The following is a 115,343-nucleotide window of genomic DNA, read 5'->3' as shown; positions in this document are numbered from 1 at the left end:
TTATCAAACACAGTAGCCATAGTGCCGTCAGCGCGCCTGAATGGAATACGCTTCATCGTATCTATAATGTGCTTATAAAAACCAGGAAAAAAGCGGAAGCCATGCTCACCGGGAAGAAACTTGCCCGGCTCTGTTTTATCGGAGCCGGCAACATTCACGCTGCGTGCTTTTCCGCCCACATATTGTTTATGGCGCTCAAATACTTCTACTGCAAAACCACGTTCTATCAACTCATGAGCAGCACTCATTCCCGCAACGCCGCCGCCCAATACAACGACCTTTGGCATAAGAGAGATTTTTAAGATAATTAGTATAGAAGAAAGAAACGAAGAAAGCTGTTAGCCAGTGCTAATGTAAGCATTCAAAATAAAATAATAGAAAAAATGTTTGAGTATCAATGGAATTATGTGTTAAGCCAGCGTCCCCGCTGCTTTTAAAACATAATTTATTGCACGCTGTTCTTTTTGGGTAAATTTGAAACAAAACAACCTTAAATGAAAACCATTCTGCTTACCCTGTTTATTTTACTTCTATATACTTATACCGCTTATGCACAAGCTGATTCCTATACCATAAAGCCTGGAGAAGATGTAAACGCAACACTTCCCGCCAGCATAAAGTTTCTTTATCCGCAATTTACAAGCGGCGGTGTTTTTTTTAGAGATGGTACTACATCGCATGCTTTAATGGATTATAATTTACTCACCAGCGAAATGCAGTTCATTGCACCTAATGGAGATACGCTGGCTGTAGCAAACGAAGTCACTATTAAATACATCGCAATTGGCAGCGATACTTTCTTTTATGATAAAAATTACTTGCAATTAGTTGCCGGCAATGCCACGGCAAAACTGGCAAAGCGGGAAACATTGGCGATGGGCGATGTAAAGAAAGCGGGTGGCTATGGTCAGGTTTCTTCTACTTCAGCCATTACTACTGTTAGTTCGGTGCGTTTACAAAACCGGGTAACCAATCTTACCGAGGATAAGGAACTCGTTATTAACAAACAAACAGCTTATTATATAGGCGATACCTATAATCACTTTTTGCCTGCAAACAAGAAAAATATTATTAAACTGTTTGGGAAAAAGCAAGCAGCGGTAGAGCAGTATTGTAAGGATAATAAAATTGCCTTTAACAAAGAAGCAGACCTAAAAGCAATAATCGTTTTTTTGAAAGATTAACGCATCTTAGATAAAAGTATAACACTTAAATTGTACTAACTTAATTTCAGGATTGAAAGAAGCCTGTTTATAAACAGGTTTACACATGCCTCCAATGCTGTCCGGCACTTCGTTTAGATCATAATAGTTTTTAATGGCTCATCCTTAACAAACCCTTGTCAATCTTTCCTCCCAAAAAGTTTTCTTTCCTCTGTTCACCTTTTACATTTGCTCGCTTTATACAAAAAACAAATGAAAAAAATAGTTACCGCTTTGCTATTGCTTTCCTGCATGGCAGCACAGGCGCAGCATTTTGGCAATGGGCAGCAAGATAATTCATGGAAAAAAGAATACCGGGCCTCTGCCACAAAAATTAACGATGTTATCAATACCAGGCTGGATGTAAAATTCGACTTCGACAAAGCGTATCTGTATGGTAAGGCGTGGCTCACGCTGCATCCGCATTTTTATCCTACCGACTCACTTACGCTTGATGCAAAAGGCATGGATATTCATACGGTTGCGCTGGTAAAAGGGAGCAAAAATATACTCCTAAAATATACTTATGACAGTCTGAAGCTGAACATCCGTTTAGATAAAACCTATAAGGCTAATGAAAACTATGTTGTGTATATAGATTACACCTCTAAACCTAATGAACTAAAGACCGAAGGCAGCGCTGCCATTACCGATGCAAAAGGTTTATATTTTATCAATCCAAAAGGAACAGAGAAAAATAAGCCAACGGAAATATGGACGCAAGGTGAAACATCTGCCAACTCTGTTTGGTTTCCAACAATAGATGAAACCAACCAAAAAACAACCGAAGAAATCACGATGACGGTGCCGGCTAAATACGTTACACTGTCCAATGGTTTATTGGTTACTCAAAAAACAAACAGCGATGGCACACGCACCGACACGTGGAAGATGGATAAGCCACACAGCCCTTATCTGTTCTTTATGGGCGTGGGCGATTTTGCAATTGTTAAAGACAAATGGCGCAATAAAGAAGTAAACTATTATGTAGAAAAAGAATATGCGCCGGTAGCCCGCAAAATATTTGGCTTAACGCCGGAGATGATCCAGTTTTACTCCACACTGCTGCACTATGATTTTCCATGGCAAAAATATTCGCAGATGACCGGCCGCGATTATGTAAGTGGTGCTATGGAAAACACAACAGCCACTTTGCATACCGATGCAGTACAGCAAAATGCGCGGCAATTGGTAGATGGTAATAAGTATGAAGATTATGTATCGCACGAGTTGTTTCACCAATGGTTTGGTGATTTGGTAACAGCAGAAAGCTGGAGCAATTTGACGCTTAATGAAAGCTTTGCCAACTACAGCGAAGTGCTGTGGCGCGAGCACAAATATGGCAAAGAAGAAGGCGAACGAAAGAACTATGAAGACATGCAGCAATACTTAGGTTCGCCGCAGTCGGATACTAAAAATTTAGTACGTTTTTATTATCAAAACCAGGAAGATATGTTCGACCTCGTAAGCTATCAAAAAGGTGGTCGCATACTGAATATGTTGCGTCATTACCTGGGCGACAGTGCTTTTTTCAAAGGCTTGAATTTATACCTCCATACGTATGAATACGGCAATGCCGAAGCGCACCAGTTGCGCCAGGCACTGGAACAGGTAAGCGGCAAAGATTTAAACTGGTTTTTTAATCAATGGTACTTTGGTCACGGGCATCCTATGCTCAGCATCAGTTACGATTATGATGCAAACAATAAGACCGCCAAAGTATTTATGAAACAGGTGCAACAGCAGGATACGGTATTTCAACTACCTTTTGCAATAGACGTGTATAATGGCAGCAATAAAACCCGCTACAATGTGTGGATGAAAGATCGCGCAGATACGTTTTATTTTCCGGCAGGGAGCAAACCCGACTTGATAAACGTAGATGCCGATAAATATTTACTGGCAGAAAAACAAGACAATAAAACACTGGCAGAATATGTATTTCAGTACAACCATGCAGGTAATTATGTAGATAAAATAGAGGCGCTGCAATATGCCGCACAGCACAGCGATACTGCCGGTGCCATGAGCCTGCTGAATACGGCACTGAAAGATGCCTTTTACGACATTCGTACTACGGCTTTGCAGATTATAAAGGTGGTAAAGCCAACACCTGAAATGATACCTGCTATTGAAACAATTGCACATACAGATGCTTATCGTCCCAACCGTGCTGCAGCAATAGATGTATTGGGTACGCTGAAAAGAAAAAGTGATGAAGACTTTTTTATTCAAAACACTAAGGATTCTTCCTACAGCATAGCTGGTGCTGCTTTGGAAGCGCTTTTAGGGATTGATGAAGCAAAAGCTTTATCCTTGCTGCCTACACTTTCGCGGGATGCCAAAGGCAGGCTGGAGCAAGCAGTAGAATCGCTGTCTTATCTTACTAAAACCGATGCTGATTTTGATACAGTTTATAACAGTTTTGCCACTGCAGCACCAATGGATAAAATAGATATGTATAGTAACCTGGTGCTGTACCTGCGCAGGGTGCAGGATGTAGCGCACTTTAAGAAAGCAGTAGATGCAGCAGTGAATTTAAAAAACCGGGTTGGTATGTTTGTACCCAAACTCGCCGAAGACATGGAAGCGCAGTTGCAATCATTGCTGCAATATAAACAAGGGCTGAAAACGCCTGGCAATGCACCGGCAGGCATAGATGAAGAAATTAATTATTTACAAGGCAAACTGAAATAGAAAGCCTTTCGTTTTATACTATGCCAAAGCCACCGCATTATGCGGTGGCTTTGGTGTTTTTGGTAAAGAACTATTTTACTTCCATTGAATATTTGATATACTGTCATCGCTCATAATTGCGCTCTTAAACACCAGTATATGCACCGTCGTTGCGAGCGTGGCGAAGCAATCTGTAAATGAAAATACAATCAACAATACCTTTATAGATTCCTTATTGCTATAACCTTAAAGGTTAAAATAATCCATCAATGATTACTTAAGGTATAGCACAGATTGCTTCGCTGGCGCTCGCAATGACGAAAGTACCACCTCGTATCCTCTACCCTATCCATTGTAACTGATAGGCTGTAGTAAAACTGGCACTTTCGCCAGGTTTTAAAATAATAAGATTAATTGCATTATTAAAAGCATCCGGCGGGCTACTTAAATTTTCTACCGCTATACCGCGGCGGTTATCGGGCGTATATATTTGCAAATATGGGTAACTCGGTTCGGGTATAATGCTTAATTGTAAACCTGCTTTTTCATCGCGCAGAATACAGGCTGGCCGCGAAAAATCATTGCTTAACACAAAGCAGTTATCCAATTGTGTATCGCCCAGCAGTTGCGGGGTATTAAAGCGGGTGTAAGGCTCATAATTGCCGGTGGGTAACAAACGATCATCAAACACTACCTTGTATATACTACGAAATTGCAACTCCAGATCGTTGATGGTATTGCCTAAATGAAAGTATGGATGCCAGCCATCGCTAAGTGGTATATCGCGGCTTGTTTCGTTGGTAACTACTGTGGTTACACTTAGATGGTTGCTGCTTTGTAACCGGTACGTTACTTCGGTATTATAAACAAACGGATAGCCTTTGTCTTCCAGGCGATATTCATACGCAAGCGTTACAAAAGCATACGTTTCTGTGGCGCCTTTTTCCTTTATTTTGTAATGCTTATCGAAGATCAAACCATGGATGGCATCCTGTTTCAGGTAATATTTTTCAATATGATATTTCTCGTTTTCAAATGTGTATTTGCCATCGCGCATCCGGCATACAAAAGGGCTTAGCTTAGCCCCCTGAAACAACGGCGTGAGATTCTTCTTTGCGTCTTCTACACTTTTATAGGCATACATTACATTTATGGTTTTATCGCTGCGCTGCAAACAAAAAGAATTAAGCAAAGCGCCAAACGCATAAATTTCTGCCTGTGTGCCTGTAAAAGACTCTTTCAACACAATTTTTTCTTCCCCTCCGTTTCCGGCAACCGAAACTTCAAAAGACATAGGTTATTGGTTTTTATAAATGAAGTTAAATAATAGACAGTTAATCACTTGCAATAATCGTTCAAACTTAATCAACTAAAAAATATGGTTATTATTTTACACCATTCTCTTCTGCTATCGGGCGATGCAGGTAATCGCTGTAGTCGGGTACAAGGGCTTCATACTCACCGTGCATAAACGGCGATGTTAGTATAAAATCGGCGGTAGCCTGGCAGCAAGCCATAGGTATATTCCACACCACACCAAGACGCAGCAGCGCTTTCACATCGCTGTCGTGCGGCTGTGCTTCCATCGGGTCCCAAAAAAATATCATCATATCAATAGCGCCACTGGCAATCATGGATCCCATTTGCTGGTCGCCGCCCAGCGGACCACTCAGCATTTGCCGTACAGGCATGTCCATAGCATCCTCCAGCAGGCGGCCGGTAGTACCGGTAGCAATCAACTCGTGCCGGGCCAATATTGCTTTATTTTTTACCGCCCAGTTTATCAGTTCCTGTTTTTTATGATCGTGCGCTACCATTGCTATGCGCTTATGTGTACGTAAAATTTTTACAGCCATTGGTTATTTTTAGGGATTAAAATTAAACGACCTGCCTGTTAGTTGCGCAGGTATGTGATACTTTTTATAAATAATCCTTCCGCAATCCCGGTATTTCATTATTACGCTCCTGTTTATTGCTCATTTTGTATGCATTAATGCATTTTTTGTATTATTTGTGGTATAAGCATTACCATGATACCGCTATAATACTGTGTTTTTCTCATTGTTGCCGTAACATTCAAATGGTAGGTTTGGGCATTCTGTCAAGGTCACAAACCTGTTCTATCCACCCTTAAAAATGTATGCTATGCAACGGGCCATACTCATTCAGCTTTTGGGATTTTTTATAACCTTATCATTATTTTCCTGCACCAGAAACGGTACAGTAATGCTTCCTGCTACCAGGGTTGAAATCACTGTAAAAGATGGCAATAGCTGGGCTGCATTCAACACTGCAATAGATGTGGTAAGCGGCGCTATAGTAAAGCTTTATGATTCGGAAAGCGATATAATGAGTAATAAAGCTCCGGAATATACAGCCATAACAAATGGCGCCTTAACCGCGAGCATACTGGTAGAATATAAAAGCGAATATTTTTTTACTGTTGAAAAAGGCAATGCTGCAAACACCATTAATGGCTTGCTGAAAAAAGGCATATTTCAAACACAAGCCCAAATTGATGCAAGTCCGGTGCAAATACCGGCACCCATTATAGGATCGCCAAAGTTTTTGGATACCAACGGGGATGGTATTATTACCCCCCCCCTTTTGATGAGGTATTTGCTGATTACATTGAGGTAGCACAAAATCAAACTAATACAAAGACCTCTATATCTATCAATTAGCGGGTGTAGTAAAGATTCTTAAACATTCGCCCGATTAGTCTCAAAAACTTATGTAAGGGAATTCTTATGTATAAAGTTTTATACTTTTTCATAACTATCATTAATTTGATGGTTTTATTACCTGTCTTTTCGCCTCTGTTGGTGTTCTTCACCAGCAAACAATTATTTGCTTAAAAATATCCTTACATCGCTTACTGCTCATTCTTACAAATCCCATACATTTGAGCCTCACACTTCAACCATATCATAGTCATTATGCCAGGCGATTCTTCCCATATCAACATCAATGCAGGCGGCATTGACAAACATACTTTTGATGCTATTGTTATTGGCAGCGGCATAAGCGGTAGCTGGGCTGCCAAAGAATTGTGCGACCGTGGTTTGAAAACATTGATGCTCGAACGCGGAGAAAACGTAGTGCATATAAAAGGTTATCCCACTGCTACCAAAGCGCCCTGGGAGTTTCCGCATCACCTCCAAATTCCACTACAAATGGAGGAAGAAAACCCAATAGTAAAAAGATGTTATGCCTTTAACGAAGCCACGCAGCATTTCTTTGTAAAAGACAATGAACATCCCTACATACAGGAGAAGCCGTACGACTGGATTCGCGGCTATCAGGTAGGCGGCAAATCGCTGCTGTGGGCGCGCCAAACGCAACGCTGGAGCAAGTACGACTTTGAAGGTCCTGCCCGCGATGGCTTTGCAGTTGACTGGCCTATCCGCTACAAAGACCTCGCGCCCTGGTACTCGCATGTGGAAGCCTTTGCAGGCATCAGCGGTAATAAAGACGGCGTGGATACTTTGCCTGACGGCGAGTTTTTGCCTGCCTGGGAAATGAACAGTGTGGAGAAAACTATCAGTCAGAAAATAAATGCTGCTTATAACAACCGCTATGTAGTGCAGGGGCGTTGCGCACATCTTACACAACCCAAAGAAATACATATTCAGCAAGGTCGCAACCAGTGCCAGGCACGTAGCCTTTGCGAGCGGGGCTGCCCATATGGCGGTTACTTTAGTTCCAATGCTTCTACCATTCCGTGGGCGTTAAAAACCGGCAATTTAACTATACAACCCGGCAGTGTAGTGCATTCAATTATATATGATGATAAAAAGGAAAAAGCAACCGGCGTGCGCGTGATAGATGCACACACCAAAAAAGCAACGGAGTATTATGCAAAGGTGATCTTTGTAAATGCCGCCTGTCTCAACAGCAATTTAATTTTACTTAACTCTACTTCCAGCCGTTTTCCAAATGGTTTGGGCAACGACAATGGCTTGCTGGGCAAATATGTAGCTTTTCACAACTATCGTGGCACTGCCGGTGCTACTTATGATGGCCCGCCAGACAGTTACTATTATGGAAGAAGGCCTACACAACCAATGATGCCCAACTTCCGCAACGTGCATAAGCAGGAAACAGATTTCTTGCGCGGCTATATGGTGTTTTTTGGCGCTGGCAGAGGTCGTGCATATGCCGATGGTATTGGCGGGGCATATAAAGATGCAATAAGCGAACCCGGCAACTGGTATGTAAGCATTATGATGCAGGGCGAAACAATCCCAAAAGAAAGCAATCATGTGCGGTTGAGTAAAGATAAAGTGGATGCATGGGGCATTCCGCAACTCATTACCGCTGTTGATTATGATGATAATGATGTGAAAAGTATGAATGACTTTTTTATGGTTGCCCAGGAGATGTTTGATAAAGCAGGCTGCAAAAACATTCAGACCAACGACAGTCACCAGGCGCCCGGCCTGGATATACACGAAATGGGTGGCTGCCGCATGGGTAAAGACCAAAAAACATCATTGCTGAATGCGCATAATCAGTTTCACAATTGCAATAATGTGTTTGTAACAGATGGTGCCTGCATGACTTCTACCTCCACACAAAATCCATCACTTACATTTATGGCACTAGCTGCAAGAGCGGCAAACTATGCAGCAGATGAACTGAAGAAAGGAAACATCTGATGGAGGTTTGAGGTGATTATTGGGATATTGATGAGAGAAAATAAATGCAATGTTTCATCAATTATAAAATCAGTTATACATGCCTCGGAGTGTTAGCATAGCGTACTCTGAAAAACGGGAGCTGCCCATTAATTGCCTGTTGTAAGTCGTCCCAGTTGCTTTAATACTTGCTCCATTTCTTCCGGTCGCTGTGTTCCCAGCAAAAACTTCTTTTTATTGTTGTAAACAAGTTGAAGCCCTTTGTTGCCAGAGATAGTAAAGGCTTGTCCATTACCAAAAAGCCCGGTGCGTAATCCCCAACCGCCATATTCTGTTATTGGGTTATATTGTCGCAGATATGCTTTTGAAATGCTGTCCCACGTTATTTTTTTATACTTCCATTGAAGTGGGAAAAAGCGGTAGCAAATTCCGTCGTGTTGAATAACTGTATCAAGACGCAGCAATACAAACAAAAAGGTGAGCAGTAAAACTGCCGAAGCTACAACAATCAGTTGCCCATTACTTATTGGTTTGTCGCCAAAAGTCACTCCGAAGAAAACCTGCCTGATTATTCCATAAACAAAAAGTACGTTGACGCCAATTAGTAAAACCCACAACCACGTTTGTTTGAAATGCTGCCGCTCCGAAAAAAGCCTATTTATTGGCATAAATGCAAAATTTTATTGTCCAATTTATATACGGTCACTCCAACCTCCAACAGTTCCCTATACGACTGCTAACGTGCAAAAGCTTTATATAGCAGCACTATTCAATCTTCCGGGTTCTTATTATTAATTTCTGCTTCATCAAATGCCTTTTTAAAGTAAAAGTTGTTGCGGTATGTTGAGCCGGAACTTTCGTATGAGGTTGTATTTACCAACGACCAGCCTAATGCGCTCATATAATTTAAAGCATCAACCACGCTGGTGTATTTTGTCACCAACAATAATTTCTTCTTGATTGTCTTGTCTTTAAATGAGAATAAACTGCTGTCTTTACCGAAATCAATGGAGATGTTCACACCTCTGTTAAAAGACTTCCAGGTCGTTGAAATTTCGCAAAATTTCTCCACTTTTTGTGCAGAGCTGGCATAAGCTAATGAGGCAAAAAATAAAGTGATAACTATCCTTTTCATTCTTATACTACTATTTATCTTGACGCGCAACGTTTTTTGCAATAATTGTATTTTTCTTCATCTGTCCAAACTTGTACAAAAGCTGGTTAAAGATATAGCGTTCAGCATATTTACGAAAGCTGCTGTTACATAAAGCATTGGTCATACAAAGTGTTAATCTGGGTTTTGTATTATGAACCTTATAAATGCTGTTAAAAACAAAATATAAACAATTAAGCACAAAACGTTGTGGGTAATAATAAGCCGCCTGATGGAATTATTTTTTGAGCGGCGTACAATCAGGAAAGGAATTCTCGGCATGAACGAAAATGCAATTGAACCTAAGAAGGGCGTTTCGTTACCGAAGTGAAATTTTTTATTTTCCTTCTGTTCTAAACGTTTATATTTTCTGTAAAGAAAACTTATTACAAAGTTCAATAGAACTATACAAGTAATAAAAGTCAATTCAATTTGCAGGTCTGTCATTTTGTAGCAAGTAGGTATTTTGTGTAACGGCTCAGGCTTTAGGAGGTGGTCGCATTCTATGTTCCTATAGCTTCAATCTCGTTCTATTTTAAGTGAAGATTTACAGCTTAAAAATAGTACTCAGCCCGCATTATAACAATAAGCGTTAGCAGTGCAGTCAATTTGAGCAAGATCATAAAATAAAATGGTTAATCCTGCCAAAATTGCTGTAATCGCAAAGGTGATAATAATTGTTTCTAAGCCTTTCCATATTTTTATCATATTGTCGAAATACACTATAATTCAGCTTCTGTTCAGCGGTATAAAAAGGACGTGATTATAGAAAAGATCAATGGAATTAAAGGCCGATTGGCTTTGGTCAATCAGTTTTTCTCAACCTCTTCGTTAGCGGCTGGCCACCTGCTAACATTAGTTGTTTTCGCTTATTTTTTGGAGATCAATTCAACCCTGTTGAGTGTATAACTAAACTCCTCATTACCTACTCTGAAATCTTTGTTCTCGTTTAAGATAAACAGAACGTTATCGTCTCCTTTCAGCAAATAAAAATAAGCTCCCGGTTTGTCTAACTACAACTGGTAAACTTCCGCATTCGGATTGGAACTTATGCCTTTCACGATTGCCCACTTTCCCTCCAGAACTTTCTGACGGTACGAGCCTCCATCCTGTTTGATTACATCACCACCTCCAACAATAGACAGGGTATATGTTGCAGGTTGAAGCGTGACAGAATCCTGATAAAAGGTAAGATCACATTTTAACTTCGCACAGTCGGCATCCGTTACAATGCTCAGTTGTTCTGCTATTCCAGGACAAGGTGGCCTTCCTTCAAATACACCTACAACAGAAGCTCCTTTTGGTATGGGCCGTGAAGTAATGGTTTGTGAAAGCTTATTATCTACTGCTGCCGTTTGCGCAATTGAAAAATTCACAAACAGTGAATAAAATGACGTAACAAGCATAATTATGATATATTTCATACTATTTTGTTTTTGAAATTAGACTTCATTTTGCCTGGTTTATTTACTGCTTATCCTGTTCAGGGTATAGGTCCATGCGGCCGTTCCTATCATCAAGTGCTCATCGGTGTCCAGCAAATGAAGAAGATCGTCGCTGAGTTTTAAAAAAGCGATTGTTTGGTTTGTTTTATTGTTGGTTAAGCGGTATATAATTGCATCGGGTTTTGATAGTATTCCGTTCACCATTTTCCACACTCCTTGCTCTTCTACAGTTGTTCCTCCGCCGGTAAATCCGGGTGTGCCTTGCTGGGCTAATCCATACGTGTATCGAAGTTTGTAAGTGGTTGGTGTGAATGTTTTAGGGTTTTGGTAAAGTGTGAGATTCCACCGGATCAACTCGCAGTCTGCATGTACCGGAATTTCCGGCAAGGGTCTTGTGCCTTCACTACAAGGAGTACTGGCCACAAAAACACCAAGAACAGATGCCGTATCCGGTGTGGTTTTTTGTGAGCAAGAGTTGGTAACTGTAAAACATGCTGCCAATGAGGTAACTGCCAGGAGTACTTTTATCTGTCTCATGATAAAAACTTTTCCCAAACTTAAAAGGGAATGAAGCGCAGCGCTAAAAAATTACATTATGTGACATTATTTCTTGACGAAAGGAGTTTTTAGCGTAATGACATCTACTATTGATTTGTCGCTAATTGTTAAATATTAGCAGGTATCCAAATTCTGAAATCCTCCTTAGAATATATCACTCGTTATCAACCAACTGTTAGCTGGATTTGTTTTTTAAGTAGCTGAAATGCTCATTCGTTTCCTGTGTCAATTGCAGCTATTCACACAATTCAAACAGTTCCACCAATCGGTGTATCTCTTTCACGTACTGCAATAGCAAGTAATACAGTACTAATACACCTGAAGACACATCAATGCTGTAAATGATTTACTTATTAGTATTCACTGCCTGTTTTATTCTATTAAAATACCTTGCCTTATGCGCGTGCCCGATGCACTGGTAACGGTAATGTAGCAATTCCCTCTTACGTTGGCAGGCACTATTATTTGCCAGTTGTTTTTACCCGCTATACTCATCTTGTTTGCCGTAAATACCTGCACGCCTACTGCATTGTACAACACGATGGTGCAGGTTTCTGCCTTGGCAGTTGTATAGCTGGCGGTGCAGTAGCTCTTTGCCGGATTGGGATATACCTGCAGAGACACTGCACTTTGTGGTGCGGTTGTAACAGTTTGAGTTGCGGCTGCAATACGGTAAATACTGCCATTTGCCATGTTTACTATATACAATTCTTTGTTACGGTCTTCGCCAAACGAAACATACGCGTTAGCATCGCCCTTATACTCATCCTGTACCGATACTATACCATTGTGCAACGTAAGCGAGCGGATGATACCACTACAACAATCAGTAAAATAATATTTGCCATACATAGCAGCATAAGTACTTCGCGGTACACAAAACCACCGGTAACAGAGCAGTCACCTGTTACATCAGAATGTGTGTATTCGTACTTTGGAAAGGTATAGTTTGCGCGTGCTTTGCAACTATCGGTATTATACGTATGATCGCCCTCGTAGCAGCGCCATCCATAATTTTCACCCCCTTTGCTACCACTTGGCTGTAGGTTTACCTCTTCCCAAAGGTCTTGCCCCACATCGGCAATAATCAGTGCGCCAGACACATCATCAAAACTCCACCGCCAGGGATTGCGCAAGCCCAAGGCCCAGATTTCCGGTTGATAACCCGCTTTATTTACAAACGGATTTGTAGGGGGAATGGTATAAGCAGCACTGCCGCTGTTAACATCAATGCGCAGCATTTTACCCAGCAAACTCGATGGATTTTGTCCCCGGTTTTGCGGATCGCCAGCGTTGCCGCCATCGCCCATACCAATGTATAAATAACCATCCGGGCCAAAACGTGTACAACCACCATTATGATTGGTATAAGGCTGCACAATCTCCAGTATCTTTTTCTCGCTGGATGTGTTTGCTATGTTTTTATTACCCGCAGATACTTTAAAGCGCGAAATCTGCGTATTGCCATTTCGGTTGATATAATTGATATAAAAAAAGCCATTTTTCAAATAATTGGGATGAAAGGCTAAGCCCAGCAATCCCTGCTCATTCTGCCTGGTTTTTACGCGGTCGCTAATGTCTAAGAAAGGCGTTGTTAGTTTTTTGCCAGCAGCATCACATATCATAATTTGCCCTGTTTTTTGTACTACAAAAAGACGGCTGTCGCCACAATTCTCCAGCCCAAGCGGTAAGTTGTAACCGCTGGAGAATGGAATGAGCTGCACGCCATTTTGAGCATGCAAACAGCTCATACACACCAGTAACGTGCATACAGTGTAGAAATGCTTTTTCATAAAGAATAGGTATTTGAAATTGTAATGGCAATGTATAGTATAAGCAATCGCTTATTAGCTATTATAACAAAAATGCAGCCCGATTAATGTGTAAGCGTGTGCAGCGAAAAATTTTTTGTCGCAAGTAGTACAAGTGCCTTACACAAAAAACTGCAACCCTGTAATCAGTTTTATCTGAAAACAGGGTTGCAGTTTAATATGCTATTTTCCCTGTGTAATATGGCTAATCTTTACAGAAAGACATCCAGTCGTAAATATTACTGATTTGACCTTCGCCGTTGGTTAGTTTCAGTTCAACCGAAAGTATGGCCGTGTAGGCACAGTTGGGTAAAGTATTAATAGGCACCAAAGCCGGATTGTGCAATTCTGTTGCTGTTCCAAATGTTTCTGCCACATTGCTTACGGGTGTTGCATTTTCAAGGGTGTAAGGTCCGCCCGGCCCATTCAACACCAGACTTACACTACCCATATTAGGGTTAGCTGCGGTATAATTCACATGTATGGCATTAGTAATAGGTGTGCAGCCGGTTCCGCCGCCACCGCCAATCATTTCCTGTATATCTATGCAGGCAACACCCATTTCATTGGCTGTTTGCGGCATCCACGAGCCGTATTTAGGCACATTGTTATATGTGGTATTAAACATCGCTACCGGATTGGAAACACCAGCTACTACTTCTGTTGCCGGGTTGCCGGCTTCTCTTTTTATCATGCGTATTTTAAAGAACCGGTTTTGCTGCAACGGCGCTTTGGTAGTAGTAGATTGTCCTTGCACAAGCCCGGACATATTTACCGTATTGCCATTTAAGGTGGTAGTATTCAATCCTAAAATTTCACCATCAATATGCGGGGCAAAGTTGCCAGCCTGCGGCACGGCAATCCAGCCATTAGCATCCATACCACTAGCAGGCCCCACCACATAATCTTCTATAATCACTGGATTGGACGGGTCGCCGGTAAGCGTGAAAAAAGTACCAATTACTGCATTGCAAATTTGTGCTGCTTTTACTTTTGTCCAGGTGCCAATTTCACTGCCACCTGCGCCAGTGGTTTCTATTGTATCAAAGCTGTATTCCATTGCAACGCCGTTCAGCTTCTGGCTTAGGTTGCCTCTTAGTTTGATGCAGCTATAAAATGCCTGGCTGGCTGGCGTTTTACCCGTAGCGGCTGCAATTACATTCGGGTTGCCGCCGGCAACGGTTTCATTTATAAAATAATTACCCAGGTTACCAATCTTAGTAAAGGATGCCGGAATTTGCGGTTGTGTAACTACAATATCTTTAAGGCACAGCGTAACACACAGGCAGTAGCCCACATTATTCCGGCGGTTGGCAGGCGTTTCGCTTTGTATAGCTACGCCGTTGTATTCATATTTAAAATACACATCCGGTCCACTCACAAACGTAGGCGGCCAGCCGGGATTGGTTTCTATTTTTATCCAGGGCGATAAGAATGTTTGTTTGAAATCAATGGAGGAATAATCAATTCTAAAAAATCCTGATGCATCGGTTACAGCAGTACCTAAGTTATCATCGGTAATAAAGTCGGCATCCATGGCTGTTATCTTTACACCGGGAATAGGCGTTTTTGTACCGCATACATACATATATCCCATAATCACCCAGGCATCATAATAATACCCTCTTATGTAACACCACCATCTGGAGGCGATACAATAGTTCCACTGAAAATAATAACTATTTTCCTCCTGCCGGTTAGTACGCCACTGCGGATAAACAGTGGTAAGATGAAACTGTACCTCATTCTGACGCGGCTTGGGTGGTTGGTGTGGAACAGTGCCGCAAACAAAGTCAATATCAAAAGCTGTTTTTGAATATTGTTCGTCCACAACAATTTCAAAATTGCCTTGTGCATCGGCCTGCGCTTTGCCAATAAGCAATTGTTCTCTGTCTTTTCGCTCCTGTTCGCTCACCAGCCTGAAGGTGTCTTTGGTGCTGGCAACAGCGGTTTCTGTTACCCGTTCGGTTTGCCAGGGCAAATAAAGCAGTACGGTGACGCCTTCCAAGGGTTCTGAATAGTTTTCGCATAGATAACCACACAGGTTACCTCTGAATGTGTAAGCCATAATAAATTGATTTGTTTTTTTGTGCCTACTCTGGGTTAGGATTTTCGGCAAACTCCGCTTTGCATTCAATCAACCGTTGTATAGTTTAGGAATGATAGGTTTATAAACTTGTATTTTATGAATCGGAATTACAATAGACAGGGAAACAAAAATCTTTTAAAGAGTGGATTGAACCGGTAAAGGCGCGAAGAGAAGACGTTATATAAAAAGTAGGTTTTATTATATACCTTATAAAATTTATTGGTCTTCCTGATTGTATGGTTCAATCAACTTTTAAATAATCCCGGTACAAATGGTGTAAAAATTGTTTAAATGAAAGGCATCGCATATTCAATTATCGCTAACCTATTACACATACAATGAAACAAAAAAGACCTGCTACACAACAACAGGAGGCGTCCTTTTCATTTGCACAGTTGCAGCGGAGCGCTGGTATTTTATTACACATCACCTCACTCCCATCCGCTTTCGGCATTGGCGATTTAGGACCGGGAGCAATTGCTTTTGCCAATTTTCTGCACCGCAGTAAACAAACTTTCTGGCAACTATTGCCACTCAATCCTATCACTGCCGGGCAGGGTTTTTCGCCTTATAGTGCCAACTCAAGTATGGCAGGCAATCCCTTGCTCATTAGTCCCGAATTATTGGTAAAAGATGGATTGTTAAGTAAAAAGGACATAGCCAAATACAAGGTGGAAGAAAGTGATAAAGCAGATTACGAAAGGGCAGAAAAAACCAAACAGGCATTGTTGGACAAAGCCTATACAAACTATATTAATAATCCGTCAGCTTTAGAAAAAGAGTACAAAACTTTCATTAAAAAAGAAAGCTACTGGCTACATGATTTTGCATTATATACCGTTTTGAAAAAGGAGCACGAAGGTAGACAATGGAGCGATTGGGAAACACCTTATAAGCAGCACGATGCAAAGGCTTTAAAGCACTTTGAAGGAGCACATAAAGCAGCAATTGATAAAGTACAATGGCAGCAATTTATTTTCTTAAAGCAATGGCAACAACTTAAAACATATTGCAACAGTCTCAACATTCGCATGTTTGGCGACATGCCTATTTATGTGGCCTACGATTCGGCAGACGTATGGGCTAATCGCGACATTTTTAGTATAGATGAAGGAGGTAAGCAGGAATTCGTAGCCGGCACGCCGCCCGATAACTTTAATGAAAATGGGCAGCTTTGGGGCATGCCTATTTTTAAATGGGATGTTTTACAACAACAGAACTATGACTGGTGGCTCAAACGCCTCCGCAAAAACCTGCAATTATTTGATGTATTACGCCTTGATCATTTTCGCGCTTTTGCAGCTTATTGGCAAATAAAAGCAGGCGCTAAAACCGCCAGAGATGGTGAGTGGATAAACGCACCGGGACATGAGCTTTTTACCCTGGTAAAAAAAGAAATTGGCGAAATGCCTTTTATAGCAGAAGATCTGGGACACATAGATGAACCCGTGTACAAACTACGCGACAATTTTGAACTGCCCGGCATGGAAGTGTTGCAATTTGCCTTTGGGGAAGGTATGCCGCAGAGCGTGCACATACCGCACCACCACGTGCCTGTAAGCGTGGTGTATACCGGCACGCACGACACCAATACAACTGTTGGCTGGTACAAACAATTAGATAAACAAAGCAGGCAAAATCTTATGGATTACGCAGGTATAAAAATAACGCAGAAAAACGTATGTGATTTGCTCTGCCGCATGACGTATGCTTCCGTATCGAAGCTGGCTATATTGCCTATGCAGGATGTATTGTGTTTAGATGAAAAAGCACGTATTAATGTCCCATCTTCGGGTGAGAATAACTGGACCTGGCGCATTACGTCGGCTCAAATAAATGCAGAAATAGAAGCCAGATTACAGGAATGGTGCACGCTGTACGACCGCCTGCCAAATAATTATAGCCAAGCTATATATTTTTAAAGGCATGAGCTTTGTCAAGCTTTTTGTCCAACCGCACTTTTATACGACATTGGGCATTTAACAACAACTGTTTAATTATCAGTTTCTCGCAAATTGCATTGATTTATATAAATAAAACAAGGAATACTCCCTTATTATTGTTGCATTTCTATGTTACTTGTGAGCAAACAATAAGATACTTTAGCATATCGCCAATAACTTTTAAACATGGAACTCGAAAAACATTATATCAACAGAAGTGGCTGGCTAAGGGCTGCTGTATTGGGCGCTAACGATGGTATTCTTTCCACTACAAGTATAGCCATAGGCGTAGCTGCTGCAAATGCAGGCAGAGAGGCAATAGTGCTTTCTGCATTGGCAGGTTTGGTGGCAGGTGCGCTGTCTATGGCAGCAGGCGAATATGTTTCGGTTAGTTCACAATCAGATATTGAAACGGCTGACCTGGTAAGAGAACAACACGAACTGGAAACCATGCCCGAAGTGGAGTTAAAAGAACTTGCAAAAATTTACCACGGGAGAGGATTGGATGAACATTTAGCCACGCAGGTAGCTGTTCAGTTGACGAGGCACAACGCTTTGGAAGCACACGCCAAAGACGAATTGGGCATTCATGAATTTACCCAGGCAAAACCCTTGCAGGCAGCTTTGGCTTCTGCTGCTTCGTTTTTGGTGGGCGGCTTGCTGCCACTGCTGGTTTCTATTTTTGCGCCACTCAACTACATGGTAGGCAGCCAATATTGTTTCGCAATTATTTTCCTGGCACTCTCCGGCACTGTTGCTGCCAAAATCGGTGGTTCCAGTCCGCTCAAAAGTATTATACGTATTTGTTTTTGGGGAACTATTGCAATGCTTGTAACTGCTTTGGTTGGATTTCTCTTTGGTGTACATGCAGCTTAAAACAGTTTACTGTAAAACCGGAATATAACAAGTCCTTTTTCTCAATTAAGATTGTAGAAGAATATAATCTGGGCAACTTAAAGGAACCAAGTTACACGAAGTATTCTTATTATATTATTTGAGCCTTCGTGTTTTCGCGGTTAAAACAATTATTCTTAAACCAGTTTCTCCTGCTTTATTCAACAGTAAACCTGTAATTTAGCTTGCTTTCGTTGCCTTGTTATTATTCACTTTAAATACTACTAACAAAACGTATGAAACTCCAATTAACAATCACAAAAATCCTCGTTGTACTCTTTGTATTTTGCTGTTCCTTTCAAACGGTATATGCACAGGAAATAGGGCTTCAATTGTACAGCCTCCGCAACAAGTTTAAGACCGATGTACCGGGTGCACTCGCTGCTATAAAAAGCTGGGGCATTCATGAGATAGAGGGTGGCGGCACGTATGGCTTGCCGCTGGATGAATATAAAAAACTGCTGGCACAAAACGACCTGAAGATGGTAAGTGTAGGCGCCGATTTTAATACGCTGGCAAAGAATCCGCAGGCAGCCATTGACGAAGCAAAAGCATTTGGTGCCCGGTACATCATGTGCGCCTGGGTACCGCACAATGGCGATGAATTTACGATTGAAGATATCAAAAAAGCAGTGGACGTGTTTAATGCTGCCGGAAAGCAAATTCATGATGCCGGCTTAACTTTCTGCTATCATCCGCATGGCTATGAATTTCGTCCGTATGAAGGCGGAACCCTGTTTGATTATTTAGTAAAAAATACAAATCCTGAATATGTGAATTTTGAAATGGATGTATTTTGGGTAAAACATCCCGGACAAGACCCCGTGGCTTTGATGCAAAAATATCCAACCCGCTTTTTAATGCTGCACCTGAAAGACCGCAGGCCAGGCACTGAAGGCAACCAAAACGGGCGCGCTGCAGATGAAACCAATGTGGTATTGGGACAAGGTGATGTAAACATTGCAGCAGTGATGAAAGAAGCAAAAAAGATTGGCATTAAGCATTACTTTATTGAAGACGAATCTCCTATACCGGAGCAACAGATTCCGAAAAGTCTGGCGTATTTGCGTAGTTTGAAATAGGGTGTTGCAAGCGTTATTTACATTGATTTATTTGTGCTGGTGCGTAAAGGCACGCACCAGCCTTATATTAACTTTGTAAGACAATAAATTTGGCAAAGGCAGTAGTTCTTACAAAGCGTGTAACACACCTTGAGCGCTATAGCAACCTAATTCAACTCCCTTTTACCAACACACTTATACTTTATAAAGAATTATTGATTATTTTTCGCCTTTAATGTTATCTAACGATGAAGGCATTTGCTATAACTACACTGCTTACACTTATTACTACTTTCCTCTTTGCTCAGCAGCAAACTATATTACAACTGCATCCGCAAAATCCACATTATTTTTTATACCAAAACAAACCAACAGTAATCATCGGCTCCGGCGAGCATTATGGCTCGGTGATCAACCCCGATTTTGATTACACCAAATACCTGCAAACTTTGGCTAAGGACAGCCTCAACATTACACGGCTTTTTACTGGCGCTTACATAGAAAAACAGGGCGATTTTGGTATTGAAAAAAACACTTTGGCACCTGCAGCAGAACGATTGCTCCTGCCCTGGAAAAGAAGTACGGTTGCCGGATATGCATTAGGCGGCAATAAGTTTGATCTAAACCAATGGGATGAAAACTATTTTGCACGACTGAAAAATTTTATACAAACAGCAGCGAAAAATGGTGTAATTGTAGAAGTGAATCTGTTTTCATCGCATTACGGCGGCGGTTGGAACTACAGCGCTCTCAATCCCAAAAACAACATCAACCAAACCGATGTTATTGCGTCGAATATGGTCAATACCCTGGAGAACGGTAATATTTTGAAGTACCAGGAAGCATATGTAAAGAAGATAGTGCGTGAGTTGAACGGTTTTGACAATATGTATTTTGAAATACAAAACGAACCCTGGGCCGACCAGACCGATACCGTGCTGGTGCGCGATGAATACGGCGATAAGAGCGATTGGCGCTCTACTATTCAGGTAGTATCTAAGCGCTCCAACGACTGGCAACAAAAAGTAACCGACTGGATAAAAGAGGCAGAAAACAGCCTTCCTAAAAAACATCTCATTTCTCAAAATATCAGCAACTTTTATTATCCAATTGTTAACCCCGATCCTGACATTTCTATTTTCAATTTTCATTATGCAAAACCCGACGCCGTAAGATTAAACTATCATTTGAATAAAGTAATTGGTTTTAATGAAACCGGCTTTGCAGGCAAATCTTACTCTACTTATCGCCGGCAGGCATGGCGCTTTATGATGGCTGGCGGCGGGCTCTTCAATCATTTAGATTATTCTTTTTCAGTGAACAGCGAAACGGGTGAAGATACCTCCTTCAATGCGCCGGGCAGCGGTGGTAAAGATTTACGGATGCAATTGGGCATTCTAAAGCGTTTTTTTGAACATATCAACTTCCTTCAGCTAAAACCAGACTGTTCAGTTGTTACAAGTGCACCGGCAGCTTTTACAGAGGCATTGAGCAACGGGCACTCTCAATGGGTAATCTATTACGAACCAACTACCACCATCCCACAACCATTAACCCTGCAACTTCCAGCCGGCAGTTACGAGGCAGCATGGATGGATGTAGTTACAGGAAAATGGACAAGTAAAACAACAATAAAGAATGGGCTTGTGAATGCACCGGCAGGAACAAACGAAAAAGTGTTATTGGTAAATGTATTGGCAACTAACAAATAAGGCATCCCTTTATGCTATAAGAAAATACTGGCTATTTGCCGGTATTTTCTTGTTTTTGTCGTTTGTTGCCAAGGCACAACTGTGCAACAACAATCTGGGCGATCCTATTATAAATGTAACTTTTGGAACGGTACATGCACCGCTGCCACCCAATGCCACCACCTACGATTATGTGGGTGGCTGCCCATCGAAAGGACAATATACCATCAATGATTTCCTCTTTGGTTGCGGCGGCTATTGGGTGCAAATGACCGGCGACCATACATCGGGTGATTTGAACGGGAATTATATGATGGTGGATGCGGAAAGCACGCCAGGGCTGGTACACTTAGATACTGCGAGAGGTTTGTGCAGCGGCTTAAGTTATCAGTTTGCAGCCTATATTACCAATATAATGACGGATGGGCATACCTGCGATGGTCATGCTTTATTGCCCAACCTGACCTTTAGTGTGGAAGACTTTGCGGGTAACATATTGGCAACTTATAACACCGGTGATATACCTATTACCAACGAGAAGAAATGGGTGCAATATGGCTTTGTTTTTCAAACACCTGCAAGCGTAAGCGATGTGATATTGAAGATTACTGCCAATGCCCAATATGGCTGCGGTAATGCATTTGCCATAGATGACATTACATTAGCCTTATGCGGGCCTGCTGTGGATGTAACCATTGACGGCACCAAAGACGATCAGAATGTGTGTGCCAATTATACCAATCCCTTTGTAATGAAAGGCACTTACTCGGCCGGTTTTACCGACCCGGCGACGCAATGGCAAAACAGTGTGGATACCGGCAAAACCTGGCAGGATATACCCGGTGCCATTACAGCTACATACACGGTTCCACACAGAATGTCGGGTATTATTTTATACCGGATGGTAGTTGCCGAGCGCGCCAATATCAACTCGGTAAATTGCAGGATACGGTCCAATGCTATTTATACCGAAATCCACCCGGTGCCACTGCATAATCCGCCACAGATGATAAAGGGCTGTACCGGTAAAGATTATTCATTACCTGCCAGCGATCCGCGTGCGCTGAACATTGAATGGAATGGTCCCAACGGGTATCATAAAACCGCAATTGGCTCCACTACGGTGATCGCGATTGTTCCTGATTTGCAGTATGCCGATACCGGTTTGTACACGCTGAAGCAGTATTACGATTATGGCTGTGTTTCGTTCGATTCTTTTTATTTACAAATCTTTCCCGGCACAGCTTTATCTATTCAGCCTTCCCATCCTATTTGCGAAGGGGTGAGTGAAGTGTTGCTGGCTAGTGCCCCCGGCAATGTGCGTTTTAAATGGACACCTTCTACTGGTTTATCCAGCGATACGATTCCCAATCCTGTTGCACAGCCCAACGATTCTACCGTTTACAAAGTAGTTATTACCAATGAATTTGGTTGCCAGGATTCAGCCTTATTTCCTGTTGAGGTGTATAGAAAGCCGGTAGCAATGGCTGGTGCCGATAAGGCAATTATCAGTGGCGATACTGCTGTACTGGATGCTGTTGTAAAAGGCACTGCTATTAATTATTATTGGTTGCCGTCCGATGCTATGGATGACAGCCATGCCATACAACCTAAAGTATATCCTTCGCAAAATAAGGTGTACAGTTTACAGGTTACATCTACCGTTGGTTGCGGCAACGCGGTGGATGAAGTAATGGTAAAAGTGTATGCCGATCTGTTTATTCCTACTGCTTTTACCCCAAATGGCGATGGAACAAACGACCGGTTTCGGATATTACCTTTAGATAATTATAACATCGTACGGTTTTTAGTGTATAACCGTTGGGGCAGTATAGTGTATAAAGCTACTGATTTTGATAAGGGCTGGGATGGCAATTACAATGGATTGCCGCAACAAGCCGGTGCTTATATTTATCATTTGGAATTGCAAAACAATGCCGGTAGGAAAGTAGTAAAAGAAGGAACTGTTTTTTTACTGCGGTAAAAGTTATATCTACTGTATGTATTCTTTGCAATTACTGTAGCCTGTTACGGGGCATCGTTTTTGTTTTTTTAGCTTATTCTCTTGTTTTATAAAGCAAAAAAAAATGAAAATAGTTACCTCCAATACATTTAGGTCAATTATCATTTTTGTAGCAGGCGCTATAGCCGCTACCCTTTTAATTGCTCACTTTTCCTTCAGAGAAGGCCGGCCAAAAAAGGATGGAAGTAAAGAGGGCAGCACTTACGCCAACCAACAGTTTTACTTACCGGAAGTACCTGATGAAATGACTTTTGCCGGAGAAAAAGTGCCCTTGGAACGTTGGGAAATAAAAGAAGCTTTTGACGGGGAACTGATCTATAACTACTATACGCCAGGGCATATCAGCTATATTTTAAAGCTTTCCAAAAGATATTTTCCGCTTATTGAGGAGCGGCTGAAAGCCAATGGTGTTCCGGATGATTTTAAGTACTTATGTGTGGCAGAAAGTAATTTGCAAAATATTATTTCGCGTGTAGGCGCAACGGGCTTTTGGCAGTTTATGAAAGGAACAGCACCTGCTTACAACCTGACCGTAAATGAGCAGGTAGATGACCGGTACGATGTATTGAAATCAACAGATGCGGCTTGTACCTATCTAAAAACGGCTTACAAAAAGTTTGGCAACTGGACTGCTGCGGCTGCCAGTATAATTGCGGCATGGGCGGCTATAACAGCCAGGCCGTTTTTCAAAAAACATATAATTATTACGATCTTAATTTACCCGACGAAACCAACAAATATATCTTCCGCATTCTTGCTTTTAAACAATTAATGAGCAATGCCACAATGATGGGTTATACAGTAAATGACACCAATGGTTACCAGCGCTTCCACACAAGAGATATTATCGTTACTTCTTCTATTCCAAATCTTGCAGATTGGGCAATTAGCAATGGTACCACTTATAAGATGTTGAAGATATTAAATCCCTGGCTCCGCTCCAGATCATTAACAGTGAGGGGAGGTAAAAATTATATTATTAAACTACCAAAATAGTAGTTGATAATACGGCAGTGTTTTTAATTGTATGATGGCAGTTCTCACCACATAGACATAATAGAAACATAGGATTTCACATAGCATTTCTATTTGTTTCTTTCTACGTTCCTGTTGTATGTATGTGGTGAATCACACCGTTGAAAATGCAATCACTTTTTTGCATGCCAACACTTTACTGCTATCAGCTACTTACTTTGAAAACTGATTGTTTTATAAATAATATCTCCACGCCTTGTAATACCGGTAACCGTAGCGATGTACGTTGCAGGAACATCGCTGGTATAAAACGTAAAAGCTGCATCGCCGGATTCGCTGGTAACAAAATGACCATTCCAGAATAAAGTAGAACGGGTGTCCTGCTGAACTGCCGCTTTCTTATTTTTCTCATTATATATACTTACAGGAAACAGCATAGGCCTGGCTATGCCTTTAGCATAAAATACCCTCATGTTATTGCCGGGACGAAAATCGCGCGATTTAGCGCTTGTATTCACTAAAATAACACCGTTGGCACCGCGCACACCATAATTGGCTGCAGTGCCGTCGCTCAATACTTCTATAAAATCAATATCTTTTGGATTGAGTGTACTTAAATAACTAAGCACCGGACTTGTATTGCCTATTGATGTAGTTGCAGCTACATACACCGGCACACCATCTACCAGCAACAAGGGTTCAAAACTGGCACCGGAACCTCTCATTGAAAAAAGTCCCCGCATTACGAGGTATCCGTTTACCAATTGCAGCCCTCTTACTTTCAGTACCAAATTATCAACGCTGGTTCTGCCATCAAAATCGCTTCCCGAAAGAATAGTAGAAAAAGGACTTACTCTTTTGGATACATCATAATCCGCCTTTTCATCTTTTACGGTAACCAGTGGTAAGTGATGATCATCTTCCTCCCACTGCAGATAGTATCGTCTGGCAAGCTTATCTATTGTGGGTTTAGGCATTGCTAACGGCTGCTTTAGCCAAGTGGGTGTTTTTAATTGCGGTAAAGCAATTGCTTCCGGTATTATATCTGCGTTAAGCACACGGTTGTCGAGGTCTTTTACTTCCAGAGCATATTGCATGCTATCCGGGTAGCTTTCTAATGCAAAACGAAACCGGCCTGTATCATCGGTAGTATCGGTATAGAAAAGCCCATTGCTGCCGGCATTGGAGATGAACGTTACTATTGTATTAGCCACTTCATTTTTTCCGTTTTGCACTTTTCCGCTTATGTAAAAAAGACTGTCATTTGCCAGTATTACAGTGGAGTGCACAGGCGTGGTAAGTTTAGTGTATGTATTATTCCGGGCAAGCATCAGCAAATCTTTTTCCTCATCGCTAAAGCAGTTATGGGTAGCAAAAAACAGGTCATCCATGTATCGGATAGCAGCCGTTTGGGGCAAAGTACAAGGCTGTGTATAAGCAAACAGGGAATCACGCACCGATATGCTGATGAGTGCGGGAACAGGATGTTGTGTACCATCCGCTATCTCTACCTGGAGGCTAACTTTATCGCGTTTGGTATAATTACTTTTATCGGTAATAATAGTTGTCTGCACATTATTGTTGTTTGCATACACTGCTCTTTCACTAAGCATGTTAAAATCTTTATCAAAGAGATAAAAAGTAACAATACCAGGTGGCAATTTATTTTCGTCCACGTTTACCTGATATTGTCCTTTGCCGACAGCCGCAAACACCAAACTATCTTTTGAAATACCCACTACATAACTGGGTACATTTTTGTTGTAAATAGAATCGCCCAATAATATTCTTAACTGGTAAACGCCCGGCCGCCTGGTAACAGCCAATTGTCCTTTATAAAAATCAAACGGCGGAAGCGGATAGTTCCACTCTTTGCCATTATCATTTAGTACTGCCTTGTATTGCCGGAAACCACTGGGTTCAAATTTAAACTTGCCTAACCCATTTGCGTTGGTAGTAAAATTGGTTATTACCGCGTCCTTATTGTCTTTTATTACGCCTGTTATGCTCAGAGGCGTACCTTCTTTGTCACTTACCATTACTGCAACAGTAGCATCTATGCCGGTGATGATATTGCCACCTTCCGGATAAAAAGTAAGGATAGGCATCTCCTGTTTGTTGCCACTGTTCATCACAGGTTTGTTTATAACAGGAGCACCGGCTTTATCTAAAACATACAACGGCTTCACTGCTATATTGTTTGAATCATATGCAGCCATTTGTCTGGTGTAGGCACGCAACCAATAATAACCACCCGCTAACGTATCGGGCAGGTGTATGCGCGAATGGAGTTGTTGATTGGCCGCATCCAATACTATGCGGTTTATAATATTATCGTTTTCATCGACTACATCCACAAAAAGAAATGAACTTTTACTGCTTAGTTTTTGGGAAGCGGTATTTAAAAGAAAGGCATTGAACCATATAAAATCACCCACTTTATAAACAGATTTATCCGCAACCAGATAGGCACGCTCTTTTGCATTGGCTCTGATGGCGGTAATAAACTTCGCCGAAAAGCTGTCTAATTGTGTTGTACTGGCATCTTGTGCCGATGCAGAAATGGTAAACACCAGGAGCATCAACAGGTAAAAGATATTACGGATACACATGGCTGCAATTAGTTTTACCGAAGATAAACTTATTTTTAAACATTAGTTGCGGTGTAAAAAGTGGCAGCGGTTACAACAAAGCTCAATGTAAAACAGCTATTACTTATTCTGAGCTGACTTAATCTTTCAAACTTTTATACCTATAATTATTTATCGCTATAAATTCAACTGATGTATCTAATGCTTGTACCTACCCGTTTTAAAACTGTTGTAATAGATATGCTGCAATATGAAGGTTAGAAGATAGGTGCACCTTCTATTAAAGTATCAATATAAAGCTTTCTGCACTGCCAAAAAACACGCCGCATGTTCATTATTCAGCAATGGTGGTTATTTATAGCAAACACGTATATCAAAATGCGTTGTACATTTAAGTTCCTCATTAATCATTAAACTGCCGTATGAAAAAAGAAACTGAACCAAACGTTGAAATCACTGCTATTTCCAATGAAAAAAGCGAAACAGATCCTGCAAACAACAACGGAATGCATCGTCGCAAATTTGTGGAGCTTACTGCCTCTGCAGCTTTAGCCTTTACCATTATTCCAAGGCATGTGTTAGGCAAGGGTTTTATACCTCCAAGCGATAAAGTTACGCTGGCGTATATAGGTGTGGGTACGCAAGGCATCAGAGAATTATTGCCGCTGCTGTCAGCACCCGAAATACAAGTAGTAGCCGTTTGTGATCCTAACAAAGAAGCAATTGGCTATCGCGATTGGGGTACTACTTATCTGAGAGATGAAATTCGCAAAGCTATCAAAAAGCCGGATTGGATGCCCGGTGGCGATAACGTTATTCCCGGTGGAAGGGATAACGGAAAAGATATTGTGGATACGTATTACGCCAATGTTCGTTCTAATGAAAAGTTTAAAGGCTGTACGGCTTATGAAGATGCCCGTGAATTGTTGGATAAAGAAAAAGACCTCGATGCAGTAAAGATCATGACACCAGATCACCTGCATGGCGTGCTTTCAATGGCCGCCATCAAAAGAGGGAAACATGTATTGGTACACAAACCCATCTCAAACCGTTTAACAGAAGGAAAGAAATTAATTGAAATGGCGCGCAACAATCCTAAAGTTATTACACATTTAATACCGTGGGATTACAATGGTTCTATGGAGCAGGTGATGGCCTGGATTAAGGGTGGTGCTATTGGCAAACTCACCGAAGTACATAACTGGACGAACCGCCCGGTGTGGCCGCAATATCCTGAGTTGCCAACAGACAAGCCGCAGGTGCCGCAAGGGTTTAATTGGGATCTCTGGCTTGGCCCCGAAGCAGACCGCCCCTATCACCCCAACTATACCAATATGGTGTTCAGGGGATGGTACGACTTCGGCGGTGGCTCTATGGCCGATATGGGGCATTATAGTTTATGGACTGTTTTCAATGCTTTGCAATTAACATCTCCCACTATTGTTGAGCCGCATCGCAGCCATGTTTGCGACTTCAATGGCGCTGTTCCTTTTCGGGTGAATAACGACTTTTCATTTCCTATGGCAAGCACCGTGCGATTTAAATATCCGGCCAATAGCAACCGAGGACCTGTTGATTTATACTGGTACGATGGTGGTATGCGCCCCGAAATACCGGAAGAGCTGGCAAACGATGGTAAGGAATTGCCTGCAGAAGGAATGATGTTCGTTGGAGAAGAAGGGAAAATATTAGCAGGTTTTAACGTGCAGGATCCGCAGATTATTTCAGGTAAAAAAATGGATAAGTTAGTCAGTTCCTCCGCCGACAATCAGAACGAGGGGCAACAGGCATTGGCAGCTTTATCCTTATTTGTACAGGCATGTAAAACCGGCAGGCAATATCCTGGAAATTTTTCTGAAGCAGAATATATTACCGAAGCTGTTAACTTATATGCGGCTGCCTTACGGGCAAACCGTTTATTAAAATACGATGCTGCCAATATGAAAATCACGAATGTGCCGGAAGCAAATAAATACCTAAGTCGCGAATACAGGCAAGGCTGGGACCCTGCAAGTATTTAAAGCGTACTGAACAATTGTATGGAGTAGTTTTTCTGCAAGTAAGTTATCATGTAAATGTATTAAAAATAACCAGCCATGAAAATAATGAACCGGAGATCATTCCTAACCAAAGCAACGTTAGGTGCAGGCGCAGCTTTGGTTTTATCGCAAATACCCAAACAGGTGTTTGCAGGTGCCGCAGCCGCAAAGATGCCCATAGGCTTTCAAACTTTTCCAATACGGGATATATTGGCAAAAGATTTTGCAGGCACATTAAAAATGATGGCAGCCCAAGGCTACCAATTAACAGAGATGTGCTCCCCTAAAGGCTATGCACAAATTGGTTATGGGCCGTTGGTAAATATAAAAACTTCCGATATGCGCAGCATCATTAATGATGCGGGTTTGAGTTGTCCAAGCTGCCATTTTGGTTTTGGTGAATTTGATGACAATAATATAGACGACCGCATTGAATTTGCGCAAGGATTAGGGCTTACACAAATGATTTGCTCTACATTCTGGCTGCCAAAAACGGCTACTATTAATGATTATTATGCCGCTGCCGATAAACTGAATAAAGCAGCAGAAAAAATAAAAAAAGCCGGCATGCAGGCAGGGTTTCATAATCATGAATTTGAATTTGCAACACTGGATGGCCAGTTAATTTATGATGCGTTGATGCAGCGGTTTGATTCCGATCTGGTGAAGATGCAGTTTCAGACAGAAGTCATCAATCTTGGCTATAAAGCTGCTGATTATTTCAAAAAATATCCCGGAAGGTTTATCTCCTCGCATTTATCCGACTGGACTGCCGATAAAAAGCAAGTGCCTGTTGGGCAAGGGATAATTGACTGGAAAGCATTTTTTGCTGCTGCAAAAACAGGCGGCGTACAAAACTTTTTTATAGAAATGGATTTAGATAATTTAAAAGATAGTGCAACGTATATTCATCAATTGCAGGCTTGATAGCAATAAAAAAGGACGCAACCATATTCTATCGTTGTGTCCTTTTCAATTTTATTCTTCAGCTAAAAACCGCCATCAAAAATTGCCCAACTATCACCTTTCATTCTTAGCTAAAAAGCTAAACACCTGGTCAAACAGCCAGTCCAAATCAATACTATCCGCAACTTTATGCGCAGCGCCGGAAATGCTGTACAGAATAGCTGGCTTGCCGCTTTTACAGTTAGTGTAGCTGCGTGCAGTTACTTTGCCGCCCAGCAGGTTGGTAACTGTTGGCTGTGCATTACAGCCATTCGTTTCTGCCCAGGTTTGTACAGAGTTTTCGGCACTTAAAAAAGTATATTGATATTTGGTAAAACCGCCATTGTAAGGTATAGTTCTGTCCTGCATGCCATGTATCTGCAATACCGCTGTTGGCTGCGCATTGGATTTCATTTCATCGGTATATAACGAGCCGGAAATGGGTACGATAGCAGCAAAAATGTTGGTTTGAATAGCTAAATAGTGCGCCAGCAAAGCCCCATTGGAAGTACCTACAGCATACACGCGGCGTGCATCTATTTTGGTATTTTGCTTCAGCCAGTTATACATCTCCATTACATAATTGGGTTCACTTACTTTTTTCAATGGATAATAACCACCAATGTTCCAAACACCACCATTAGCACCCTGCCCATATACTGCTATATATTTATATTTATCTACATACTCATTAACGCCGCGGTTCTTTATCCAGCCGGTATCATGACCATGGATGGAATGAAAGAAAAAGATAACCGGGTAGGTTTGCGACGGGTCATATCCCTTGGGCAACTGCACCAAAAAAGTGCGGTTGTCTCCGTTTACATTCAGGAAATATCTTTTTATGCTCGCCTCTTTTACCAGGTCAGTTTCTTCGCCTGTTGGTGCGCTGTTGCGTGTATTTTTGCCGGTAGGCAAATGACCGCCACCCCGGTTTAATATTCTTTGGCAGGCACTAAAGAGCGTAATAAAGATAAGAGCGTACAACAAATATTTCATGAACAAACGTTTTGTCATTAAGTCACAAACCTGCTTTTGAGCAGGCCTGTGATAGTATAGATAGGGAATAAAAGGTAAGCTTAGAAGCAAAGGTATAAGGTGTATTGTATTATTAGTTTTGTTCTGCAACGGCTTCTTTAAAAGCTTCTCCGTTAGGCTTCAGCACACCATTAATATCCTGCAACGAAACTGCTTTGCCCGGGCCTCTTCCAAGTCCGCTGTACCAGATGACATACGGCATTTGCTCCTGGCGGCATAGGCGTATAATTGCTTTCACCGTTTCGGGAGAATCGTCATACTGACCAATTTCGTTGGTAATAACCGGCTTGCCCGTTACGCGTTTCAGGTATTCAATTGTTGTTTTCAAAGCCGATACATCATTGCTCTTGCTATACCAGTGAAAATTAACGTAGTCAATATCCATATCTTTATAGGCAGCTACGGTTTCCTTTGCAAATTGCCGCTTTTTTGCTAAGCCTGGGTTATCCAGTGGCATCTGCGTACTTTTCATATATGCCTGTGCCTCTGCACGCTTACCTTGATCCAACAAATCGCTGTACACCAGGTAAGTTATAGAGCGCCAGGTAATACCGGCATTGGTTACTTTTATGCCGGCGGCATGTACAATGGGTATAGCAGCTCTTAGTTCATTGAGATAGTCCTGCGGTGTACCGCTGTGGTATATCCTATTGTCTTCTTCGTTTTCTATAGCAATTACTACCGGCTTTTTACCCTTGAAGCTATTGATTGCATTGGTAAGCAATTTTTTGTAATTATCTAAATCGGTAGGAAAAGGAACCGGCGATTTTTCTCCGGACCTATCTTGTACATTGCCATAGTTGATGTTCATAAACACATCAAAGCCCGTGTTGAGCAATGGTTTATCCTTCGGGTTGGTGAGTACAATGCGGTCTCTTATTATTTTGATACCCAGTTTTTTTGCTACATCAACCTTATGCTCATTGGCATTGGCTAACATACCTGGGTCGAGCAGTGCGCCAAACTTGGTTTGGGCAAATGTGCCGGTGAGCATGAAAAGTGCACAAATAGTGAAAAGTTTCTTCATATATAACTTTTTATAGCCTGAAAGTAAATATAGCTGTTATTAGTTTAACAGCTATATACTTATATGAGACTTTATCCTGAATCTTTTGTTTAATATAACATACGCACCTTAATCGTTTCTTTTACCCCTTTTAACAAATCGAGTGCCTGGCTGGAGAGTTGCTTATCCACATCCAGCACCACATATCCTATGCTGTCGTTGGTCGTTAAATATTGCCCAACAATATTGATATGATGTTCAGCCAACTGGCTGTTGATAGCACTTAACACACCAGGCACATTGTTGTGAATATGCAAAATGCGGTGCGCACCTTCTATCAGCGGCAGGCTAAGAGCAGGCACTGTATGCGAACCATTGGTAACGCCGCTTTCGAGATAGTTAAACAATTTGGCGCTTACATCGTCGCCAATATTTTGCTGGGCTTCTTCGGTAGAGCCGCCGATATGTGGCGTTAATATTACATTGGGCAAACCCTGCAATGGCGTCTCAAACTTATCGCCGTTCTTCTCGGGTTCCCACGGATATACATCTATAGCAGCACCACTCAAATCACCAGCCTCCAGGGCTTTAGCCAATGCTGGCAGGTCAACCACCTGTCCTCTTGCATAATTGATGAGGATGCTTCCTTTTTTGAAATATTTGAGGTTGTTTTTATTAATGAGGTTTTTGGTTTGTGCGGTTTCGGGCACGTGCAGCGAAACAACATCTGCCTGGCTTACCACATCTTTCAGGCTTTTGCAGGCTACTGCATTACCTAACGGCAGTTTGGTTTCAATATCATAAAAAATAACGCGCATTCCAAATGCTTCTGCCAATACACTCAATTGTGCGCCAATATTGCCGTAGCCAATAATACCCAATGTTTTGCCACGCAATTCAAAGCTGCCTTTGGATTCCTTCATCCAGATGCCTTCGTGAGCAGCTTTATTTTTATCGGGTATGCGGCGGATAAGCATGACTGCTAAGGCAATCACCAGTTCGGCCACGCTGCGGGTATTGCTGTATGGTGCATTAAACACCACTATGCCCCTGCGCGTAGCTTCTTTAAGGTTTACCTGGTTTACGCCAATGCAAAAACAGCCAATGGCCATTAGCTTTTCGGCTGCGGCGAGTACGGCAGGCGTTACCTGCGTTTTAGAACGGATACCTAACAAGTGTACATCTTTAATAGCTTCTATCAGTTCTTCTTCGGGCATGGCGCGGGTAAGTTTGGTTACATTGCTGTAACCATCGTCTTTAAAGCGCTGTACTGCACGGTCGCTGATGTTTTCAAGAAAAAGAATTTTGATTTTGTCTTTGGGATAGCTGGTAGCTTTGCTCATGGGTGATTTGGTTTTGCGAAGGAAGAAAAAGGTGTAAACAAAAATCCCTCCGCGATTTGCCGGAGGGATAGTTGAAAAAAGAGGTTATTTATTTTTTGCGTAGCGCTTGTTGAATTTGTCAATACGTCCGGCGGTATCAACCAACATATTTTTCCCGGTATAAAAGGGATGCGACATATTCGATATTTCGAGCTTGATAAGCGGATATTCGTTGCCATCTTCCCATTTACTGGTTTCTTTGGAGGCAGCAGTGGAACGGCTCAAAAATTCATGACCATTACTCATATCCCTGAAGATGACGAGCCTGTATTTGTCGGGGTGGATACCTTGTTTCATATTACTGTTATTTAGCGCACGGATTTTGCCGTGCTGAATAATTATTTTTTGAAGCGCAAAAGTAACGGCATTATACTGTTTAGCCAAGAAAAATTTTGATAAAAAGATGCAGATTTGCTGATTCAAGATACAAAAGTCAGGGTACAGGCTACAAGATGTAAGCCTTAAGGTACAAGCTATGGTACGAAATGACGCGATGCTCATGGAGCACTTCGGGATAAAAAGCAGCATCCATTGAATAATTCTTATTCTTCTTTGTATCTCTTTATATGCGCCATGCTCTTTAAGCTCAACATTAAACTGTCAATATCCCCGGCCCAAACTAAAAGCATAACCCACCCTTCCAATAAGAGCGCCAATTCCGTTTTTACCGTTTGCCGGGTCTTTTTGAATGTTTAGCATACCATAGTTGCCGCCAGCTTCTATAAAAATTTTGCCGCTGGGGAAGTAATACGCCACCCCAACATCGCCTGCAACGCCAACATTACCCTTGTGTGCCTGGTCTTTGATGTCCATTGTATTATTAAAGGAAATAGCGCTGGTAATCAAAGGCTCCTGCATTTGGGCGTCTTTATAAACAATGCCCGAACCGCTGGCTACATCCTTTGCAGTAATAAGGTAACCGGCAAAAGGTCCCACTTCGGCATACAGCATAACCGGAGAAGATTCGCCTAAGTGCCAGTTGAATCTGGCAAGAACATTCAGCATAAGATAATCCAGCTTTATTTCATTATCAAAATTAGCATACAGGTACTCCGGCACTTCACCCGGCGGAAAAAAGCCCGCATATTCTTCCGGAAAAGGAAATGCCTGATAACCATTACGCTTGCCACCCTGCGAAGAATACGCTATACCGGGCACTATAGCGAAATTGGGTGCAATAGCCTGTTCCCAAAAGATAGCTGCATCCGGACCAAGTCTTGAACGAAAGCTTGTGTTAATGGGATTGTTGCTGCCTGCAGTGAGATTGGGAATGGAAATACCGCCCTTGATGCCAATATAATTTTGCAGGTCTTGTGCATCGCTTTTGAAAAGCGGGAAGGTAAAAAGCATACTCATCAACAAGATACAGCGCTTTCTCATACAGCTATGTTTATCAACAAATGTAGCTAAAGGATGGAACTGAAAAGTGTAGTTGTAAACAGGATATAACTCTCTTTTTGGCTGCTATTTTGCTTCATTCACAATCTACTAATCCTGTCAATTATGAAATTTCCTGTTGAATACGCGCTTTCATTTGATTACAACTATACTACTATCGATTTCTTTGTACAGGGTGAGCCGGAAGGTGAATTGTGTATCACCTGCCCCCATACTATTTTTCATCTGCGTTTTAGCGGCGGCACCAAATGTTTCAACCCCTTTATTTCCGCCCCTTTTGTGCCAGATGAAACAGATGAGCATTACGAGTTCTTTTTTAAGATGAAAATGGCGATTTTGAAGGCGTATGCGGAGTTGAATACGATGAATTAACTGCAACAATCTTAGCGCATCAGTGTTATTATACCTTTTAATTGATGATGGATGTTGTTATGAAAAGGAATGTGCTAACAAACAATAAAGCAACCAGGATAGCTGCTTTATTGTCTTAAAAAGTTATGCAGTCTCTTCTTCTACTGCATTCAGGTTATATTTCGCTACAAACTCGTCGCGGTGTGTTTGTAGTTTTTCTATTAACTGGGTAACAGTAACAACGGTGGTATCAGCATGTTCATGCACTTCGGGCAATTCTTCGTTTAGCAAAGCCACGTTTGCATTCATGTTATCTGCTTCTATCTGTGCTATTTTTTTCAAAACCGATGTTTGGCTGTTTTTTAAATCTTCCAGTTCGCGAAGCATTTTATCCATTGCTTCCATTTTTGCTCTGTTTTCCATAAAAATTAATTTTAATAACTAACCTTTATGGTATCAAAACGGTGCCAATAATCACCAGCCCCTTTCTTTTAACAAGTGTAATGATGGTGTAAAGCAAAATGCACTGGCAAAAAGCTTTCCTCGTATTATCAATATACATGAAAAGCGCTGCACATTGCATAATGTATTGCTTATTTTGGAAGGCAACTTCCCCAATCCATTTGATAAAGTAGGAAGAGAATGGGACTTTTGGAAGGATAGGTATTAGAAGATTATTATAAAATGGAACAGTCACCTGTTGCGGGTGGCTGTTTTTGTGTGTTGGTGACTCTCTAATTTCCTTTTCTAATTTTCAACTTGCGTGTCTTATAGGTATGCCCATCAATCTCAAAATAAAAGCAATCAGCTTCTGCTTTATCAATAATGTTTAAATTACCATAATGAAATTGTTTGTGATGAAGGGCACAAACAGTAATTAAATTATCTAATGCAAGTGAACCTTGTTTTAGGTTTGATACTTGATCTATATGATGTGTTTCAATATAACATTCATCACAATCTCGTTTTTTAAAAGTGAGTGTTGGCTTGCCAAGTCCTTCGCAAATCAAACATTTATAATTAGCAAGCCATTTAGCTTTTTTAGATATTTCTCCTCGCTCAATATAAGATGATATTTTTTTCTTCTATTTGGAGTTGCAGTTATTGCCTCTTGATGAAGTTTAAACAGTTCATTTAAAAGTTTCTCTTGCGTTTCAGATAAAACCTCCTTCGCTTGTTGGCTAAGCTTCGTTTTATTAGGCTTACTTTCATAATTTATTAGAAGATGTATAGCCTTCCTTCTATACTTTTCATATTCATCGGGGTATTTGCAATCAACCAAATCTTTATTTTCATTTGAAGGCTCAAAAAGCAAATCAACTAATATCTTTTTTGTTTCACCAGTCATTATCATACCGCCTTTTTCAGTTGAGAAGACAGTATAGAATTGATTGTTTTTTCTTAAAAGTATGTAATAATGCTTCTTTATTTCTTCAGCATTATATGTTTTAGCAATTGCATTTAATTTTAGCTCACGTAATTGAATCATAGTAGCAATAGGATTTCAATAATTCAGTTTAAATTTCCTCTACCTCCACTTCACCTCCTCCTCTATCACCGGCTCAATTTCATGCAGGGCAACAGCCATGTTATTTGTTTTTACAAAATTACACCAGTGACAGTCGGGCTTGCCGCAGCCGGTGTAAAAATCGTGCTGTTGTATTTTGTTCCAAACGGTAATGATTTGTTGCGTAACGGTGGTAATATCTTCAGGTTGCACTATCACTTTGCGGCGGATGTATTCGTTGCTTTTATCCGGCTCAATAAAGTCAAATTCAAAGCTCACGGCATTCCATTTTCTGCCGGCATAATGGTCTAATAAAATTTTATAAAAAACAGCTTGCCGCCAGTAATCACCACCGTTAGGTTCTTTATCGCAGGGCAGACTCAGCTTGACTTTGGCTTTATCCAAATCGCCGGTTTTATAATCCACAATATTCACTTCATCACCACCCAAATATTCCAGCTTATCTATTTTACCCTTCAGCGGAATGCCATTTACTACCACACCTTTAATATTGCGCTCTATGGCAACATGCGTATTCCAGGTGCGCACATATTTGTTGTAATAGTTGGGTAAGATTTCCTGCCCGTATTCCAGTCTTCTTTCAAACTGTTCCCTGGTAAACAACTCGCGATGGCGGTACATGTACCATTCAAAATCCTGCACCAATGCCTGCGCCGAAGGAAACTCATTATAGCGTTGCATCTGTTCAAACAATCGCTGCAATGCATGATGCACTGCCGAGCCAAACTCTGCCGCTTCGTTGCGCGGCGAAGGAATATTTACGAGGTTCCGGAAGTAAAATTCCAGCGGGCAGCGGAGATAATTATTCAATGCCGACACATTCATTACAAAACGCTCAATGAGTGGCAGCATTACTTCCCGTTCCATTTTCGCTATTTCCGGCGCCTGCACTATGCCAAATTCCAGTGCTCTAAACTCCGTTACAATATCATCTGGCAACAACACCATTTCTGCCTGCAACGTATGCTCTTCCTGCATTTCGGCAATAAACATACTCGGCTCGGTGGGCTTGCCGTCATTCTTTACCATTGGGTACGACACAGTTAAATGCTTTTGCGCACGCGTAAGCGCCACATAAAACAAACGTCGTAATTCTTCCTCTTCTGCGTTCCGCGATACACTTATAAACAGCGTATCAGGCAAAGCATAGCCATCGCGCGGCTTACGTTTTTTCTCCCAACCTGCGGCATTGCAACCCGCCATAAAAATGTATTCATATTCCAAGCCTTTACTGCCATGCGCGGTCATCAGGTTTACCCCCTTTTCGCTGCCGTTCACTTGTATTAAAGGCATCGAGATACCTTCTTTTTCCATCAACTCAAAAATGTTCACCAACTGCTGCAAGGAGAGTAAAGGATTGCGGCGCGTTTCTTCTTTTATAAAATCGTACAAGCCGGTAATAATCTGCATTTGCTGATGCTTGTCATCGCTTTGCATAATACAGTGGAGCGCGCCACTTTCGCGTACCAGTTTTTCCAGCAACTGTTGCAGCGTTACATTGGGCACCGCAGCTATCAGGCTTTCTAAAAAAGCAGATGCTTTTTGCAGCTTTTCGCTCATAGGTTTAGAAAACAAATCGCGCGGCGGCTGAGTGGCTTTCTCATACAACCATTTGCGTATAGAAGTTTTATTAACGGTGTATTGCCGTTCGGCTACCTCCATACTTATTTTGGCTATTTCCATTGGTGCAATGCCAAACCAGTTATAATGTAATATTTCAAATAGCATTTCATCGCCCTCGTATGGTATATCATACTCAGCAGCGAGGTATTTCAATACATTAATAATCTGTTGTGCCAGCGGCTCGTGCAGCAGGTTGGTATTGCGGCGGCTATAATGCGAAATACCACGTAGTTTAAAATACTTCGTTAACTCATCGCCATATTTGTTTTCACGATAAATAATGCCAATGCAATTAGGTTTTACGCCTTTTTGAATTAAAGCTTCCACTTCCAGCGTTAAGCCAATCATCTCATCGCGCGAGGTATTGTATTCTTTAAGTGTAGGTAAATGCGTGAGGTGATTAATACTCTTGTTAGCCGCTACCAACTCCTTACTTAAGCCGGGTAACTGTTTTATCAACCGTTCATTATTGCGGTTAATAACCGATTTGCTTATATCTAAAATGGGTTGTGTACTGCGGTAGTTTTCTGTGAGCACCACTTTCAACAAATCTTCTTTATAGCTTTCGGCAAAGCGCAACATATTTTCCACATTCGCACCCTGAAAGCGGTAAATACTCTGATCGTCATCGCCCACCACAAACACATTAGGCTTGTCCCAAAAGTTGATGAGCAATTCTACAATTTTGTTTTGCGTACCGCTCGTATCCTGGTATTCATCCACTAGGATATATAAGTATTGTTCCTGGTAACGGTTGAGTAATTCTCCATTTTCTTCAAATACTTTGATGACCCAGTTAATCATATCGTCAAAGTCGTACAGCTTGCGGTTGAGCATGAGGGCTTGAAAGTTATCAAACTCATTTACGGCTGCACGCAAGCGTTCCATTTTTTCACATTCACTGGTAATTTTATCTGTTCTTATATCACCCTTTTTAAAGGTTCCGGTTGCACGCTTACATATATATTCTTCGCGGTTGGGCAGGTCGCCAATGTAGGCATCTATACGGCTGTTGATGAATGCAGGGCTCCAGCCTTCGCGCTTCATGGCGCTAAAGAGCGATTGCAAATTGTGTATCTCATAATACACATCACCGCGATAGCGCTTGAGCGGATGCGCCTTGCCAAAGCTATCTATCAGTTGCTTATACAACTCAATCTTTTGCAGGTCGGTAATCGGGTCGAGCGAAGTCTTTTCAAAAAGGGATAAATTTTCCTGAATCACATCGTTGCAAAATGCATGAAAAGTAGCAATATTTACTTTATACGCATCCGGACCAATAAACGATAAGAGACGCTTGCGCATGGCAATCACACCTGCATCGGTGTAGGTCAAACAAAGAATGTTATCGGGCTGAGTATCAGTATCTATTAATATTTTGCCAATGCGTGCGCCGAGGATTTGCGTTTTGCCCGTGCCGGGACCGGCAATGACCATCACCGGACCTTCAATGGTATCAACAGCTTGCTTTTGTGCCGCATTGAGTTTGCTGTATATTTCGTAAAATTTTTGTAGCTGAATCTCGCGTTTTGATATAGCTGCCATAATGGGTAAAGATAGCAGCAATTTGCGGAATTTTTTAGCAAGTAAAAGTGAAGATTTTTCCTCAAAACACAGGCAGGGGCTGCCGGCAAAAAGCTCAGCTTATGTGTTTTGGAAGCAATAGCCTGCAAGCACGTTCTCGTACAGTAAAATAGCTATTATTGTTATAGAAGCACACCATTCATTACAGCGGCTGCTGGTACGTTTTGCCGTAGGATTGTAAGACTGTATAGAAGCGTACAGTTCAACCTTGTAAAAAGCAGGATGAAGATTACAACAGCAAATCAAAAGCTATCCTATCACTTGCCACCACTGGAAGGCTGGCTGCTATTTACTATCAAACAGTTCGCTTCAAACAAAGCTTTACCCCGGCAGATTTAAAGGAAGATCAACAAAAGTATAAAGCAGCAACAAGTGCATGGCTGGAACATAGCCTTCAGCAACTTGAATAGAAAACAGCCTTCACTGTATAAAAATATACCGGAATTATAACACAACGGAGAAGCACAGAGCAAAAGCAAAAAGGTTCCGGGCTCTTTAAAAGTCCGGAACCTTTTATATTTAAAAATACTTTGCGTTTTCGAATCTTCGGTTCAACAGATCATCCATTCATACTTGCCAAAAACTCTTCGTTGCTTTTGGTGCCGCGCATACGCTTGAGCAATTCATTCATAGCTTCCTCGGTATTCATATCATTGATGAATAAGCGAAGAATATTCATGCGTTTCAGCACTTCTCTGTCCAGCAATAAATCTTCACGGCGCGTAGAAGAAGCAACCAAATCGATAGCCGGGAAAATACGACGGTTAGCGAGGCGGCGATCCAACTGCAACTCCATGTTGCCGGTACCTTTAAATTCTTCAAATATTACTTCATCCATCTTGCTGCCGGTATCAATTAATGCAGTTGCCAAGATAGTTAAAGAGCCACCGTGTTCTATTTTGCGGGCAGCACCAAAAAACTGCTTTGGCTTTTGCATAGCATTGGCTTCCACACCACCACTTAATACTTTACCACTTGCAGGTGCTACCGTATTGTGTGCACGTGCCAGGCGCGTGATAGAATCGAGCAGTATTACTACATCGTGACCACACTCTACCAAACGCTTTGCTTTTTGCAACGCTATAGTAGAAACTTTTACGTGCTTTTCGGCAGGTTCGTCAAAAGTAGAAGCAATTACTTCAGCTTTTACGCTGCGCTCCATATCTGTTACTTCTTCGGGGCGTTCATCTATCAGCACCACCATCAGGTAACACTCGGGGTGGTTGGCAGCAATAGCATTGGCTACTTCTTTCAACAATACCGTTTTGCCCACTTTGGGTTGCGCTACTATCAGTCCACGCTGACCTTTGCCAATAGGCGTAAATAAATCTATAATACGGGTGCTAAAGTTGGTGGGAGAAGTAAAGAGGTTTAGTTTTTCGTAAGGGAAAAGAGGTGTTAAATAATCAAATGGCACACGGTCTCTTACTTCGTCCGGACTTTTGCCGTTAATGCTTTCTACTTTTAATAAAGCAAAATATTTTTCCCCTTCTTTTGGTGGCCGCACCGAGCCGGATACGGTGTCGCCTGTTTTCAAACCAAACAGTTTTATTTGTGATGGCGATACATACACATCATCGGGAGAGGATAAGTAATTATAGTCCGAAGAGCGCAGGAAGCCATAACCATCAGGCATCATTTCCAACACGCCTTCACCCATAATCACACCATCAAATTCTATATTAAAGGCAGGCTCTTTTTTATATTGCTGGCGCACCGGCACTATTTCTTCCACCTCTGGCTCCTGCTCCTCTTCATCTTCTTCCTCATCAGCATCTACACTTACAAAGCTGTCGCTTATATCATCATTCAGCAAGGCCAAAAAGGCAGGAGAGATTTGCGGGATTTCTTCTTCTGTTTTAGACAACACTTCTTCCACCGGCGGCGCTATCGGCTTGCGTTTGCGGCGCTTTTGCTGTTGCTCTCCTTCTGCGGCTGCGGGTATTGCTTCCTGCACTTCTGCAGGCTGGGGCTGCGGCTTTTCGGCAACAGGCTGCTCTGTAGCTGGCGCTGCTTCCGAAGCGGGTGCCGTATCGGTGGCAGTATAACTGTTGTTATCGGCAGTAGCACGTGCAGCTTTTACAGTACGCTTACGCTTTGGCTTTTCGGCAGCAGGCTTTTCGGTAGCACTCACTGCCTGACTGTCTAATATTTTATAAATCAGGTCTTGCTTATTCAGCTTTTTTGCATTGGTAATGCTCAGTTGCTCTGCTATATCTTGCAACTCAGGTACCAACATATCATTTAATTGCAAAATGTCGTACATAAAAATCTCAGGTAAGAAATTAGGTTAATCGTCAAGTAAAAAACTATCTTGTGGTAAAAAGAAAAAATAAAATTTGGTTGAAAGAAACCTGGTGAGCTGAGCGTATAATGATTAAAATTAACCAGCTATGTTTCTGTTTGCAATGTTACGGCAAATTGTTTATATACCACCAAAATTATTTTTATTCAAATCGTTAAAGATAAAAAGCCCGGCATTGCATTAGAGCGAAAGCACTTCACATATCTTATTGTAAATCATTAATGGAGCAATGCGGTTCATACAAGCCAGATCACCACGCGGACAGGGCTTGTTACCAAACACAGATGAAGGGCGGCAATCCAGTTCAACCTGCACGGCGTTGCTTAGGGGCTGCCCCCAGCCATAAAACCCCAGATATGGATGCGTGCCACCCCAAACAGAAATTACCGGTATGCCAAACAGGGAGGCTAAGTGCATATTGGCAGAATCCATGCTTACCATTATATCTAACTGTGCCACTGCATCCAGTTCTTCTGCAAGCGGCATTGCACCAGCAAGCGATTGTATTTTATCTCTATTAATAGTTTCCAATTGCTGCAAAGCAGGCACATCACTTTTGCCCCCAAATAAAAATATTTTTACATCCTTATGTTTCGCCAGCAGTTGTATTACCTGCTGCATCTTGTTGGCAGGATATGTTTTTTCGCTATACTGTGCAAAGGGCGCAATGCCTATTAGCTTATACCCTTGCTGTTTATATTCATTGAGTAAAGCATTTTTGTGCTGTGGAATAATAATTCCAATTTCAATGTTTAACGTTATCGGCAAATCCAATGCCGCAAATACATCGGCATAGCGCTGAAAAGTTGATTTTAAGGGCTTCAGTACTTTATTATGCCCGCGTGTAAGTTTTTTCTTTTCTTCCCGCCCTTTGTCTATCACCACTATTTTTTTGCCTGTGGCAAAAAAATAAACGCGAAGTACCTGTGTGCGTAAAACATTGTGTAAGTCAGCAACGGCATCTATTTTAAACTGGCAATTTAATTCTTTGTATAAACGATATAAACCAGCAACACCTTTATACTTACCTCTGATGTCTGCTGCATAAAAACGCAATCGTTCTATGTTATTGAATAAAGGCTGTACAAAGGCAACGGAGACAAATGTAACCTCTACCTGCGGATGTTGCTGCAACAACAACTTTATCACCGGCACTGTCATTGCTATATCGCCAAGCGAGGAAAAACGAAAGACTAATATGTGCTTTGGTGCACTCAACGTGCAGTACTTTTTTGTTTATATAAAACCGGATTTAGCGATTCATCGTTATACATCTTCATCTGCCTGTACACTTTCATTTTTTTGTTGCCTTTTGCAATATCATGAAGCAGTTGATTGATGGAGAGCGAAAGGTCTGTACGCTGCTCTAATAGTACTTTTAATTTATACAAGCAAAGCTGCTGATGTTGTTCTGTAGCGTCTGTACGATCGGCTTCTATCTGCATGTGATAAATCTTTAGTTCTAAGATAGAAAGCCGGTCAATAGCCCAGGCGGGACTTTCGGTGTTAATAGTTGCACCTTCTTTACACTGCACGAGTGCATATTCATCCAAAAGCCAATCATCAATTTGCTCCACCATATTGGTGCGCTCCTGATTGGAGGCGTCTATGCGGCGCTTGATGTGTAAAGCCGTAACCGCATCAATAGTCGGGTCGCGTATAATATCTTCCAAATGCCATTGCACCGTATCTATCCAGTTTTTTGCATACAACAAATGTTCTAAAGTACCTTCGGTGTACCGGTTAGCAATAGGTGTATTTACGTTATCCTCTACATGATAATCGTGTATGCTTTGCTGAAATATTTGTATGCAATACTCACTGGTCATATACTAATCATTTAACAGATATTCATTCATTAATGTTCTAAAAAATTCAAATCTTTTCCAAAGGTTTCGCGGATATTAATAACTGCAATTAAACCTAAAAAAATAACAATTGCACCAGTTATCCATGCGCCTGTTATATAACTGCTGTCGGCGTTGTGCGACCGATTGAACAAGAAGGTGCGCAACTGCTCGAACAGGATGATAATCAATGGCAATATACCTCTTACAAAGTTAGGTATAGTGGTAGTAGCAGTTGCACGCAGGTTGGTGCCAAACTGCTCTGCACCTATCGTTACAAAGATTGCCCAAAAGCCCATGCTAAAGCCTAATGCACCGCATAGCAGATACATCATATTGGCAGTGCCATTGTACTGTATAGTAAAAAATAAAATGGTGAAGAGAATGGCCATTGCATAAAACAAGTACAATGCTTTTTTGCGGCTTTTAAGTTTTTGACTGATAAAGCCGATGAGAATGTCGCCAATAGCAATACCAATATAAGCATACATCACCGCCTTGCCGGCATCTATGGGCCCGGCTATGTGCATGTGCGCGCCAAACTCTTTGGAAAAAGTAACCAGTACGCCAATTACATACCATGTGGGCAAACCTATGGCTATGCTTAATAAGTAACGCTTAAAGCGCTCGCCGCTGCTGAATAGCATAAAAAAATTGCCACGCTGCACAGCGGTTTGTTTTATCTGCTGATACATGCCCGATTCAAACACGGAGATACGCAGGAGAAGCAACGCAAAACCTAATCCGCCACCAATAAAATAACACGTGCGCCAGCCGGTACCATCGGGCTGCACAAAATATTCTTTGGTAAAAAAGGCTACAATCGCCCCCAGCAATCCCGCGCCTGCCACTACCGATGTAGCAATGCCGCGCTTTTCTTTAGGTATTAATTCGGAAACCAATGTTATGCCGGCACCCAACTCGCCCGCCAGTCCAATGCCGGCGATGAAGCGCGTCCATGCATATTGATCGGCGGTGTGTACAAAGCCGTTGGCAATATTAGCTAACGAATACAATAAAATTGAACCGAAAAGCACACTTAATCTTCCTTTTTTATCCCCCAATATTCCCCAAAAAATACCGCCCAGCAACAAACCTACCATCTGCACGCTGATGATATGTTCGCCTGCCGTAGTTATTTGCACATCGGTAAGCCCGATATTTTTTAAACTGGGCACGCGGATAATGCTGAAGAGCAGCAAATCGTAGATATCTACAAAATAACCCAATGCCGCTACGAGCACCGGGAAAGACAATATGTTGTATTGTTTGGTTTGGTTTATCATGGCAATAAGCAGCAAATTACTTTACATTGGTATCCACTTTTATGTTTGTATCAACAACCGGCTTTTTACCCAAAAATAATTTGAATAAAACGGGTAAAGTGGTAACTAAAATGATAATAATAGCTATTATATCTATGTGTTCTTTGAGGCTGAAACCATACTTATTCAATACCCAGCTTTCGAGGAAATGACCGCCTAATACCATTGAGGTAACCCATACAATGCTACCTAAAATATTATAGAAAGTAAAAGTAGCTTTAGGCATTTTAACGATGCCGGCAACAATAGGTGCAAAAGTGCGGATGATGGGTAAAAACTTAGCTAAAAATACAGTTGCTTTTCCGTATTTTTCGTAAAAGTCGTGCGCCCGCATCAGGTGCTTGCGCCGGAAAAGGAAAGTTTCTTTTCGCTCGTAGAGCAAAGGCCCTGTTTTGTTGCCAAACCAGTAACCCGCCATGTTGCCCAACACCGATGCAATAATGATGAGCAGGATAATAACACTGTAATGAACATTGTAAAAAGAGGCAGATAATTTATTGGCATAAATACCTGCGGCAAACAGCAAGCTGTCGCCCGGCAAAAAGAAGCCGAGCAATAAGCCGGTTTCGGCAAAAATGATAAACAGCATCACATATAAGCCGCCGTTTTCTATAACCCAGTCTATTAAGTTGTTGAGCATGATTGTTTATTTACTTCACTTGTATGAACCTATCAAAAGTCCAGCTTTCTAGTTCTTGTTTTATTAAATGTGATAACAGAAAAACTATAGGGCAAATCTTGTGAATAATCTAATAACAGCGCTAATAATCTTTGCAAGATAACTGGACGTTCTGGCTTATCTTAACGCATCAATATAACTGCAAATACCTTTAGCTGTTTATTAAAAAAAGCGCTCAAAAATCGTTCTCTTCCGTAATAATTAAGGCTGGTGGCATTAACAACATGGATAGAGTGTCTTCGTCTGTCGCTGATGCAAATTCTTCAATAATTGATGTTACTGTGAAATGCAGTAATCTAAGTTCTGTAACAAAAAAATAATCCACTCTTTCATCTACAATTATTTTCATGCTACTGTAGCTTCAATTATTTTTTCGTGTGTTAATATTGCATGAGCATATTCAAACACTTCCAGACTGTCTTCTATTGTAAGCTTTGGATAAGCCTGCAACAAATCTTCATAACTATAGCCGCCCCGCTTTTCCAAAACCAATTCAACGGTTATCCTTCTGCCTTAATACACGGCTTACCCATCATTACTTTTGAACTCACCGATATTCTGTCAAATTTCATAACGCATTTTTTTCAAAATTACGCATTCTCCAGTTCGCCTTCCCACTTGCTTACCACACTGGTAGCAAGTGCATTGCCAAGCACATTGGTAGCAGTGCGAAACATATCACAAAAATGATCTATCGGCAATATTAAAGCAATTCCTTCAGGTGGAATTTTAAACATGGCGCACGTAGCCGTAACCACTACCAGCGAAGCGCGGGGCACGCCGGCGATACCTTTGCTCGTAAGCATCAGCACCAATAGCATGGTCAATTGTGTGCCGGTGTCTAACGGAATGTTATATGCCTGTGCAATGGCAAGAGAGGCAAAGGTCATGTAAATCATACTGCCATCAAGGTTGAACGAATAACCAAGCGGCAGCACAAAGGCTACAATTTTATTATCGCAGCCAAAGCGCTCCAGTTCTTCGGTTAGCTTAGGAAATACGGCTTCGCTGCTGGTGGTGCTGAAAGCAATAATCAACGGCTGCACGATACGCTTTAATAAAACGGGCAGTTTTTCTTTTAAAATAATATATCCTACCAATATCATCAATGTCCAAAGCAGTGCCACGGCAATGAGGAAGTACAGGAAGTATTTACCATAAAAAATAAAAATGGCCGGGCCTTTTACGGCTATTACTGCTGCAATAGCACCCAACACGCCCAATGGTGCAAAGTTCATTACATAGCCCACCATTTTTAATATTACATGCGCCACCGCATCCAATGCTTTTACTACTATTTTCCCCTTTTCGCCCAGCGCAGCCGTGGCTACCCCAAAGAAAATAGAAAACACTACAATCTGCAATATCTGGTTGTCGGCCATCGCTTCCACCAAACTTTTTGGAACCACATGGTCCACAAAATTGCTGAGGCTGAAAGCCTGTGTTTTGCCTACCAAATCGGCAGCACCGGCGTTATCGGCTATGGCCAAGTCTATACCTTTGCCCGGCTGAAAGAAATTGACCAGTACCAGACCCAATAATAAACTTGCCAGCGATGCCGACACAAACCATAGCAATGCTTTACCGCCTACGCGCCCCACCGTTTTTAGGTCGCCCAACTTGGCAATACCTACCACCAGCGTGCTAAACACCAGCGGCGCAATAATCATTTGCACGAGGTTGAGGAAAATTTTGGTAAGCAGATTCATGTTGTTGGCAAAAGACTGCGCAAAAGCAGGACTGGCCGCCACATATACCCAATAGCCCAATGCGATGCCCGCTGCCATCGCTATCAAAATATAAATAGTCAATCTGTTGTTCATAAAGTGTACAGGTGTGCAATATAAGGTGAAATAGATATGCAGGTATATATTTCATTACACCTAATTAATAAAGCACCAAAACAATAAATAAGTAAGGATTTTATTTTACGATTTAAGATTTTATGTTGTTCAAACAAATTAATTCCTACTTTTCCGACGTATTCAGAATAAAAAATCTTCTATGAGTTTATTTGTAAAAAAGCCATTAGCCGGCCTCTTAGCCGAAGCACAGGATACCAGCGATAACACACTTAAAAAAACGCTTAGCGCTACCGGGTTGGTAGCATTAGGCATCGGTGCTATCATTGGTGCCGGCTTGTTTTCTATTACTGGTCTTGCCGCTGCTAACCAGGCTGGGCCTGCTATTACAATATCCTTTATCGTAGCAGCCTTGGGATGTGCTTTTGCCGGTCTTTGTTATGCCGAATTTGCCAGTATGATACCGGTTGCCGGCAGCGCCTATACCTATTCTTATGCAACGATGGGCGAATTTATAGCCTGGATTATTGGGTGGGATCTTGTTCTGGAATATGCAGTTGGTGCTGCTACCGTAAGTATTAGCTGGAGTCGCTACTTAGTAAAATTTTTAGATGGGTTTAATGTTCATCTGCCAGCTTCATTAGTGGCAGGCCCGTGGGACGGAGGCGTTTTCAATTTGCCGGCAGTATTCATCGTAGTGTTGATGAGTTTATTATTAATTAAAGGAACCGAAGAAAGTGCACGTGTAAATGCAATTATTGTGATGATAAAAGTAGCCGTTGTATTCATCTTTATATTCTTAGGATGGAAATACATCAACAACGAAAATTATCATCCTTACATACCCGACAATACAGGCACTTTTGGCGAGTTTGGTTTTAGTGGTATCATACGTGCTGCTGCCGTGGTGTTCTTTGCATATATTGGCTTTGATGCGGTAAGTACGGCTGCACAGGAAGCAAAAAATCCAAAGAGAGATATGCCTATTGGTATTTTGGGCTCTCTTGCCATCTGTACTATTCTATACATCCTGTTTGCGCATGTGATGACCGGTGTTACCAGCTATACTTCGTTTAAAGGTCAGGATGGTATTGCACCGGTAGCGGTTGCCATTGAGCACATGGGTAAGCCTGATGCTAATGGCGTTATACATCCTGATTATCCGTGGCTTAACAGGGCTATTGTAGTAGCTATTCTTGGTGGCTATGCCTCTGTAATTTTGGTGATGCTGCTCGGGCAAAGCCGTGTATTTTTTAGCATGAGTAAAGATGGACTGTTACCAAAAGTATTTTCTAACGTACATCCAAAATTCAGAACACCAGCTAAAAGCAATATGCTTTTTATGGTATTTGTAAGCCTGTTTGCCGCTTTTGTGCCTGCAAGAGTAGTAGGCGAAATGACAAGTATTGGTACTTTGTTCGCATTTATTTTAGTGTGTATTGGTGTAATAATTATGCGGAGAAAAATGCCGGATGCGCCGCGTGCTTTTGTAACGCCGCTGGTACCTTTAGTACCCATTTTAGGCATTGGCACCTGTTTATTTATGATGGTCTTTTTGCCTGCCGATACCTGGATAAGGCTAGTAGTGTGGATGTTGATTGGTCTTGATATTTATGCCGCTTACGGTATTAGAAATAGCCATTTAGGCAACCATACAGCTAATAAAACCGGTTTAAATGCCATGGCTTATACAGGCTTAGGCCTATGTGTGTTGCTTGCCATTTCTGGTCTTTGGCACCAGCAAACTGTTGGCTGGACAGCCGATAAAACACTGCTGATTATTGCAATGATATTTGCCGCGGTACATTTAGTAGTGTTTGGAAGAAAGATTGGCACGTCGCAGACCGCATAAATAATTACAGCATTTAAAAATGTACGACAGGTGATTTTATGCCGATGTAAGATTTGTGTAATAAATCTAATCGTAGCTCCAACAAACAAAACAGCCGCCCGCAAGAGCGGCTGTTTTGTTTGTTGTTTGCATCAAAGGCTTGTTTTACCTTTGCAGCCGCTATTTATAAAAAAATTACCTATTTCAATCAGGCTACGTTATATAAGCTGCAAACGGTGAGCTGCGGCAAAATGCGTAATATATTGCTTAATTGAAAAAGGCATATAAGAAAAAGAACAATAGACAATTTTGAACAGACAACTTATACTATAAAATATATAACAACAACTCCATGGGAAGAATATTTGAAGTAAGAAAAGCTACCATGTTTGCCCGCTGGGATAAAATGGCAAAACAATTTACCCGGATTGGAAAAGAAATAGCTATTGCCGTAAAAGCCGGCGGCCCCGACCCGTCCACCAATTCTGCACTGCGCCGCTGCATACAAAATGCAAAGGGTGTAAATATGCCTAAAGACCGCGTGGAAGCAGCTATTAAACGTGCGCAGGGTAAAGAAATGGAGAACTACGAAGAAATTGTGTACGAAGGCTATGCACCACATGGCGTGGCGGTAATGGTAGAAACAGCAACAGACAACCCGACCCGCACTGTTGCAAATCTGCGTAATATTTTTAAAAAGGGAGATGGTGTGCTGGGCAACAGCGGCTCCGTAGGTTTTTTATTCAACCGTATGGGTGAGTTTAAGGTAAAGAAAGAAGGCATTGACCTCGAAGAACTGGAACTGGATTTAATTGATTATGGTTTGGAGGAGATTGGCGAAGATGAAGAAGGCAATATTATTATCCGCACACCTTATGAAGAGTTTGGACACATGAGTAAAGCGCTGGAAGATAAAGGTATTACACCCATCAGTGCAGAATTGATACGTATACCAACCACCACCACCCACTTGAATGAAGAACAATCCAAAGATGTCTTAGAACTTGTAGACAAACTGGAACAGGACGAAGATGTACAGAAAGTATATTATAACTTAAGCTAAAGAATAGCACACAAATGACACGGGCTAAGTTTTGAGATAAGGGTAATGCTGATAAATAGCCGCTGATAAAACTGATTTACCTCTACTGAAGTTAACGTTTAAAAAGCTCCAGAGAATTCGTGTATAAAAGTCCGTGCTTTAATCAGTGTTCCATAAAGATGCTATGCAAATTCTTCTGCCATTTCATCCACTGTTTTAGCGGTTGGATAAAAGGTTAGTAACCTTTCAATTACCCGTTCTACTACAGCATCGGGGCAGCTTGCACCGGAGGTAACGAGTATTTTGGCAGGTTCGTTTTGGGGTAAATAATTAGCTGTTACTGTCTCTTCTTTTGTACGCCAGTTGCAATGCAGTATCTCTTTTTCATTAAGTAACTTATCGGCAGCATTAATAAAGTAAGTTGGCAGTTTTTGCTCACATAGCTCTACTAAATGCGAGGTATTACTGCTGTTGTAACCGCCCACTACAATAGCTATATCTGCCGGTGTTTCCAACATGCCCAAGACCGCACTTTGATTGTCGTTGGTGGCATAGCATAAGGTATCGCGCGTATCAGCAAAATGGGTGTGAACAGTGGTTTCATTCAGTCCATAATATTCCATAATCACGCTGCGCAAATAGTCGGAAATAGCTTGGGTATCAGTAGCTAACTGCGTAGTTTGATTAACTACACCAATACGCTGCAAATCCTTTTCTGCATTGAAACCAGGCGAATACCTTCCGGCAAATTCGGTGTAAAACCCGGTCGTAGGCTTTTGTTGGGTAATGTATTGAGCCAACGCTATTGTTTCTTTCATATCATTCACCACTACTGTTGGCGTGTTAGACGAAGCATGTGAAAAAGTAGCCCGGGTCTCTTCGTGTTTGGGCTTACCATGCACCACAATGCTGTAGCCTTTTTCAGCTATCTGTTCGCTACGGTTCCATACTTTGCGCACAAACGGGCAGGTTGTATCGTACTGCTCGGTAGAGATACCTTTTTCCTCCAATAATTGCTGAATTTCCAAGGTGGTGCCAAAGGCAGGAATAATTACAACATCATCGCCGGTCAATGCTTCGAAAGGGATGACCTGCCTGCCGTAAGTATCCTGCAAAAACTGCACACCCAAGGCTTTTAAATCAGCATTCACCTGCGGGTTGTGTATCATTTCGCTAAGCAGAAAGATGCGCCTGCCCTGATTTGTCTCAATAGTTTTAAAAGCAATATCTATGGCATTTTCTACACCATAGCAAAAGCCGAAATGCCTTGCCAGCAGTATCTGTACCGTACCAAAATCGAGGATAGTTGGTGTAAAATCTTTCTTCAGCCGGTCGGCCAGTTTACGCTTGCTTTTGATAGCCGAAATCAGCCCGCTGCGATATATATTAGGAACCGTAAAATGCTTCATACAGGACGCAAAGGTACAAACTTGGAGGAAGTGTGGGTTGTTAAGAGAAGGTGAGAAGTGCACTAATAATGCAAAATGTTGTAAAAGCTACGTCATTTGAAGCAGAGCAGGCAGGCACAGGCATTTGCCGCCTATTTATTCTTTATTGCCGAATCCGGCATTATCGCATTACTATCATTTACCGGAGGTGTTTTAATGATGCTATTACTGTCCATATTTCCGGGATGTAATACCGGCATTGTGTCCTTAACAGCAGGAATACCGATGGTGTCAGTATCATTATTTGTAATCATGCCATTACAACCAGTACCAATAAGTGCAAATAGCATGATGGACAGAAGCACTATATAAAGTTTTTGCATTTTGAAAATATTTTAAACGCTCCTCTTATAGGCCCTTAATTCTATGCCATTTTTAAATACTAAACCTCCTTGCCATAGAGTTCACATGCTAAACAGAAAAGCCTCGAAGATGAAGCCTTATAAAGACGAACACATTGACGAACATAGATTTACGGTAGCAACGTTATACACAAAACTCCAGTGCGCCCAGTTTTTCACCAATGCTTTGCTTTTCGGTTGCTGTTCTTGCCAGAGAAATGGCAGTTTTAAAACATTCCTTTGCTTTGTTATTATCCATGCCCGAATACAACTCACCCAACAATGTAAAGTAAAAATGATTATTTGTCAATTGTAGTTGCTCCGCCTCTTTTAATGCCGTTACTTTTCCTTTTACTTTATACAAGGCGTATAATCTGTTTAATGCCACAACGGGCGAATAATTTATTTGTAATAACAGATCATAATGCTGTAAAATATGTTGCCACTTTTCTTCTGTTTCTTCTTTCACACAATGCAAAAAAGCAATACCCGCTTCGAGGTGATACGAACTGATATCACTTCCGCTGGCGGCTGCCTGTAAGAAATATTTGCCTTGCGCTATCAATTCCTTATTCCATAATGCTTCATCCTGTTGCTCGTATAAAATAAAATGACCGGCATCGTTCTGTCTTGCATCAAACCGCGACGTATGAAAACACATCAGTGCAATTAATGCATTTGTTTTGGGTAAGTTGGTCTTGTCGTATTCGGCCAACAATAAGCCTAATTGCAATGCCTCCAGGCAAAGCTCTTTTCTTAATATCTGGTTTTGAGTAGCGGAATAATAACCCTCATTAAACAGCAGATAAATGATGTGGAGAACGGTATCAAGGCGTTTATTCATCTCTTTTTCTGAAGGCATTTCCAGCCGCATCTTTTCCGTTCTCAATTTTTTTTTAGCCCGGAATAATCTTTTGTTAACCGCTTCTTTATTGGTTAAAAAAGCTTCTGCAATTTCATCAATGCCAAAGCCGCACAAAATGCGAAGTGCCAAAGCTATCTGGGCTTCACTTGCAATAGCGGGATCGCAAACCGCAAACATCATTTGCAGGCGACTGTCGCGGATATTTTCAGTGGAGAAATCTATGTTCTCTTCATACGATTGATCCTGCTCACTTTTTATAGCAGGCATTATTTTTTCATCCAGAATTTTCTTTCTTCTGAAATGATATAATATTTTTTGCCTGGCTACTGCATACAACCAGGCAATAGGCTGTGCAGGCGTTCCTTTTTCCTTCCAGTTTTCTGTTGCGGTTAAAAATGTCTCGCTTACAATATCCTCTGCTAGTTCAATATGTTGCAAGCCAAAGCTTTTACTGATAACCGCTACCATTTTTGCAAATTCCTGCCTGAATATGTCGGATATAAGTACTTGCTCGTTCATGATTGCAAATTAAAAGCCTGCAAGGATTATTGCAGGTTTTTAAATAGTTTATGAAAAAACAGGCCTTATTTCTACACTGCCACCTTCATCAATTGCAGGGCAACCATGTGCCAACGTTGTTGCTTCTTCCAGGTTTTCAGCCTTTACTACAATGAAGCTTCCCAATTTTTCTTTTATCTCTACAAAGGGTCCGTCTGTTACCACACCACCAGGCTTCAGTACTTTTCCTTCCATAGCAAGGCGAATACCATTATTACTAAATTTTCCCTGAGCCACTAACCCTCCTACCCAATCCTGCCATTTCTTACCCAGTTCTTTCATTTTTTCAGGATCAGCGTTACGGTAATCATAGTTTGGCTGCCTGAATAACAATACAAATTCTTTCATGCCTTGTTTTATTTAATGTTAAAAATATAAATTGAAATTTCGATAGTAATTAATTCAACAATGCCGCATGCTGTCCCGGCACATAATCACCTGCCGGTGTGCGGAAGGCCACATTAATGCGGTTATAACTGTTGATGCCAATTACTGCCATGGTTAAATCAATCAGTTCTTCTTCCGAAAATGCCTGCAATGCCTTTTCATATACATCGTCCGGCACTTCATTATTTTCCAGTTTTGTAACGGCTTCTGCCCAGGCAAGTGCTGCACGTTCACGCTGGCTGTACAAAGTTGTTTCCCGCCATGCACAGATCATATACAATCGCTGTTCGCTTTCGCCTTTTGCACGCAGATCTTTGGAGTGCATATCCAGGCAATACGCACACCCGTTTATCTGTGATATCCGGAAGCTCATCAGTTCGAGCAGCGATGGATCCACACTTGATCTTGATAAATAAGCACCTAAACTAAAGAGTGGTTTCATTGCCCTAAAGCCTTTTTCATAAAAATTCATTCTTTGTTTCATAACTGTATATTGTTTGATTACAACTGAATAATGCTTGAGATTTCTGAAATTGGACATCTGTGGAGATTTTTTGAAATTTTTTTATAATAAAGAAACAGGCAAAAGATACTTTGGCAAATTGTAGTGATGCCATGCTGACTTCCTTTTACCATTAAACCGGGCATATAACTCCTGTTATGCTCCCGGTGAATTATTACATATTACTACCATTTACATCAAAGAACAAATCAACAGTACCAGGCGGCGTAGTATGACGAAGAACTGATAATAAAAAAGTAAGCAATAGCGTAAATACCTGCTTTATAAGTTAAAAGTTTTGTAGGTGACAATTGTTATACGGCTAAATAAATAACTACTTATGCTTTATGCAATATGCATTTACTGCAAATAAATTATACGCCTTACCGGATTGATGAGCATAAAAGTCACTAAAGGGTATATATCTTTACTACAAGCGGCAGCTTACGATAGTAATTTCGTTTATATTTCAGGCAGGCAATAAGTCCCAAAACCAAAACCCCATATTGCTGGTTTGTGGTTGCTTGCTAAAACATTGGTCCCGGTTATCTTTCGGTGCTATGTACTCCCTAAAAACTTTCTCACCTGTTGTAAATTCAACCGGTTGCTGAAAAATAGGACCATCATATACAAACGTGTGAAACTCACCATTCTCGCCGCACGGATCTACATGCGCTGGAATATCTTTCAGGAAGTCCCGGTCAATTACTCTTCCGGCAAAGCTTTCATCCAATATTTCGGCATTGGTACAAACTACAATGGTTTTAAAGCCAAGATCTATAAACGTATGTATGAGTTCGGTGGTATTTCTTTTCCATAGCGGAAAAATAGCTTTGAAGCCTATGGAGGCTAACTGGTTTTCTCTGTATTGTTTTAAATCTTCTAAAAATATATCACCAAAAACAGCGCTGTTAAAACCTTCTTCTTTTAGAGCAGTTAACTTTTGTACCACTGCCTGCTCATAGTCCTTCATAGAAGGCTGCTCAGGCAGTTCGATGGTATCAAGCGGCAAGCCAATGGCTTTTGCCTGCGCTTCCAGTAAACTTCTGCGCACACCATGCATGGAGATACGGTTGTGCACTGCATTTACATTGGTTAATAATTTTTGTACATGGATGTTGTTTTGCAAGGCATAATATAACGCTAATGCAGAGTCTTTGCCGCCACTCCAATTGAAATAAGCTTTATGCATATTGTACATTAACGATAAGTAAATCGATCGGTATAAATGTGTTGAAATAATGCCTTTTTATAAGACGGCAACTGCTTCAGGCATTTCATCAAAAGCATTTCTGTATTTATGTTGCACCTGTGCCGGCACTGTAAATACCGTGGGATGAAACAGGGCGGCCAGTAGTTCTATACCGCTTACCAATGTACCGGCACTTGGCTGCGTAAACAAATCGAAATCCAATACATACACCCGCTTATTTTGTACCGCCTGCAACTGTTGCCACCCTTCTTTTTTCATTAAGAGGTGTAACTCAGCTATTGCGCGCTTCGTACTAAAGCCACACGGAGCAATGATAATGATTATCGGATCGTACCGCATTATCTTTTCCCAGGGTATAACTACAGAATAACCGGCAGGATTACTCAACATATCTATACCACCGGCTTGTGCAATTTGATAGGGTATCCAATGCCCGCAATTGTACACCGGATCTATCCATTCCAGGAAGCTTACTCTTTTTAAAGGTATTCTATTTTTATATAGCTGCTTAAGTATGGCATCTGTTCTTCTGGTAAGACCGGCTAAGTAAGTGCAAGCTGCTTTTTCTTCACCAATAGCAGCGGCAATGGTAACAGCCGTTTGATATACATCATCTAAACTTTTGGGTGTAAGCGAAATCAGCAATGGCTTTTTATGTAAACGTGCTATAGCAGCCGATGTGCAGGCGCTATCAATCTGGCATACATCGCAAACATCCTGTGTAAAAATAATATCGGGTTCTATTTGCTGCAGCAATGTTTCGTCTACATAATACAAGCTCTTGCCCTGTGCCTTGGAGGCAGAGAATATTGCATCAATTTCTGCACTGGAGTAGTCTTTACCTTCCAGCATGCACCGAACTATTTTGGGCTTTTGCAGTAAAGCTTCGGAGGGACACTCGAACGTAACACCGTATAAATACTCCTGCAATCCCATATCGTAGATCATGCGGGTAGCTGCAGGCAGGAAAGAGCATATTTTCATAGGTCCATTTATCTACGTGCAAATGTCAACATTTAGAGTTGAAGTATTTTATCCGGAAGCGGGTTTTAGTTTTTCAGTGATGTTTTCTTTTACAAATAACAGACACTCACCAGGAGGCAGTGCATATTCCATAACGATCATATAGGCAGTGCTAACACAGTTATACGTAGCGCTGCTTTTCTTTAATAACTTATACTACACCGCATCTGATGGGGTAACATATAATATTGGTAAATAGTGTACAGGCTTATGCCTATCCAACAAATATCTCCTGTAAGATCTCTCTTGATAATGGCTTTTCAATATAGCCTTTAATAAGCGGATGATCTTCTGCCCTTTGTTTGTCTTTCGGATCTATGGAGGAAGAAAGCATGTAAACAGATATATAATCTTTGACAGGTAAAGGCAATGCTTGTAGTTTTTCCAGTACCTGCCATCCGTTTAATTCGGGCATATTAATATCCAGCAAAATGGCTGTAGAAACTGGGCGCGTTGTATATGCAGTATTGATATATTGAAGTGCCTCCAACGGAGAAGTAAAGTCTACTATTTCGGCATCAGGGAACATTTTTTTTATAAATGTTTTGCTGATCTTATTGCTATACATTTCATCATCTATAAGTATAAATCGTGGAGGTATCTGCATAAGTAAATATTACGGTGCAATCTACTATTCTCAAGGGTAATTCGCTTCCACTTCGTTTGGCAGGTAAATGACAAATTGAGTGCCGCTATTTACCTTACTCTTAATATCTATTTTACCACCCAATGCTTCTATCTGCATCTTAGTCATACAAAGCCCCACGCCTTTGCCGGCGCTTACCTGCGGATGAAAACGTTTATACAATCCAAAGACAAACTCTTTATTTTTCTCTAAGTCTATACCTATCCCATTATCTCTGAAGATCAGCTTTATTTTATTTCCCTTTTTATAGCTCTTAATTTTTATGATGGTTTTCTTTCGGTTGTGATTTTTATATTTAATACTGTTGGAAATAAGATTATAAAAAATACTGTATAAATATATTTTGAAAGTAAACATTTCATCTGCTTCGGAGAAGTCGGTATCAAATACAACTATGTGATCATCTATTATATTCCGCACGCCTATTTTTACATCCTCTACAATTTGGCTAAATTTTACCCATTCCTTTACTTCGCTGATATCCTTTTTTAACTGCAATAGCTTACCCAGGTCACGTATCGTTTCATCCAGTTTGTTTGCAGATGCCGAAAGCAGTTGAAGGTACTCTTCTTTATCTTCGCATGTGTTATCTTCCTCCTGAATCAGGCTGGTATAACCCAATATATTCGCTAAAGGTCCGCGCAAGTTGTGCGAAACAATATAAGCAAACTGCTCATGCTCTTTATTACGCTGTATCAATTCCTTTATTATCCGGTCTCTGTCCATGCGGTCCAGCCTACTGGCTGTAATATTCTCTGCCGATACAATAACACCTATAGTGTTTTCTTCCGGCGTATGCACCGCATTCATACGCACCCTGTACCAGTTAATGCTGCCATCTAATAACGGATATGCTGTTTCTATATTGATAGATTCCCCGTTAAGCGCCCTATGCAGCATTGCCAGGTATTCTTTTTTGTTGTAATCCCTTAGCAGTGTAGTAACGTTTTTACCCTCTTCCAGCTCAACGCCGAGGGAGTCTGTAGCCCAATCATTAGCACGGGCATTGCAACAAACAACATTGAGCGATTGATCGAGTAGTGCAAAACCAATATGCGTATTGTCGAAAATAGACCGAAGATTAGCCTCCGATTTACGAAGTGCCTGCTCGGCTTTTTTACGCCTGTCTATTTCGTGAAAGCATACGATTATACGCTCGCGGTTATCAATAATAGCTTTTGAAATACTCGCCTGCACCCAAAAAACATGACCTTCTTTATGAATGTATTGCCGGTCAGACACTACAGAACAACCTTGTATTGCCTTTTTCATATTCTCGGCAGCACTTGCCTTTGTAACAGAACAATCCAGCGACGAAAGCGTGTCGTAAGGGTGTTTATTAATAAATTCTTCCTTACTAAAGCCTGTTATTTGAGTAGCCATCGCGTTCACATCCAGAATTATCCCGGTATCTGCATCTAATATTAAAATACCAACACTGGCTTTATCAAACAACTCATAATAGTTTGCTTCTGCTCTTTTTAATTGTTCGATATACGTTATGTCCTGTTGTATTAATGGATTCATTGGAATTTGACATTGGAATGCAGCTACAAATTAAAGCTAAAAACGCCTTTTTGATATGTATTTTATACTTATATTAAGTGGTATAAGGAAATATTAAGGTTAACTTTTGAAGCTCTGTGAAAGATACAGCTTAAAATAAGTATTATATATAAATAAAAAATATATAAGTAAATAAAAATGCAGTTTTCCTTCTATCAAGGATCCTGTATCAACCGCTGTTTCGCATTAATAACAGGTATGATTTTTCGAGATAAGAGACAACTGCCGTATTACCAGTATTCTTTTATTTTTCGTCTCACGAAAGCCACACTTCTTTCCAACTGTTCCATGCCTTCTACCCCATCTTCAATGCTTATCCAGCCGTTAAAACCTGCGCGTTTTAACTCAGAAAAGATTACATTATAATCATTCAGTCCTTTACCAATTTCACCGTGACTTAAACGTTTGGCATAGCCTGCACTACCGCCTTCTTCGCGCCGCAAATCCGCTATGGTGCCTTCTTTTAAATAGCGGTCGCTGGCATGCATGGTAACAACACGATTGGATACACTTTTTAACAGATCCATCGGGTCTTCACCTGCGAGATAGGTATTGCTGGGATCGTAGTTCACGCCAAAATAAGGGTGATGAATACTATCTACCAGCCTGGAAAAAACAGCCATTTTTTGGGCAAATTCCGGGTACTCCCAAAAGTCATCTTTATAATGGTTTTCGAGTATTAAAGTAATACCTCTTTCAGCAGCATACGGCAAACACTCATTGATGCAATCGGCAGCGAGTTGTACGCCTTCTTCCACAGACAACTCTGGCCTTCTCTGCCCCGATAACACACGACAATAACTACCCCCCAGGGTGTATGTCATATCAATCCAGCGTTTCTCTTTGACTATCTCTTTTTCTCTAAACGTTTTATCGGGATGGGTAAAATCGGGAGAGCAACACATCATGGGAATACACTTGCCGGTGTCCTCCACCATACGGCGGAATATTTCCCAATTGTTTTCATCCTGCATTTCTATAAATCCGGCATACCATTCCAATCCATCAATATCGAGTTTGGAAGCAAGTTGTATCCAGTCGGCTACTTTCATAGAACCATCTTTACAGAGTGCGTTCATGAAAGCTTTGGGAAAGGCGGCAAGGTGAGGCATAGAACTTTATTTTATTTTGCTCAGATTCGTGCAGGCACGAACCTTTAATTGAATATTGTATTGCTCCTGATAAAATGGATGCTGTTTTAAAGTTAGTTTATCATTGTTATTGCAAGCGCAGGCGAGGCAATTTGTGAGTTATAGCACAATCAACATAAGCTATACTGTTGAATAGCGGTAAATTTTACTATTGTTCTCACTAAGCCAACTATATGATTAATAGCTAAGCACAAATTGCTTCGCTCGCCCTTGCAATGATGGATTACTTCTTCACAATCGCACTCGCATCTTTTGGCGGGTTGCGCCCGATAAACGGATGTTGCTCCAGATCTACTACCTGCCCGCTGATAGGTCCGCTTTCATCTGCCAGCCAATACACGGCAGCAGCAGCTATTTCGTGCGGCCATAAGATTCTGCCGGCAGGGGCATATACGGGTGCAATGTCTTCGTACCAATTATCGGGCAAGCCATGTTCGCGTTTTCTTATTGTTTCTGTTTCGGTTAATACCCAGCCAGGATTAATTTGATTAACACGTACCCCGTTTTCTCTGTGCAAGGTATCGCCAAGGTTGCGCGTCATGGTCATTAAAGCGCCTTTGGTCATGCTGTAGGCAAGCAGGTTAGGCTCGCCGCTATATGCATTTACGGAGCCAATGTTTAATACGCAACCTTTATTTTTTGTAAGCTCGGGCAAAGCGGCTTTGATTAATGCAAAAGGTGCAATGGCATTTACTTCCAGCAGCTTTCGCAAAAAAGAAAGACCGGTAGTGTGAATGTTGGAGGAAGCAACAATGGCAGCATTATTCACTACCGCATCCAGCTTGCCGAAAGTGTTAATGGCTAATTGCACTAAACGTTCGGGTGTGCCTTCATTACTAAGGTCTTCAATGTGTAATACAGCTTTATCTTTTCCTAATTGTTCTACCACTTCCTTTCCCCAATCATTTTCCAGTCCATGTACCACTATTTTAGCTCCTTCGGCGGCACAACGGATGGCAATAGCTTTGCCAATGCCGGTGGTACTGCCGGTAACAATAATCACTTTGTTTTGCAATCGCATGTATTAAACAGGTTTAAGTACACTTTTTACAATTTCGCCTTTATGCATTTTATGAAATGCTTCTTCCCATTGCGTAACCGGCCAAATGCCACCGATGATGGGTTGTACGTTTAGTTTGCCGGTTGCCAGCAGGTCAATTACTTTTTCCCATATCGGCCAGGTGTGGCTGAAGCTACCCTGCAGGGTTACATTTTTCTGAACTAACGGATCGAGCGAAAAGCCACAAGGTTGTGGTCCCCAGCCCACTTTGGTAATGTGCCCGTTTGGTCTTACTAATTCCATAGCTATCTTCAGCGTATTGCTGGAGCCGGCTGCATCTACTACAGTATGTGCGCCTAAGCCATCTTTTCGTCTTGCCCATCCGGTAGCATCGCCGGTAATGGTTTCGCAACCGTATTGCCGGGCAATTTGTAAACGCGCATCATCGCAAGGCAAGCCCATTACTGCTACATCGGCACCGCACAATCTGGCTACTGCTGCGCAGAGAATTCCAATCGTTCCCGGACCAATTACAATTACCTGATCGCCGGGTGCAATGTGCGAGTTACCAATAATAGCATTATAGGCAACACAACAAGGTTCGGTGAGGCAAGCCTGCTCAAAAGGCAATGCATCAGGTATGTGATGGAGGCACCGGGCGGGCACTTTTACATAACGCGTCATGGCACCATTTACACCATAGCCAAAGCCCTTTCTGGTAGGGTCTAAATTATATAAACCAGCTTTGGTCATGGGGTTGTTGGCATCAATGATAGCGGCGGTTTCGCTTACCACTCTGTCGCCTGCTTTCCAGGCACTTACACGGTTGCCTACTTCGGTAATTATACCGCCAAATTCATGACCTAATACAACTGGATAATTTACCGGCCAGCTATGGTCGGCAGTCCATTGGTGGAGGTCGCTGCCGCATACGCCTACATTGACAACTTCGAGTAATACGTCTTCTTCGCCAATGATGGGCGCATCTATTTCTCGTATTTCTACACTACCTTTTTGGGGTGCGTAGTTGATGACTGCGGGTGATTTCATATATGAGACTAACTTAATTTTTATTTAGTGAAACACCATAAGTATTGGAGGTGATTTTATAACTATAGTTCATATTTACTTTTTCTCCTGAAAGAAAAAAGTAACAAAAAGCTATGAATGTATTGATGTTTTTTCAATGGTATTCATGAAATCACTTCGCTTAGTTATTTCGTGAACTACTATTTTCTTTTGCCTCAATGAGCTACTTCGCTAGTTCAAGGACGGCATGATCGCTCCGCGCATCCATCCGTGCAGCGCGCCATTTAATCTAAGATGGATTTTAATTTTTAGATGTATGGTTTGGCTGACAAAAATCCTCTGTATATTTTTTTCAGGATACCAACCTGTTTTGAATACATGATATTCACCGTTCACAATTAATTATTCACAATTTACTACTCACCTCTCACCATACCCATGTATCCTATCACAAATCATTTTCAATGACGCTTCTACATTTCCATCGGCGGTTTTAAAGGCGTCGGCATCAATGGTTACGGGAGCACCAAGCACTACTAACGGAGCACCGTATAGAGGACATTTAACCACTTGCTCCAGCGTTAAACCACCTACTGCCTGTACAGGTATCTGTACTGCTGCTGCTACTTCTTTCAATTGATCCAGAGGACTTGGCATGCGCAAGCCCTTTGCGGCAATGCCGCGCCGTTCATCATAACCAATGTGATGTACTATATAATCGCAACCTAAATCTTCCAGCATTTTTGCTGCGTCTATTTTATCCTCACAAGCCAGATTATCGCCCATCACTTTGCCACTAAAATCTTTACCTGCCTGCACTACGCATTTGATGGTTTCTTCATGCGCGCGTGCCATTACTACTACATGCGTAGCGCCGGCTTTAAACATCATCTCTGCTTCGAGGTAGCCACCATCCATGGTTTTTAGGTCGGCAACAATGGGAACGTGAGGAAAAGCTTCTCTTAGCTTTCTTACACCATTCAATCCTTCCGCGAGAATAAGTGGCGTACCGGCTTCCAGCCAATCAACACCTGCACGCATAGCCATGGCTGCTGTTTTGAGCGCTTCATCTATATCAATAATATCAAGAGAAATCTGGATAATGGGCTTCATGGATAGCTGTAATCGTTGATGAACAATGAGAGGTGAAAGTAGTAAAAATTTTAATTGTGTAAAGATGATTGTAACCAACAACATCAGTATAAAAATAATTGCAATAAAAAAGGCAGGTCTTGTAAACCTGCCTTTTTTATTGTGTGATGTACTGCGCAAACAGTACTAAAAACAATGCATATATCAATACTAAAACTACTTAAAAAACACATAATTCACCTGTAATTGAAGCGATGAGTTGTAAACACCAATAACAGAATTTTGAGAGAGTGAGGTTTTGGGGTAATACGCAAGCGCAACATCTAAATTCTTTATTGTAAACCCGGATCTAAGAGCTGTATTAAGCCAGAAATTCTTGATGGTAACGACGTACTTATCATTAATACTACTGGTTGTATCTCCCAAGCCTTCGCGTATAAATTTTTCTTCATTTTCAGGATAAGATGAAAAATTAACACCAACACCTGCACCCACAAACCATTTTAAATTATGTCCGTTATACAGGTTATAATTCAGTTGTTCATGCAATGCTATATTGCGCTGATTAAATGTCAGGTAATAATTTTCTTTCGCTTCGTAATATTTTACAGAAGTATAGGCATTAGTTTTATACGCTGAAGCAGTTAACTGGCTTCTGAGAAATAATCTGCCAATCGAAGGATTAACCAATATATCTGCACCGGCATCTACTATAGTTCCATAAGTTGCGCCTGCTGTTTTACCTGCATAATGATTGTTGCCGCCGATACTTATCTCGCCGCTGTTTACCCCAACACCCGCAAAAAAACGGAAGCGGGATGGTATATTTTTTTCTTTCTGCTTAACAACAGCTTGCGGGCTGATCCCATTAATTTTGTAGCAGATATTCATGATATTATTTTGAGAATAATCCTGATTATAGATAAACGTTTGTAAATCTGCTGCATCCGGCATGTAATTGCGTGCAATACTTAACAAAACAGAGCGGTATTCTTTTTCATTGATCACCTGCCCGTTAACTATATACTCACTGTTTTGCAATTCAACGGGTATGGTTTCGTTTGCCGGAAGTATGTACAATCTTTTCTTTACATCATCTGAGTAAGAAAACAGGGTTACTTTATTGCCTGTTTGCAATACTTTCAAAAAAACGGTATCCATACGGCTTGACGTATCTTTTTCGCCGATATTGCCCATTAATATTCTATCCATACTCATCTTTACATAATACCGTTGGTACATTTCGCTGCCGTCAACAGCAAAGCAGGTAATATCCTTCAGTTTGTACCGTCGCATATCTCCTGCATTAGCAACGCCAAACAATATACTGCCGGGATTTTTGTACCATTCACGATAATCAATAAAGCCTTTTAAAGTATCGCCGCTGTTCAGTACAACAAAGCCTTCCTTCATGTTTTTTTGTGCATAGGAGGTAATAAAAACCAGGCAACAAAGCGCAAGCACTATTGTTTTTTTCATATCTGTTTAAGTCGCAATTAATTGTATTATAAAATGAGGAAAGTTTATTAATAGTCATTCCTTCTGCCAAAGGTGAAAGCATGCGCAATGCGCAAACCAATTGTGTTGGTAGCATAAGATCCAAAACTATGCTCGTAGCGCAGCGCTACATTGAATTGAATTCTGCCACCGGGCTCAAACAGATAGCCGAGGTTAATACCGGCCACTGGTCCGGCAACCTTTTCGTGTGCAACATCATAGCCATCCTGTACCGGGTTTCCATTAGCATCATATTCTTCTATGGAAGAAGATCCAAACATATAGCCCGCATTCGGTTCTACATACAGTCCGGTGCCACTGCCGTTAAGTGTATAGCGATAGCCTGCCAATACTGGTATTAATCCTAAGTCTTCGTCATATTCGTTAATGTAATATTGCAAGCCGCCTTCGAGCGTTACGTAATTGGCATCGGAAACCGGCACACTAAAGTTTAAGAATGCACCAAAACCTGTTTCTTTAAAGCCTTTGAGTGATACGTGATTCACTTCTATTTGCGCATTGGAAAACAGATAACCGGATAATAGCAAACACAGCAGGAAGATTTGTTTTTTAAGGAACATAAAAAGCACCTTTGTTTCGATTGATATTGAATTGTAATGATGTGCAAAATAAGCAGATAAAATAGTTACTTGTTTGCTGCTGCATCTAATATAATGTGATTTTAAGCTATATATCTTTACTATATAGAGGCTATGATTGAATTAACTGAATAATGAATTTATTTTGACAGATGCTCCTTATAAGAGCAATTATATTAATGAAAACAGTTGGCGGGTTATCGTTACATTTTACTTCAAAGTGCGCAGCACTAATACACTGTATAGCTACCTACCATTTGTACCGTTGGCTTGCACAATTGTAGTGCTTACATTTATTCAATGTGCTTTGTAGTATTACTTAATCGTGAGGAACGTGGATTGAGGCTCAAAAAGGCGAATGTGCCGGGCGATAAACAGCAACAAAAGCAGTTATAAATCCTATATGGCGTCTTTATGTGAAGAATGGATTTCATCTATTTTTCCTGCACCATTTATTCATGCAAAAAAGGAAAGACAGCAAAATTTCACCCCACACAAGCAAACTTCTGCAGGTGAAATAATTACACACTTTTATTTTGGTAGCAGGTATCCTTTATTGAAAAGCCTTTGCAACAGTTTGTGTATCTGTATAATCTCTGAATCGTACCAGCATTCCTTCTTCGTCAAACTCAGATAACATCACCCAATCACTCTTCATTTCTTTACCTGTTTCGTTTGCAATAGCGGTAAGGTGACCAATAGACACTACCGTGTGATCGTCAATGTTTACAATTTTTTCCGGCTCAAATTCTGTAAAGGTTACTGCTCTGGCAACCTCCGGAAAAAAGGAAGCTGTATCCTGCTTTCCCCTGTAAGTGCGGGCATAAGGTATTGGTGCAGCACCAGATATCGTCCATATAACTCTGGGATGCATGAAAGAGAGCAACTTGTCAACCTCTCCCTTTTTAAAGGCATCGAACATTTGTGCTACAGTAGCAGCGTTGTCTAAAATAGTTTGCATAGCGAAAGTTTTGTGTCTGTAGAGGTACAGACTGGTGAATGAAAATAACAGTTAAAGATGCTGCCGGTACGTACAAGCTATTTTACAGCCATAAGGAGCAAATCCGGAGCAGGAGTATGAATTATAGCAGCACCTATTCTACAAGGAAAGGTACTACAAATTATTAATTTTCTTTTATTGAAAGAAGTACTATTTACCAGATAAAATGCTGCAGTTGCTCAGCATTTTATTTCCCATTTGTTTTATAGCCTTTATCAACCTTTATACCTAATTTCATTATCCCTTTTACACACCAAACATTTGCTTTATGAAAACAGAACATACACAATTCGCAGGCTCCATTCCGGCAAATTATGATAAGTACATGGGTCCATTATTTTTTGAACCGTATGCTATAGATTTAGTACAACGCATAGATACCAATAAAGCTAAAAAGGTGTTGGAAATAGCTTGCGGAACAGGCAGGGTTACACGCCATTTAATACAACATTTATTGCCCGATGCCACCTTGATTGCAACAGATTTGAATGCCGGAATGGTAGCCGTTGCAAAACAAAATATACAGCATCAAAACCTGCAATTTGCAGAAGCAGATGCACAACAATTACCCTTTGACAATGATAGCTTTGATACCGTTGTTTGCCAGTTTGGCTTTATGTTTATTCCTGATAAGCAAAAAGCATTTGATGAAGTCTATCGCGTGTTGAAAAGTGGCGGCAAATTGTTGTTTAGTACCTGGGATAAATTAGAAAACAATGAGCTTACCCTTATCATCAGAAACATAACAGCAAAGTATGTGGATGAAGCGGCTGCCGATTTTTACAATGTGCCGTTTTCTTTTTACGATCAGCAAACAATAGAATCTTTATTAAAAAAAGCAGGTTTTAGTGATATACATATTGAAGCTGTAAGTAAAGAAGGTATTTATGGAACGCCTTATGATGCTGCAAAAGGCTTGATTTTAGGCACTCCCGCATTTAAAATAATAGCAAACAAAGATCCAAATGCACCCGAAAAACTGGTGGAAATAGCAGGCAAGGAACTGACGGAGATGTTTGGTGAGGAAACCTTTAAAACAACCTTGAGCGCAGTAGTTTACGAAGCTGTAAAATAAAACCATTGTATTTACCGGGAATTAAAAAGATAGTGAATAAAGCAATAACTAATGCTGTGAATTGTTATTGCTTTATGTAAAGTGCGTACACAAGCATAACTAAGTACGTAAGCTGTTTTATAGTTTATAACAGTAATAAAAAAGCTTATTCTGCTTTTGAATGTATTAAGCAGAATAAGCTTTTATTGTTTATGCTCTCTAACCTACAACAAATAACATTTAATGTTTAGGATAACGCTGGTAAGCAATACCGGAAGGCGTAAGTGAGGCATCGCTATACTGTAATGGTGCGTCTTTTTTGCCGGCATTTTCATCCGGGCTATACCATATAATATAAGGGAAATCTTCATCGGTACACTTTTGAATAAGCGCTGTTAAAGTATTAGGATCTTTATCAAACTGTCCCAGTTCATTGCTGATAATGGGCTTGCCGGTTCTTTTCTTCAGATAAGCAATTACTTCTGTTAAAGCCTGCATATCTGCCGAGCCAGCCTTCCAGTGGAAGTTTACATAATCCAGTTCCATTTGTGCATACGCCTGTAATAATGTATCAACATATCTGCCTCTGTTTTGAGTATTAGGGTTTTTTGGAGTTACATGTACAAGCTTCTTAAACTGTTCTGCAGAATCGTATTTACCCTGATTCATAAAATCCTGATAAACCAGATAGTTAAGGCCTGCATCTGTAATACCACCATTTGTTACCTTAATGCCGTTGGCGTGCATTACATCAATAGCTACACTTAACTGATTGATATACTCCTGCGCTGTGCCGGAGTGATACATTCTATTAGACTCTTCATTTTCAATGGCAGCCACCACTGGCAATGCTGAAAAATTGGAGATTATTTGTTGCAAATCTGTTTGATATTGTGCAAGGTTTGATACAAAAGGCAAAGGAGTTCCCTCGTAATCACTATTAAAGTTGAGTAGCACTTTATAACCGGAGTTTAAAATAGCTACTTCACCCGGATCGGATACTATAACACGAGATCTGAGGCAGGAAATACCAAGCTGGTTTGCAACATTAACCTGAAAATCTAAACTGCCTTTTTTACTGGGGGCATTGATTAAAGCACCATACTGTACGCTTCTTGTTTTTGAAAGCTGGGCTTGATCCCGGGGTAAAGAAGAAGATTCTTTGTCTCTGCCCAAATTGTCGGGAAAGCGGCCTTTTAATTCTTCTTTTTGACAACTGCAAAACAACAGGGCAGTAAATGCTACTGCAAGTAGATAGTAGTTTTTCATGATATTGGATGTGATATTGGATTTAAAAACACTGCAAAAATAAAGGCTATAGTTGGCTGTTAGTACATTATAAATCAATTTTATAGAACTTTTCATCCATCTTAAAAATATTTAAGCACATGGCATTTGCAGGATGCAAATATTGTACATCAGGTATGCTTCAACTTTACTGTCTTTTGCTATGATATAGAGCTACTAAGGTGATAAAATACATGCTTCAGGCTGTAACATGCCCTAATAGTAGGATTAAAAATAAATTGGTATTTAAGTAAAAATACTATACTGCTTTTTCATTAGTTCTTAATCAAAGGTTGTAAGGGCTAAATCTCAGTAAAGTTTGCAGCATAAGTATAAGAAATGTGCATTCAATATTTTGTAGTACGGCATTGTAGCCATTGAGAGGGGAGCGAAGCCCGCCATGACACAGCTTTTAAACACATGTAGCCTGCAGCATCGCTGCATCGTGTATAAGTTTACAATGTTAATAGCTTTAAATTCTTAATGACCATCCTTCACATCCTATTCCTACTCTACTATCACTTCATCTACAAACAAGTAAGCATTGTTGCCGGCTGGCGTTTTGCCATAGGGTTGTGCAATAATTTTGAGATAACGCGTTGTTATATCAGAAAGCTCAACCGGCAAAGTAACTGCTCCGGTAACTGCAGGATAAGGAATGGTTGCTGTAGCCAGATCTTTAAATACTACGCCATCACCGGAGCTTTGCAGTGTAACCGACTTAGGAATGAGTATTCCGAATGGAACATTATGATAAAAGCGCAGGGTTACTTTATTTATTCGTTCCGGCTTTGTAAAATCGAGTGTGCCAATAAATGGTTTATCATTCCAGCCCAGCCATTTATCGCCATTATAACGGATTTCATCTTTAAAGCGGTAGTCGTTCATTCTTGTATTATCTGCAAGGCTTCCATTGTGCCAGCTATCCGTATCTCCCAAGATGTTGTAATCAGGTGCAATTTCCAGTGCCCCCTTTACGCCTACCGCTTTATGCAGTATATATTTTTTTACCTGTAGGTCAATAATTTGCCCGTTTTTGATAACAGCAGCCTGCAATGTGCTTGTTTTAGTAATATTAATAGGTTGTGTATAAATGGATGAATGCATTGTGGGCGTACTGCCATCAAGTGTGTAATAAATAGTATCTCCGATTATGGAACTTTTGATGGTCATATAATGATCACCCTTTTTATTTTCCATATTGCTCAATTGGAGATCGTGCATATGTCTGGAGTAATTAACACTGTGTAAATCCAACCGCTTATTGTATTCCTGCAATCGCCTTACAAAGTCATTATAATCTTTCAATTGAGGTTGCGTCCATGCCACTTCAGCTAAAGCTATGGAACGTGGAAACAACATATAATCGGCCTTGGATGCAGTAGGCACATATTCGGTCCATAAGTTACCTTGTGCACCTGTAATATTATGGGCTAAATTAGTGTCCACTTCTTTTGACAAGGGATTATATCCATACACGTCTACCAACCTTGTTAAGCCGGGATAGCCACTTGGTTCACCGGGATCACTCGCCTGGTAATGATCAAAGTAGCAATAAGGCAAAGGCGTCATTACTACCGGACGTCCTTCGGACGCAGCCTTCATTCCGTTCTCCTCTCCTGTCCAACTCATTACCGCTGCATTAGGAGCCACGCCACCCTGCATAATCTCGTCCCAGCCAATAATTTTTCTGCCCTTACTGTTTACAAATTTTTCAATCCGTTCAATAAAATAACTCTGCAATTCATTCACATTGGTGATGCCTTCTTCTTTCATCCGCTGGCGGCAATAAGTGCATTTCTTCCAGTTTTCTTTTTCTGCTTCATCGCCGCCTATGTGTATATATTCAGATGGAAAAATATCCATCACTTCTGATAATATGGTATCTAAAAAAGTAAATACTTCATCGCGCGTACAAAACTCGCCTTGTATTTGTTCGGGATATGGAAAAGGATGCCCATTACTATCCACACAGGAGAGAAATGGATAGGAAGCAATAGCCGCCATCGCATGTGCAGGCATTTCTATCTCGGGGATAACAGTGATAAAACGTTCGGCAGCATATGCTACTACGTCTTTCATTTGTGCAACAGTATAATAGCCACCGTAGCGTGTATCGTGCGGCAAACTGTTGTAATTGTAGGTGATATTATTACCAATCGGACTACCTTTTCTGTAAGCACCTATTGTTGTTAATTTCGGGTATCTTTTACTTTCAAAACGCCAGCCATCATTGTCTGTTAAATGCCAGTGAAAACGGTTAAGCTTTAGCATTGCCATTAAATCTATCAGCCGCTTTACAGAATCTACTGCCATGTAATTGCGTGCCACATCCAGCATAAGGCCGCGGTAAGCAAATCGCGGCGTATCTTCAACAGTAACACAAGGCACTTTCCATAGTATATTCCTAACTACTACAGGTGATTCAATTTGTGATGGTAATGATTGCAGGAGTGTTTGTACTGCATACCACACACCTGCAGGCTTTCCGGCTGTTATGCGTATTTCATCGGGTTGTATGGCAAGAGAATATCCTTCTTCACTTTTAATACTTGTATCAATACTAACTACTACCCTGTTCTTGTTGCAATTAGTTGCTGACAACAGGTCCAATCCTGCAGCCTTTTTCATTTTCATTACCAAAGGATGAAGCGCATCTTTTAATGCCGCATTTTTATTATCCCAGACCAAGTGTGTGCACGGAGAAAAACTAAAGCTATCCTTTCCCCATGTTATATTGTTGGGTAATGGAATAATGCTCGTGACTGTTTGAGCATAACATACACAATAAAAAAGAAAGAAAAGTAATGTACCTGAAAACTGTTTAACTTTCATCGCTGTCATACAAACCGGCTGTTAAGCGAAGAAAGTTATTAATAATTCATTATGGATATGAAATATTGCCTGCCTTTTTTGTTTTCTGTTTTCTTTTTACCTATTATTCATGCACAATCAACCGCGTTTTACATTGCTCCGCAGGGCAATGATGCCGCAGCAGGCACCACGCAAACTACGGCATTACAAACCATACAAAAAGCACAGGAAAAAGTGCGTGCATACAAGGTACAGCATCCGGCAGACAGCATTTTTATCTACTTTTCTTCGGGTGAATATTCTATTAAAGAGCCATTGATTTTTGAACCACAGGATGGCGGTACTACAGCAGCGCCGGTCATCTATACCGCACAGCCCGGCAATAAGGTAATTTGGAATGGCGGCAAAAGAATAACCGGATGGCGCAGATATAAAAACAACATCTGGATGGCGCCGGTAAAAGAAGTGCTTACTAAAGGCTGGTCATTTTCGCAATTGTATGTAAATGGCAATCCGCGCAGAAGAGCAAGGCTTCCTGATACTGGTTTTTATCGCGTAAAAGGTTTTCCGGATGGTGGACTGGAAATAGGTTATCAAACAAAAAGCAGGCGGTTTGGATATGCCGCCGGCGATATTAAACCCAACTGGAAAAATAAAAATGACATAGATATTGTAGTCTATCATTTTTGGACAGACACGCACTTAACGGTGGACTCTATTGATGATAAAAAACATATCGTTAGTTTTAAATATCCAAGCGGAAAAGTGTTTACCGATGATTTCAACAATGAGGGTGCAAGATATGTAGTAGAAAATGTATGGGAAGGTTTGCAGCAGCAGGGTGATTGGTATTTAGATAAGCAACAAGGCATATTGTATTACATTCCTATGCAGAGCGAAGACATGAATACCATTGCAGTATATGCGCCGGTAACACCTGCATTTATTCATATCAATGGCGATGCAGTAAGTAGAAACCGGGTAACCAATCTGCACTTCAACAACATTCAATTTGAATATGCTCATGTGCAATTGCCTCAAGGTAATGTGAATGATGCACAGGGTTCTTCTTCACTGGCTGCCGCTATTACAATGAAAGGTGCAAAAAGTTGTTCATTTACAGATTGTACTATACAAAATATTGGGGGTTTTGCAATTGAGTTGCAGGAAGGTTGCAGTAATAATCTTTTTAGTTATAATCGTCTTGCCAACTTAGCGGGTGGAGGTTTCCGGGTAAATGGTGGTATTCCGCCGGCACATCCGCTGTTGCAAACACACAGTAATATCATCAGCGATAATGATATTGGTCCGTATGGCTTGCAATATCCTTCGGCTGTGGGTGTGCTCCTGATGCAGACGTACAACAATCAGATAATTCACAACCACATTCATGATGGTTTTTATACCGGCATTTCTGTGGGTTGGGAATGGGGTTATCAGCGGAGCATCAGTCGCGATAATGTTGTTGCTTATAATCATATTCATAATATTGGCCAGGGATTGTTATCAGATATGGGTGCTATTTATACCTTAGGTGTTTCGCCGGGAACGGTTATTCGTAATAATCTTATTCACGATGTAGATGCGCATAATTATGGGGGCTGGGGTATTTATAATGATGAAGGTTCTACCGGTATCCTGATAGAAAACAATATTGTGTACAATACCAAGTTTGCCGGCTATAATATTCATTATGCAAAAGAAATAACTGTACGTAATAACATCTTTGCTTTTGGTCGTTTACAACAATTGAACAGAACACGTGTAGATCCACACAAGAGTGTCTATTTTGAAAATAACATTGTGTATTGGAAGGAAGGCGTATTGTTCGATGGCAATTGGCAGGACGAGCCTTACCAGTTTTATTTCAATCCAATGGGCAAAGAAGGCGTACACGAAGTAACCAGCACATTTGATATAGATTACAATGTATATTACAATCCATTACTCCCTTTGGATAGCATACAATTTAATACACTTACCTGGCAGCAATGGCAGCAAAAAGGCAAGGATGTGCACTCTCAATATACCGATCCTTTGTTTATAGATCCACAGCATTACAACTTTACGCTTTCACCAAATTCGCCTGCATTAAAATTGGGTTTTGAACCGATAGATATTTCGATAGTAGGACCGCGAAAGCGGAAATAAATATGTCATTTTTATTGAAGGTAGAATTCTACCCGCAATAAACTGGTGTATAATTTGAGCGGGCTTCAGCACAACTATAACTATGAAGCAGTTAACCTTACTCAGCAGCATTATCGCTTTGTGTTTGCATACTTACGCTCAATCACTGCAGTATGCTTACCCGGTACACTTTCTCCATCTTACTATAGAACAGCAGCCGGTACAAATGGCGTATATGGATGTACCATCACCGAAGCCCAACGGACAAACCGTGTTGCTGCTGCACGGCAAAAACTTTAATGGTTATTATTGGAAAGATGTTATTGCTGCACTTAATAACACTGGCTACCGCGTAGTAGTACCCGACCAGGTGGGCTGGGGACAATCTGATAAGCCTAATCTTCATTACAGCTTTCAAATGCTGGCTGCCAATACCAAAAAGTTGCTGGATTCGTTGGGCATTGCCAAAGTGCATGTAATTGGTCATTCTATGGGTGGCATGCTGGCTACCAGATTTGCATTAATGTATTCCACCACCGTAGATAAATTGATTTATGAAGATCCTATTGGACTGGAAGATTACAAAACGTTTGTTCCTTACCAGCCGCTTGACTTGCAATATGCACATGAATTGAAAGCCACTTTTGAATCAATAAAAAAATATCAGCAGGGTTATTATCCGGAGTGGAAGCCGGAGTATGAGCAATATGTTGCAGCGCAATATGCAGCATTGCAAATTCCTGATTTCAAAACAGCAACCTGGGCAAGTGCCATTACCTACGAGATGATTTATGAACAGCCTGTGGTGTATGAATTTAAAAATATTACACGCCCTACACTCATCATCATTGGCCAGGAAGACAGAACAATTGTTGGCAAAAGTTTATTATCGAAAGAAGTAGCTGCACAAAATGGCAATTATCCTGCCTTGGGCAAATGGCTGCATCAGCAGATAAACCATTCAAAGCTGATAGAACTGGAAGGTGTGGGACATATACCTCATATACAAGTACCTGAACAATTTATGAATGCAGTGCTTGACTTTTTAAAATGAACTTATTCTTATTAATGATATTTCACCGCTGTTGGTGTTCTTCACCAACAGACTATTATTTGCCGGTGAAGAACACCGGCAAAGGCATAAAAATCCCTTCACAACAAAATCTGTTGTATGCAGGAGCAAACACTGTTTTTATACAAAACATTGCGCCCAATCAGGTAAAGAATTCAGCATCTTTAAGCATCAGATGTAAGACCAGCCTGCTTTAGGCATAATCTTTTCTGCCAAAAGAATAATGTTTAAAAAATCACCTGCCTATATACCGCCTGCCTGGGATTATAATCCATCAGCCTGGGAGCAGCGCATACCGTTAGCCATCCTTGCTTCAATCGGCTTTTTGATTGCTGTTTATATGGGTTTATACCAGATGGGTGTCTTTTCCACCGTATGGGATCCGTTTTTTGGTGATGGCACTAAGCAGGTGCTAACCTCTTCCATTGCAAAAGACTTTCCCATACCCGATGCTATGCTGGGTGCATTGGGCTATGTAATGGATGTGGTGTCGGGATTGATAGGTAAAACGCACCGGTGGAGAACAATGCCATGGATGGTAATTGTATTTGGTATAGCAGTTGGTCCGCTGGGTGCAGTAAGTATATTGCTGGTGATATTGCAGCCGGTAGTAGTAGGCGCCTGGTGTACCTTATGTCTTACATCAGCATTGATCTCGGTAATCATGATCAGCCCTGCTATGGATGAATTGCTGGCAAGCCTGCAATACCTGCAACGGGTAAAAAGAAGCGGCAACCCGGTATGGAAAGCTTTTTGGGGAAATAAAACGATCATCAATCAGGTAGATTAATTATGTGGGCAGCTATCACCAATATTATCATCGGTTTGTTTGTAATGATTGCACCGGCCGTATTTCATTTTAATAAAACTATTGCTAACCACTACCATATTGTAGGACCGATCGTTGTCACTTTCGCAATTGTGTCTTTATGGGAGGTCAACCATTCGGCGCGCTACTTCAATGTTCCTGCGGGTTTATGGCTACTCATTGCTCCTTTTCTCTTTCATTTTCAACCGGCTACCGCTACGTGGATGGCTGTTATTTGCGGACTGCTCATTATAGTGCTTTCCTTTGCGAAAAGAAAGATAAAGGGGCAATATGGTGGTGGCTGGCGGTCTTTATTTCAAAAACATCCTGCACACATGCAATAAACACGTTGCCCGTTTTTTCATTACTACAAATCTCTAAAACTTATTGCGGGTAAACTTCAAAGCACATTTTACGCAGGAGTATATTGTAAGAATAATTCTGGCATTGTTGAGAGACCTTTTAAATAATCGTTTTACCTTTTTATTTCTACCAAGGAAGGCGGGATAGAGGAGTAACAATTTTTACTAATACCACAAAGAATATCCTGAAACTGGCACATTTTTTCCTCCTGTCCTATAAGAACAATTTTATTTCTTATTAAGCTAACCTGTTAACCTATTTATTATCTTCAAAAAGTTGCAGTGTTATGATTACTATTCCTTTAATAGCCCTGATTGTTGTAATAATTGCGGTTGTTGCTTATATTATAGTGAACAATAAAAAGAAAGATAAAGGCAATACCCCAAGGGCAGACTGAACAAGCATATGACAGGCATTATGTAGCGAGCTTTTCATTGTATAACCATCTTGCTCCTGTTATTTGCCCGGCAGCAGCAAAGCCAGATTAAATGCTATTAAGAATGGGGCTGCATGCTCCAAAAATCAAGTAAAAAAAGCAGCAGCCACCCATTCTGTTAATCACAATCATGCTCTTTCGGCTACTTGCCTGTTCAGCAGTTTAGAAATAGTGGTTTCCCATTCTTTCGCTTTTATCTCCAGGCGTTCTGCATCTTCTTTTCTGTTGTCCTGTTCTTCATAAAAAGGCAATGCAATGGAGCGGCTGCCATTGTTAAAACACAGATACAAAAGGATATTTTTTAGGTAATCCTGCAGCTTTTGCTTCATCAGTCCGCCGGCATTTATACCATGATACTGTTTTTTAATGGTACAGCTATGTATATCTTTCAAATTGATGATTACACATGCCGGCTTGTTATTGACTTTATTAAAGTACAACAAATTTCTTTTGGTAATATCCAATGCTATCAGATTGCTTCCTACTGTTTCCCGTTTCCAAAAAAGCATCTTTTTTTTACTGCCAGTCATTTTATTCCGTTTTTTTAGCTCCTTTACTTTTTTACTAAAATAAGTGTAAAAAGGCGCTACAATCGTTATCATAATAAAACAGGTTTTTACGAATATGAATGATGATTTACTTAATGTGAATCCGTTTGCTGCGGACAAAAAAGGCGACAAGTACTATTGCAGGAATAGTAATTAACAGGCACCAATACCACCTTTCGTCAGTTGTTAGTGCATTCTTAAGTGCAATAGCTGTAAGTAGTACAAATAAAACAATGATACTACCACCTGCCGAAACCTCACGTGGATTTCGTGACATACATGATTTGATTTAAATGTTTAACTAAACAGAAGATAAATACAATTTCCCGTGCCTGAAGAAAAGAAAGGTTAGGCCGGGGTAAGCGTTTTAAAGTCTTTGAAAGAAGAGAAGTAGTATAGTTTGGGAGTAAAAGGTAAAAACTCAGTAAATGAGCAGGTAAAACAATCCCTCGTATCAAGCACTATATAGTACTCGTTGGATGATGGAAGCTTGCTATTTACACTGCTTGTTGGCATACTACAAACTTAAGCATTCTAAATAAACAGGACTGTTAAAAAGTGATAATAAAGGAGTCATACATAATGGTAAACAGATGTTTTTCTTATTCCTTCTATCCCGAAAGCCTGCCTCCAACCTTATAAAAAAGCCTCACATGTTAGTGCAAGACATTGCTGCCATTTTACAACCATTTAATGGTGTTCCGCAATAACAATATTGAAACTGCGCTCAAAGTAAAGAGAGGAATGCTTTCTGGTACAGCTTTACTATAAAAAGTACCTTTTGAACAGTTATTTTTAAATTTGCGAAGAGTCCGGCACTATCACCAAATCTTTTTTAATAGTCATATCTTCAGGAACAGCTTCCGGTTCTAGCTGAACGGTTGATGGATCTCTTACACTGTCCCGAATGGCATGGTCGGGCATATTGCTATTGTTGTTACCATTACAAGCGGTTAAACATCAAAAAACCGACGCAATAATAAAAAGTTTCTTCATGACTGCATGTTTTATTAACCATCAATAAAATAAAAAAGTGCCACAAATACTCTATAGTTTAAAGCACATTTATCCACCTAATTTGAGGTACCTGTGCCGATGCTTCAAATTAGATTCCTTCTTACCTATTTGAACAATTACAACTTATTTATTATCTTAACGCCCTCAAATTTCTTTTAATTACTTAATTTGTCTCTGTATATCTTATAACAGAAATCTGTATATCTTATAACAGAAAACGATTTGCTTGACGATTTAAGCTTGTGTCTTATATGAAGAGGATTATTGGTTGCCTGCTCTTATGTACTGGTTCTTTTGTGCTGATAACCACTGCCTGCAACAACAATAGCAGTAGTAATAACAGCGATGCTATACCGCAAACCATCAGCTACAATTTCCACGTGCGTCCTATCTTGTCCGATAAATGCTTTATTTGTCATGGACCAGATGCAAACAAACGAAAGGCCGATCTCCGGCTGGATATGGCAGCTTCTGCTTATGCACCATTGAAAGATGATAAAAACGCATTTGCTATTGTGCCGGGCAAGCCCGAACAAAGCGAAGTATATAAGCGCATCATTTCTACCGATCCTTCTTACCAGATGCCGGCACCCGAATCGCATTTGGGCTTATTGAGCGAAACAGAAGTTGCTATTATTAAAAAATGGATTGAGCAAGGCGCAAAATACGAGCGTCACTGGGCTTTTACCTCACCCAAAAAATCGCCGGTACCAACCGTGAAAGACACTGGCTGGGCTAAAAATGAAATAGACCATTTTGTACTTGCCAAACTTGCTGAAAAGCATTTACAGCCTAATGCAGAAGCCGACAAAGAACGGCTACTTAAACGCGTGTCTCTCGATTTGACCGGCTTGCCACCTTCGCTGCAACTGATGGATGATTTTGAAAAAGACAATAGCCCCAATGCGTACGAAAAAGTGGTGGATCGCTTATTACAAAGTACTGCCTACGGCGAAAAGATGGCAGTGCACTGGCTGGATGTAGCCCGCTATGCCGACTCATATGGCTATCAGGATGATAATATCCGCACGCAATGGCCGTGGCGTGATTGGCTGATTCATGCGTTTAACGATAACATGCCGTACAACCAGTTTATTACCTGGCAAATAGCCGGCGATATGCTGCCCAATGCTACTAAAGAACAGATATTAGCTACCGGTTTTTTCCGCAATCATAAATATACTGAAGAAGGTGGCGTGGTGCCGGAGGAATACCGAGTGGAGTATATCATTGATAAAACAAAAACTTACGGAAAAGGCATCTTAGGTGTTACTATTGAATGTGCGCAATGTCACGATCATAAATACGATCCTTTCAGCCAGAAAGATTATTATTCGATGTATGCCTTTTTCAACAACACCAAAGAAGTAGGCTATGAAGGGGATGTATCGGTGTCAAAGCCGGCTAAAATGCCTGTACTGACCATCAGCGAAGCCGACCGCAAAAATATTTTTACGTATATTAATGACAAAGATACCGGCAATTTATATGTATCGGTAATGGGCGAACAGGATACGCTCCGCAAAACATACCTGCTCAAGCGTGGCGCGTATGATAAACCCGCCGAAGAAGTAAAGCCGAATGCGATTCCCGCAGTTATGCAGTTTGATACGGCTCAATATCCACGCAACCGCCTGGGATTGGCAGCATGGACAGTAAATAAAAACAACCCGCTTACTGCACGTGTGTTTGTCAACCAAATGTGGCAGGAGCTCTTTGGCCGCGGTATTGTAAAAACGGCTGACGATTTTGGTATGCAGGGCGAGTTACCATCAAACCCCGAACTACTTGATTGGCTGGCCGTGGACTTTATGGAGCATGGTTGGGATGTAAAACGTTTGGTAAAACAAATAGTGATGAGCGCCACCTATCGCCAGTCGTCCAAAGTAACGCCGGAGAAACTGGAAGTTGATCCTGAAAATGTATATCTCTCGCGTGGTCCGCGCGTGCGGCTACAAGCAGAGTTCATCAGAGATATGGTTTTAACAAGCAGCGGCTTGCTGGTGCGCACCATTGGCGGCCCCAGCGTAAAACCTTACCAGCCCAAAGGTTTGTGGGAAGCAGCTACTTCGGGGCGCGGGGTCCTGGCAACCTACAAGCAAGACCATAAGGATGATCTATACCGTCGTGGCATGTACACGTTTATCAAGCTTACAGTTCCACCGCCCTCTATGATTTTGTTTGATGCAAGTAACCGCGACCAGTGCCAGGTAAGACGCATGCGCACCAACACTCCTTTGCAGGCATTAATGATGATGAACGACCCCACTGCATTGGAAGCAGCAAGAGTGCTATCGCAAAAATTAAGTGCAGAGAACACCCCGGCTAATGATAAAATTGTAAAAGCATTTCGCCTTATTATTTGCCGGCGGCCGGAAGCAAAAGAGTTGCAACTATTACAAGATTATTATAATGAGCAACTAAATCTTTTTAAACAAAAGCAGTTAAGTGCCGATACAACGTTGCAGCAAGGCGAGTATCCGCATGATGATAAGCTGGATAAGAATAGCGAAGCAGCGTTGATGAAGACAATAAGCATGATATACAATCTGGAAGAGGCAATCACAAAAACATGACACTTTTTGCGCAATTATTTTATGTAATGAATGGATAGCAATTTATTTCGATAGACATGGACGTAATTATAAGAAAGGGCGTTGTACAGGATTATGAGCAGATATTAGCGTTAATTAATGCGTTTGCCGTTTTTCAAAAAACACCTGAAAAAGTAACGGTTACGCTGGAGCAAATGGTGAGAGACAAAGACATATTTCAATGTTTAGTAGCAGAAGTTGATAACACAATTGTAGCCTTTGCTTCTTTCTTTTTTGCTTATTACTCGTGGAGTGGCAAAGCAGTGTATGTAGATGATTTGTATGTAAAAGAAGAATATAGACAAGCAAACATAGGAACAAAGCTATTAAACACCGTTATCCAATTTGCCAACGAACAGCAATGCAAAAGTGTACGCTGGCAAGTATCAAGATGGAATGAAAGCGCCATTAGCTTTTACAAAAAGCTGGGCGCTGTTGTGGATGAAACCGAGATGAATTGTATTTATAAACTGGTTGATACAACCACATAGGCAAAAAAGGCATATAGAAATACACAAACGCCTGCATCTCTGTGTGTCTCTCTGCCGCTGTGGTTAAAAGAACAAAGCCATGCAAAAAGAAATATTAGAACACGGATTGAACATGAACCGCCGCCGCTTTTTATCAAGATTAAGCCTTGGTATTGGCAGCGTAGCATTGGGTTCGTTACTAATCCCTGATTTATTCAGCAGCAATCCTGAAGAGGCTGTAATTGCCGGACTACCGCATTTCGCACCAAAAGCAAAGCGCGTTATTTACCTGTTCCAAAACGGTGCGCCCTCGCAGTTGGATTTATTTGATCATAAACCATTACTGCAAAAAATGTTTGGCGAAGATTTGCCCGCCTCTGTGCGCATGGGTCAGCGCCTAACCGGTATGACGGCAGATCAGACAAAATTTCCTCTGGCACCTACTATTTATAAGTTCAACCAATATGGGCAGGCAAGAGCAGAAATAAGCGAATTATTGCCTTATACCGCAGGCGTGGTGGATGATATATGTATCATCAAAAGCATGTACACCGAAGCTATTAACCACGACCCGGCATTGACCTTTTTTCAAACCGGTGCACAAATAGGCAACCGCCCCAGCATGGGCGCCTGGCTGAGTTATGGTTTAGGTAGCGAAAACAAAAACCTTCCTGCTTTTTGCGTATTGCTTTCCAAAGGTAAAGGCAATGGGCAAGGTGTATATTCCAAGTTGTGGACGAATGGCTTTTTAGATTCTATTCACCAGGGCGTACAGTTTAGCAGTGGCGAAAATCCGGTATTATATTTAAACAATCCGGACGGCGTGGATAAAACAGACAGAAGAAGAATGCTGGATAAACTGGGCGAACTGAATGATTTGGCGTATAAAGAATTTGGTGATCCCGAAATAAACGCCAAAGTGCAGCAATACGAAATGGCATACCGGATGCAAACTGCCGTTCCCGAAATAACCGACATGAGCAAAGAGCCGGAATCCATCATTAAAATGTATGGACCGGATTGCCTGGTACCGGGCACATTTGCTGCCAACTGTTTGCTGGCAAGAAAGCTTAGCGAAAACGGTGTTCGATTTGTACAGTTGTACCACCAGGGCTGGGATGCACACGATAATTTGCCGGGGCAAATTGTAGGGCAATGTAAAGATGTGGACCAAAGCAGTGCGGCACTGATAACCGATTTAAAACAACGTGGCTTGCTGGATGAAACTTTGGTGATCTGGGGTGGCGAATTTGGCAGAACCAATTATTGCCAGGGCAAGCTGACCAAGGATAATTATGGCCGCGACCATCACCCACGCTGCTTTACCATCTGGATGGCAGGCGGCGGTATAAAACCCGGCGTGTATGGCGAAACAGATGATTTTGGCTATAACATAGTAAAGAATCCGGTGCATGTGCACGATTTTCATGCAACAGCATTAGCACTTTTAGGTATAGACCACGAAAAGCTTACATATAAAAGTCAGGGCAGAAGATTTAGATTGACTGATGTGGCTGGTAAAGTGGTGAATGATATAATTGCGTAAAGATGTGTTCGGTTAAATATTGTAATGATATGTTTCTAAAACCCGGGTAATATGGAAAGGCGGCCAAAGTTGAAAGTCAAACTTACGCCTATGGATAAAGCCATAGAGTTTACCGGCTTATTTACATTACTCTTCATGTGGGGCTTGGCAATTTATTATTTTTTTATTTTACCCGATACCATTCCTATACATTTTGACGCATCGGGAAAACCAGATGGCTATGGGCAAAAAGCTACCATATTTATTTTACCTTTTACCGCACTTATTATTTTTATAGTAATGACCTTGCTAAATAAATATCCTTACATTTTTAACTATCCGGTAAACATCACCGCATCAAATGCATTGAAGCAATATACTTATGGAACAAGGATTATTCGCTATCTTAAAACAGCTATTATTGTAATTTTTACCATTATTCTTTTATTTACTTACTTAACCGCAACAGGAAAAAGTAACGGCTTAAGCAATTGGTTTTTGCCATCTATGCTCGCTTTGCTGCTAATTCCAACTGCATACTTTATTGCTAAATCGTATAAAATAGAAAAGTAAATTCGGGACTTGATAAGATAATGGTACAACAGAGCTTTTAAAAGTAAATGAAAACAGATAACAACGATTATTTACAATTTTAAACATATTGATATTATGAACAGAAAAACATTTATACAAAACACAGCACTTGCTGCAGGCAGCATGTTGCTTATGAAAGATTTATATGCCAAACCTAAAGGAAAATCGTATGGTTACAATGGGATGCAGTACACATTAGATACTGGCTGGAGCCAGGCGGATGCCAATAAGTACCCGGTGAATGATTGCCATGAAATGGTGCAGGATAAGCATGGCCGCATACTGCTGCTGACGAATGAAACAAAAAATAATGTGCTTATCTATAATACCAAAGGCAAACTGCTGGACACGTGGGGGCACGAATTTCCCGGCGCACACGGTTTGACCTTGCACAACGAAAACGGTACAGAATATTTATACATTACCGATACCGTAAAACACCAGGTATATAAAACTACCATGGACGGCAAAATATTGCTGACGATAGATGCACCATTGGACGCAGATGGCATTTACAAAAAAGCAGAAGAGTTTGTACCAACCGAGACAATTATTGACAGCAACGGTGACATTTTTATTGCCGATGGCTATGGTGCTCAGTATGTGTTGCATTATGATAAAAACGGCAAGCTGCTTCACTATTTTGGAGGCAAAGGCGAGGGCGATATGCATCTGGATAACGCACATGGCATTACCTTCGATACGCGCCGCAACGATGCCAGTTTATTGGTAACAGACCGTACACGCAACTGCTTCAAACGCTTTACTAAAGACGGTAAATTGATAGAAGTTATTCATCTGCCCGGCGCCTGTGTATGCCGCCCGGTAATTCATGGCGATCATTTGTATGCAGCCGTCTTGCGCTCGCCCGACTTAAATGCCGAAGGCACCGGTTTTGTAACCATTTTAGATAAAGACAACAAAGTGGTAAGCAACATTGGTGGCAGCGAGCCTACTTATGCAAATGGTGTATTGCAACCGATGCATCAAACCGAAAAAATATTTGTGCACCCGCACGATGTATGTGTGGACAGCGATGAAAACCTGTATGTAGCACAGTGGGCATCTGGAAAAGTATATCCGTATAAACTGAAAAGAGTATAGTGGTGTGAGTAGTAGTTGTCGGTTGTGAATAATGAATTTTCAATAGTAAATGGATATTTTAAAAATTATCTCATAAAAAAATCCTTTGCGTCTTCGCGCTTTCGCGGTATAAAACACGGTTGTAGATGAAGTTTAAAAATATTGCGGCGGCATCGCTTATTCCGCTTAATACTTTATTGCTTTTTTTATTAATTGCCGGCGACCGAGTGGTTGTTCCGGCATGGCTGCAGGTGTTTGGTCGCATGCATCCGCTGTTTCTTCATTTTCCAATTGTACTCATCCTGCTGTATGTGGTGTTTGTTTTAGCCGTCCCAAAAGTGTACAAGGTAGAAAAGTGGTACACCACTTTAGCAGAAGTTTTTTTGCTCTCGGCCGCTTTTACCGCTTCACTAACGGCGCTGATGGGGTTGTTTTTATCCAGGGAGCCGGGCTACGATGTTGATGCTTTGCAATTGCATAAATATACCGGCGTACTTACAGCGTTGGTGTTGTTTATCATGTATCAGTTGCACGACTGGCTACAACGGTATAGCAACGTGTTGAAGGTAGGTGTAGGCATTGCTGCCTTGGTAGTTATTTACACCGGGCATTTAGGCGCCGATATTACACACGGTGATAATTTTGTAACAGCCCCCATTATTCACCAGGAAGTAAAGCAACGTGCTGCGTTGGAAGATGCATTTGTGTATGCCGATTTGGTGGAGCCTATTTTACAGGATAAATGTATGGGCTGTCACAACAGCAACAAATCGAAAGGTGAACTGGCGATGGACACCAAAGATTTACTGCTAAAAGGTGGTAAAGATGGCAAACTGTGGGATACTACCAAGCCGGATATGGGCTTGCTGATGACCAGAATCCATTTGCCTGAAGAAGAAAAAGAACACATGCCACCGGCTGGCAAACCACAACTCACCGAGAACGAAATGACCATCTTATATGCCTGGATAAAAAGTGGTGCTGAGTTTGATAAAAAAGTAACGGATTTATCTCCCACCGATACGCTGCGCATCTTAGCAGGTAAAGTGTTGAAGTCCTCAGCTGATGAGCAGTACGCTTTTGCACCAGCAGATGAAAAAGAGATATCAAAATTAAACAATAATAACCGGGTGATTACGCCTTTGGCTATTGGCTCGCCGGCGTTGGCAGTTAATTTTTTCAATAAACCTTTTTACAACAAAAAAGCACTGGAAGAATTAGCACCGGTAAAAGACAAAATTGTAGAACTGAATTTGGATAACATGCCGGTGAAAGATGAGGACCTGAAAGTGATTAGCGGATTTAGCAATCTGCGCAAGCTGAATTTGAACTTTAGCGATGTTACAGGAAGTACATTGAGTGAGTTGGGAAAGCTACAATTTTTAAGAAGTATATCGCTATCGGGCACGGCGGTAAAAGCATCACAGCTTACAGCTTTAGCCAATTTACCCAAACTCCGGGCGGTATATTTATGGAATACAACGGCCGCATCGGGCGATGTGCAATTGTTAGAATCAAAAAATAAAAATATTGTTTATCAAACCGGCTTTACTGGTGATACAGTAGTATTAAAGTTAAATCCGCCGGTGGTAGAGAATGAAGAACAGGTAATTAGTAAAGCCGAGCCCCTCAGGCTGAAACATTACGTTAATGGCACCACCATCCGTTATACATTAGATGGTACTGAGCCAGACAGCATTCATTCACCGGTATATAACAGCAATGTAATGCTGGATAACAATGTAACGGTAAAAGCAAAAGCCTACAAAAAAGGCTGGATAAGCAGCGATATTATTGAACAGCATTTTTACAAAAGCAGTTATGAGCCAGATAGTGCTGTGCTGCTTACGCAACCGGATAAAAGCAGGGCTGCAAGCGGCGCTAAAACGCTTATAGATTTACAAAAAGGCAGCCTCAATTTTGGTGATGGCAAATGGCTGGGTTACAGGGATAAGCCGGTACTCGCAACTTTTTATTTTCCGCAGACAATTACCGCCAAAAACATCAGCTTTAGCATGTTGGAGAATGTAGATGCGTATATTTTTCCACCGCAACAAATTACCGTTTGGGCTTCAACTGATGGCAAGCAATGGAAAACACTTGGAAATATTACTCCCAAACAGCCGGAGCAAAAAGATAAAGACGCTAACCGGCTAATCAGTGCTGAATGCACCTTTCCACCTACGGCGTTGCAGTACATTAAGTTTGAGGCAAAGCCGGTTGAAGCCTTACCGGCATGGCATCGCGGAAAAGGCGATAAAGGTTGGGTATTTATGGATGAAGTATTTGTGAATTGAGGAAGGAGTATGATAAATGTAAGACTGTTTAATTTTTGCATTCTAAGAAGCAGTGCTTCATTATTTTCGACCGAAGTGTGAAAACACTGTAATGCTAATGAACAACCTATAACAGAAATACTTCCTGCATAGTCATGATGAGCCTCTAACTACATTCTATCCCCAAAGTCTGGAAACTCTAACCAGCTTCTATAGATAAAATAATCAGCAATTATTGCTGCCTGTCCATACCACTTCAGGATAATTTACAGCGCTTAAAAACAAGCCCTGCGGCGGTACTGAAAAGTCGGCATTGCTGCAGTCTTTACTTTCAATAATTTTTTTAAACTCATCTATCGAAACTATACCTCTGCCTACGCGCAACATAGTACCAACCAACCCGCGCACCATGCCGCGCAAGAAACGGTTGGACGCAACATTAAAAATGATCTGGTCGTAAGTGGTACTCCATCTTGCAGTTATAATGGTGCAATCAAATGTTTTTACCTGCGTGTTGCGCTTGGAAAAAGTAGTAAAATCAGTATAAGTAAACAGGACTTCCGCGGCTTGCTGCAACAATCTCAAATCTAATTGATAGGGATAAAAATAAGCCCGGTCTTTCAAAAACGGGTTTTTTACCCTGTAAATATAGTACGTGTATTCGCGCGAAGTAGCGCTAAAACGGCTATGCGCCTGCATATCAACGGGCACCAGACTTTTCACCACAATATCTTCGGGCAAAATAGCATTCAGATTATATAACTGTTTGGATTGAAGAGCAATATCCGTATCGAAATGAAAAAAGTTTTGCAACGCATGTACACCCGCGTCGGTGCGCGAAGAGCCGGTAAGCTCGATGGTTTGATGAAATAAAGTATGTAAAGCCGTTTCCACTTCCGATTGGATAGTAGCGGCATTGGGCTGCTTTTGAAAACCTTTGTAAGCAGTTCCCTTATAGGCAATTTCTAAAAAGTATCGTTGCATTGCAGGTTAGCGCAACAGCGCTTTAAAGCGCGTTTTGTAATAAGGATCAATGAGGGTGCTTTCGAGCGTAGGATAACTGCCGTAGTCATACACAAAAGGATATACCGCATCGTAAAAACCATATCGGTTATCGTCATTCAAAAACAGGTTGCCCAAATCTTTTACCTGCGCGGTGGTGATGCATTTGTTTCTTAAATTCTTCTTTACGGTTTGCAGGATGTCGTCCTGGTCGGATTGCGAAACGATTCTCTTCTTCAGCTTATCCAAATCCCGGTCACTTACCATATTGTTGCAGGCGGTATTGACCATTGCAGCAGTTGTTGGCGCGGTAGAAGCCGCATTTTGATCTTCCATCAAATTGGGCTTTACAGATGTTGCGGCAGCATTAGTATCTACATTATTTTTTTGTGCAAAAAAAGGATTATTCACTTTACCTTTTGCGCTGTCTGCCTCAGCAGCTTTTACATTTACATTCTGCGTTTCCGTTTTGGCAGGTTGCTTTTTCGGTATAGCCGGGATAAATGCTTTGATCGTATCATTGTGCGTACCATTAAAATCAATAAAGGTTAAGTCGGTTCCTTTTTCACCCACCTTTTCTTCTGCTTTAATAACGCCGGTAGTAGTAAAAGCGGTGGTATCATTATCCGCTGCCAGCGTATCTGCTCTTACCTTTTCGTTCAGCGTGTCGGTAGCCTCCTGGGCAGCATCATCATTTCGTGTAATGGTGTTTGTTATCGTATCTTTTGCAGCTACAACGGTATCGGGCAAATCAGTAGTAGCTGCAGCCGCCTGGTTATCATTTGCAGGTGGCCGGCTATTTTTATTAGTTGCTGTAACAGTATCGGCAGTTGATAAATTATTAATACTTTTATCATTCACCACATCGGCAAGCATGTTGCCAAAAGCAGAATTATTGGTAGTTACATTAGTCTGATTATTTTCCTGCGGGGCAGCTGTACTGTTCATTACTACATCTGTAGTTTGAAAATTGAACAACCCCCAGCCCTTGTCACCAAAATTCTTCAGTGCATACCCATAGTCTTTTCCGGCAACATTTACCGTAAAAGCTTGCTCAGGATAACTGTCTTTTGCAAAATTGATGGCTAACGTATAAGTGCCATCTGTAAGCTTTGGCAAAATAATATAGCCAATGGAAGAAGAACTGTAATATTTTCCATTGAGCGCTACCGAAAAAGGTTGTTTGTTATCGGCTTGTATATAAATAAAATGCAACTGCTGCGCGTAAGTGGCCAGCGATAATGCCATAAAAGCGGATAGCAGAAAGGTACGTATATATGTCTTAAACAAATGCCTCATTGATCTGATGTCGTTTACCCGCAAAACTAACAGAAAAAATGCCAAAGAAAATGGTAAGATGTCCGGCAGCTTAATACATTAAGAATGATTGTTTTAAATGATATTTTTTGAACCACAGAGACACGATAAAGGAATTAAGAGACTTCAGGGAAACGCATCCCTTTACAATTTTATGGCTCGTCCACCAAATTCTTTAACGTCTTTACGTCTCCTCTGTAAAAAGAGAATCAGAGTAATTCTGTCAATCTTATAAAACTGTGGTTCAGGCTATCCTTTTTACCTTTGCAGCCAATTTACATATATGGCAAAGATTGGAATTAATATAGCAACAGGCAGCCTGCAGCGGACAGAGATGATTGTAGGGATTGATTTAGGCACAACCAATAGTCTTGTGGCCATTATTCACCCCGAAAGCGGTAAACCTGTAGCATTGAAGGAGCACAATAGTAGCAGCCTCGTGCCCAGCGTGGTACATTTTGAAAACGGCAATATAATAGTGGGCGAAGCAGCGAAGCAATATCTCGAAACCGATCCCGCCAACACCATCTTCAGTGTAAAGCGATTGATGGGCAAAAGCTATAACGACATACAGGAACACGCCAACTTTTTCAGCTATAAAATAATTGATGATAATACTGAGCGGCTGGTAAAAGTGCAGGTGGGCAACAAGTTCTACTCTCCTATCGAGTTGTCTTCGCTTATTTTGAAGGAATTGAAAGCACGCGCCGAGCATATTCTTAAAACACCCGTCAACAAAGCCGTTATCACCGTTCCTGCTTACTTCAACGATGCACAGCGGCAAGCTACCCGCGATGCCGGCAAGTTGGCGGGGCTGGATGTATTACGCATCGTAAATGAACCCACGGCTGCAAGTCTGGCGTATGGTTTGGGTTTGAAAAAAGATGAGGAAAAAACCATCGCCGTGTACGACTTGGGTGGTGGCACCTTTGATGTTTCGATATTAAAGATCGTCAATGGCATTTTTGAAGTATTGAGTACCCATGGCGATACTTATCTAGGTGGCGATGATTTTGACAGGCAGCTCATAGAATACTGGATTGAAACCAAAGAATACGATACAGAAGCCATACACCAGGATAAAAGCAAGATGCAGGCTTTGCGCCTCCGCGCCGAAGAAGCAAAGAAGCGTCTGAGCGAAGAAGACGGATTTATAACTGGCTTTGATGACGATGTACTGGACATTTCACGCCATCAGTTTGAAGCGCTGATACAACCTTTAATTAATAAAACCATTGATTGCTGCCGCAGTGCGCTAAGGGATGCACAGCTTACTGCACAGGATATTGATGTGGTGGTAATGGTAGGTGGCAGTACACGCGTGCCGGCAGTAAAAAAAACGGTCAGCGATTTTTTTGGCAAGCCCGTAAACGATTCGGTAAACCCCGATGAAGTGGTGGCGCTGGGTGCTGCAGTGCAGGCGGATATTTTGGCGGGAAACAATAAAGATTTTTTACTCCTGGATATTACACCACTTAGTGTTGGTATAGAAACAATGGGCGGGTTAATGGATGTATTAATACCACGCAACAGTAAAATACCTGCCAAAGTGGGAAGACAATATACCACGCAAAAAGATGGCCAGAGCAGTATGCGCATATCGGTGTTCCAGGGCGAAAGGGATTTAGTAAAAGACAATCGCAAGCTGGCCGAATTTAACCTCACCGGCATTCCGGGTATGCCTGCCGGATTGCCTAAAGTGGAAGTGAGTTTTTTGATAAATGCCGATGGTATTCTGGTGGTAAAAGCAAAGGAACTGCGCAGCGGCGTAGAGCAAAGCATTGAAGTAAAGCCACAATATGGCTTGACGGATGCAGAAGTAGAACACATGCTTTTAGACAGCATTACCTATGCAAAAGACGATATGCGGCAGCGCGCACTGGTAGAAGTCCGCACCGAAGGCGAGCATTTGTTGCAAGCCACCGAAAAGTTTTTGCTTAATCATGCTTCGCTGATAACGAGCGAAGAAATGACTGCAACAGCGGCGGCTATGCAGGCACTGCAACTGGCGCTTACTATGGCGGATAAAGATTTAATCCATACGAAAACAGAAGAACTGAACGAAGTAACCAAGCCTTTCGCAGAGCGTGCTATGGACAAAGCAGTAAGCGAAGCATTGAAGGGAAAAATGATTTAAAGAAAACGGCATTTCACTAAAGTTGCCCTGAAGACAATTTCAATCTTTGAAATACGGCTACAATCGTCATTGCGAACGCAACGAAGCAATCTGTAAATGATTGTATAATCAATGTAAGCCTTTAATATTGTCTCTCCCAATAAAGCTTACTAAAGTTTTACCATGGAATTCAAAATCTGCTATTAATGTTGATTTACAGCATACCACAGATTGTTCCCTGCTTAGTGCCTCGCAGTCGCAATGACGATCTTCCGAATGCTTTTCGGATTATAGCAGGAAACCACTCCCATAATTACAAATTATTCCAAATATGAAACTATCCTCCTGTATATATACTTTCTAAATAACTCATTTTCAATACGTTTTTATTTGGCATCCTGCTTGGCTATTAGTTGGTATGACTGACATGTATATTTTAATTCCGGTTGTAGTATTAGTTGTTTTATTCTTTTTACCTTTTACTTCTGCCAAGCGCCACAATTGCTATGCTGCTGATGAGCACGACCATGATTTGGTATTCTAAACAGCGATTTCTTTTATTGTTCATCCACTGTGCCGTTGGGTGCAGGGCAACTCATTATAGATAAACAATACAAAAGCAATATTTTATTCTTTCACAAACGGCTGGTTAATAGTATGCCGTTGTGTTGTATTTTGAGGAGATAACTTTCAAAGCTTTGCGTTCACATGGGCAATAGTGAATCATCAGCCTTATACAATGCTCATCATCTTCTATATAAATTCCAGCAACCCAAAAACAAAAAGTTCATTACAGTTATAATCAACTCCATACACTTCTTATCTTAAACAATTACACCAAAAAGCCTTTGCACTTCCACCAAATGCAAAGGCTTTTTTATATAAAATAATCTGCTTACTGTGCTAGTGAGATCCGTATCAGCAGTCCGGCTCTGGTAGTGGTAATCGGCGCCGAAGTAGAGATATACGGGATCGTTCGCTGCTGATCGAAGTACAATTGAATGTTCACGCGGCTGTTCAGCACATAATCCAGCGAAGGCTGTATGCTGATGACCTTTTGCCCGCCTGTACTGTAAGAAGTTGGCTGGTCGAGGCGGCTATTGCTTTGCGCATCATCGCGTATCGAAAAATCAAGCCTCAAGTTCAGGTCGTTGCCCTGGTTCAGTCCGCTGGTAGTAGGCGCATTCGGGTCCAGCTTTTTAAATCCGGGCAACTTAAATGGCAGGTTTACATTCTTTTTGCGGATGCTGGCGCCAATCACAAATTGCGTACTATTTACTTCACTTAGTTGGTAATCTACCAAGCTCAAACTCAACTGCCTGCTCTTAATAAACTGGAAATTGAAGTTTGTTTGGTTGGTTGTGGTCACATCAATACCAATTAACGGACTAAACTGCTCCTGTATCGTTAAATTGGGCACTAAGAAAAATGGTACAAAATTACCCGAAACGGTATCTATAAATCCGGGTGAGCCATAGTGCAGCGGATCGTAATAATTGAGCGCGCTGGTAAAAGAGTTCATACTTACCGTACTGTTATAACCATGCGTGAGTGAAATGCTGGAAAACACGTTGGCTAATGCCGGAATTTTAGTTAAACCGGTATAGGTCACGCGCCAGTTGGGCAAGGCTTTCAAACCGCTGAACGGGTTTTGTTTGATAGAGGTATTACTTTGTTTAATCAGCATTACCTCATCAGTACTTTTGCCGGTATAAGCCGCGAGGAATGCCGGTATTAATACATCCTGCGAGTAACGTCCATAACCGGCAGCAAAACCATCCGCAGTAGTGCCGCCGTTGTAATATTTATTATTAGCCGCCAGCCGTTTGGATATAGCCTGGCGATTAGCTTCAAACTTTGTAAATGTTTCGGAAATCTCGTTAGGACGATGCTTGCCAAACAAAGTCTGAAAACTGATATACGACACGCTAAAGCCACCACTCGCATACGGACTTAAATGACCAAAATTGGCGCCTGTTCCGGTGGTATCTTTAAATAACTCGGAGTAATCTTTACTGAACGATCTTTCTAAATTGATATCAATATTCAACTCTGGTATCGGCTCCAGCGACGCGGTGATGCTCAGGCGTTGCTCGTACGTTTGGCGAAATAAGATATTAAAAGAATCACTCTTTGTTATCACACCTTCGCGCGCCTTTTGATTGAGCCAGCTTGTATCGGGCTGCCGGCCAAATACATAATCCAATCCCGGCTGCATGGTATTAAAGTTTTGCCCTAAAAGGCGCGTGCTATCAGTATAGCCGGGTACGCGGCTGTAGTAGTTTTCGCTGTAGTTTACCGATGCTCTTTTTACCATAGTCAGCAACTGCCCGCCGGTACGCGCCAGTCCGCTTACTTCCATGGGCTGGTTAAAGTTGGCCTGGCGCATCGCTTTGCGGGTTTCGCGCTTCTGACGGCGCCATGCACGCAAAGCTTCTTTCTTTTTTCTACCTTTTAATCCTTTTACCACTTCCGCTCTGGTGCGCTGGCTGCTATCGCGTGTTTTTTCTGTTCCACTTTCATTCTCATTATCACTGGGCGCTTTGGGTGCAGCCGGCGTATTTACTGCGTTTAGCCAGCGCGATTTGCTGTACAGACGTGTAAAATCAAACTCACCATTAAAGTTATTTTGCTGACTGTTTTCCAGTGTATTACCTATGGTTTCTAATGCGCCTGGCAGCAAACTCGCACCAATCCAGTTGTAGGTAGCGCTGTAGCTGTAGCGTGCTGTTATCCAATCGGTAATTGGCAGTTTGCTTAAAGGCAAATTGTAGCTAAGCGTGGCCTTTTGCTGGTACAATGTATTTCTACCGCCTTTCAGGAAATTACGCCAGATACTGTCCTTTTTCGATTTGGAATCCAGCTTTCCAAATGGCTCATCAATGCGTGCATTATTGATGGCACTAAAGTCGAAGTTCAGGCTACGGGTTAAGTCCCAGCGTGCATTGTAATACCGGTCAAACGTAAAATATTTATCGTAGGTGGTATCTACCCTTTCCACTTTACTGTCGTACGTATTTACAATGCGCGGCACATATTCACCAAACTGCCGGTCTATATCTGCCCGGAAGCTCAGGAGCGAAGGATTGAGATTGTAATTAAAATCCCTCACTAATGCAAACCACGGACTGTTATTGCGGATAAGTCGTTTGAACGGCTCTTTATACCGGGCATTGCCATTGTAGGTATATCCAAAGCCACCCCGATTACGGCGGATATCATTTTTATTAATGATAGGTGTAGACTGCTGTATTTGGGTAAAGGAGTACGTGAAGTCGAAATTGCTCAGGCTCCATAATTTTGGATTACCGGTGGGCTGCGCAAATCGCACATTGGTAAAGTTGATCGTTTTAACCGTCATCTGATCGAGCGCGGCTTTCCGTACCGAGTCTCTATTCTTACTGTTCGCCAGCTTGTATTTATACTTTACATCCATATCATACGGGTCGTACTCCGGTATCATAATGGTTTTGTTGATGCTGGCATACACCGGTATGGTGATGCCTGCTTTTTTGGGCAGCAACCTGCCGGCATCTATTTCCAATGCCGCATCGTATTGCACCATGCTGTTGAGCGCCCGTTCATTTACGCGCTGCTCTATGCCGCCCCAGCCCGTAGAGTAGGTATTGGCAGAGACGGACAGCGTACCCAAATCTGCTAACTGCATATCTACTCTACCCAGCGCTGCATAACCGCCCCTTTCATCTATGTGCGAAAGGCGCAATTCATTTATCCATACTTCGGTACCAATAGAGCTAGTACTACCGTCTTTTGGATTTTCCACGCCTATCAAAAAGCCCCTTACTTCGCCCAAGTTAGGATTACCCATTACCGAGAATGTTTTACCATCAATCACTTCGCGGTAAATAGTGTTGATTGGTGCATTGCTGCTGTTGCGGCGTATTTTTAAATTTACCAGTTCACTTAATGCAAAATCAAGGTTGTTTGCTTCCGGCCAAATAATAGCCGGATCCGAAGCACCCCACCGCGTAATTTTCAGTGGTATTTTTACTTCGTAATAATTATTAAGGAAATCCTGCCCAATACGAACAACTGCATTTACCTGTCCATCCTGCAGATTATCTATACCCAGCGATTCCGCATGGATAAACATAGATAACTCGCCGTACTGGCGCATATCGAGGTTGAGTGTTTTAAATACTGCACGGGCATCGCCATCCGTTAAATTTTGCACACGCAAGCTCATACTCTGCTCGTTTTGCAAAAGGTTGATGCCATTATTGCTCAGTGCCTGCACGCGCTCTATGCCGGGCGGGATTTTGTAAGGCACGGGGTAGCGGGCACTGTTTTCTTCGAGGTTAACAGCCAGTACATCAAAGTTGGTCTTGCTGTTTTCGGGCAGTTGGGTGTAAGCGCCGGTAGTGTCGAGTTCGTAGGTAAAGTTGCGCCACTGATTGCGCACGAGATCCATGGTTGCAAAACGCAATACTACCGAATCCTCAAAGCCGGTCATATACATACGGATAAAGCGGATGGATTTGAAATCAGGGATATTACCCACTTTAGCCGTATATTCATCAATCGGCACGCGGAAAAGGTACCAGTTTTCTTCGGATACAGCGCCATTCGCCAGTTTTGCTTTTACGAGCCGCTTATCGGTAATGTACTTTGTAAGACCTACATCCATTCCGGGTTTCAGTTCCACATCATATTCATAATATTCTTCCGTTTCGTTGAGCGTATTATCACGGTTGAGGTCTTCGTTATCGGGGTACAACGTAGCTGCCGGAGAAAACTCCGATGCGTTGGTAGCCACCGGCGAATTGCCTTGCGGGTTATTAAAATTTTTGTAGCGCTGCTGAATGCCGGCATTAGCTGCATCAAAGCGGCTGTCGCGATACCATAAATAATCGTCGTTGGAAGGATCGGTATTGGCGCGCTGATAAAGAGCGGATGCAGTACCAAAGTTAGTGGCAATATCTTGCAGGTATTGACGGCGCACAATTTTTTCGGAATCATCAGTCAGTCCATCAAAACCTACATCCTGGTAAGGCCGGTCGGCAGGATCGTTGCTGAAAGCATTGGTTACCTGAATGGGGTTTACCGGCGTTTTGCCCCATACCGAGGAGGTATCTACTGTCGCCGGCTGCGTAGGCGTGCTTAACCCGTTTTCGTAAAACCGACGGCCATCCTTCAATATATCTTCGCTGATATTACCCAGGTTAATAACCAGTTTACCGCCGGTGCTGGTTGGATTTTTAATAAACGGATCTTGTATCCAAAATTCAATAAACTGCACATTACTGGTTACAAAATCGGTTTGGTCTATGCTGCGCATAATACCGCCCCAACGCTTTTGCGGGTTTAGCAGCTTGCCGCTGCCCGAAATTTCTGATGGGTTGGTTTCGTAATTATATGGTCCCGGATCAGTGGGATAATACGCCATATCAAATGTAGTGCTTTGCACATCGGTGATGTTGGTAGTGCGTTGCGGAAAAAGTTCATTGGTATATACCGGGCGAACGCGCGGGTCGCTGAGTGCATTCAGGTCTCTGCGTAGCGGGTTGCTTGGGCTGTTTTTATCCTGCAGTACTGGCTCAATATTGTACCATGCGAGTTTTGCCCTGTTTTTGCCGTATGCCAGATCGTTGGTGAGGGTAGCTTCGGGAAAACGGGCAGTACCTTGCGGCGTGGAGGCAAGTGTCCAGGAAACTAACGGATAACGCAAGTCCACATTGCTGGTGCTACCTTCAAAGTCATCAATATAAATCAGGCCATTATTGCCTTTACCTATTTGCTGCGGATGTCCCGGTTTCAGCAACGCCGCTTCGCCATACGCATTGATGTTGCTGGCAGCAGTAGTGGTGTAAAAGGGCAATTTATCCAACAGGCGTGTAAGCCCCGGCAACTCGGCGCGATAGTTAAAATCCACGCCGTACATACTGTTGCTGATGGGATCTTCGCCGTAGTTCATTTTGGTGAAATATGGCCGCTCATTAATTTTCTCCATTGTGGCTCCAAGGCTCAGGTTTTTATTGACCAGATAATCTGCCCGTAAACCAATAAAACTGCGCTGCTGGATATTGAAAGTGGCATTGTTTTCAAACTGCACATTTACCGGCACGCCCGAGTTGATAATTGCCTGGTTGATAATCTTAAGCGTACCTAAATTGTAGTCAACGGTATAATCGCTGTTTTCCTGCAATATTTGCCCACCAGCCGTGACGACAACGGAGCCTTGCGGAATATTAAAACCACCCAAATAAATATCGGTATTAGAAGAGCCTTTTACCGTTCCATACAATACATAGCGGTTGAGGTTGGCATAGGTTTGCGCAATGGCTTTGATGGAATCGTATAGCTGGTAGTAAACGTATTTGTCCTTAATATTCGGCGGCTGATTGCTAAAGGCAAATGAATCGAGGTCTTTACCAAACGGCTCGAGTACCGGAAAAATAATTTTGCCCTGTTGCGATAAAACAGTAAAACTATCCACATAATCGTACTGGCCATCTGGCATTGGGTCGTTGCGGTTATTGAGCCGGTCTGCCCGTAAAATAGAAATTAACGGTGTACCGATCGCATTCTGATCCCCTTCGGGCAGGTAACGCTTCTGTCCGCCGCTGGGTTCCTGATAAAAAACATTCAGGTTAAAATCTTCCTGGCTTACACCCGACATATCTAACGAATACACGTTCTTCATCATCAACTGCCAGATAGGCAAATTAACGCGCTGCGAAGTGGCTTTCAACAATTTCAAAAACAGTACTTTTTGCACGCCCTGGTTGGAAGAATCTACCGCCACATCCTGCGAAAACTCCCCCACCTGATATACCCTGCCGTTGTAAGAATACTGGTATGCCACGGCAAGCACTTCATCGGGCTGCAATTGCTGGTAAAGCGAAATAAAACCCACCTGCGGATTAAAAAAGTATTCATTAGGCGAAAGCTGGCGGGCAAATGTTTTTTCGTAATCCTCCACCGGCTTTAACCCTTTTGCAACCAACACACTATTGATGGCAGACGGATTTCTGTTGACTGCACTAGCAGTTAAGAAGGAATATAAATCGTTAGCATTGTTTTGTGGCAAACTTTCGCTGGTGATAGAGTGAATATTTTGATTATAAGGCTGATTTTCACCCAAATCCATAAAACCTACTACATCCCGCGCCTGCGTAGTAGTGCCGGTATGATTGGTAACCCATACTTCTATGCGCTGTATTTGTATCTGACTGTTTACCACCGGCAGGCTGCGCATGGCATTGTTGAAATTCTTTCTAAAATACTGCGCCATGAGAAAGTTGCGGTTCTCATCATAATCATCGAGCCGCTTATTAATTTGCTGCGATAAGCCACCGCCCTGCAAAGTGATGGATTGCTTTTGCGAGCGTTCATTAGCCAAAGCAGCGGTAATGAACAGCCTGCCAAACTGCAACTGGGTTTTCAAGCCAAACAAACTTTGCACACTGCTCATGAGTGTGCCTTTGGTTTGGAAGGAGATATTACCGGCTTCTATTGATTTTAAAATTTCATCGTCCTTGCCTTTATAATCAAGTTTTAGCTGGTTTTCAAAGTCGAAATTGGCGAGGGTATTATAGTTAATAGGCAGCTTTAACTTGTTGCCAATGTTGGCCATCACATTCATGTTGGCATCCATGTCAAAATCGAAGCCGCCATTCTTGCGCGCTCTTTCGGAAAGTGTTGGGTTTTTAATATTTTGCCCCTGATAACCAAGACGTATGTCTACATTTCCCTGCGGCTTGATGGACACTTTTAAACCAGCAGAATCCAAACCGAAAATACGGTCGAACAAAGTGTTATATACCTGCATAGGCGGACGCTGTGCTCTGCGATTAAGCCAGTCCAGTGTTTTGGCACGCTCATTAAAATACGCCTCCTCTGCCCGTTGATTTTGCAGTTTCCAAAATTCATCAAAGCTTAAATAGGTAGGCTTGCGATAATATGAGTTGCCTATTTTTTCTATAATATAATACTGCTTTGTTTTAGGATCGTATTGAATATCCTGTTTTACAATGCCGGTATCACTTAAATAAAACGGATTGCGGTTAGAATAAGTAAAACGGTCTCCGCGCCTGTCATTAAAAGGGTAATGCAGCGAGTCTTTGGATAATGGACGCAATGTATCGGCAGCGGTTTGCGCCGCAGCCTGTAAGCAGCACCACACACCGGCTGTAAATAATACAACGCGAAATAAAAAAGATTGATAGCCCAATTTCAGTCAGCTCTGTTGAAGTAGAATTTTCCCTTATAAGCTTACATGTTTTTTAGTGATATTCTTATTAATTCCTCCAAGGGGGTATTGGATGTTGCGTTTTTCAGGGCTTTCTTTAAGGCTGCCTCTGCCAGCGGCCGGCCAATACCAAGTGAGGTTAGTGCATTTAACGCATCAACCTCGATAGTATTGCTTTGCGGTACAAAAGCATCCAGATTTGCAGTGCTTCCCTTGCTTAATTTATCCTTAAGTTCTACAATGAGCCTTTCGGCAGTTTTCTTACCAATCCCTTTTATGCTTTCCAACTGCTTTACATTGCCTTGCACAATAGCTTTTACTATTTCATCGGGCTTCATACCCGAGAGCATCATGCGCGCCGTAGAAGCACCTACGCCAGAAACACTGATGAGCTGCAGAAATAACTCTTTTTCCCGGTTATCATGAAAACCAAAGAGCGTTTGCGCATTTTCGGTAATGTGCAGATATGTGGACAACTGGCCGCTGCTGCTGTTGGCAATAGCGGTGTAGGTATTCAGGCTGATTTGTAGCTCGTAGCCTACGCCATTGACATCTACAATTACCTGCGCCGGCGATTTAATAATAAAATTCCCTCTTACAAAAGCAATCATAAACTTTAGTGGTTCAAAATTATGGTTTTATGATAAACAGCCTATTTTATTTTGGTGGAGCGGCGATTACTTTTAAGTGTTGTACTAATTGGTTTTAAAAGTATTAAGAATAACAGGGCGATAATTATACTTCTAATTATTAAGTATAAATCTCAATCCTGCATAATCAAACCAATATAGTTATAGTTAAGATGGCGTTTATTCAGCCAATTATTCAATTTTTTTACTGCTTTTCCAGGATTTAGCTGCTGTCTTTTTTCTTATAACCTGCCTTTTATCTTTATACTTCTCCGTATAAATAGCTTTTTAATCAGCGCATTACAAGTATATCCTTTATAAATTAGAATCTTGCTTCCGTAAGCGTTCTTTCAGCACATCACCTGTGTACCCTACGTACTACTTGTCTTTAAGACTGGAATAAAGAATATTGAGTGAGTATATATAAATAAAAAGACCCCGCAAATGCAGGGTCTTTGTGGGAGCACACGGGTTCGAACCGCGGACCCTCTGCTTGTAAGGCAGATGCTCTAAACCAGCTGAGCTATGCTCCCTTTTGTGATTGGGAGTGCAAAGATAACCGCCCATTTTATTTGTCCAAATTTTTTTTAAATACCAGCACACTTTTTTCATATAAATTTTCATAACCTAATTTTGCAGTATGAATGTTGTAAACATAGGATTCAAACCTCAGCAGGAGGAGGATGTGGACGTGCTTACCATGCACGAATTTCCTTACCATCTGATTGTATGGAATGACGAGGTGAATACCTTTGAGTGGGTGATAGAAACATTGATTGAAATCTGCCACCACTCGCCCGAGCAGGCAGAGCAGTGCGCCATGCTTATTCATACCAAAGGCAAATACGCCGTAAAGCAGGGCGACTACGATACCCTAAAGCCTATGCGCGATGCGATAACCGATCGTGGCATTGGGGCCACCATAGAGTCTGTTGTAGAAAAATAACCTTTTTTGATGCCGCTGCACATACTGGATAGCAGAATATGGTTTCCACCTGTAAACGATGCTTTGGAGGATGGCTTACTTGCTATTGGCGGAGACCTTTCAGTAGCGCGTTTACTGCTCGCTTACAGGCAAGGTATTTTTCCCTGGTATGATGGCGATGTGCCGCTGTGGTGGAGCCCCGACCCGCGCTTTGTTTTATATCCCCATAACCTTCGTATCAGCAAGAGCATGAAGCAGTTGCTGAAGCAACAGAAATTTCATTTTACTATCAATACAGCTTTTGAACAAGTCATTAAGCAATGTATGCTCATAGAACGTCCCGGGCAAGGTGGCACATGGATAAACGAGGATGTAATAGAAGCATACACCACCTTGCATTATCAGGGTTTTGCACATAGCGCCGAAGTATGGCAAGATGAACAACTCGTAGGCGGCTTGTACGGCATACGGCTCAGCAATCTTTTTTTTGGCGAAAGCATGTTCAGCCTGCAAAGCAATGCCAGCAAATATGCTTTTATTAGTTATGTGCAACAGTTGATAAAAGAAGGGGTGATATTGATAGATTGCCAGGTTTATACGCAACACCTGGAAAGTCTGGGTGCAGGAATGATAAGCCGCGAGGCATTTATAAAAGTGTTGAAAGAAAATGTTCAAAGCCCCTATCCTCTACAGGGGAATGTTTAACCCTACAGCTTTATTAGCCATATTCTACAGATATCCTTACCCGTCGGAATCTGAAATAATTTAAAATAGCAATCAATTTTTTACACTATTTCCTGTATAAACTTAAAATAATTGACCGTTATCTCAGAGGGTGTTTAACCATCCGGCAGGCTGCTATCGGTAAGTGCCGCGCCCGCTGGAACAGTAAAAAATTTATACAACCAGGAAATTTATTATTAACCGGCATAAAATATTTTAATATATCAGCGTTATATTAAAATGGATAAGTAATGTAAAAAAACAGCATCTTTGCGCTACTGCATAGATTGCACTGTTTATTGACTGACTATAATTTTTTTTATCGAAACATATCTACCCGTATCATTGCTGCTTATTGTTTGTTGCTTACTTTGCTATGCACCACTGGCAGCACACTACTGTTTCAATCTAAAAAAGTAAACTCTGATGAAGCTACAACAACTGCTTACTGCTGCTTTTACAGCTATGGTATGTTTTGGATTTTTTTGTGCCCGCGCGCAAACTACAGGCGATGGCAGTACAATTAACATTGTAACTACGGCGGTGCCTTTTTTGCGCGTATCGCCCGATGCGCGCACCGGTGGTATGGGCGAGGCTGGTATTGCTACGTTGCCCGATGCCAACTCTGGTTTTTCCAATCTGGCAAAAATTCCCTTTGCCCAAAGCAGAACCCAGATATCTGCCACCTATACGCCATGGCTGCGCAAAATAACCCAGGATGTGTATCTTGCTTCCTTAGCGGGATACTACAAGATAGACGATGAACAGGCTATTAATGTTGGATTGCGATATTTTAATTTGGGCCAAATAGAATTTACGGATTATAACGGCAATTCGCTCGGCAGCCAACGCCCCCGCGAGTTTGGACTGGATTTTGGCTATACCCGCAAATTATCTGACCGGCTTAGCCTCGGTGTGGCTTTGCGCTATATCAATTCCAGCCTGGCTTCCGGTGCTATTGGTGGTACCGATTACCGCGCCGGCAATTCCGTAGCCGGCGACCTTAGCTTGTATCACAGTGGATTGGATGAAGACGGCAAAGGCTTTACCTGGGGTATGGCTATTACTAACCTTGGTGCCAAAATTGGTTATACCAATAATGCACAGGCAAAGGATTTTATACCTGCCAATATAGCCATTGGTGCAGCTTATACCAGCCTTATTGATGAAGACAGCAAGATAACTTTAGCAGCCGATTTGAACCACTTATTAGTACCTGCTCCACCGGTATTAAGTTCTGATCCGGCAGACTCTATACCCAACCAGCAAAAGATTGATGATTACCGCAGCACGGGCGTATTTGAAAGCTGGTTTAAGTCGTTTGATAATAAGAGCTATTCACTATCACTGGGCGCCGAGTTTTGGTACAACAACCAGTTTGCCGCACGCGCCGGTTACTATTGGGAAACAAAAGAATCGGGCAACCGCAAATACTTTACGCTGGGCGTAGGTTTGAAGTATAATGTGTTTGGGTTTAATTTTTCTTATCTTGTTCCATCGGGTGGCAATGGCACTACGCAGAATCCACTGTCAAATACGCTTCGCTTTAGTTTAATGTTCGACCTGGATAATGAAACCAACGGCACGCTTGGCGGACAATAAAGTGCTTTTGCATAAAATATTAAAACAAAAAGCGAAGGCAGTTACCTTCGCTTTTTTTCATCTGTATTATGAGTAATCTTAGAATAGGACAAGGTGTGGATTTTCACCGGCTGGTGGAAGGCAGGGATTTGTGGCTGGGCGGTGTATTAGTACCACATACCAAAGGCGCTTTGGGCCACAGCGATGCCGATGTATTGCTTCATGCTATATGCGATGCACTGCTTGGCGCAGCCTGTTTGGGCGATATTGGCACCCACTTCCCCGATACCTCGCAGGAGTTTAAAAATATTGACAGTAAAATTTTACTGCAACGCACGATGGAGTTGCTGGAACAGCATGTTTACACCGTTATTAACATAGATTGTATGCTTTGCCTGCAGGCGCCTAAAATAAAGCCCTATATACCTCTAATGCAGGAAGTAATAGCGCATATTTTGAAAGTAGAAAAAGATGCCATTTCGGTAAAGGCCACCACTGCCGAAGGCTTGGGCTTTGTAGGTCGTGAAGAAGGCGTGATGGCGTATGCTACGGTATTGATTGAGAAAAATAAGCTGCTTTTTTAAAAGGGATTTATTATCGTATGTGTTTATAATTACATTTGCAGCCCGGTCTTGTAGTACAATGGATAGTATAAGGGTCTCCGAAGCCTTTGATTCAGGTTCGATTCCTGACAAGACCACATAAACATAAAATAAGGGGTTGATATTCAATCTCTTATTTTGTTTACAGCTTACTCAGATGGCTGAATAGTTGGCTAATTCAATGATAAGCGTCTAAAGTTTGTTTGTTTATTATGACAGGCATATTTTAGTTAATGTATCAGTTTGATAAATAAAGTATCTATGAAACAAGATAAAGCATTGCTGTAAAGTTTTAATTACCTGCTGCGCCAGCCACAGCGCGGAAACGATACCTTGATTTTAAAATTTCCTCGTTCCATTACCTATAAGTCCATTCACCGGAGAGTACAACGGGTGATTGGAAGGGATCACCAACATGTACCTACTTTGCTTGTGTTATAAAAGACTTCCTACTTGGCATCATTTTTATTGTCATATTCCCATAGGAATCAGTATCTAAAATCCCCGCTTGCTATGAAATTCATCACACTGCACATCGTGTATTCGGTAGCTATTGTTATTGGCATACTCGTCTTATTCATTTATATTCTATTTATCCGGTTCAGAGCGCCGTTTAAAGCCAAACCAGTTGAGGACAAAGACAAGCCACAAGAGCGCAAAGGCACATATAGAAAGTTTGGTAGGTTTTCTGAATGGAATCTGAACTGAGTGGCGAGGCATTTTATTTCCTGGCATGTTTATTTGGCTTAGGAACCAATATTGATCTTCTGAAATTCATCGCTCAAAGTCTCCTGTTTTATTTATCGGCCATGCCTGTCGTATTTGCCTTAGTGTCAACTTTTATACTTATTGAGATAAGAAAGATTTTTAAGCAGAAGCAAAAGCATAAACATGAGTAAAGCACAGGGCTTCATGCTCTTGAGGAGTTGATATGCTCAGGCGAGAAGCTACTTTTATAATCTGTACCTTCATTTGGGCGGCAAAAGTAATGTTACTCACTTCATCATCTGATAAACAATCTCAAGCTGCCGCCTGCAAATAGCAGAGGCAGTCATAATTTATCTTCAGCAGCATAATTGTTTGCTGTAGCTCTGCTGCAAAGCCTTTTAATTTATGATATTCAAATCCTGAGTCCTGAGTAACCTTAGAAACCAAGGTGCGGAAGTGCCAATTGCGGTAGTTATTGCTTCTCTTAAACGATAACGAAGCACATTAGAGTAGTGATCAATATAAAGGGGGATCATACATAGCAATCATATCAGCAATAAAGAGCCGCTTAGACATAACAGCCAATTCTCTGTTGTGGATATACATTAAATGATTTGGATCCAAGTCTTTCGTCCGGCAGAATGTTACAAATAATGCTGGGATTTTAGAAAGGTCTTGTGCAGCCGTTTGTTTTGTATCGTCAATTTTGGTAAGTAAGGCTTTAAATACTTGTGGGTTCAAGGTATTTATTAATCTTCCTACTTCCATGTGTTGCATATGTCTTAATAACCAAAACCTGTTGAGCAAAAGCATTCATTCAGGCACATACTACTCGTTGCAAAAAACAAATGCGTATTTTCAATGTATGGAAAACGAAGGCAAAAAAGAACGGGTGATAGAAGCCCGTATGAAATTGAAATCCCGCTTTGAAGAGAAGATGAAGCTAACGCCTTCTATAGCTGATAATAAGCCACTGGGCAGCGGACCGCTTAACCGCCATGGTATGCCGGCTATACCTGTAGGGCAGGTAGTAACAACAAAGTGGCCGGTACTGGACCTGGGTGAGCAGCCTGAAGTACCATTACAAGACTGGCGACTTACCATTGATGGCGCGGTGGAAAATCCCTTGGTGCTAACGTGGGAGGAATTTATGGCACTACCACAAACAACAGGCACCTCCGACTTTCATTGTGTAACAACCTGGTCAAAACTGAATATGAATTGGAAAGGGGTACGGCTGATGGACCTGGCAGCACTGGTGCAGCCAAAGGAGCAGGCTACGCACATTATGTGTTATGGCTATGATGATTATAGTGCCAACCTATTGCTGGAGGAGGCATTGAAGCCGGATGTACTGCTGGCGCATACCGTAGAAGGAATGCCATTACCCGAAGAGCATGGTGGGCCAGTGCGGATGATAACACCGCAACTGTATGCATGGAAAGGCGCGAAGTGGATAAACCGTATTGAATTTATGACAGCAAACCGATTGGGCTTTTGGGAAAAAAGAGGTTACTCAAACACTGCTTACCCCTGGCGGAATGATAGATACAGTTAAAAGTGAGGGCGTATATACTAAACATTATTTACAGGATTGCCCTTTCTAAAATCTATTTATTCATCCCCTGCAAGCCTTCCTTTAAACTTGTATTTAACTGTTTAAGATATTCGCTTACAGAAGTAGCATTGCCGGATGCTGGCTCTTTAGCAGAACACCCCATTTTTATATAGTTTTTTACGTCAGCCATTTGCCAGATGGCACCACCGCTCATAGCAGGATAATCTTTCTTAAACCGTACCATTTCCAACTTTATCTCATCGGGCGTTTTGCTATTATGGTTGGTAGCGCATTTATCAAAAGCTCCGCGGCAGAGAAATATGGGATACACGGGAATATTGGTTGCCAAGCTATCGTGCCATGGCGCAGGGGTATTACGAGTTCCGCCATCGTAACATTGTAAATAAACAGCATCTACCAATCCACGCTGTGATCCGTCAATAATAGCTTTCCAATATTGCTTACGGGTAAACGGGCATAGGGTCATGTGCATATTGAGTTTACCAATCATCTCTCCAAATTGGATAATAGACGGGCTGTCATATACCGATTCATCATCAATGCAAACCGCATCTACGCCTATCTTGTCTTTCAGCACCTTGCTTATGTTGTACAAAGTACTGTTGGTGCCGGTTCCTGTGGTGATGGTTGCAGGTACTCCTTTTGTAGTCGTATCAGTCCAATCTTTTATAAAATCATATGTGTTAGGTGGTTGGTTATACCATCTGCCTTCCAATAAAATTTCGATGCGTGTTACCGTTGTAGGTGACTGTTTTAAAGAGGCTACACGTTTCAGCCATGTCGCATTGCCAACATATTCACCATTGTGAATGATGGGGTTCTTGCTATCATCGCCCGAATACACATCACCGTCTGCATGTATGTAAAAGCTGGATAGGATAACCGTTGTGAAACCAGAGGCTTTTATCATCGTATAAGTAGAATCATCACCCGGATACATACCACGGCCAAAGAGGGTAAGGTTGGGATCAGCCGGTGATAAAGGGTTTGTGGAGGCAGGCTGGGAATAAACACAGATAAAAGCACCTGTACATAAAAAGATGGATAAGAAAAGTAATGTTTTCAAAACTTGGTTTTTTACTGCGCAATGTAAAACTAATCAACGCTTGTTACTGTAGCAATTATTCCATTAGTCTATTCAACAACCTGTTCATCTTTTATACCATTGATAAGTAACTGTTCTAAAATTTTCGCAGAAGTTTTTTCAGGATTAATCAGATCATAAAGTGTCACTTTATCCAACAACTGATCTATCGTATATTGAATCATTTGCCAAAGGGAACGGGCAGAGCAATCAACAGAATGGGTGCATAATTTCATGGTACCTGCATGATTGCCGCAAAAGCCGTTATCATATAACGGTCCGCCTAAAGCTTTCAGCACATTATTAATGACGATTTCTTTTGCAGGTAAAGCTAATAGATACCCACCTATATTGCCAGGAGTGCTTTTGATGAAACCAGCCAAACGTAGTATGCGGGTGAGCTTCGCCACATAATGCGGCGTCAAGCCCTCTGCTTCGCTCAGTTGCGGAATGCTCATGCCATTGGCATTGTTGCAGGAGGCAATCCGCACCAACAAACGCAAACCATATTCTTCCTGTGCAGTTATTTTCATTATTAATGTGTAAATATCAATCGTTAGTTAAATACAATCCTGTCTTATCACAGCCATCCAAGTTCCAGTTGTGCTTCTTCCGACATCATGCTTTTATCCCAGGAAGGAGTCCATGTAACTGCAACATGCACATCATTCACGCCTTCTATTTCTTTTACTTTTTGATCTACTTCTACCGGCAAAGATTGCGCTGCCGGGCAGCTTGGCGCCGTCAGCGTCATGGTGATCTGCACATTATTGATTGGCAGAATGTCTATCCGGTAAACCAATCCCATATCATAAATATTCACCGGGATTTCGGGGTCGAAAATGGTTTTTAAACATTCAACCACCTTATCTCTTAAAACGTCTGCTTCTATCATACTACATTTTTAAGTTTATAAGCCAGGGCATAATTTTTCATCTGCTTTACCATAGATAATAAACCATTTGATCTTGTCTGAGCCAAATGATTCATCATGCCAATTTTATTAATGAAGTCCAGCTTCGCGTTCACAATATCATCGGCATTTTGCCCGGATAAAACCCGTATCAGCATGCTGATCAATCCTTTTACAATTACTGCATCACTGTCGGCTTCGTAAAAAATTTTTCCATTGTTGTAATGAGCAACCAGCCATACAGAGGATTGACAGCCTTTTACTTTATTTTCATCTCTCCTATATGCCTCTTTTATTGGCGGCAATTTTTTTCCGAGGTCAATGATGTATTCGTATCGGTCATCCCAGTTATCAAACAAAGAAAACTCCTCTACAATCTCATTTTCAATTTCATCTATTGTCTTATGCTCACTCATAACAACATCTTAATTACTTTTTGCAAACCCGTAATTAAACTATCAATTTCTTCTTTCGTATTGTACATGGCAAACGATGCTCTTGCAGTGCCGGGAATTTTATAACACTCCATCAACGGTTGTGCGCAATGATGTCCTGTACGCACGGCAATGCCTCTGTTATCCAACAGTATTCCCAAATCTTGCGGATGTACTTTCTCCACTACAAAAGAAATCACGCTCACTTTATTCTTTGCGTTGCCAATAATTTTTAAACCTTCAATCTGCATTAATTGTTCTGTAGCATAACAGAGCAATTCATTTTCATGTTCGCGAATTTTTTGTTTGCCAATCCATTTTGTAAAATCCAATGCTGCTTTGAGAGCAACGGTATCGGCAATGTTGGGCGTGCCTGCTTCAAATTTATAAGGAAGGTCGTTGTAGGTAATGGCATCGAAATACACATCTTTTATCATTTCACCGCCGCCCTGGTATGGCGGCATAGATTCCAGTAACTCCTTTTTACCATACAACACACCAACCCCTGTTGGACCATAAATTTTATGAGAAGAGAAAACAAAAAAATCGCAGTCTAAATCCTGCACATCTATATCCAAATGAACAGTTGATTGGGCGCCATCTACCAAAGTAACTGCACCCACCGAATGCGCGCCTGCAATGATATTTTTTACAGGATTGATCGTTCCCAATACATTGGACACATGTACAATAGAAACCAGTTTTGTTTTCTCAGAAAGCAGCTTATGGAATTCATCCATCATCAACTCACCATCCTCATTGATAGGAATGATTTTAAGAACCGCACCTTTTTCCTGCGCCAACATATACCATGGAACAATGTTGGAATGATGTTCCATGCTGGAGATGATAATTTCATCACCGGCTTTTATGTTTTGTCTTCCCCAGGTTTGCGCTACCAGGTTAATTCCTTCCGTTGCCCCACCTGTAAAAATGATCTGCTCCCTGCTTGCTGCATTAATGAATTGCTGAACAGTATCTCTGGTAGCCTCAAATGCAGCAGTAGCTTCTTCGGCTAACGTATGAATGCCGCGGTGAATATTTGCATTGTAATGACTATAATAGTTTACCAACGCATCAATTACTGCCTGCGGTTTTTGCGTGGTTGCAGCATTATCAAAATACACCAATGGTTTCCCCTTCACTTCCCGCTGAAGCGCAGGAAAATGTTTGCGTACTGCCGCAACATTAAAAGCTTTATCTATTTCAATTGTTTCAATCATTCTAATTCGTATAATTCGTGAATTAAAATTGGTATTATTCTATTTCCACTCCTAATCTCCTGGAAATCAGTTCATCCACATGCTGGCGAATAGCCTCTGGTTTGATGTGCCCGAGAATATCAACAGCAAAAGCATGAATCAACAACGATTTTGCTGCTGCTTCGCTGATACCTCTGGAGCGGAGATAAAACAAGGCTTCTTCATCCAGTTGCCCAACGGTACAGCCATGTGAGCACTTTACATCATCGGCAAAAATTTCCAACTGCGGCTTTGTATTAACCGTGGCATTATTAGAAAGTAGCAGGTTTTTGTTGGATTGATAGGCATTTGTTTTTTGGGCATCTTTCTGCACAAAAATCTTTCCGTTGAATACGGCTGTTGCGTTATCATCCACAGCACCTTTGTACAATTCATTGCTTTGGCAATGCGGTTTTACATTATCAACTACCGTGTGATTATCTACATGTGTAGCCCCCTTTAAAAAATACAAGCCAAAGAAGTGGGATTCGGAATATTCCGCTTCCATGGCAATATTGAGGTTATTGCGAACAATGCCGCCATCCAGCGAAACAGTAACCGTATTCACCAGGCTCTTGCCTATCTGGCGAATATGCGTGGTGGTTACCTGGTTGGTGTGTGCAGCATCATTTTGAATTTTATAATATTCAACCAATGCATCTTTTTCAACAACAATTTCGGTTACCTGATTGGTGAAGCTTTCCGCAGCGCCAAATGTTGCATAATTTTCGGCAAAAATTACCTGTGCATTTTCTCCAACATAAATAAGCACTCTTGGCTGAGCAAGAATGTTGGCTGAACGGGCATCAATAATGTTATAGATATACACCGGATGCTCAACAATATCTCCTTTTTTAACATGAATAAAAACACCTTCTGCGGCAAATGCAGTATTCAGCGCATTCAATCCATCGTTAATGTATTTGCTGCTATGCCCAAGATGTTGTAAAACAAGCTCCCGGTATTCACTCTTTGTGGCTTCTTCCAACGAAATAACGGTGAGATTTTCTGAATGAATGGTAGATAGTTCATTTGAATACAAACCATTAACAAAAACCAGTTCATTTGTTTTTTCATCACCGGGAAAGCGAATAGCATTTAAATCACTTTCAGAGATGGAAGCAGAAATATCTTCGGGATTAAAAGCATATTCCTTATTGAATACACCATTGATTCTGGTGTACTTCCATTCTTCATTTTTCACCGTTGGTATGCCCAAGGTATTGAAGGTATTGAACGCATGTTGCTCAATAGGCGTTAATACACTGCTGCCATTATTGGATTGCAGTTGTTGGTATCTTTCTTTTATTGTTTCAATCGTGTTCATGTTCCTCCTTGGTTATGCTTCCTGAGCTACTTCGTTTTTGATAAAATCATACCCTTTTTCTTCCAACTCAAAAGCCAGTTCTTTGGTACCCGATTTTACAATGCGACCATTATACAACACATGCACAAAATCGGGAACAATATAATCGAGGAGGCGCTGATAGTGCGTAACTAATAAAACCGCATTGTCTTTGTTGCGAAGTTTGTTAACGCCATTAGCAACAATGCGAATGGCGTCTATATCCAGCCCGGAATCCGTTTCATCAAGAATGGCAAGCTTTGGCTCCAGCATTGCCATCTGGAAAATTTCATTACGCTTCTTTTCACCGCCGGAAAAACCTTCATTTAATGAACGGCTTAACAGCGATTGGTTAATCTCTACCATTGCCATTTTTTCCCGCATCAGCTTTAAAAACTGTACAGCATCATAAGGCGCTTGTCCACGGTATTTTCTTACTTCATTTACCGCAGTTTTAATAAAGTTGGTGGTTGTTAATCCCGGAATTTCTACCGGGTATTGAAAGGCTAAGAAGATGCCTTCGCCGGCTCTTTCTTCCGGCGATAATTCCAAAAGATCTTTTTCTAAAAATTCAACGGAGCCGCCTGTTACTTCATACTCAGGGCGTCCGGCCAGTACAGAAGCCAATGTGCTTTTACCCGAACCATTTGGTCCCATAATTGCGTGCACCTCGCCCGCTTTTATATCCAGGTTAATTCCTTTTAAAATTTCCTTTTCTTCAATGCGTGCATGTAAATTGTTTATCGAAAGCATGTTTATCTTATTTCTTATTTAGTATATTTTGATGAATTATCCTACGCTACCTTCCAGGCTAATTGCTAACAGTTTTTGTGCTTCAATAGCAAATTCCATTGGCAATTTGTTCATCACTTCTTTGGCAAAACCATTAATGATTAATGCTACTGCTGTTTCGGTACTAATACCTCTTTGGTTGCAATAGAATATCTGATCTTCCCCAATTTTTGAAGTGGTTGCTTCGTGCTCAACCACAGCGGTATTATTTTTCACCTCGATGTATGGGAACGTATGCGCACCACATTTATCACCTAATAACAGCGAATCGCACTGAGAGAAGTTTCTTGCATTGGTGGCATTCTTACCAACATGCACCAGGCCACGGTAGCTGTTATTGCTAAAGCCTGCGGAAATACCTTTTGATACAATGCGGCTTCTTGTGTTTTTGCCAAGATGCAGCATCTTTGTTCCGGTATCTGCCTGCTGGTGGTTATTGGTTACGGCTACGGAATAAAATTCGCCGGTTGAATTATCGCCTTTTAAAATCACGCTCGGATATTTCCAGGTAATAGCAGAACCGGTTTCTACCTGTGTCCACGAAATTTTTGAATTCACCCCACGGCAAATTCCCCGCTTCGTTACAAAGTTGTAGATGCCGCCATTGCCTTCTTTATCGCCGGGATACCAGTTTTGAACAGTTGAATATTTAATTTCTGCATTGTCCAGTGCAATCAATTCTACTACGGCTGCGTGTAACTGGTTTTCATCACGCATAGGCGCCGTACAACCTTCGAGGTAACTTACATAAGCACCTTCATCGGCAATGATCAGCGTTCTTTCAAACTGACCGGTATTCTCGGCGTTAATGCGGAAATAGGTGGATAATTCCATAGGGCAACGAACGCCTTTTGGAATATACACAAAGGAGCCATCGCTAAATACAGCAGCGTTTAATGCAGCAAAATAATTATCGGTAATTGGAACAACAGAGCTTAAATACTGTTTAACCAAATCAGGATGATTTTTAACAGCTTCACTCATCGAGCAGAAAATGATTCCAAGTTCTCCGAGCTGCTCTTTGAACGTTGTAGCAATGGAAACACTATCAATTACAGCATCCACTGCAACGCCGCTTAGCCGCTTTTGCTCTTCGAGAGAAATGCCCAGCTTTTCAAACGTTTTTCTCAGCTCAGGATCAATTTCATCAAGGCTATTTACTTTTGGCTTTTGCTTTGGAGCAGAATAATAAATAATATCCTGATAATCAATTTTTGGATAATGCAGGTTTGCCCAATGCGGCTCTTCCATTTTTTGCCAATGCCCGAAGGCTTTCAACCGCCATTCCAGCATCCATTCCGGCTCATTTTTTTTGGCGGAGATAAAGCGAATGGTATCTTCAGTAAGCCCTTTCGGGGCAGAGTCGGCTTCAATTTGAGTGACAAAGCCATATTTATACTCCTGATTCACAGTGTCGTGTATCGTAAGGAGGTCTTCATCAAGCGCTTCCAGTTGAGGCTCTAAAACATCTTCTGATTTCATGCGGCAAAGGTACCACTGTTTGTACAAAAAAGTATAAACAGAAGTAAAAACCTTCCTTAATTTTCCCGATAGCGCTAATAAAAGTACCCACAAATGCACGCCAGCATAGAGGTTTGCGGGAGGAAGTGCTCCAGGAGAAAATTTATTTCAACCGGAACCATAACCGTATTACCAAAACGGAATTAGGGCTGGGTAAAATGGGTAAAATGGTTTGTCTAAGATTACATAAAAGATAATTAAGAGAGGGCTACGGGTATATCGTAAGCATCTTTCAATAAAAATTATCCCCTTTCGGAAATAAGATTTACCACTCATGAATCTTCGTTACAACAATCAGTATGCTCTATTATCCAATGGCAATTGTAAGTGATGAACAATGGTAAATTATATTGAAAATGTAATGAACTACCTCGCAGCAAGCTGACGAGGTATCAAAACAGCCTTAGCTGCTGTTGGTGAATCCTTTTATATTCTTTTTCGGCTCCCTGCGCTTTGACATAGTGCTGAATGGTATTTTCATCTCCATGTCTGCCTACGGTATTTACGTAGTATCCTTTCGTCCAAAACTCCCCACCCCAAAGCTTTTGTTTTACTTCCGGATGCAATCTAAAAATCTCTCTGGCTGTGATACTTTTGACAGTCCGGATGATTTGTGTTGGACTCATCGCAGGAACACTTTGGATCAAAAAGTGGACATGATCCTTATCCATTCCTATCTCAATGAACTCCATCTCGTAGCGTTTTGAAATCTCAAGGCATACTTCTTTTAAACTTCCATCAACCGCTTCTGAAAATACAACCCTGCGATACTTGGCAGGACATACATAATGATACAATAAAACTGATACATTATGACTCTTATGGATATATTCACTCACTACATAAAGATAATACCAAAGGCGAAGCAGAGCTTCGCGGAACTAACCCCAAGAGATTAGATACAGCGGGAAATCACAAACAAGAACCAAGACGGATTATGAATGCAATACTGCACTTTATAACATAAACCGTTGATAATGGGCATTTGCGCCAGTAGGAAATAAAAACTTCTTTAGTCAGGCACCTTATTTTATAATCTTTTTTTCATACTCCTTCCTAAAAAAATTATCTATTTTTCGCCCAATTTAACAGCGTATTCATTTGTAAGGTATTATAGTAATTGCGCCGGCTGTTTACTGTAATACCACTAAAGAAGATGTTCGAACTTGTTTTTACCACTGATACTGCTGTTATGAATTTTTACAGTTATGAAACCTTTTGAAAGAGTGGTGCTGCTTGTATTTGCACTACTTGTTATTTATAGCTCTGTTGACCTGCTGAACTATAGTTCATGGTCAAAATTCTATTTAGGTATTACCCTTATTACCTTTTCACTGCTTGTTTTATTCATTGTATTTAAGTCTTTTTTCAATCATAAAAACTAACACAGTCATGAACACTAAACGGCTTTTATATGCTGCAGCCATTGTTGCAGTGGTCGTCTTTTTCTTTTCTTTTGTGGGCTGCGAGCGCATTGATGCCGGTAATGTAGGCATTAAGGTAAATAATGCCGGCGGCGAACGGGGTGTTTCCAAAACTGAGTATGTAACGGGATGGGTATTCTACAGCCGCTTTATCAGCCGCATTTATGAGTTCCCCACCTTTCAGCAGCACAAGGAGTATGAGCCATTTGTAGTTCCTTCCAAGGGCGGAACCATCTTTACCGTACATCCTTCGTTTAACTACAATTTAAATCCTGGCGAAGTAGGGTCTATGTTTCAAACTTTCCGGCTGCCGCTCAACCAGTTGGAAGAAGGTTATTTGAAAAATGCGGTATCTGTTACCATCCGCGAAGTAACTAACACTTTTACCGTTGATAGTATATTGAACAATCTATCACTGTACGACGCTGCCATTGTAAGTGGACTGAATAAAAAACTATCTCCTTTTTTCACCGTTTCCACCTTTACCTCCGGTTTGCAGCCCGATGAGAAACTGGCAGCTACCATTGCCGCCAAAGCCGATGCGATACAACAGGCATTGCGAATAGAAAATGAGCAGAAAGCCATACGTGCCAAAGCGGAAAATGATATTATAGAAGCGAAGCGCGACAGTGCTGTGCTTGTAATTGGTGCATTGAGTGAAGCGCGTGCTATCCGGGAAAAACAAAATGCACTCACGCCTGAATATGTGGAGTATCAAAAAGTATTGAAA

The 115,343-nt window shown here is 41.4% G+C and carries 98 protein-coding genes and 2 tRNA genes (1 of these 100 running past the window's edge); 37 read left to right on the top strand and 63 right to left on the bottom strand.

All coding sequences use genetic code 11. The annotated features are described in order from the left end of the window. Positions 1-287, bottom strand: the start of a protein-coding gene (locus tag FC093_RS08150) for a hydroxysqualene dehydroxylase (protein ID WP_137261275.1). Its footprint begins 1,504 nt before the window's first position; the window shows 287 of its 1,791 coding nt (coding positions 1-287); its start codon is at positions 285-287; its stop codon lies beyond the left edge, outside the window. A gap of 207 nt (positions 288-494) precedes the next feature. Between FC093_RS08150 and FC093_RS08145 the strand changes: the two genes are divergently transcribed. Continuing rightward, positions 495-1,184 carry a hypothetical protein gene (locus FC093_RS08145; RefSeq protein WP_137261274.1) on the top strand — a complete coding sequence of 230 codons (690 nt, stop codon included), beginning with the start codon at positions 495-497 and terminating at the stop codon, positions 1,182-1,184. A gap of 231 nt (positions 1,185-1,415) precedes the next feature. Next, positions 1,416-3,899 carry a M1 family metallopeptidase gene (locus FC093_RS08140; protein ID WP_137261273.1) on the top strand — a complete coding sequence of 828 codons (2,484 nt, stop codon included), beginning with the start codon at positions 1,416-1,418 and terminating at the stop codon, positions 3,897-3,899. A gap of 319 nt (positions 3,900-4,218) precedes the next feature. On the opposite strand, the gene FC093_RS08135 is transcribed toward FC093_RS08140, so the two are convergent. Continuing rightward, complete coding sequence (locus tag FC093_RS08135; protein ID WP_137261272.1) at positions 4,219-5,172, bottom strand: aldose 1-epimerase; 954 nt, start codon at positions 5,170-5,172, stop codon at positions 4,219-4,221. A gap of 91 nt (positions 5,173-5,263) precedes the next feature. Next, positions 5,264-5,734, bottom strand: coding sequence for a methylglyoxal synthase (locus FC093_RS08130; RefSeq protein WP_137261271.1), 471 nt, complete (start codon positions 5,732-5,734; stop codon positions 5,264-5,266). Positions 5,735-6,023: 289 nt separating this feature from the next. Here FC093_RS08130 and FC093_RS08125 point away from each other — a divergent pair, with 289 nt between their 5' ends. Then, positions 6,024-6,518, top strand: coding sequence for a hypothetical protein (locus FC093_RS08125; protein WP_137261270.1), 495 nt, complete (start codon positions 6,024-6,026; stop codon positions 6,516-6,518). A gap of 299 nt (positions 6,519-6,817) precedes the next feature. Continuing rightward, positions 6,818-8,539: a GMC oxidoreductase gene (locus FC093_RS08120; RefSeq protein WP_137261269.1), complete on the top strand. Its 1,722-nt coding sequence runs from the start codon at positions 6,818-6,820 to the stop codon at positions 8,537-8,539. 128 nt (positions 8,540-8,667) lie between these two features. Here the strand turns inward: FC093_RS08120 and FC093_RS08115 are convergent, their stop codons facing one another. The 7 genes from FC093_RS08115 to FC093_RS08085 all read right to left on the bottom strand — a co-directional run bounded on the left by FC093_RS08115 (position 8,668) and on the right by FC093_RS08085 (position 15,553). Next, positions 8,668-9,186, bottom strand: coding sequence for a hypothetical protein (locus FC093_RS08115; protein WP_137261268.1), 519 nt, complete (start codon positions 9,184-9,186; stop codon positions 8,668-8,670). Between the two features lie 101 nt (positions 9,187-9,287). Further along, positions 9,288-9,653, bottom strand: a complete 366-nt coding sequence (locus tag FC093_RS08110; protein ID WP_137261267.1) for a hypothetical protein — start codon at positions 9,651-9,653, stop codon at positions 9,288-9,290. A 1,031-nt stretch (positions 9,654-10,684) separates the two neighbouring features. After that, positions 10,685-11,095, bottom strand: coding sequence for a hypothetical protein (locus tag FC093_RS08105; RefSeq protein WP_137261266.1), 411 nt, complete (start codon positions 11,093-11,095; stop codon positions 10,685-10,687). Between the two features lie 39 nt (positions 11,096-11,134). Next, complete coding sequence (locus tag FC093_RS08100; RefSeq protein WP_137261265.1) at positions 11,135-11,653, bottom strand: copper resistance protein NlpE N-terminal domain-containing protein; 519 nt, start codon at positions 11,651-11,653, stop codon at positions 11,135-11,137. A 393-nt stretch (positions 11,654-12,046) separates the two neighbouring features. After that, entirely contained in the window at positions 12,047-12,469 is a 423-nt protein-coding gene (locus tag FC093_RS08095; protein ID WP_137261264.1) for a hypothetical protein, read from the bottom strand. Then, on the bottom strand, positions 12,454-13,467 hold the full coding sequence (locus tag FC093_RS08090) for a PQQ-dependent sugar dehydrogenase (protein WP_137261263.1): 1,014 nt from the start codon (positions 13,465-13,467) through the stop codon (positions 12,454-12,456). Before FC093_RS08090 ends, FC093_RS08095 begins: the two co-directional genes overlap by 16 nt. A gap of 223 nt (positions 13,468-13,690) precedes the next feature. Then, a complete protein-coding gene (locus FC093_RS08085) occupies positions 13,691-15,553 on the bottom strand; it encodes a transthyretin-like family protein (protein WP_137261262.1) in 1,863 nt (620 codons plus the stop codon). 359 nt (positions 15,554-15,912) lie between these two features. Here FC093_RS08085 and malQ point away from each other — a divergent pair, with 359 nt between their 5' ends. The 7 genes from malQ to FC093_RS08050 all read left to right on the top strand — a co-directional run bounded on the left by malQ (position 15,913) and on the right by FC093_RS08050 (position 24,182). After that, positions 15,913-17,496, top strand: coding sequence for a 4-alpha-glucanotransferase (gene malQ, locus FC093_RS08080; protein WP_137261261.1), 1,584 nt, complete (start codon positions 15,913-15,915; stop codon positions 17,494-17,496). Positions 17,497-17,703: 207 nt separating this feature from the next. Continuing rightward, positions 17,704-18,393, top strand: a complete 690-nt coding sequence (locus tag FC093_RS08075; protein WP_137261260.1) for a VIT1/CCC1 transporter family protein — start codon at positions 17,704-17,706, stop codon at positions 18,391-18,393. A gap of 254 nt (positions 18,394-18,647) precedes the next feature. Continuing rightward, a complete protein-coding gene (locus FC093_RS08070; protein ID WP_137261259.1) occupies positions 18,648-19,493 on the top strand; it encodes a sugar phosphate isomerase/epimerase family protein in 846 nt (281 codons plus the stop codon). Between the two features lie 227 nt (positions 19,494-19,720). Further along, positions 19,721-21,184 (top strand): cellulase family glycosylhydrolase, encoded by a 1,464-nt coding sequence (locus FC093_RS08065; RefSeq protein WP_137261258.1) that lies wholly within the window; start codon positions 19,721-19,723, stop codon positions 21,182-21,184. Then, positions 21,162-23,147: a gliding motility-associated C-terminal domain-containing protein gene (locus tag FC093_RS08060; protein ID WP_137261257.1), complete on the top strand. Its 1,986-nt coding sequence runs from the start codon at positions 21,162-21,164 to the stop codon at positions 23,145-23,147. Before FC093_RS08065 ends, FC093_RS08060 begins: the two co-directional genes overlap by 23 nt. A gap of 103 nt (positions 23,148-23,250) precedes the next feature. After that, a complete protein-coding gene (locus FC093_RS08055; RefSeq protein ID WP_137261256.1) occupies positions 23,251-23,958 on the top strand; it encodes a lytic transglycosylase domain-containing protein in 708 nt (235 codons plus the stop codon). Further along, positions 23,958-24,182 carry a hypothetical protein gene (locus FC093_RS08050; protein ID WP_137261255.1) on the top strand — a complete coding sequence of 75 codons (225 nt, stop codon included), beginning with the start codon at positions 23,958-23,960 and terminating at the stop codon, positions 24,180-24,182. Before FC093_RS08055 ends, FC093_RS08050 begins: the two co-directional genes overlap by 1 nt. A gap of 188 nt (positions 24,183-24,370) precedes the next feature. Here the strand turns inward: FC093_RS08050 and FC093_RS08045 are convergent, their stop codons facing one another. Then, on the bottom strand, positions 24,371-26,773 hold the full coding sequence (locus tag FC093_RS08045) for a TonB-dependent receptor plug domain-containing protein (protein ID WP_137261254.1): 2,403 nt from the start codon (positions 26,771-26,773) through the stop codon (positions 24,371-24,373). A 401-nt stretch (positions 26,774-27,174) separates the two neighbouring features. On the opposite strand from FC093_RS08045, the gene FC093_RS08040 reads away from it, so the two are divergent. Both FC093_RS08040 and FC093_RS08035 read left to right on the top strand, forming a co-directional pair. Then, positions 27,175-28,773, top strand: a complete 1,599-nt coding sequence (locus FC093_RS08040; RefSeq protein ID WP_137261253.1) for a Gfo/Idh/MocA family oxidoreductase — start codon at positions 27,175-27,177, stop codon at positions 28,771-28,773. A 75-nt stretch (positions 28,774-28,848) separates the two neighbouring features. Beyond that, positions 28,849-29,718, top strand: coding sequence for a sugar phosphate isomerase/epimerase family protein (locus tag FC093_RS08035; RefSeq protein WP_137261252.1), 870 nt, complete (start codon positions 28,849-28,851; stop codon positions 29,716-29,718). Positions 29,719-29,811: 93 nt separating this feature from the next. Here FC093_RS08035 and FC093_RS08030 read toward each other — a convergent pair whose 3' ends face one another. The 5 genes from FC093_RS08030 to FC093_RS08010 all read right to left on the bottom strand — a co-directional run bounded on the left by FC093_RS08030 (position 29,812) and on the right by FC093_RS08010 (position 34,542). Next, positions 29,812-30,735: an alpha/beta hydrolase family esterase gene (locus FC093_RS08030; protein WP_170971027.1), complete on the bottom strand. Its 924-nt coding sequence runs from the start codon at positions 30,733-30,735 to the stop codon at positions 29,812-29,814. 112 nt (positions 30,736-30,847) lie between these two features. Beyond that, a complete protein-coding gene (locus tag FC093_RS08025; protein WP_137261250.1) occupies positions 30,848-31,801 on the bottom strand; it encodes a glycosyl hydrolase in 954 nt (317 codons plus the stop codon). A gap of 89 nt (positions 31,802-31,890) precedes the next feature. Continuing rightward, a complete protein-coding gene (serA, locus tag FC093_RS08020) occupies positions 31,891-33,123 on the bottom strand; it encodes a phosphoglycerate dehydrogenase (protein WP_137261249.1) in 1,233 nt (410 codons plus the stop codon). A gap of 84 nt (positions 33,124-33,207) precedes the next feature. After that, positions 33,208-33,459 carry a type B 50S ribosomal protein L31 gene (locus FC093_RS08015; protein WP_137261248.1) on the bottom strand — a complete coding sequence of 84 codons (252 nt, stop codon included), beginning with the start codon at positions 33,457-33,459 and terminating at the stop codon, positions 33,208-33,210. Positions 33,460-33,762: 303 nt separating this feature from the next. After that, positions 33,763-34,542, bottom strand: a complete 780-nt coding sequence (locus FC093_RS08010) for an outer membrane beta-barrel protein (RefSeq protein WP_137261247.1) — start codon at positions 34,540-34,542, stop codon at positions 33,763-33,765. Positions 34,543-34,665: 123 nt separating this feature from the next. Between FC093_RS08010 and FC093_RS08005 the strand changes: the two genes are divergently transcribed. Continuing rightward, on the top strand, positions 34,666-34,932 hold the full coding sequence (locus tag FC093_RS08005; RefSeq protein ID WP_137261246.1) for a hypothetical protein: 267 nt from the start codon (positions 34,666-34,668) through the stop codon (positions 34,930-34,932). Positions 34,933-35,055: 123 nt separating this feature from the next. Here FC093_RS08005 and FC093_RS08000 read toward each other — a convergent pair whose 3' ends face one another. The 12 genes from FC093_RS08000 to FC093_RS07950 all read right to left on the bottom strand — a co-directional run bounded on the left by FC093_RS08000 (position 35,056) and on the right by FC093_RS07950 (position 47,625). Beyond that, positions 35,056-35,334 (bottom strand): hypothetical protein, encoded by a 279-nt coding sequence (locus tag FC093_RS08000; RefSeq protein ID WP_137261245.1) that lies wholly within the window; start codon positions 35,332-35,334, stop codon positions 35,056-35,058. A gap of 311 nt (positions 35,335-35,645) precedes the next feature. After that, the gene (locus tag FC093_RS07995; RefSeq protein ID WP_137261244.1) at positions 35,646-35,921 is read right to left on the bottom strand and encodes a hypothetical protein; all 276 of its coding nucleotides are present in this window, start codon (positions 35,919-35,921) and stop codon (positions 35,646-35,648) included. After that, positions 35,918-36,400: a hypothetical protein gene (locus FC093_RS07990; RefSeq protein WP_137261243.1), complete on the bottom strand. Its 483-nt coding sequence runs from the start codon at positions 36,398-36,400 to the stop codon at positions 35,918-35,920. The genes FC093_RS07995 and FC093_RS07990 overlap by 4 nt, the downstream gene beginning before the upstream one ends. A gap of 39 nt (positions 36,401-36,439) precedes the next feature. Further along, positions 36,440-39,607, bottom strand: a complete 3,168-nt coding sequence (locus FC093_RS07985; protein ID WP_137261242.1) for an ATP-dependent helicase — start codon at positions 39,605-39,607, stop codon at positions 36,440-36,442. A 598-nt stretch (positions 39,608-40,205) separates the two neighbouring features. After that, positions 40,206-41,912 (bottom strand): transcription termination factor Rho, encoded by a 1,707-nt coding sequence (gene rho, locus FC093_RS07980; protein WP_137261241.1) that lies wholly within the window; start codon positions 41,910-41,912, stop codon positions 40,206-40,208. A gap of 219 nt (positions 41,913-42,131) precedes the next feature. Continuing rightward, on the bottom strand, positions 42,132-43,169 hold the full coding sequence (locus FC093_RS07975; protein WP_137261240.1) for a glycosyltransferase family 9 protein: 1,038 nt from the start codon (positions 43,167-43,169) through the stop codon (positions 42,132-42,134). Then, positions 43,166-43,780: a DUF4254 domain-containing protein gene (locus FC093_RS07970; RefSeq protein WP_137261239.1), complete on the bottom strand. Its 615-nt coding sequence runs from the start codon at positions 43,778-43,780 to the stop codon at positions 43,166-43,168. Before FC093_RS07970 ends, FC093_RS07975 begins: the two co-directional genes overlap by 4 nt. 29 nt (positions 43,781-43,809) lie before the next feature. Next, positions 43,810-45,084, bottom strand: a complete 1,275-nt coding sequence (locus FC093_RS07965) for an MFS transporter (protein WP_137261238.1) — start codon at positions 45,082-45,084, stop codon at positions 43,810-43,812. A gap of 16 nt (positions 45,085-45,100) precedes the next feature. After that, positions 45,101-45,763, bottom strand: a complete 663-nt coding sequence (locus tag FC093_RS07960) for a DedA family protein (protein ID WP_137261237.1) — start codon at positions 45,761-45,763, stop codon at positions 45,101-45,103. A gap of 214 nt (positions 45,764-45,977) precedes the next feature. Then, positions 45,978-46,151 carry a hypothetical protein gene (locus FC093_RS23715; protein ID WP_170971026.1) on the bottom strand — a complete coding sequence of 58 codons (174 nt, stop codon included), beginning with the start codon at positions 46,149-46,151 and terminating at the stop codon, positions 45,978-45,980. Beyond that, positions 46,148-46,306: a DUF433 domain-containing protein gene (locus FC093_RS07955; protein WP_137261236.1), complete on the bottom strand. Its 159-nt coding sequence runs from the start codon at positions 46,304-46,306 to the stop codon at positions 46,148-46,150. The genes FC093_RS23715 and FC093_RS07955 overlap by 4 nt, the downstream gene beginning before the upstream one ends. A gap of 86 nt (positions 46,307-46,392) precedes the next feature. Then, positions 46,393-47,625 (bottom strand): dicarboxylate/amino acid:cation symporter, encoded by a 1,233-nt coding sequence (locus FC093_RS07950; protein WP_137261235.1) that lies wholly within the window; start codon positions 47,623-47,625, stop codon positions 46,393-46,395. 181 nt (positions 47,626-47,806) lie between these two features. On the opposite strand from FC093_RS07950, the gene FC093_RS07945 reads away from it, so the two are divergent. After that, positions 47,807-49,456 carry an amino acid permease gene (locus FC093_RS07945; protein ID WP_137261234.1) on the top strand — a complete coding sequence of 550 codons (1,650 nt, stop codon included), beginning with the start codon at positions 47,807-47,809 and terminating at the stop codon, positions 49,454-49,456. A 331-nt stretch (positions 49,457-49,787) separates the two neighbouring features. After that, positions 49,788-50,498: a YebC/PmpR family DNA-binding transcriptional regulator gene (locus FC093_RS07940; protein ID WP_137261233.1), complete on the top strand. Its 711-nt coding sequence runs from the start codon at positions 49,788-49,790 to the stop codon at positions 50,496-50,498. 161 nt (positions 50,499-50,659) lie between these two features. On the opposite strand, the gene FC093_RS07935 is transcribed toward FC093_RS07940, so the two are convergent. The 16 genes from FC093_RS07935 to FC093_RS07860 form a co-directional block, all read right to left on the bottom strand. Continuing rightward, entirely contained in the window at positions 50,660-51,886 is a 1,227-nt protein-coding gene (locus FC093_RS07935; protein ID WP_137261232.1) for a 4-hydroxy-3-methylbut-2-enyl diphosphate reductase, read from the bottom strand. Between the two features lie 131 nt (positions 51,887-52,017). Continuing rightward, positions 52,018-52,248, bottom strand: a complete 231-nt coding sequence (locus FC093_RS07930; RefSeq protein ID WP_137261231.1) for a hypothetical protein — start codon at positions 52,246-52,248, stop codon at positions 52,018-52,020. Between the two features lie 163 nt (positions 52,249-52,411). Beyond that, positions 52,412-53,650, bottom strand: a complete 1,239-nt coding sequence (locus FC093_RS07925) for an RNA polymerase sigma factor (RefSeq protein ID WP_137261230.1) — start codon at positions 53,648-53,650, stop codon at positions 52,412-52,414. A 48-nt stretch (positions 53,651-53,698) separates the two neighbouring features. Beyond that, positions 53,699-54,037 (bottom strand): YciI family protein, encoded by a 339-nt coding sequence (locus tag FC093_RS07920; RefSeq protein WP_137261229.1) that lies wholly within the window; start codon positions 54,035-54,037, stop codon positions 53,699-53,701. 49 nt (positions 54,038-54,086) lie between these two features. Continuing rightward, positions 54,087-54,560 carry a carboxymuconolactone decarboxylase family protein gene (locus FC093_RS07915; RefSeq protein WP_137261228.1) on the bottom strand — a complete coding sequence of 158 codons (474 nt, stop codon included), beginning with the start codon at positions 54,558-54,560 and terminating at the stop codon, positions 54,087-54,089. Between the two features lie 487 nt (positions 54,561-55,047). Continuing rightward, entirely contained in the window at positions 55,048-55,770 is a 723-nt protein-coding gene (locus FC093_RS07910; protein ID WP_137261227.1) for a Dph6-related ATP pyrophosphatase, read from the bottom strand. A gap of 57 nt (positions 55,771-55,827) precedes the next feature. Next, entirely contained in the window at positions 55,828-56,775 is a 948-nt protein-coding gene (locus FC093_RS07905; protein ID WP_137261226.1) for an ABC transporter substrate-binding protein, read from the bottom strand. 253 nt (positions 56,776-57,028) lie between these two features. Further along, on the bottom strand, positions 57,029-57,421 hold the full coding sequence (locus FC093_RS07900) for a response regulator (protein WP_137261225.1): 393 nt from the start codon (positions 57,419-57,421) through the stop codon (positions 57,029-57,031). A 30-nt stretch (positions 57,422-57,451) separates the two neighbouring features. Further along, the gene (locus tag FC093_RS07895; protein ID WP_137261224.1) at positions 57,452-58,987 is read right to left on the bottom strand and encodes a PAS domain-containing sensor histidine kinase; all 1,536 of its coding nucleotides are present in this window, start codon (positions 58,985-58,987) and stop codon (positions 57,452-57,454) included. 269 nt (positions 58,988-59,256) lie between these two features. Further along, positions 59,257-60,138, bottom strand: coding sequence for a sugar phosphate isomerase/epimerase family protein (locus FC093_RS07890; protein ID WP_137261223.1), 882 nt, complete (start codon positions 60,136-60,138; stop codon positions 59,257-59,259). Positions 60,139-60,400: 262 nt separating this feature from the next. Beyond that, positions 60,401-61,198: an SDR family oxidoreductase gene (locus FC093_RS07885; protein ID WP_137261222.1), complete on the bottom strand. Its 798-nt coding sequence runs from the start codon at positions 61,196-61,198 to the stop codon at positions 60,401-60,403. 3 nt (positions 61,199-61,201) lie between these two features. Further along, entirely contained in the window at positions 61,202-62,227 is a 1,026-nt protein-coding gene (locus FC093_RS07880; protein WP_137261221.1) for a zinc-binding dehydrogenase, read from the bottom strand. 399 nt (positions 62,228-62,626) lie between these two features. Next, positions 62,627-63,319 carry an orotidine 5'-phosphate decarboxylase / HUMPS family protein gene (locus FC093_RS07875; RefSeq protein WP_137261220.1) on the bottom strand — a complete coding sequence of 231 codons (693 nt, stop codon included), beginning with the start codon at positions 63,317-63,319 and terminating at the stop codon, positions 62,627-62,629. A 195-nt stretch (positions 63,320-63,514) separates the two neighbouring features. Continuing rightward, the gene (locus FC093_RS07870) at positions 63,515-64,777 is read right to left on the bottom strand and encodes a hypothetical protein (RefSeq protein WP_137261219.1); all 1,263 of its coding nucleotides are present in this window, start codon (positions 64,775-64,777) and stop codon (positions 63,515-63,517) included. A 47-nt stretch (positions 64,778-64,824) separates the two neighbouring features. Then, on the bottom strand, positions 64,825-65,376 hold the full coding sequence (locus tag FC093_RS07865; RefSeq protein ID WP_137261218.1) for an autotransporter domain-containing protein: 552 nt from the start codon (positions 65,374-65,376) through the stop codon (positions 64,825-64,827). 571 nt (positions 65,377-65,947) lie between these two features. Then, positions 65,948-66,355 carry a nuclear transport factor 2 family protein gene (locus FC093_RS07860; RefSeq protein WP_137261217.1) on the bottom strand — a complete coding sequence of 136 codons (408 nt, stop codon included), beginning with the start codon at positions 66,353-66,355 and terminating at the stop codon, positions 65,948-65,950. Between the two features lie 307 nt (positions 66,356-66,662). Here FC093_RS07860 and FC093_RS07855 point away from each other — a divergent pair, with 307 nt between their 5' ends. Then, entirely contained in the window at positions 66,663-67,469 is an 807-nt protein-coding gene (locus FC093_RS07855; RefSeq protein WP_137261216.1) for a class I SAM-dependent methyltransferase, read from the top strand. Positions 67,470-67,688: 219 nt separating this feature from the next. Here the strand turns inward: FC093_RS07855 and FC093_RS07850 are convergent, their stop codons facing one another. Next, on the bottom strand, positions 67,689-68,717 hold the full coding sequence (locus FC093_RS07850; protein WP_137261215.1) for a hypothetical protein: 1,029 nt from the start codon (positions 68,715-68,717) through the stop codon (positions 67,689-67,691). 525 nt (positions 68,718-69,242) lie between these two features. Then, on the bottom strand, positions 69,243-71,579 hold the full coding sequence (locus FC093_RS07845; RefSeq protein ID WP_137261214.1) for a glycoside hydrolase family 20 protein: 2,337 nt from the start codon (positions 71,577-71,579) through the stop codon (positions 69,243-69,245). Between the two features lie 42 nt (positions 71,580-71,621). Between FC093_RS07845 and FC093_RS07840 the strand changes: the two genes are divergently transcribed. The 4 genes from FC093_RS07840 to FC093_RS07825 all read left to right on the top strand — a co-directional run bounded on the left by FC093_RS07840 (position 71,622) and on the right by FC093_RS07825 (position 75,903). Then, positions 71,622-73,700: a right-handed parallel beta-helix repeat-containing protein gene (locus tag FC093_RS07840; protein ID WP_137261213.1), complete on the top strand. Its 2,079-nt coding sequence runs from the start codon at positions 71,622-71,624 to the stop codon at positions 73,698-73,700. An 82-nt stretch (positions 73,701-73,782) separates the two neighbouring features. Beyond that, positions 73,783-74,733, top strand: coding sequence for an alpha/beta fold hydrolase (locus tag FC093_RS07835; RefSeq protein ID WP_137261212.1), 951 nt, complete (start codon positions 73,783-73,785; stop codon positions 74,731-74,733). A 241-nt stretch (positions 74,734-74,974) separates the two neighbouring features. Then, the gene (locus tag FC093_RS07830; protein ID WP_137261211.1) at positions 74,975-75,541 is read left to right on the top strand and encodes a vitamin K epoxide reductase family protein; all 567 of its coding nucleotides are present in this window, start codon (positions 74,975-74,977) and stop codon (positions 75,539-75,541) included. A 2-nt stretch (positions 75,542-75,543) separates the two neighbouring features. Next, positions 75,544-75,903: an SPW repeat protein gene (locus FC093_RS07825; protein WP_137261210.1), complete on the top strand. Its 360-nt coding sequence runs from the start codon at positions 75,544-75,546 to the stop codon at positions 75,901-75,903. 583 nt (positions 75,904-76,486) lie between these two features. Here FC093_RS07825 and FC093_RS07820 read toward each other — a convergent pair. Both FC093_RS07820 and FC093_RS24365 read right to left on the bottom strand, forming a co-directional pair. Next, positions 76,487-76,960 carry a hypothetical protein gene (locus tag FC093_RS07820; RefSeq protein WP_137261209.1) on the bottom strand — a complete coding sequence of 158 codons (474 nt, stop codon included), beginning with the start codon at positions 76,958-76,960 and terminating at the stop codon, positions 76,487-76,489. Between the two features lie 741 nt (positions 76,961-77,701). Continuing rightward, positions 77,702-77,830: a hypothetical protein gene (locus FC093_RS24365; RefSeq protein ID WP_262711019.1), complete on the bottom strand. Its 129-nt coding sequence runs from the start codon at positions 77,828-77,830 to the stop codon at positions 77,702-77,704. A gap of 344 nt (positions 77,831-78,174) precedes the next feature. Here FC093_RS24365 and FC093_RS07815 point away from each other — a divergent pair, with 344 nt between their 5' ends. From FC093_RS07815 to FC093_RS07790, 6 genes are all read left to right on the top strand, one after another. Then, positions 78,175-80,499, top strand: a complete 2,325-nt coding sequence (locus tag FC093_RS07815; protein WP_137261208.1) for a PSD1 and planctomycete cytochrome C domain-containing protein — start codon at positions 78,175-78,177, stop codon at positions 80,497-80,499. A gap of 56 nt (positions 80,500-80,555) precedes the next feature. Next, positions 80,556-81,008 (top strand): GNAT family N-acetyltransferase, encoded by a 453-nt coding sequence (locus FC093_RS07810; protein ID WP_137261207.1) that lies wholly within the window; start codon positions 80,556-80,558, stop codon positions 81,006-81,008. Positions 81,009-81,087: 79 nt separating this feature from the next. Further along, complete coding sequence (locus tag FC093_RS07805) at positions 81,088-82,533, top strand: DUF1501 domain-containing protein (protein WP_137261206.1); 1,446 nt, start codon at positions 81,088-81,090, stop codon at positions 82,531-82,533. Positions 82,534-82,584: 51 nt separating this feature from the next. Then, complete coding sequence (locus tag FC093_RS07800) at positions 82,585-83,085, top strand: DUF1648 domain-containing protein (protein ID WP_137261205.1); 501 nt, start codon at positions 82,585-82,587, stop codon at positions 83,083-83,085. 96 nt (positions 83,086-83,181) lie between these two features. After that, positions 83,182-84,210 (top strand): NHL repeat-containing protein, encoded by a 1,029-nt coding sequence (locus FC093_RS07795; protein ID WP_137261204.1) that lies wholly within the window; start codon positions 83,182-83,184, stop codon positions 84,208-84,210. Between the two features lie 125 nt (positions 84,211-84,335). Continuing rightward, positions 84,336-86,486: an FN3 associated domain-containing protein gene (locus FC093_RS07790; protein WP_137261203.1), complete on the top strand. Its 2,151-nt coding sequence runs from the start codon at positions 84,336-84,338 to the stop codon at positions 86,484-86,486. A gap of 204 nt (positions 86,487-86,690) precedes the next feature. On the opposite strand, the gene truA is transcribed toward FC093_RS07790, so the two are convergent. Then, positions 86,691-87,449: a tRNA pseudouridine(38-40) synthase TruA gene (gene truA, locus FC093_RS07785; RefSeq protein ID WP_137261202.1), complete on the bottom strand. Its 759-nt coding sequence runs from the start codon at positions 87,447-87,449 to the stop codon at positions 86,691-86,693. 6 nt (positions 87,450-87,455) lie between these two features. Further along, positions 87,456-88,715, bottom strand: a complete 1,260-nt coding sequence (locus FC093_RS07780; protein ID WP_170971025.1) for a DUF4476 domain-containing protein — start codon at positions 88,713-88,715, stop codon at positions 87,456-87,458. A gap of 352 nt (positions 88,716-89,067) precedes the next feature. Here FC093_RS07780 and hscA point away from each other — a divergent pair, with 352 nt between their 5' ends. Both hscA and FC093_RS24360 read left to right on the top strand, forming a co-directional pair. Then, complete coding sequence (gene hscA, locus FC093_RS07775; RefSeq protein WP_137261200.1) at positions 89,068-90,921, top strand: Fe-S protein assembly chaperone HscA; 1,854 nt, start codon at positions 89,068-89,070, stop codon at positions 90,919-90,921. Positions 90,922-91,318: 397 nt separating this feature from the next. Then, positions 91,319-91,444, top strand: coding sequence for a hypothetical protein (locus FC093_RS24360; protein ID WP_262711018.1), 126 nt, complete (start codon positions 91,319-91,321; stop codon positions 91,442-91,444). Positions 91,445-91,795: 351 nt separating this feature from the next. Here the strand turns inward: FC093_RS24360 and sov are convergent, their stop codons facing one another. The 3 genes from sov to FC093_RS07760 all read right to left on the bottom strand — a co-directional run bounded on the left by sov (position 91,796) and on the right by FC093_RS07760 (position 100,274). After that, on the bottom strand, positions 91,796-99,094 hold the full coding sequence (gene sov / locus FC093_RS07770) for a T9SS outer membrane translocon Sov/SprA (RefSeq protein ID WP_240743239.1): 7,299 nt from the start codon (positions 99,092-99,094) through the stop codon (positions 91,796-91,798). 41 nt (positions 99,095-99,135) lie between these two features. Further along, positions 99,136-99,723 (bottom strand): Holliday junction branch migration protein RuvA, encoded by a 588-nt coding sequence (gene ruvA, locus FC093_RS07765; protein ID WP_137261199.1) that lies wholly within the window; start codon positions 99,721-99,723, stop codon positions 99,136-99,138. 476 nt (positions 99,724-100,199) lie between these two features. Then, positions 100,200-100,274, bottom strand: a tRNA-Val gene (locus FC093_RS07760). A gap of 107 nt (positions 100,275-100,381) precedes the next feature. Here FC093_RS07760 and FC093_RS07755 point away from each other — a divergent pair. The 6 genes from FC093_RS07755 (at position 100,382) to FC093_RS07730 (ending at position 104,280) form a co-directional block, all read left to right on the top strand. Then, complete coding sequence (locus FC093_RS07755) at positions 100,382-100,687, top strand: ATP-dependent Clp protease adaptor ClpS (protein ID WP_137261198.1); 306 nt, start codon at positions 100,382-100,384, stop codon at positions 100,685-100,687. A gap of 9 nt (positions 100,688-100,696) precedes the next feature. After that, positions 100,697-101,371 (top strand): leucyl/phenylalanyl-tRNA--protein transferase, encoded by a 675-nt coding sequence (aat, locus tag FC093_RS07750; protein WP_137261197.1) that lies wholly within the window; start codon positions 100,697-100,699, stop codon positions 101,369-101,371. Between the two features lie 444 nt (positions 101,372-101,815). After that, a complete protein-coding gene (gene porV / locus FC093_RS07745; protein ID WP_240743237.1) occupies positions 101,816-102,991 on the top strand; it encodes a type IX secretion system outer membrane channel protein PorV in 1,176 nt (391 codons plus the stop codon). 68 nt (positions 102,992-103,059) lie between these two features. Next, entirely contained in the window at positions 103,060-103,554 is a 495-nt protein-coding gene (gene ispF, locus FC093_RS07740) for a 2-C-methyl-D-erythritol 2,4-cyclodiphosphate synthase (RefSeq protein WP_137261196.1), read from the top strand. Positions 103,555-103,598: 44 nt separating this feature from the next. Continuing rightward, positions 103,599-103,670, top strand: a tRNA-Arg gene (locus tag FC093_RS07735). A gap of 415 nt (positions 103,671-104,085) precedes the next feature. After that, the gene (locus tag FC093_RS07730; RefSeq protein WP_137261195.1) at positions 104,086-104,280 is read left to right on the top strand and encodes a hypothetical protein; all 195 of its coding nucleotides are present in this window, start codon (positions 104,086-104,088) and stop codon (positions 104,278-104,280) included. Between the two features lie 516 nt (positions 104,281-104,796). On the opposite strand, the gene FC093_RS07725 is transcribed toward FC093_RS07730, so the two are convergent. Further along, positions 104,797-105,048, bottom strand: coding sequence for a hypothetical protein (locus tag FC093_RS07725; protein ID WP_137261194.1), 252 nt, complete (start codon positions 105,046-105,048; stop codon positions 104,797-104,799). A 97-nt stretch (positions 105,049-105,145) separates the two neighbouring features. On the opposite strand from FC093_RS07725, the gene FC093_RS07720 reads away from it, so the two are divergent. Next, positions 105,146-105,838, top strand: a complete 693-nt coding sequence (locus FC093_RS07720; RefSeq protein WP_137261193.1) for a sulfite oxidase-like oxidoreductase — start codon at positions 105,146-105,148, stop codon at positions 105,836-105,838. A gap of 52 nt (positions 105,839-105,890) precedes the next feature. Here FC093_RS07720 and FC093_RS07715 read toward each other — a convergent pair whose 3' ends face one another. The 9 genes from FC093_RS07715 to tnpA form a co-directional block, all read right to left on the bottom strand. Next, positions 105,891-106,925 carry a hypothetical protein gene (locus tag FC093_RS07715; protein ID WP_137261192.1) on the bottom strand — a complete coding sequence of 345 codons (1,035 nt, stop codon included), beginning with the start codon at positions 106,923-106,925 and terminating at the stop codon, positions 105,891-105,893. 68 nt (positions 106,926-106,993) lie between these two features. Beyond that, positions 106,994-107,476, bottom strand: coding sequence for an RrF2 family transcriptional regulator (locus tag FC093_RS07710; RefSeq protein ID WP_137261191.1), 483 nt, complete (start codon positions 107,474-107,476; stop codon positions 106,994-106,996). Between the two features lie 47 nt (positions 107,477-107,523). Beyond that, entirely contained in the window at positions 107,524-107,838 is a 315-nt protein-coding gene (locus FC093_RS07705) for an iron-sulfur cluster assembly protein (protein WP_137261190.1), read from the bottom strand. Then, the gene (locus FC093_RS07700) at positions 107,835-108,272 is read right to left on the bottom strand and encodes a SufE family protein (protein ID WP_137261189.1); all 438 of its coding nucleotides are present in this window, start codon (positions 108,270-108,272) and stop codon (positions 107,835-107,837) included. Before FC093_RS07700 ends, FC093_RS07705 begins: the two co-directional genes overlap by 4 nt. After that, entirely contained in the window at positions 108,269-109,513 is a 1,245-nt protein-coding gene (locus FC093_RS07695) for a cysteine desulfurase (RefSeq protein WP_137261188.1), read from the bottom strand. The genes FC093_RS07700 and FC093_RS07695 overlap by 4 nt, the downstream gene beginning before the upstream one ends. 34 nt (positions 109,514-109,547) lie before the next feature. Next, positions 109,548-110,858 carry a Fe-S cluster assembly protein SufD gene (sufD, locus tag FC093_RS07690; protein WP_137261187.1) on the bottom strand — a complete coding sequence of 437 codons (1,311 nt, stop codon included), beginning with the start codon at positions 110,856-110,858 and terminating at the stop codon, positions 109,548-109,550. Between the two features lie 12 nt (positions 110,859-110,870). Continuing rightward, complete coding sequence (gene sufC / locus FC093_RS07685) at positions 110,871-111,629, bottom strand: Fe-S cluster assembly ATPase SufC (RefSeq protein ID WP_137261186.1); 759 nt, start codon at positions 111,627-111,629, stop codon at positions 110,871-110,873. Between the two features lie 36 nt (positions 111,630-111,665). Next, positions 111,666-113,150 (bottom strand): Fe-S cluster assembly protein SufB, encoded by a 1,485-nt coding sequence (sufB, locus tag FC093_RS07680; RefSeq protein WP_137261185.1) that lies wholly within the window; start codon positions 113,148-113,150, stop codon positions 111,666-111,668. Positions 113,151-113,581: 431 nt separating this feature from the next. Beyond that, complete coding sequence (gene tnpA, locus FC093_RS07675) at positions 113,582-114,028, bottom strand: IS200/IS605 family transposase (protein WP_137261184.1); 447 nt, start codon at positions 114,026-114,028, stop codon at positions 113,582-113,584. A 553-nt stretch (positions 114,029-114,581) separates the two neighbouring features. Between tnpA and FC093_RS07670 the strand changes: the two genes are divergently transcribed. Then, the coding region (locus tag FC093_RS07670) for an SPFH domain-containing protein (RefSeq protein ID WP_137261183.1) at positions 114,582-115,343 on the top strand (762 nt) is incomplete at its 3' end.

This window comes from Ilyomonas limi (assembly GCF_005233845.1).
In the GTDB taxonomy this organism is placed as follows: Bacteria; Bacteroidota; Bacteroidia; order Chitinophagales; family Chitinophagaceae; genus Ilyomonas; species Ilyomonas limi.
This window is presented reverse-complemented; position numbering and strand designations above follow the sequence as displayed.

What these genes read in the sequence shown, in the direction of transcription:
- FC093_RS08145 (WP_137261274.1), top strand. Translation starts at nt 495, where the DNA reads ATGAAAACCATTCTGCTTACCCTGTTTATTTTACTTCTATATACTTAT.
- FC093_RS08140 (WP_137261273.1), top strand. Translation starts at nt 1,416, where the DNA reads ATGAAAAAAATAGTTACCGCTTTGCTATTGCTTTCCTGCATGGCAGCA.
- FC093_RS08135 (WP_137261272.1), bottom strand. Translation starts at nt 5,172, where the DNA reads ATGTCTTTTGAAGTTTCGGTTGCCGGAAACGGAGGGGAAGAAAAAATT.
- FC093_RS08130 (WP_137261271.1), bottom strand. Translation starts at nt 5,734, where the DNA reads ATGGCTGTAAAAATTTTACGTACACATAAGCGCATAGCAATGGTAGCG.
- FC093_RS08125 (WP_137261270.1), top strand. Translation starts at nt 6,024, where the DNA reads ATGCAACGGGCCATACTCATTCAGCTTTTGGGATTTTTTATAACCTTA.
- FC093_RS08120 (WP_137261269.1), top strand. Translation starts at nt 6,818, where the DNA reads ATGCCAGGCGATTCTTCCCATATCAACATCAATGCAGGCGGCATTGAC.
- FC093_RS08115 (WP_137261268.1), bottom strand. Translation starts at nt 9,186, where the DNA reads ATGCCAATAAATAGGCTTTTTTCGGAGCGGCAGCATTTCAAACAAACG.
- FC093_RS08110 (WP_137261267.1), bottom strand. Translation starts at nt 9,653, where the DNA reads ATGAAAAGGATAGTTATCACTTTATTTTTTGCCTCATTAGCTTATGCC.
- FC093_RS08105 (WP_137261266.1), bottom strand. Translation starts at nt 11,095, where the DNA reads ATGAAATATATCATAATTATGCTTGTTACGTCATTTTATTCACTGTTT.
- FC093_RS08100 (WP_137261265.1), bottom strand. Translation starts at nt 11,653, where the DNA reads ATGAGACAGATAAAAGTACTCCTGGCAGTTACCTCATTGGCAGCATGT.
- FC093_RS08090 (WP_137261263.1), bottom strand. Translation starts at nt 13,467, where the DNA reads ATGAAAAAGCATTTCTACACTGTATGCACGTTACTGGTGTGTATGAGC.
- FC093_RS08085 (WP_137261262.1), bottom strand. Translation starts at nt 15,553, where the DNA reads ATGGCTTACACATTCAGAGGTAACCTGTGTGGTTATCTATGCGAAAAC.
- malQ (WP_137261261.1), top strand. Translation starts at nt 15,913, where the DNA reads ATGAAACAAAAAAGACCTGCTACACAACAACAGGAGGCGTCCTTTTCA.
- FC093_RS08075 (WP_137261260.1), top strand. Translation starts at nt 17,704, where the DNA reads ATGGAACTCGAAAAACATTATATCAACAGAAGTGGCTGGCTAAGGGCT.
- FC093_RS08070 (WP_137261259.1), top strand. Translation starts at nt 18,648, where the DNA reads ATGAAACTCCAATTAACAATCACAAAAATCCTCGTTGTACTCTTTGTA.
- FC093_RS08065 (WP_137261258.1), top strand. Translation starts at nt 19,721, where the DNA reads ATGAAGGCATTTGCTATAACTACACTGCTTACACTTATTACTACTTTC.
- FC093_RS08060 (WP_137261257.1), top strand. Translation starts at nt 21,162, where the DNA reads ATGTATTGGCAACTAACAAATAAGGCATCCCTTTATGCTATAAGAAAA.
- FC093_RS08055 (WP_137261256.1), top strand. Translation starts at nt 23,251, where the DNA reads ATGAAAATAGTTACCTCCAATACATTTAGGTCAATTATCATTTTTGTA.
- FC093_RS08050 (WP_137261255.1), top strand. Translation starts at nt 23,958, where the DNA reads ATGAGCAATGCCACAATGATGGGTTATACAGTAAATGACACCAATGGT.
- FC093_RS08045 (WP_137261254.1), bottom strand. Translation starts at nt 26,773, where the DNA reads ATGTGTATCCGTAATATCTTTTACCTGTTGATGCTCCTGGTGTTTACC.
- FC093_RS08040 (WP_137261253.1), top strand. Translation starts at nt 27,175, where the DNA reads ATGAAAAAAGAAACTGAACCAAACGTTGAAATCACTGCTATTTCCAAT.
- FC093_RS08035 (WP_137261252.1), top strand. Translation starts at nt 28,849, where the DNA reads ATGAAAATAATGAACCGGAGATCATTCCTAACCAAAGCAACGTTAGGT.
- FC093_RS08030 (WP_170971027.1), bottom strand. Translation starts at nt 30,735, where the DNA reads ATGAAATATTTGTTGTACGCTCTTATCTTTATTACGCTCTTTAGTGCC.
- FC093_RS08025 (WP_137261250.1), bottom strand. Translation starts at nt 31,801, where the DNA reads ATGAAGAAACTTTTCACTATTTGTGCACTTTTCATGCTCACCGGCACA.
- serA (WP_137261249.1), bottom strand. Translation starts at nt 33,123, where the DNA reads ATGAGCAAAGCTACCAGCTATCCCAAAGACAAAATCAAAATTCTTTTT.
- FC093_RS08015 (WP_137261248.1), bottom strand. Translation starts at nt 33,459, where the DNA reads ATGAAACAAGGTATCCACCCCGACAAATACAGGCTCGTCATCTTCAGG.
- FC093_RS08010 (WP_137261247.1), bottom strand. Translation starts at nt 34,542, where the DNA reads ATGAGAAAGCGCTGTATCTTGTTGATGAGTATGCTTTTTACCTTCCCG.
- FC093_RS08005 (WP_137261246.1), top strand. Translation starts at nt 34,666, where the DNA reads ATGAAATTTCCTGTTGAATACGCGCTTTCATTTGATTACAACTATACT.
- FC093_RS08000 (WP_137261245.1), bottom strand. Translation starts at nt 35,334, where the DNA reads ATGGAAAACAGAGCAAAAATGGAAGCAATGGATAAAATGCTTCGCGAA.
- FC093_RS07990 (WP_137261243.1), bottom strand. Translation starts at nt 36,400, where the DNA reads ATGATTCAATTACGTGAGCTAAAATTAAATGCAATTGCTAAAACATAT.
- FC093_RS07985 (WP_137261242.1), bottom strand. Translation starts at nt 39,607, where the DNA reads ATGGCAGCTATATCAAAACGCGAGATTCAGCTACAAAAATTTTACGAA.
- rho (WP_137261241.1), bottom strand. Translation starts at nt 41,912, where the DNA reads ATGTACGACATTTTGCAATTAAATGATATGTTGGTACCTGAGTTGCAA.
- FC093_RS07970 (WP_137261239.1), bottom strand. Translation starts at nt 43,780, where the DNA reads ATGACCAGTGAGTATTGCATACAAATATTTCAGCAAAGCATACACGAT.
- FC093_RS07965 (WP_137261238.1), bottom strand. Translation starts at nt 45,084, where the DNA reads ATGATAAACCAAACCAAACAATACAACATATTGTCTTTCCCGGTGCTC.
- FC093_RS07960 (WP_137261237.1), bottom strand. Translation starts at nt 45,763, where the DNA reads ATGCTCAACAACTTAATAGACTGGGTTATAGAAAACGGCGGCTTATAT.
- FC093_RS23715 (WP_170971026.1), bottom strand. Translation starts at nt 46,151, where the DNA reads ATGAAAATAATTGTAGATGAAAGAGTGGATTATTTTTTTGTTACAGAA.
- FC093_RS07950 (WP_137261235.1), bottom strand. Translation starts at nt 47,625, where the DNA reads ATGAACAACAGATTGACTATTTATATTTTGATAGCGATGGCAGCGGGC.
- FC093_RS07945 (WP_137261234.1), top strand. Translation starts at nt 47,807, where the DNA reads ATGAGTTTATTTGTAAAAAAGCCATTAGCCGGCCTCTTAGCCGAAGCA.
- FC093_RS07940 (WP_137261233.1), top strand. Translation starts at nt 49,788, where the DNA reads ATGGGAAGAATATTTGAAGTAAGAAAAGCTACCATGTTTGCCCGCTGG.
- FC093_RS07935 (WP_137261232.1), bottom strand. Translation starts at nt 51,886, where the DNA reads ATGAAGCATTTTACGGTTCCTAATATATATCGCAGCGGGCTGATTTCG.
- FC093_RS07930 (WP_137261231.1), bottom strand. Translation starts at nt 52,248, where the DNA reads ATGCAAAAACTTTATATAGTGCTTCTGTCCATCATGCTATTTGCACTT.
- FC093_RS07925 (WP_137261230.1), bottom strand. Translation starts at nt 53,650, where the DNA reads ATGAACGAGCAAGTACTTATATCCGACATATTCAGGCAGGAATTTGCA.
- FC093_RS07920 (WP_137261229.1), bottom strand. Translation starts at nt 54,037, where the DNA reads ATGAAAGAATTTGTATTGTTATTCAGGCAGCCAAACTATGATTACCGT.
- FC093_RS07915 (WP_137261228.1), bottom strand. Translation starts at nt 54,560, where the DNA reads ATGAAACAAAGAATGAATTTTTATGAAAAAGGCTTTAGGGCAATGAAA.
- FC093_RS07910 (WP_137261227.1), bottom strand. Translation starts at nt 55,770, where the DNA reads ATGCATAAAGCTTATTTCAATTGGAGTGGCGGCAAAGACTCTGCATTA.
- FC093_RS07905 (WP_137261226.1), bottom strand. Translation starts at nt 56,775, where the DNA reads ATGAAAATATGCTCTTTCCTGCCTGCAGCTACCCGCATGATCTACGAT.
- FC093_RS07900 (WP_137261225.1), bottom strand. Translation starts at nt 57,421, where the DNA reads ATGCAGATACCTCCACGATTTATACTTATAGATGATGAAATGTATAGC.
- FC093_RS07895 (WP_137261224.1), bottom strand. Translation starts at nt 58,987, where the DNA reads ATGAATCCATTAATACAACAGGACATAACGTATATCGAACAATTAAAA.
- FC093_RS07890 (WP_137261223.1), bottom strand. Translation starts at nt 60,138, where the DNA reads ATGCCTCACCTTGCCGCCTTTCCCAAAGCTTTCATGAACGCACTCTGT.
- FC093_RS07885 (WP_137261222.1), bottom strand. Translation starts at nt 61,198, where the DNA reads ATGCGATTGCAAAACAAAGTGATTATTGTTACCGGCAGTACCACCGGC.
- FC093_RS07880 (WP_137261221.1), bottom strand. Translation starts at nt 62,227, where the DNA reads ATGAAATCACCCGCAGTCATCAACTACGCACCCCAAAAAGGTAGTGTA.
- FC093_RS07875 (WP_137261220.1), bottom strand. Translation starts at nt 63,319, where the DNA reads ATGAAGCCCATTATCCAGATTTCTCTTGATATTATTGATATAGATGAA.
- FC093_RS07870 (WP_137261219.1), bottom strand. Translation starts at nt 64,777, where the DNA reads ATGAAAAAAACAATAGTGCTTGCGCTTTGTTGCCTGGTTTTTATTACC.
- FC093_RS07865 (WP_137261218.1), bottom strand. Translation starts at nt 65,376, where the DNA reads ATGTTCCTTAAAAAACAAATCTTCCTGCTGTGTTTGCTATTATCCGGT.
- FC093_RS07860 (WP_137261217.1), bottom strand. Translation starts at nt 66,355, where the DNA reads ATGCAAACTATTTTAGACAACGCTGCTACTGTAGCACAAATGTTCGAT.
- FC093_RS07855 (WP_137261216.1), top strand. Translation starts at nt 66,663, where the DNA reads ATGAAAACAGAACATACACAATTCGCAGGCTCCATTCCGGCAAATTAT.
- FC093_RS07850 (WP_137261215.1), bottom strand. Translation starts at nt 68,717, where the DNA reads ATGAAAAACTACTATCTACTTGCAGTAGCATTTACTGCCCTGTTGTTT.
- FC093_RS07845 (WP_137261214.1), bottom strand. Translation starts at nt 71,579, where the DNA reads ATGACAGCGATGAAAGTTAAACAGTTTTCAGGTACATTACTTTTCTTT.
- FC093_RS07840 (WP_137261213.1), top strand. Translation starts at nt 71,622, where the DNA reads ATGGATATGAAATATTGCCTGCCTTTTTTGTTTTCTGTTTTCTTTTTA.
- FC093_RS07835 (WP_137261212.1), top strand. Translation starts at nt 73,783, where the DNA reads ATGAAGCAGTTAACCTTACTCAGCAGCATTATCGCTTTGTGTTTGCAT.
- FC093_RS07830 (WP_137261211.1), top strand. Translation starts at nt 74,975, where the DNA reads ATGTTTAAAAAATCACCTGCCTATATACCGCCTGCCTGGGATTATAAT.
- FC093_RS07825 (WP_137261210.1), top strand. Translation starts at nt 75,544, where the DNA reads ATGTGGGCAGCTATCACCAATATTATCATCGGTTTGTTTGTAATGATT.
- FC093_RS07820 (WP_137261209.1), bottom strand. Translation starts at nt 76,960, where the DNA reads ATGATAACGATTGTAGCGCCTTTTTACACTTATTTTAGTAAAAAAGTA.
- FC093_RS24365 (WP_262711019.1), bottom strand. Translation starts at nt 77,830, where the DNA reads ATGCCCGACCATGCCATTCGGGACAGTGTAAGAGATCCATCAACCGTT.
- FC093_RS07815 (WP_137261208.1), top strand. Translation starts at nt 78,175, where the DNA reads ATGAAGAGGATTATTGGTTGCCTGCTCTTATGTACTGGTTCTTTTGTG.
- FC093_RS07810 (WP_137261207.1), top strand. Translation starts at nt 80,556, where the DNA reads ATGGACGTAATTATAAGAAAGGGCGTTGTACAGGATTATGAGCAGATA.
- FC093_RS07805 (WP_137261206.1), top strand. Translation starts at nt 81,088, where the DNA reads ATGCAAAAAGAAATATTAGAACACGGATTGAACATGAACCGCCGCCGC.
- FC093_RS07800 (WP_137261205.1), top strand. Translation starts at nt 82,585, where the DNA reads ATGGAAAGGCGGCCAAAGTTGAAAGTCAAACTTACGCCTATGGATAAA.
- FC093_RS07795 (WP_137261204.1), top strand. Translation starts at nt 83,182, where the DNA reads ATGAACAGAAAAACATTTATACAAAACACAGCACTTGCTGCAGGCAGC.
- FC093_RS07790 (WP_137261203.1), top strand. Translation starts at nt 84,336, where the DNA reads ATGAAGTTTAAAAATATTGCGGCGGCATCGCTTATTCCGCTTAATACT.
- truA (WP_137261202.1), bottom strand. Translation starts at nt 87,449, where the DNA reads ATGCAACGATACTTTTTAGAAATTGCCTATAAGGGAACTGCTTACAAA.
- FC093_RS07780 (WP_170971025.1), bottom strand. Translation starts at nt 88,715, where the DNA reads ATGGCATTATCGCTGGCCACTTACGCGCAGCAGTTGCATTTTATTTAT.
- hscA (WP_137261200.1), top strand. Translation starts at nt 89,068, where the DNA reads ATGGCAAAGATTGGAATTAATATAGCAACAGGCAGCCTGCAGCGGACA.
- FC093_RS24360 (WP_262711018.1), top strand. Translation starts at nt 91,319, where the DNA reads ATGACTGACATGTATATTTTAATTCCGGTTGTAGTATTAGTTGTTTTA.
- ruvA (WP_137261199.1), bottom strand. Translation starts at nt 99,723, where the DNA reads ATGATTGCTTTTGTAAGAGGGAATTTTATTATTAAATCGCCGGCGCAG.
- FC093_RS07755 (WP_137261198.1), top strand. Translation starts at nt 100,382, where the DNA reads ATGAATGTTGTAAACATAGGATTCAAACCTCAGCAGGAGGAGGATGTG.
- aat (WP_137261197.1), top strand. Translation starts at nt 100,697, where the DNA reads ATGCCGCTGCACATACTGGATAGCAGAATATGGTTTCCACCTGTAAAC.
- porV (WP_240743237.1), top strand. Translation starts at nt 101,816, where the DNA reads ATGAAGCTACAACAACTGCTTACTGCTGCTTTTACAGCTATGGTATGT.
- ispF (WP_137261196.1), top strand. Translation starts at nt 103,060, where the DNA reads ATGAGTAATCTTAGAATAGGACAAGGTGTGGATTTTCACCGGCTGGTG.
- FC093_RS07730 (WP_137261195.1), top strand. Translation starts at nt 104,086, where the DNA reads ATGAAATTCATCACACTGCACATCGTGTATTCGGTAGCTATTGTTATT.
- FC093_RS07725 (WP_137261194.1), bottom strand. Translation starts at nt 105,048, where the DNA reads ATGGAAGTAGGAAGATTAATAAATACCTTGAACCCACAAGTATTTAAA.
- FC093_RS07720 (WP_137261193.1), top strand. Translation starts at nt 105,146, where the DNA reads ATGGAAAACGAAGGCAAAAAAGAACGGGTGATAGAAGCCCGTATGAAA.
- FC093_RS07710 (WP_137261191.1), bottom strand. Translation starts at nt 107,476, where the DNA reads ATGAAAATAACTGCACAGGAAGAATATGGTTTGCGTTTGTTGGTGCGG.
- FC093_RS07705 (WP_137261190.1), bottom strand. Translation starts at nt 107,838, where the DNA reads ATGATAGAAGCAGACGTTTTAAGAGATAAGGTGGTTGAATGTTTAAAA.
- FC093_RS07700 (WP_137261189.1), bottom strand. Translation starts at nt 108,272, where the DNA reads ATGAGTGAGCATAAGACAATAGATGAAATTGAAAATGAGATTGTAGAG.
- FC093_RS07695 (WP_137261188.1), bottom strand. Translation starts at nt 109,513, where the DNA reads ATGATTGAAACAATTGAAATAGATAAAGCTTTTAATGTTGCGGCAGTA.
- sufD (WP_137261187.1), bottom strand. Translation starts at nt 110,858, where the DNA reads ATGAACACGATTGAAACAATAAAAGAAAGATACCAACAACTGCAATCC.
- sufC (WP_137261186.1), bottom strand. Translation starts at nt 111,629, where the DNA reads ATGCTTTCGATAAACAATTTACATGCACGCATTGAAGAAAAGGAAATT.
- sufB (WP_137261185.1), bottom strand. Translation starts at nt 113,150, where the DNA reads ATGAAATCAGAAGATGTTTTAGAGCCTCAACTGGAAGCGCTTGATGAA.